The 114,339-nt window shown below is 67.0% G+C and carries 106 protein-coding genes, 1 tRNA gene and 2 pseudogenes (2 of these 109 only partly in view); 48 read left to right on the forward strand and 61 right to left on the reverse strand.

The features are described 5' to 3' along the window. On the reverse strand, positions 1-246 hold the 5' portion of the coding sequence (locus HII28_RS06620; RefSeq protein WP_170024673.1) for a DUF561 domain-containing protein. 822 nt of this gene lie to the left of the window's left edge; only the first 246 of its 1,068 coding nucleotides appear in the window; its start codon is at positions 244-246; its stop codon lies beyond the left edge, outside the window. A 67-nt stretch (positions 247-313) separates the two neighbouring features. Between HII28_RS06620 and HII28_RS06625 the strand changes: the two genes are divergently transcribed. Beyond that, a complete protein-coding gene (locus tag HII28_RS06625; protein WP_170024674.1) occupies positions 314-748 on the forward strand; it encodes a hypothetical protein in 435 nt (144 codons plus the stop codon). Positions 749-778: 30 nt separating this feature from the next. On the opposite strand, the gene HII28_RS06630 is transcribed toward HII28_RS06625, so the two are convergent. Continuing rightward, positions 779-1,525, reverse strand: a complete 747-nt coding sequence (locus HII28_RS06630) for a helix-turn-helix domain-containing protein (protein WP_170024675.1) — start codon at positions 1,523-1,525, stop codon at positions 779-781. Further along, complete coding sequence (locus HII28_RS06635) at positions 1,522-2,046, reverse strand: group III truncated hemoglobin (protein ID WP_205864588.1); 525 nt, start codon at positions 2,044-2,046, stop codon at positions 1,522-1,524. The genes HII28_RS06630 and HII28_RS06635 overlap by 4 nt, the downstream gene beginning before the upstream one ends. A 412-nt stretch (positions 2,047-2,458) precedes the next feature. Here HII28_RS06635 and HII28_RS06640 point away from each other — a divergent pair, with 412 nt between their 5' ends. Continuing rightward, positions 2,459-3,229: a GntR family transcriptional regulator gene (locus HII28_RS06640; protein WP_170024676.1), complete on the forward strand. Its 771-nt coding sequence runs from the start codon at positions 2,459-2,461 to the stop codon at positions 3,227-3,229. Positions 3,230-3,321: 92 nt separating this feature from the next. Here HII28_RS06640 and HII28_RS06645 read toward each other — a convergent pair whose 3' ends face one another. The 13 genes from HII28_RS06645 to HII28_RS06705 form a co-directional block, all read right to left on the reverse strand. Then, on the reverse strand, positions 3,322-4,200 hold the full coding sequence (locus HII28_RS06645) for a TIM barrel protein (protein ID WP_170024677.1): 879 nt from the start codon (positions 4,198-4,200) through the stop codon (positions 3,322-3,324). Beyond that, the gene (locus HII28_RS06650; protein WP_170024678.1) at positions 4,197-5,363 is read right to left on the reverse strand and encodes a Gfo/Idh/MocA family oxidoreductase; all 1,167 of its coding nucleotides are present in this window, start codon (positions 5,361-5,363) and stop codon (positions 4,197-4,199) included. The genes HII28_RS06645 and HII28_RS06650 overlap by 4 nt, the downstream gene beginning before the upstream one ends. A 98-nt stretch (positions 5,364-5,461) precedes the next feature. Then, positions 5,462-7,375, reverse strand: a complete 1,914-nt coding sequence (gene iolD, locus HII28_RS06655) for a 3D-(3,5/4)-trihydroxycyclohexane-1,2-dione acylhydrolase (decyclizing) (RefSeq protein WP_170024679.1) — start codon at positions 7,373-7,375, stop codon at positions 5,462-5,464. Continuing rightward, on the reverse strand, positions 7,372-8,313 hold the full coding sequence (iolB, locus tag HII28_RS06660) for a 5-deoxy-glucuronate isomerase (RefSeq protein ID WP_170024680.1): 942 nt from the start codon (positions 8,311-8,313) through the stop codon (positions 7,372-7,374). The genes iolD and iolB overlap by 4 nt, the downstream gene beginning before the upstream one ends. A 37-nt stretch (positions 8,314-8,350) precedes the next feature. Next, positions 8,351-9,916 (reverse strand): CoA-acylating methylmalonate-semialdehyde dehydrogenase, encoded by a 1,566-nt coding sequence (locus tag HII28_RS06665; RefSeq protein ID WP_170024681.1) that lies wholly within the window; start codon positions 9,914-9,916, stop codon positions 8,351-8,353. Between the two features lie 86 nt (positions 9,917-10,002). Continuing rightward, positions 10,003-10,923, reverse strand: coding sequence for a deoxyribose-phosphate aldolase (locus HII28_RS06670; RefSeq protein WP_170024682.1), 921 nt, complete (start codon positions 10,921-10,923; stop codon positions 10,003-10,005). Next, positions 10,910-11,851: a 5-dehydro-2-deoxygluconokinase gene (iolC, locus tag HII28_RS06675; RefSeq protein WP_277348439.1), complete on the reverse strand. Its 942-nt coding sequence runs from the start codon at positions 11,849-11,851 to the stop codon at positions 10,910-10,912. The genes HII28_RS06670 and iolC overlap by 14 nt, the downstream gene beginning before the upstream one ends. A gap of 167 nt (positions 11,852-12,018) precedes the next feature. After that, positions 12,019-13,173: a Gfo/Idh/MocA family oxidoreductase gene (locus HII28_RS06680; RefSeq protein WP_170024683.1), complete on the reverse strand. Its 1,155-nt coding sequence runs from the start codon at positions 13,171-13,173 to the stop codon at positions 12,019-12,021. Next, positions 13,170-14,978, reverse strand: coding sequence for a hypothetical protein (locus HII28_RS06685; RefSeq protein ID WP_346769219.1), 1,809 nt, complete (start codon positions 14,976-14,978; stop codon positions 13,170-13,172). Before HII28_RS06685 ends, HII28_RS06680 begins: the two co-directional genes overlap by 4 nt. A gap of 45 nt (positions 14,979-15,023) precedes the next feature. Next, entirely contained in the window at positions 15,024-16,016 is a 993-nt protein-coding gene (locus tag HII28_RS06690; RefSeq protein ID WP_170024684.1) for an SIS domain-containing protein, read from the reverse strand. Beyond that, the gene (locus tag HII28_RS06695) at positions 16,016-16,939 is read right to left on the reverse strand and encodes a carbohydrate ABC transporter permease (protein WP_170024685.1); all 924 of its coding nucleotides are present in this window, start codon (positions 16,937-16,939) and stop codon (positions 16,016-16,018) included. The genes HII28_RS06690 and HII28_RS06695 overlap by 1 nt, the downstream gene beginning before the upstream one ends. Next, entirely contained in the window at positions 16,936-17,892 is a 957-nt protein-coding gene (locus tag HII28_RS06700) for a sugar ABC transporter permease (RefSeq protein WP_170024686.1), read from the reverse strand. The genes HII28_RS06695 and HII28_RS06700 overlap by 4 nt, the downstream gene beginning before the upstream one ends. A gap of 29 nt (positions 17,893-17,921) precedes the next feature. Then, entirely contained in the window at positions 17,922-19,232 is a 1,311-nt protein-coding gene (locus tag HII28_RS06705; RefSeq protein ID WP_170024687.1) for a sugar ABC transporter substrate-binding protein, read from the reverse strand. A gap of 201 nt (positions 19,233-19,433) precedes the next feature. Here HII28_RS06705 and HII28_RS06710 point away from each other — a divergent pair, with 201 nt between their 5' ends. From HII28_RS06710 to HII28_RS06720, 3 genes are read left to right on the forward strand one after another with little or no spacing between them, the layout of a single operon-like run. After that, on the forward strand, positions 19,434-22,505 hold the full coding sequence (locus tag HII28_RS06710; RefSeq protein WP_170024688.1) for a glycoside hydrolase family 38 C-terminal domain-containing protein: 3,072 nt from the start codon (positions 19,434-19,436) through the stop codon (positions 22,503-22,505). Continuing rightward, a complete protein-coding gene (locus tag HII28_RS06715; RefSeq protein WP_170024689.1) occupies positions 22,502-23,752 on the forward strand; it encodes an ROK family transcriptional regulator in 1,251 nt (416 codons plus the stop codon). The genes HII28_RS06710 and HII28_RS06715 overlap by 4 nt, the downstream gene beginning before the upstream one ends. Continuing rightward, positions 23,749-24,666: a BadF/BadG/BcrA/BcrD ATPase family protein gene (locus HII28_RS06720; RefSeq protein WP_170024690.1), complete on the forward strand. Its 918-nt coding sequence runs from the start codon at positions 23,749-23,751 to the stop codon at positions 24,664-24,666. Before HII28_RS06715 ends, HII28_RS06720 begins: the two co-directional genes overlap by 4 nt. 26 nt (positions 24,667-24,692) lie before the next feature. Here HII28_RS06720 and HII28_RS06725 read toward each other — a convergent pair whose 3' ends face one another. Beyond that, the gene (locus tag HII28_RS06725) at positions 24,693-25,259 is read right to left on the reverse strand and encodes an isochorismatase family protein (RefSeq protein ID WP_170024691.1); all 567 of its coding nucleotides are present in this window, start codon (positions 25,257-25,259) and stop codon (positions 24,693-24,695) included. Between the two features lie 118 nt (positions 25,260-25,377). Here HII28_RS06725 and HII28_RS06730 point away from each other — a divergent pair, with 118 nt between their 5' ends. Further along, entirely contained in the window at positions 25,378-25,839 is a 462-nt protein-coding gene (locus HII28_RS06730; RefSeq protein WP_170024692.1) for a MarR family transcriptional regulator, read from the forward strand. Between the two features lie 92 nt (positions 25,840-25,931). Then, positions 25,932-26,894: a D-2-hydroxyacid dehydrogenase family protein gene (locus HII28_RS06735; protein ID WP_170024693.1), complete on the forward strand. Its 963-nt coding sequence runs from the start codon at positions 25,932-25,934 to the stop codon at positions 26,892-26,894. Here the strand turns inward: HII28_RS06735 and HII28_RS06740 are convergent. Next, on the reverse strand, positions 26,891-27,754 hold the full coding sequence (locus HII28_RS06740) for a helix-turn-helix domain-containing protein (protein ID WP_170024694.1): 864 nt from the start codon (positions 27,752-27,754) through the stop codon (positions 26,891-26,893). The genes HII28_RS06735 and HII28_RS06740 overlap by 4 nt on opposite strands. Positions 27,755-27,839: 85 nt before the next feature. Between HII28_RS06740 and HII28_RS06745 the strand changes: the two genes are divergently transcribed. Next, a complete protein-coding gene (locus HII28_RS06745) occupies positions 27,840-28,619 on the forward strand; it encodes an SDR family oxidoreductase (RefSeq protein ID WP_170024695.1) in 780 nt (259 codons plus the stop codon). 133 nt (positions 28,620-28,752) lie between these two features. On the opposite strand, the gene HII28_RS06750 is transcribed toward HII28_RS06745, so the two are convergent. Together HII28_RS06750 and HII28_RS06755 are read right to left on the reverse strand one after the other, a co-directional pair. Next, the gene (locus HII28_RS06750) at positions 28,753-30,066 is read right to left on the reverse strand and encodes a serine/threonine-protein kinase (RefSeq protein WP_170024696.1); all 1,314 of its coding nucleotides are present in this window, start codon (positions 30,064-30,066) and stop codon (positions 28,753-28,755) included. A gap of 86 nt (positions 30,067-30,152) precedes the next feature. Continuing rightward, positions 30,153-31,088 carry a trypsin-like peptidase domain-containing protein gene (locus HII28_RS06755; RefSeq protein ID WP_346769220.1) on the reverse strand — a complete coding sequence of 312 codons (936 nt, stop codon included), beginning with the start codon at positions 31,086-31,088 and terminating at the stop codon, positions 30,153-30,155. A 222-nt stretch (positions 31,089-31,310) separates the two neighbouring features. On the opposite strand from HII28_RS06755, the gene HII28_RS06760 reads away from it, so the two are divergent. The 4 genes from HII28_RS06760 (at position 31,311) to HII28_RS06775 (ending at position 35,127) form a co-directional block, all read left to right on the forward strand. Next, a complete protein-coding gene (locus HII28_RS06760) occupies positions 31,311-33,227 on the forward strand; it encodes a beta-galactosidase (protein ID WP_170024697.1) in 1,917 nt (638 codons plus the stop codon). Between the two features lie 89 nt (positions 33,228-33,316). Continuing rightward, a tRNA-Arg gene (locus HII28_RS06765) sits at positions 33,317-33,391 on the forward strand. Between the two features lie 384 nt (positions 33,392-33,775). Beyond that, positions 33,776-34,366 (forward strand): ECF RNA polymerase sigma factor SigK, encoded by a 591-nt coding sequence (gene sigK, locus HII28_RS06770; RefSeq protein ID WP_170024698.1) that lies wholly within the window; start codon positions 33,776-33,778, stop codon positions 34,364-34,366. Continuing rightward, a complete protein-coding gene (locus tag HII28_RS06775) occupies positions 34,363-35,127 on the forward strand; it encodes an anti-sigma factor (protein ID WP_170024699.1) in 765 nt (254 codons plus the stop codon). Before sigK ends, HII28_RS06775 begins: the two co-directional genes overlap by 4 nt. 18 nt (positions 35,128-35,145) lie before the next feature. On the opposite strand, the gene HII28_RS06780 is transcribed toward HII28_RS06775, so the two are convergent. Continuing rightward, entirely contained in the window at positions 35,146-36,855 is a 1,710-nt protein-coding gene (locus HII28_RS06780; RefSeq protein ID WP_346769221.1) for a cytochrome c biogenesis protein DipZ, read from the reverse strand. A 177-nt stretch (positions 36,856-37,032) separates the two neighbouring features. Between HII28_RS06780 and HII28_RS06785 the strand changes: the two genes are divergently transcribed. The 4 genes from HII28_RS06785 to HII28_RS06800 all read left to right on the forward strand — a co-directional run bounded on the left by HII28_RS06785 (position 37,033) and on the right by HII28_RS06800 (position 39,406). Further along, positions 37,033-37,689, forward strand: coding sequence for a fasciclin domain-containing protein (locus tag HII28_RS06785; protein WP_170024700.1), 657 nt, complete (start codon positions 37,033-37,035; stop codon positions 37,687-37,689). Positions 37,690-37,788: 99 nt separating this feature from the next. Beyond that, positions 37,789-38,202, forward strand: coding sequence for a DUF4383 domain-containing protein (locus HII28_RS06790; RefSeq protein WP_170024701.1), 414 nt, complete (start codon positions 37,789-37,791; stop codon positions 38,200-38,202). Between the two features lie 2 nt (positions 38,203-38,204). After that, on the forward strand, positions 38,205-38,717 hold the full coding sequence (locus tag HII28_RS06795) for a hypothetical protein (RefSeq protein ID WP_170024702.1): 513 nt from the start codon (positions 38,205-38,207) through the stop codon (positions 38,715-38,717). A gap of 143 nt (positions 38,718-38,860) precedes the next feature. Next, positions 38,861-39,406, forward strand: a complete 546-nt coding sequence (locus HII28_RS06800) for an ATP-binding protein (RefSeq protein ID WP_170024703.1) — start codon at positions 38,861-38,863, stop codon at positions 39,404-39,406. 223 nt (positions 39,407-39,629) lie between these two features. Here HII28_RS06800 and HII28_RS06805 read toward each other — a convergent pair whose 3' ends face one another. Further along, on the reverse strand, positions 39,630-41,651 hold the full coding sequence (locus tag HII28_RS06805; RefSeq protein WP_170024704.1) for an acyltransferase family protein: 2,022 nt from the start codon (positions 41,649-41,651) through the stop codon (positions 39,630-39,632). Between the two features lie 439 nt (positions 41,652-42,090). On the opposite strand from HII28_RS06805, the gene HII28_RS06810 reads away from it, so the two are divergent. The 4 genes from HII28_RS06810 to HII28_RS06825 all read left to right on the forward strand — a co-directional run bounded on the left by HII28_RS06810 (position 42,091) and on the right by HII28_RS06825 (position 45,384). Further along, positions 42,091-42,333 (forward strand): hypothetical protein, encoded by a 243-nt coding sequence (locus HII28_RS06810; RefSeq protein WP_170024705.1) that lies wholly within the window; start codon positions 42,091-42,093, stop codon positions 42,331-42,333. After that, a complete protein-coding gene (locus HII28_RS06815; RefSeq protein ID WP_170024706.1) occupies positions 42,330-43,313 on the forward strand; it encodes an aldo/keto reductase in 984 nt (327 codons plus the stop codon). Before HII28_RS06810 ends, HII28_RS06815 begins: the two co-directional genes overlap by 4 nt. 661 nt (positions 43,314-43,974) lie before the next feature. Beyond that, on the forward strand, positions 43,975-44,859 hold the full coding sequence (locus HII28_RS06820) for a PhzF family phenazine biosynthesis protein (RefSeq protein ID WP_170024707.1): 885 nt from the start codon (positions 43,975-43,977) through the stop codon (positions 44,857-44,859). A gap of 168 nt (positions 44,860-45,027) precedes the next feature. Then, positions 45,028-45,384 (forward strand): hypothetical protein, encoded by a 357-nt coding sequence (locus tag HII28_RS06825; protein ID WP_170024708.1) that lies wholly within the window; start codon positions 45,028-45,030, stop codon positions 45,382-45,384. A 212-nt stretch (positions 45,385-45,596) separates the two neighbouring features. Here HII28_RS06825 and HII28_RS06830 read toward each other — a convergent pair whose 3' ends face one another. The 4 genes from HII28_RS06830 to HII28_RS06845 are packed head-to-tail and all read right to left on the reverse strand — an operon-like array spanning position 45,597 to position 49,314. Further along, positions 45,597-46,271 (reverse strand): response regulator transcription factor, encoded by a 675-nt coding sequence (locus HII28_RS06830; RefSeq protein ID WP_170024709.1) that lies wholly within the window; start codon positions 46,269-46,271, stop codon positions 45,597-45,599. Further along, positions 46,268-47,557, reverse strand: a complete 1,290-nt coding sequence (locus tag HII28_RS20655; RefSeq protein WP_170024710.1) for a histidine kinase — start codon at positions 47,555-47,557, stop codon at positions 46,268-46,270. The genes HII28_RS06830 and HII28_RS20655 overlap by 4 nt, the downstream gene beginning before the upstream one ends. 9 nt (positions 47,558-47,566) lie before the next feature. After that, entirely contained in the window at positions 47,567-48,358 is a 792-nt protein-coding gene (locus HII28_RS06840; RefSeq protein WP_170024711.1) for an ABC transporter permease, read from the reverse strand. Then, positions 48,355-49,314: an ABC transporter ATP-binding protein gene (locus tag HII28_RS06845; protein ID WP_170024712.1), complete on the reverse strand. Its 960-nt coding sequence runs from the start codon at positions 49,312-49,314 to the stop codon at positions 48,355-48,357. The genes HII28_RS06840 and HII28_RS06845 overlap by 4 nt, the downstream gene beginning before the upstream one ends. Positions 49,315-49,747: 433 nt before the next feature. Here HII28_RS06845 and HII28_RS06850 point away from each other — a divergent pair. From HII28_RS06850 to HII28_RS06865, 4 genes and pseudogenes are all read left to right on the forward strand, one after another. Continuing rightward, a pseudogene (locus HII28_RS06850) lies at positions 49,748-53,628 on the forward strand (Pls/PosA family non-ribosomal peptide synthetase). Beyond that, a complete protein-coding gene (locus HII28_RS06855) occupies positions 53,625-54,977 on the forward strand; it encodes a M1 family metallopeptidase (protein ID WP_170024713.1) in 1,353 nt (450 codons plus the stop codon). Before HII28_RS06850 ends, HII28_RS06855 begins: the two are co-directional and overlap by 4 nt. Before the next feature lie 668 nt (positions 54,978-55,645). Next, a complete protein-coding gene (locus HII28_RS06860; protein ID WP_170024714.1) occupies positions 55,646-55,861 on the forward strand; it encodes a hypothetical protein in 216 nt (71 codons plus the stop codon). 162 nt (positions 55,862-56,023) lie between these two features. Further along, on the forward strand, positions 56,024-56,866 hold the full coding sequence (locus HII28_RS06865) for a class I SAM-dependent methyltransferase (RefSeq protein ID WP_240977261.1): 843 nt from the start codon (positions 56,024-56,026) through the stop codon (positions 56,864-56,866). 620 nt (positions 56,867-57,486) lie between these two features. On the opposite strand, the gene HII28_RS06870 is transcribed toward HII28_RS06865, so the two are convergent. The 9 genes from HII28_RS06870 to HII28_RS06905 all read right to left on the reverse strand — a co-directional run bounded on the left by HII28_RS06870 (position 57,487) and on the right by HII28_RS06905 (position 63,648). Further along, positions 57,487-58,428: a glycosyltransferase family A protein gene (locus HII28_RS06870; RefSeq protein ID WP_170024716.1), complete on the reverse strand. Its 942-nt coding sequence runs from the start codon at positions 58,426-58,428 to the stop codon at positions 57,487-57,489. Positions 58,429-58,552: 124 nt separating this feature from the next. Beyond that, positions 58,553-59,035: a sugar O-acetyltransferase gene (locus HII28_RS06875; RefSeq protein ID WP_240977635.1), complete on the reverse strand. Its 483-nt coding sequence runs from the start codon at positions 59,033-59,035 to the stop codon at positions 58,553-58,555. 474 nt (positions 59,036-59,509) lie between these two features. Further along, positions 59,510-60,037 carry a DUF1269 domain-containing protein gene (locus HII28_RS06880; RefSeq protein WP_170024718.1) on the reverse strand — a complete coding sequence of 176 codons (528 nt, stop codon included), beginning with the start codon at positions 60,035-60,037 and terminating at the stop codon, positions 59,510-59,512. A 163-nt stretch (positions 60,038-60,200) separates the two neighbouring features. Next, positions 60,201-60,614, reverse strand: coding sequence for a pyridoxamine 5'-phosphate oxidase family protein (locus HII28_RS06885; protein WP_170024719.1), 414 nt, complete (start codon positions 60,612-60,614; stop codon positions 60,201-60,203). 90 nt (positions 60,615-60,704) lie between these two features. After that, positions 60,705-61,220, reverse strand: a complete 516-nt coding sequence (locus HII28_RS06890) for a hypothetical protein (protein WP_170024720.1) — start codon at positions 61,218-61,220, stop codon at positions 60,705-60,707. A 55-nt stretch (positions 61,221-61,275) separates the two neighbouring features. After that, complete coding sequence (locus HII28_RS20660; RefSeq protein ID WP_205864591.1) at positions 61,276-61,614, reverse strand: hypothetical protein; 339 nt, start codon at positions 61,612-61,614, stop codon at positions 61,276-61,278. After that, complete coding sequence (locus HII28_RS20665; RefSeq protein ID WP_205864592.1) at positions 61,611-61,973, reverse strand: methyltransferase domain-containing protein; 363 nt, start codon at positions 61,971-61,973, stop codon at positions 61,611-61,613. The genes HII28_RS20660 and HII28_RS20665 overlap by 4 nt, the downstream gene beginning before the upstream one ends. Positions 61,974-62,100: 127 nt before the next feature. Then, on the reverse strand, positions 62,101-63,186 hold the full coding sequence (locus tag HII28_RS06900; protein WP_170024721.1) for a low temperature requirement protein A: 1,086 nt from the start codon (positions 63,184-63,186) through the stop codon (positions 62,101-62,103). A 132-nt stretch (positions 63,187-63,318) separates the two neighbouring features. Next, positions 63,319-63,648, reverse strand: coding sequence for a nuclear transport factor 2 family protein (locus tag HII28_RS06905; protein ID WP_170024722.1), 330 nt, complete (start codon positions 63,646-63,648; stop codon positions 63,319-63,321). A 521-nt stretch (positions 63,649-64,169) separates the two neighbouring features. Here HII28_RS06905 and HII28_RS06910 point away from each other — a divergent pair. From HII28_RS06910 to HII28_RS06925, 4 genes are all read left to right on the forward strand, one after another. After that, positions 64,170-67,121: a VWA domain-containing protein gene (locus HII28_RS06910; protein ID WP_170024723.1), complete on the forward strand. Its 2,952-nt coding sequence runs from the start codon at positions 64,170-64,172 to the stop codon at positions 67,119-67,121. A gap of 54 nt (positions 67,122-67,175) precedes the next feature. Next, the gene (locus HII28_RS06915) at positions 67,176-67,580 is read left to right on the forward strand and encodes a VOC family protein (protein ID WP_170024724.1); all 405 of its coding nucleotides are present in this window, start codon (positions 67,176-67,178) and stop codon (positions 67,578-67,580) included. After that, positions 67,577-67,858, forward strand: a complete 282-nt coding sequence (locus HII28_RS06920) for a helix-turn-helix domain-containing protein (protein ID WP_170024725.1) — start codon at positions 67,577-67,579, stop codon at positions 67,856-67,858. Before HII28_RS06915 ends, HII28_RS06920 begins: the two co-directional genes overlap by 4 nt. A 138-nt stretch (positions 67,859-67,996) precedes the next feature. Further along, a complete protein-coding gene (locus tag HII28_RS06925; protein WP_170024726.1) occupies positions 67,997-68,518 on the forward strand; it encodes a pyridoxamine 5'-phosphate oxidase family protein in 522 nt (173 codons plus the stop codon). 36 nt (positions 68,519-68,554) lie between these two features. On the opposite strand, the gene HII28_RS06930 is transcribed toward HII28_RS06925, so the two are convergent. Further along, positions 68,555-69,817 (reverse strand): LuxR C-terminal-related transcriptional regulator, encoded by a 1,263-nt coding sequence (locus HII28_RS06930; protein WP_170024727.1) that lies wholly within the window; start codon positions 69,815-69,817, stop codon positions 68,555-68,557. A 164-nt stretch (positions 69,818-69,981) separates the two neighbouring features. Here HII28_RS06930 and fdhA point away from each other — a divergent pair, with 164 nt between their 5' ends. Beyond that, entirely contained in the window at positions 69,982-71,202 is a 1,221-nt protein-coding gene (fdhA, locus tag HII28_RS06935; RefSeq protein WP_170024728.1) for a formaldehyde dehydrogenase, glutathione-independent, read from the forward strand. A gap of 69 nt (positions 71,203-71,271) precedes the next feature. Beyond that, a complete protein-coding gene (locus tag HII28_RS06940) occupies positions 71,272-71,670 on the forward strand; it encodes a heme-binding protein (RefSeq protein WP_170024729.1) in 399 nt (132 codons plus the stop codon). 34 nt (positions 71,671-71,704) lie between these two features. Here HII28_RS06940 and HII28_RS06945 read toward each other — a convergent pair whose 3' ends face one another. Then, a complete protein-coding gene (locus HII28_RS06945; protein ID WP_170024730.1) occupies positions 71,705-72,913 on the reverse strand; it encodes a hypothetical protein in 1,209 nt (402 codons plus the stop codon). Between the two features lie 68 nt (positions 72,914-72,981). Then, positions 72,982-75,006: a TetM/TetW/TetO/TetS family tetracycline resistance ribosomal protection protein gene (locus tag HII28_RS06950; protein ID WP_170024731.1), complete on the reverse strand. Its 2,025-nt coding sequence runs from the start codon at positions 75,004-75,006 to the stop codon at positions 72,982-72,984. A 286-nt stretch (positions 75,007-75,292) separates the two neighbouring features. On the opposite strand from HII28_RS06950, the gene HII28_RS20670 reads away from it, so the two are divergent. From HII28_RS20670 to HII28_RS06960, 3 genes are read left to right on the forward strand one after another with little or no spacing between them, the layout of a single operon-like run. Continuing rightward, entirely contained in the window at positions 75,293-75,658 is a 366-nt protein-coding gene (locus HII28_RS20670) for a hypothetical protein (protein ID WP_346769222.1), read from the forward strand. Continuing rightward, entirely contained in the window at positions 75,649-75,978 is a 330-nt protein-coding gene (locus HII28_RS20675; RefSeq protein ID WP_346769223.1) for a hypothetical protein, read from the forward strand. Before HII28_RS20670 ends, HII28_RS20675 begins: the two co-directional genes overlap by 10 nt. Before the next feature lie 5 nt (positions 75,979-75,983). Next, positions 75,984-76,778: an LLM class flavin-dependent oxidoreductase gene (locus HII28_RS06960; RefSeq protein ID WP_240977262.1), complete on the forward strand. Its 795-nt coding sequence runs from the start codon at positions 75,984-75,986 to the stop codon at positions 76,776-76,778. A 112-nt stretch (positions 76,779-76,890) separates the two neighbouring features. Here the strand turns inward: HII28_RS06960 and HII28_RS06965 are convergent, their stop codons facing one another. From HII28_RS06965 to HII28_RS06990, 6 genes are all read right to left on the reverse strand, one after another. Further along, on the reverse strand, positions 76,891-77,415 hold the full coding sequence (locus HII28_RS06965; RefSeq protein WP_170024733.1) for a VOC family protein: 525 nt from the start codon (positions 77,413-77,415) through the stop codon (positions 76,891-76,893). Positions 77,416-77,604: 189 nt separating this feature from the next. Then, entirely contained in the window at positions 77,605-78,069 is a 465-nt protein-coding gene (locus HII28_RS06970; protein WP_170024734.1) for a GNAT family N-acetyltransferase, read from the reverse strand. 46 nt (positions 78,070-78,115) lie between these two features. After that, the gene (locus HII28_RS06975) at positions 78,116-78,607 is read right to left on the reverse strand and encodes a GNAT family N-acetyltransferase (RefSeq protein WP_170024735.1); all 492 of its coding nucleotides are present in this window, start codon (positions 78,605-78,607) and stop codon (positions 78,116-78,118) included. Position 78,608: 1 nt separating this feature from the next. Beyond that, complete coding sequence (locus HII28_RS06980) at positions 78,609-78,992, reverse strand: nuclear transport factor 2 family protein (RefSeq protein WP_170024736.1); 384 nt, start codon at positions 78,990-78,992, stop codon at positions 78,609-78,611. A gap of 131 nt (positions 78,993-79,123) precedes the next feature. Then, entirely contained in the window at positions 79,124-80,041 is a 918-nt protein-coding gene (locus tag HII28_RS06985; RefSeq protein ID WP_170024737.1) for an NADP-dependent oxidoreductase, read from the reverse strand. Then, the gene (locus HII28_RS06990) at positions 80,038-80,712 is read right to left on the reverse strand and encodes a TetR/AcrR family transcriptional regulator (protein WP_170024738.1); all 675 of its coding nucleotides are present in this window, start codon (positions 80,710-80,712) and stop codon (positions 80,038-80,040) included. The genes HII28_RS06985 and HII28_RS06990 overlap by 4 nt, the downstream gene beginning before the upstream one ends. Positions 80,713-80,938: 226 nt before the next feature. Here HII28_RS06990 and HII28_RS06995 point away from each other — a divergent pair, with 226 nt between their 5' ends. After that, positions 80,939-81,367, forward strand: a complete 429-nt coding sequence (locus tag HII28_RS06995) for a hypothetical protein (protein ID WP_170024739.1) — start codon at positions 80,939-80,941, stop codon at positions 81,365-81,367. A 58-nt stretch (positions 81,368-81,425) separates the two neighbouring features. Here the strand turns inward: HII28_RS06995 and HII28_RS07000 are convergent, their stop codons facing one another. From HII28_RS07000 to folE, 3 genes are read right to left on the reverse strand one after another with little or no spacing between them, the layout of a single operon-like run. Then, a complete protein-coding gene (locus HII28_RS07000) occupies positions 81,426-82,655 on the reverse strand; it encodes an FAD-dependent oxidoreductase (protein WP_170024740.1) in 1,230 nt (409 codons plus the stop codon). Between the two features lie 11 nt (positions 82,656-82,666). After that, on the reverse strand, positions 82,667-83,779 hold the full coding sequence (gene tal, locus HII28_RS07005) for a transaldolase (RefSeq protein WP_170024741.1): 1,113 nt from the start codon (positions 83,777-83,779) through the stop codon (positions 82,667-82,669). A 47-nt stretch (positions 83,780-83,826) separates the two neighbouring features. Then, on the reverse strand, positions 83,827-84,522 hold the full coding sequence (gene folE, locus HII28_RS07010; protein WP_170024742.1) for a GTP cyclohydrolase I: 696 nt from the start codon (positions 84,520-84,522) through the stop codon (positions 83,827-83,829). Between the two features lie 96 nt (positions 84,523-84,618). On the opposite strand from folE, the gene HII28_RS07015 reads away from it, so the two are divergent. After that, positions 84,619-85,302: a helix-turn-helix domain-containing protein gene (locus HII28_RS07015; protein ID WP_170024743.1), complete on the forward strand. Its 684-nt coding sequence runs from the start codon at positions 84,619-84,621 to the stop codon at positions 85,300-85,302. Between the two features lie 255 nt (positions 85,303-85,557). Here HII28_RS07015 and HII28_RS07020 read toward each other — a convergent pair whose 3' ends face one another. Together HII28_RS07020 and HII28_RS07025 are read right to left on the reverse strand one after the other, a co-directional pair. Next, entirely contained in the window at positions 85,558-86,286 is a 729-nt protein-coding gene (locus HII28_RS07020) for an alpha/beta hydrolase (RefSeq protein ID WP_170024744.1), read from the reverse strand. A 272-nt stretch (positions 86,287-86,558) separates the two neighbouring features. Then, entirely contained in the window at positions 86,559-87,404 is an 846-nt protein-coding gene (locus tag HII28_RS07025; protein WP_170024745.1) for a class II glutamine amidotransferase, read from the reverse strand. A gap of 103 nt (positions 87,405-87,507) precedes the next feature. Between HII28_RS07025 and HII28_RS07030 the strand changes: the two genes are divergently transcribed. From HII28_RS07030 to HII28_RS07050, 5 genes are all read left to right on the forward strand, one after another. Beyond that, positions 87,508-88,698, forward strand: a complete 1,191-nt coding sequence (locus HII28_RS07030) for a glutamate--cysteine ligase (protein WP_170024746.1) — start codon at positions 87,508-87,510, stop codon at positions 88,696-88,698. Between the two features lie 160 nt (positions 88,699-88,858). Beyond that, entirely contained in the window at positions 88,859-89,194 is a 336-nt protein-coding gene (locus tag HII28_RS07035; RefSeq protein WP_170024747.1) for a hypothetical protein, read from the forward strand. A 120-nt stretch (positions 89,195-89,314) separates the two neighbouring features. After that, on the forward strand, positions 89,315-89,695 hold the full coding sequence (locus tag HII28_RS07040; RefSeq protein WP_170024748.1) for an SHOCT domain-containing protein: 381 nt from the start codon (positions 89,315-89,317) through the stop codon (positions 89,693-89,695). Between the two features lie 186 nt (positions 89,696-89,881). Then, positions 89,882-90,388, forward strand: a complete 507-nt coding sequence (locus HII28_RS07045; protein ID WP_170024749.1) for a hypothetical protein — start codon at positions 89,882-89,884, stop codon at positions 90,386-90,388. Positions 90,389-90,513: 125 nt separating this feature from the next. Beyond that, positions 90,514-91,878, forward strand: coding sequence for a DUF2252 domain-containing protein (locus HII28_RS07050; RefSeq protein WP_240977263.1), 1,365 nt, complete (start codon positions 90,514-90,516; stop codon positions 91,876-91,878). Positions 91,879-91,913: 35 nt separating this feature from the next. On the opposite strand, the gene HII28_RS07055 is transcribed toward HII28_RS07050, so the two are convergent. The 4 genes from HII28_RS07055 to HII28_RS07070 all read right to left on the reverse strand — a co-directional run bounded on the left by HII28_RS07055 (position 91,914) and on the right by HII28_RS07070 (position 97,523). After that, complete coding sequence (locus HII28_RS07055) at positions 91,914-93,728, reverse strand: glycoside hydrolase family 15 protein (protein WP_170024751.1); 1,815 nt, start codon at positions 93,726-93,728, stop codon at positions 91,914-91,916. Positions 93,729-93,808: 80 nt separating this feature from the next. Further along, positions 93,809-94,012, reverse strand: a complete 204-nt coding sequence (locus tag HII28_RS07060) for a DUF6458 family protein (protein ID WP_170024752.1) — start codon at positions 94,010-94,012, stop codon at positions 93,809-93,811. A gap of 682 nt (positions 94,013-94,694) precedes the next feature. Then, entirely contained in the window at positions 94,695-96,047 is a 1,353-nt protein-coding gene (locus HII28_RS07065) for a M20/M25/M40 family metallo-hydrolase (protein ID WP_170024753.1), read from the reverse strand. A gap of 33 nt (positions 96,048-96,080) precedes the next feature. Beyond that, positions 96,081-97,523: an anaerobic C4-dicarboxylate transporter family protein gene (locus HII28_RS07070; RefSeq protein WP_170024754.1), complete on the reverse strand. Its 1,443-nt coding sequence runs from the start codon at positions 97,521-97,523 to the stop codon at positions 96,081-96,083. Between the two features lie 427 nt (positions 97,524-97,950). On the opposite strand from HII28_RS07070, the gene HII28_RS07075 reads away from it, so the two are divergent. Genes HII28_RS07075 through HII28_RS07085 form a run of 3 tightly spaced genes read left to right on the forward strand, consistent with a single transcriptional unit; the run spans position 97,951 to position 101,739 of the window. Further along, positions 97,951-99,261 (forward strand): APC family permease, encoded by a 1,311-nt coding sequence (locus tag HII28_RS07075; protein ID WP_346769224.1) that lies wholly within the window; start codon positions 97,951-97,953, stop codon positions 99,259-99,261. Further along, complete coding sequence (locus tag HII28_RS07080) at positions 99,258-100,661, forward strand: MFS transporter (protein ID WP_170024755.1); 1,404 nt, start codon at positions 99,258-99,260, stop codon at positions 100,659-100,661. The genes HII28_RS07075 and HII28_RS07080 overlap by 4 nt, the downstream gene beginning before the upstream one ends. 7 nt (positions 100,662-100,668) lie before the next feature. Continuing rightward, complete coding sequence (locus tag HII28_RS07085; RefSeq protein WP_170024756.1) at positions 100,669-101,739, forward strand: DUF998 domain-containing protein; 1,071 nt, start codon at positions 100,669-100,671, stop codon at positions 101,737-101,739. 93 nt (positions 101,740-101,832) lie between these two features. Here the strand turns inward: HII28_RS07085 and HII28_RS07090 are convergent, their stop codons facing one another. From HII28_RS07090 to HII28_RS07105, 4 genes are all read right to left on the reverse strand, one after another. After that, on the reverse strand, positions 101,833-102,921 hold the full coding sequence (locus HII28_RS07090; protein ID WP_240977265.1) for an ATP-binding protein: 1,089 nt from the start codon (positions 102,919-102,921) through the stop codon (positions 101,833-101,835). Positions 102,922-103,111: 190 nt separating this feature from the next. Further along, on the reverse strand, positions 103,112-103,609 hold the full coding sequence (locus HII28_RS07095; RefSeq protein WP_170024757.1) for an HNH endonuclease: 498 nt from the start codon (positions 103,607-103,609) through the stop codon (positions 103,112-103,114). A 360-nt stretch (positions 103,610-103,969) separates the two neighbouring features. Next, positions 103,970-104,914, reverse strand: a complete 945-nt coding sequence (locus HII28_RS07100) for a C40 family peptidase (RefSeq protein ID WP_170024758.1) — start codon at positions 104,912-104,914, stop codon at positions 103,970-103,972. Between the two features lie 316 nt (positions 104,915-105,230). After that, positions 105,231-105,923, reverse strand: a complete 693-nt coding sequence (locus HII28_RS07105; protein WP_170024759.1) for a metal-dependent transcriptional regulator — start codon at positions 105,921-105,923, stop codon at positions 105,231-105,233. Positions 105,924-106,101: 178 nt separating this feature from the next. Here HII28_RS07105 and serC point away from each other — a divergent pair, with 178 nt between their 5' ends. Both serC and HII28_RS20145 read left to right on the forward strand, forming a co-directional pair. Next, positions 106,102-107,214 carry a phosphoserine transaminase gene (gene serC, locus HII28_RS07110; protein WP_170024760.1) on the forward strand — a complete coding sequence of 371 codons (1,113 nt, stop codon included), beginning with the start codon at positions 106,102-106,104 and terminating at the stop codon, positions 107,212-107,214. 63 nt (positions 107,215-107,277) lie between these two features. Further along, a complete protein-coding gene (locus HII28_RS20145; protein WP_240977642.1) occupies positions 107,278-107,514 on the forward strand; it encodes a DUF2530 domain-containing protein in 237 nt (78 codons plus the stop codon). 336 nt (positions 107,515-107,850) lie between these two features. On the opposite strand, the pseudogene HII28_RS20150 reads toward HII28_RS20145, so the two are convergent. After that, positions 107,851-108,285 (reverse strand): annotated as a pseudogene (locus HII28_RS20150) (DUF3027 domain-containing protein); the annotation flags it as partial. Continuing rightward, positions 108,278-108,658, reverse strand: a complete 381-nt coding sequence (locus HII28_RS07125) for a cold shock domain-containing protein (RefSeq protein WP_170024762.1) — start codon at positions 108,656-108,658, stop codon at positions 108,278-108,280. The pseudogene HII28_RS20150 and the gene HII28_RS07125, both read right to left, overlap by 8 nt. A 58-nt stretch (positions 108,659-108,716) precedes the next feature. Here HII28_RS07125 and HII28_RS07130 point away from each other — a divergent pair, with 58 nt between their 5' ends. From HII28_RS07130 to HII28_RS07140, 3 genes are all read left to right on the forward strand, one after another. After that, on the forward strand, positions 108,717-108,992 hold the full coding sequence (locus tag HII28_RS07130) for a hypothetical protein (protein WP_170024763.1): 276 nt from the start codon (positions 108,717-108,719) through the stop codon (positions 108,990-108,992). A gap of 37 nt (positions 108,993-109,029) precedes the next feature. Further along, a complete protein-coding gene (locus HII28_RS07135) occupies positions 109,030-110,934 on the forward strand; it encodes a helicase-associated domain-containing protein (RefSeq protein ID WP_170024764.1) in 1,905 nt (634 codons plus the stop codon). Positions 110,935-111,044: 110 nt separating this feature from the next. Next, entirely contained in the window at positions 111,045-112,685 is a 1,641-nt protein-coding gene (locus HII28_RS07140; RefSeq protein ID WP_170024765.1) for a DNA repair helicase XPB, read from the forward strand. 30 nt (positions 112,686-112,715) lie between these two features. On the opposite strand, the gene HII28_RS07145 is transcribed toward HII28_RS07140, so the two are convergent. Together HII28_RS07145 and folP are read right to left on the reverse strand one after the other, a co-directional pair. Next, on the reverse strand, positions 112,716-113,450 hold the full coding sequence (locus HII28_RS07145; RefSeq protein WP_346769226.1) for a pyrimidine reductase family protein: 735 nt from the start codon (positions 113,448-113,450) through the stop codon (positions 112,716-112,718). 81 nt (positions 113,451-113,531) lie between these two features. Beyond that, positions 113,532-114,339, reverse strand: partial view of a dihydropteroate synthase gene (gene folP, locus HII28_RS07150; RefSeq protein ID WP_170024767.1) — the 3' portion only. 104 nt of this gene lie beyond the right edge of the window; the window shows 808 of its 912 coding nt (coding positions 105-912); its start codon lies beyond the right edge, outside the window; the stop codon is at positions 113,532-113,534.

A 114,339-nucleotide genomic window follows, 5' to 3' on the forward strand; every position in this document is an offset into this window, starting at 1 on the left:
CCGCTCCGCACCGGTCGGCAGCCAGAGGTTCAACGCGAAGGGGTGCGCGGTGGCTGCACGGAGGGCATCCGCCGTCTGCAGTATGCGCTCCGCGTCGTATCCATAGAGTCCGTACGATCCCAGCCCGCCGAGTTCGCTCACGCGCGCGGTCAGGTCGACCGACGAGAGCCCGCCGAACGGCCCGAGCACGATGGGGAAGCGGATGCCCAGCATCCGGGTGAGCCGATCGGCACCTGCTGAGCTCATGGTTCCCTCTCGGGTCTGATAAAAAGGAGATTAGCCCTCTTAAAAGAAATCAAGTGAAAGGCGCATCGTGACCGCGGCTCTCGGCATCCAGATTGCCACCACCTTCATCTGGCTCGGGCTGGTCTTGGGAATCTCCTTCATCGAGGCTCCCGTCAAGTTCCAGGCGCCGGGGATCACCGTCGAACTGGGCGTCGGAATCGGTCGCCTCGTCTTCCGCGTGCTGAACACGGTCGAGGGTGTCGCCGCGGTGGTGCTGCTGATCGCCGTATTCCTCCAGGGCGGCGCCAACGGGGTCTGGCCGGAGGCCCTGGCCGTTGCGCTCGCCGTCGTGCTGGCAGCCGGGGCTCTCGTGCTGCGACCGATGATGGATCGCCGCGTGCAGGCGGGGAAGACCGCGGACCGCATGCCCCGCAACAATCTGCACTTCGGCTACGTCGGCCTCGAGGTGCTCAAGGTGGCGCTGCTCGTCTGGCTCGGAGTCGTCGGTCTGATCAGCGTCTAGCGCGTCGGCGCAGCGGGGTCGGCGGGCCGGTCAGCGGTGGGCGGGGTTGGCGCCGGCCTCGCGCGCGCCGAGCGAAACCATGCACAGGTCCGGCTCGACGAACGGGATCAGCCGAGCACCCGCGCGATGGCGGTCGTCGAACCGTTCCAGCATGCGCTCGACGAGTCCGCGGTGCACGGAGCAGACCACGTCGGGGCGCTCGCGTGCGAGGTCGCGGAACGGGCATCCGCGCATCAGGATGTCGTCACCCGCGAGCTCGGGCTCGAAGCCCCACGAGTCGAGCACCTCCACGAGTGACGCCACGGAGTCCGCCTCGGCGGAGGTCTCGACCGAATCGGCCCAGTTGCGGCCGGCCTCAGTCGACGCCCGTGCTGCGGCGCTGCGACGGGAGGGCTTCGCTGCAGAAGCACCGTCGCCTCCCGCGTCCTGGCCGCCGATCGCGTGCACGAGGACCCCGAGCAGCCGCTCTCTGGCCTCTGTGGCCCGCAGGGCACCGCCGGGCGAATACAGCATCCGCGGGCGCCCTCGCCGGTTCTCCTGCACGGCACGGCGCTGCACCAGGTCGGAGGCGACCAGCTGATCGAGGTGGAACCGGGCGGTGGTCACGTGCACGCCCAGCGCCTCCGCGATGGCGTGCGCATCGAGCGGATGCTCCGCCCCGGCCAGCACCTCCAGCACGCGTCTGCGTGCCGCCGGCTCGAGGGCGACCGCGGCCGCCGCGCTCTCAGCGGACGACGCATGCCACCCAGAGGCCTCCGACTCCTTGCGTGCAGTCATGTGCTCTCCCCCGCAATCTGCGTCGTCGCGACGCGGTCGGCCCCGAACTCGGCGAGACGCGGCTCGTCGCGGCTCGGCTCATCGCGGCTCGGCTCATCGCGCCGTCCGATCGATTCGTACCGGCTCCCCGATCGCCCCTGCAGCCTTCGCCGAATCGACCCTGCGATCCTGGTCGCCTGCACCTTGGCGTGCTCGGCCACCCGGCCCGCGAAATGGTCGTCGACGTTCGCGATCCAGAGTTCGAGCCATCGGTCGAACTCGGCCGCCCCAAGCGGATGCTTCGCGTGCAGCACATGGTGCAGCTGCAGCGCATTGCGCCGGTACAGCCCGGCGTTGAACAGCACCGTCTGCCAGAAGTCGCACATGATCGGCAGGTGGTGATCGAGGTCCATGTGGGCGACGTCGGTGAAGATCGGCCCGATCAGCGGGTCGGCGAAGGCGCGTCGGTAGAACGACGTCACGAGGAGGGAGACGTCGTCCCGATCCTCGAGGTCGTGCTTCGCGATCGCTGCCTCGGACATAGGGTCCACCTTAGGTCGAATAAACCGCATCGAACTGCTGCTTATCCGCGCCACGCAGATCGACCGGATGCGCTCTGGCGCGCACTTCATCATTAAACCGCATTGTGGTAGTTTTTAATCAACGCGATTCATTGTTGAACGCCTCCTGGCGCAACCCCGGGAGGAACCGGTCGCTGCCTGACGGTACGGCCACCGGCGGCGTCGGCGCATCCCCCCTTCGGCGCCGGCGCCACTTCTGTTTCTCAACGATCGGCCGGCAGGGCAGCGGCACCACTCCATGACGTAAACTTCTGACAAAGTGACACCTTTGTCACATTGTTCTGTCGCAGTGTTCCGGCCCGCCGTGATCGGCACGCCGCTCACGGCTCGGCGTACGTCGGGCCTCTTCACTGCACCCTGATGGGGAGCCAGCATGCCTGACACGATCGCCGAGCAGACGAGGCTGCCGTCCGAATTGTTCGTTGACATCGATCGGTCCAGTCCCATCCCCATGTACTTCCAGGTCGCGACCACGATCGAGCGGGCGATCACCGACGGCATCCTGGCGCCTGGCGCCCGGCTGGAGAACGAGATCGCACTCGGCGAGCGCCTCGGGCTCTCCCGTCCGACCGTGCGACGCGCGATCCAGGAGCTGGTGGGCAAAGGTCTGCTCGTGCGGCGTCGCGGCATCGGCACGCAGGTGGTGCAGCGGCCGGTGACGCGCAAGGTGGAACTGACCAGCCTGTTCGACGATCTCGAGCGCGGGAGCAAGCATCCGTCGACCGCGCTGCTGACCCGCGAAGTCATCGAGGCCGACGACGCGATCGCGGAACAGCTGTCCGTGCCGAAGGGATCGCCGGTGCTGCACGTGCGTCGCCTGCGATCATCTGACGGCGTTCCCCTGGCCGTGCTGGAGAACTACCTGCCGTCGGAGTTCACCGACATCACCGCCGAGGAGCTGCAGATCCGCGGCCTGTACCAGCTGCTCCGCGCCCGCGGAACCATGATGAGCGTCGCCCAACAGCGCATCGGCGCCAGGGCCGCGACATCGGAGGAGAGCAGACTCCTCGACGTGAAGGCGCACGGCGCTGTGCTCACGATGGATCGCACGGCGTACAACAACAACGGCAAGGCGGTCGAGTACGGCCACCACTGCTACCGGCCCGACCTCTACGCGTTCGAGATCACGCTCGTCAACAAGTGACGGACGGGTCCGTTCCGTCGAGAGGGCTCCTCAGCTGCGTCTCGGTATGCCGAAACCCCGATCAGCGCCGAGTCTCGGGCCGGCGCACAGCCTCAGGCCAGCGCAGAACGCAGGAACTCCACCGATGCGCGCGCATCGTCGATCGGACCGGCGCCCTCCTCCGGCGCATCGTCGATGACGTTGTCCTGTTCGAGCACGAACCAGCCGTCGTATCCGACCGCATCCAGGCTGGCGAGGATGCTCCGCACATCCACGTCCCCCTGACCGAGCGGCCGGTACATCCCGGCGACCACGGCGTCGTAGTAGGTTCGCTCGCCCGTCTGCACGGTGCGCACGAGCGCGAGGTCGACATCCTTCAGGTGCACGTGCGCGATGCGGTCGGCATGGGCAGCGGCGAAGGCGACGGGATCCGTTCCGCCGATGAGCAGGTGCCCGGTGTCGAGGCAGAGCGGGATGCCGGATCCGGCGAGCACGCGGTCGAGGTCGTCGGCGGTCTCCACCATGGTGCCGACGTGCGGATGCAGCACGGCGAGCACGCCGGCATCCTGCGCCGTCTGTCGCAGCCGGTCGAGGTTGCCCAGCAGAGTCGCCCAGCCGACCGCATCCAGTTCGGGACGGGAGTCGTAGCCCTCGACGCCCGTCGCGGCCGCGAGCACCAGAACGGATGCCCCCGCCGACTCGTACGAGGCCAGCTCGGCCTCGACCTCCGGAACGGGGTCGTGCAGCGGATCGTGCAGCACGACGGGCACGAACCCGCCGGTCGCCCGCAGGCCGAAGCCCGAGAGCAGCTCGGCCTTCTCGGCCGGCGTCTCCGGCAGGAATCCGAGGGGACCGAACTCGGTGGCGGAGAATCCGAGCTCCGCCATCTCGCGCAGCACGCGGTCTGGCGGCAGCTGGTAGCCCCAGCCGGGAACCTCGCAGACTCCCCATGAGATGGGTGCTGCTGCGATCTTCGGTGCGGATGCGGTCATCGCAGTGCTCCTTCTGCGGTCGTGGCCTGTGATGTCGTCGTCGTCGCGGAATCGGAGCCGGATCCAGGCCCGCACTCCGCCGCGCCCTCTCGGGTGTTCAGTATCTCGGCGTGCGGATACGCGACGGCGACGCTGCGTCCGCCGGTCTCCATGGCGGCGATCACGGCGTGGGCGACGGCGGTGGCACGGTAGCCGTCGACGGCGGACGCGAGCGCGGATCCTTCGTAATGGTCGCGCGTGACGGCGTCGACCCATTGCTGCATCTCCGCGCGATACGCCGCCGCGTATCGCGGCCGCCAGTCGGCCGGATAGGCGCTCTGCCTTGTCAGGCCGGTGTCGCGCACCACGGCCGTCGGCGCACCGATCGCGAGCGTGCCGGTCTCGCCGACGACCTCGAGCTTGACGTCGTATCCGTAGACGGCGTTCACGAACACCTCGACAGTGGTCAACGCGCCGTCAGCCGTGCGAAGGAGGAGTAGCTGCGGATCCTGCCGCTGAGGCAGCAGGCTCGTCGACGCCGGTGCGTGCCAGCTCACCTCGGCGACCGGCGCCGAGAGCAGCCACGGCGTCTGATCGAGCTCGTGGATGGCCGAATTCAGCACCGTCGAGGCCGAGTCTCCGCTCGGATCGCTCGACACGTTGCGGTGCACGGCGTGCGCGAGCAGCGGCCGGCCGATCTCGCCGGCGTCCAGCGCCTGCTTGAGCTCGACGAGAGCGGGATCGAAGCGACGTGAGAATCCCACGGAGACCAGCCGGCGGCCGGCTTCGCGCTCCGCGACGATGATGCGCGCGCAGTCGTCCAGGTCGAGCGCCAGCGGCTTCTCGCAGAGCACCGGCTTGCCGGCGGCGATGGCGGCGAGCACCAGGGCGGTGTGCGTCGAGTCGTGGGATGCCACGACCACCGCGTCGACGGCATCCGCTGCGATGAGTTCCAGCGGATCGGCGACGGCGAGCGGCGCGCCGAGCTCGGCTGCCAGTGCCTGCGCCCGAGCCAGGTCGATGTCGGCCACAGCCTCGAGGACGGCGCCGTGCGTCGACCCTGCGATGGCCCTGGAATGGTCGCTGCCCATGATGCCCGCACCGATCACGCCGATGCGCAGGGGGCGGCTCGGCGGCACCGCCTCGACGGTGCGCTGCGGTGCGGTGGAGCTGTCCTGAGTCATGTGTTCCTCGTGTGTCTAGGGTCTGCTGTGTTGTCGTGCGGTGGACTCGCTGCGCCTCACTCGGCGGGGTCGAGCCGCCCGCTTCCGGGCTGGTGCCCTCAGCCCAGAAGCGGGCGCTGCCTCCGTCGCTGCTCGACGTACTCGGCGCGCGCACTCCGCGTGCTCTCCAGCTCGGAGACCTCTGCGACGGGAACGTCCCACCAGCCTTCGCCGTCTGGTGCGTAGGAGAAGGGATCCGAGTCGACGTGGATCAGCGTGGAGGTCTCGCTCGCCTTCGCGGCGGTCACCGCGTCGCGGAGCCGGGCTGCGGCATCCGCTCCCGGCGCGATCTCGATGACGTCGACGCCGTAGCTGCGCGCGTTGGCGGCGAGATCCACAGCCGTGAGCAGCCCGCCGGACTCGAAGTTCGACGCCTCGCGGTTCAGGTAGCGGTAACGGGTGCCGAAGCGCTGCGATCCGACCGTCTCGGAGAGGTGTCCGATCGACGCGAATCCCTGGTTCTGAATGAGCACCACGATGATCTTGATGCCCTCGGCGACGGCCGTCGCGAGTTCGCTGTGCAGCATGAGGTACGAGCCGTCGCCGACCATGACGATGACGTCGCGGTCGTCGCCCATAGCCTCGAGCCCGCGCTTCACGCCGAGGCCGCCCGCGATCTCGTATCCCATCGTCGAGAACGCGTATTCCACGTGGTAGCCCATCGGGTCGCGCACACGCCACAGCTTGTGCAGGTCGCCGGGAAGCGATCCCGCCGCCTGCACGACGACATCCCGATGGGCGCTCGCGCCCTGAACGGCACCGATGATCTCGCTCTGGCCGAGCAGTTCGGCGCCTGTGGCCTTCAAGGCCTCGTCGACCACGGCATCCCACTGGCGCTTCTGAAGCGCAATGAGCTCCTCGTAGTCGGCGTCGACGCGGTGACGGTCGAGCGCGCCGTGAAGCGCGACGAGGGTCTCGCGGGCATCCGCGATGACCGGGAGCTGCGTGCCGTGCTTGTACGCGTCGAACGAGGCGACGTTCACGTTCACGAACGTGACGTCGGGGTTCTGGAACGCCGTGCGGCTCGCCGTCGTGAAGTCGCTGTAGCGCGTGCCGATGCCGATGATCACATCCGCTTCCGCCGCGAGCCGGTTCGCGGCGGTCGTGCCGGTGGCGCCGACGCCGCCGAGGTACTGCGGGTGGTCCCAGTTCAGTGAGCCGCCGCCGGCCTGACTGGTGCCGACGGGAATACCCGTGCTCTCCACGAGCTCGCGCAGCGCGTCCTCCGCAGCCGAGTAGATGACGCCGCCGCCGGCCACGATGAACGGGCGCTTGGCACCGCGGATGGCCGCTGCCGCGGCATCCAGCGCCCAGCGCTCGGGAGCCGGGCGGCGGAGGTGCCATTCGCGGTCCTGCAGGAACTCCACCGGAACATCGAGCGCCTCGGCCTGCACGTCCTCCGGCAGGGCGATCGTCACCGCGCCGGTCTCCGCCGGATCGGTCAGCACACGCATCGCGGCGAGCGCGATGGACAACAGCTGCTCGGGTCGCTGCACACGGTCGAAGTACCGCGACAGCGGACGGAACGCGTCAGTCACCTGCACGCCGGTGTCGTGCGGATGCTCCAACTGCTGCAGCACGGGATCCGCGACGCGCGTGGCGAAGGTGTCGCTCGGCAGGAGCAGCGCCGGCAGCCGGTTCGCCGTGGCGAGCGCAGCACCGGTGAGCATGTTCGCCGCGCCAGGGCCGACGGATGCCGTCGCCGCGAGCGTGGCGCGCCTCCTGTGCACCCGCGCGAACCCGACGGCCTGATGCACCATGGCCTGCTCGTTGCGCGCCTGGTGGTACGGCAGCAGCCCTGGATCCTGCACGTTGTACTGCTTCAGCGCCTGTCCGAGGCCCGCCACGTTGCCGTGGCCGAAGATGCCGAGGATGCCGGGCACCGTTCGCTCCCGGATCTCGCCATCGACCGTCCACTGGTGCGCCAGGAACTCGACCAGCGCCTGGCCGACGGTCATGCGTCGTGTCGTCATCGGTGTGCTCCGTCGTCGTCTCGTTCTGCGTCGTCTCGTTGCGGGCCCCGGCGTCCATCGGCGGACTCCGTCAGCCGCGGATCCTGCGGCGTTCTCGCCCATTCGTCGCGGATCCAGCTCTGCCGCGGATCGTCGCTGATCAGCCATTCCCGCAGCTCGCCTGGACCGGCCATCACGTTCAGGTAGTAGAGGTCGTACTCGGGAGCGGCCGCGGCCGGCCCGTGGAATCCGAACGGCACGAGAGCGATGTCGCCGGTGCGCACCATGGCGCTGGTGTCGATCTCACCCGCGGGCGACGAGTACGCGGCGAAGGTGCCGAATGCGTCCGCGTCCTGCGGGGCATCCGCTCCGGCCCGGGTCGCCGACTCGAAGTAGTAGATCTCCTCGAGCTGCGACTCGTGCCCGTCGACGGCCTCGTCGTGCTTGTGCGCCGGATGAGACGACCAGTTGCCACTCGGCGTGATCACCTCGCACGCGATGACCGCTGCGGCGTCGAGCGCATCCGGCGTGCCGAAGTTGTGCACGCGTCTGGTGTCGCGACCCGCTCCCCTGATCTCGACGGGCACGTCGGACTTGGCGAGGTATGCGCTCGGCTTGCGCTCCGACGTCACGGCTTCCGCGACCGCGACGCGGCCGGATCCGCTGATGGTCAGAGCGCGGCCGGCGCCGACGTAGAGCACGTCGGTGGCGCCGTCGAACACGCTCGCGCGTCCGTGAAGCACTGTCGTCGTGTCGTCGTGCCCGACGCGGAATCCGCCGGCGAGCGGAACAACGATGCGCTCGACATCCGCGGCAGGGAGCCCGACCGCCCCGTCGTCGAGGACGGCGATGCGGATGCCGGTGTGCCGCCATCCGGCGATGCCGTCGTCGACGACCGACTCCCACTCCCCGCGTCTCAGCGAGCCTGCTGGGAAGAACCATTCGTTGCGCACGACCATGTGACGCGGTGCCTTTCTCCGGCGGGACCGCCGGCGATCAATCGTTCTGCGGGAAGCCGAGGTTGATGCCGCCGTGCGCCGAACTCTGCGTCGCGGGGTCGAGCCAGCGGCTCGTAACCGCCTTCTCGCGGGTGAAGAAGTCGAAGCCGTGCACGCCGTAGGCCTTGGCGTCGCCGAACAGCGACTTCTTCCAGCCGCCGAACGAGTGATAGGCGACCGGCACCGGGATTGGCACGTTGATGCCGATCATGCCGACCTGCACCTCGTTCTGGAAGCGGCGTGCCGCGCCGCCGTCGTTGGTGAAGATGGCGGTGCCGTTGCCGAACTGGCCGGAGTTGATGAGGTCGACCCCCTCCTGGAACGTCTTCACGCGCACGATCTGGAGCACCGGACCGAAGATCTCCTCCTGATACGCCCGCGAGCTGGTCGGCAGATCGTCGATCAGGGTGGGGCCGAAGAAGAATCCGTCCTCACCGCCCTCGACCGTGCAGTATCGGCCGTCGACGACGATCGTCGCTCCGTCGGCCTCGGCGATGTCGACGTAGTCGGACACCTTCTGCTTGTGGGCGGCGGAGATAAGCGGTCCCAGATCCGGCTCGCCATCGGCGCCGCCTGCGCCGTTGCCCACGCGAAGCCTGTCTATCCGCTCGGTGATCTTGCCGATCAGCTCATCCGCGACCGGCTCGACGGCGAGCACGACGGAGACGGCCATGCACCGCTCGCCCGCTGCGCCGTACCCGGCGTTCACTGCCTGATCCGCGACCAGGTCGAGGTCGGCATCCGGCAGCACCAGCATGTGGTTCTTGGCACCGCCCAGCGCCTGGACCCGTTTACCCGTCTTGGACGCGGTTTCGTAGATGTACTGCGCGATCGGGGTGGAACCCACGAACGAGATCGACTGCACGACCGGAGAGTTCAGCAGGCCGTCGACGGCGAGTTTGTCACCCTGCAGCACGGTGAAGGCGCCGTCGGGCAGGCCGGCTTCCTTCCAGAGCGCCGCGATCCACAGCGACGCCGACGGATCCTTCTCGCTCGGCTTCAGCACCACGGCGTTGCCCGCCGCGATCGCAACGGGGAAGAACCACATCGGCACCATGGCGGGGAAGTTGAACGGGCTGATCAGGCCGACGACGCCGAGCGGCTGCTTGATCGAGTACACGTCGATGCCCGTCGACGCGCTCTCGCTGAACTCGCCCTTCGTGAGGTGCGGGAACCCCGTGGCGAGCTCGACGACCTCCTGTCCGCGATTGATCTCGCCGAGAGCGTCGGACAGCACCTTGCCGTGCTCGGCCGTGATGATCTCGGCCAGCTCGCCCTTGCGGGCGTTCAGCAGCTCGCGGAACGCGAAAAGCACCGTCAGGCGCTTCGCGATCGAGTAGCCGCTCCACACCTCGAACCCGCGCTGCGCGGAGGCGATCGCCGCGTCGACCTCGGCCTCATCCGCCAGCGCCACCCGCTTGGTCTGCACGCCGAGCGCCGGGTTGTACACCGGAGCCGTGCGACCGCTTGCCGACGGGTACGCCGCTCCGTCGATCCAGTGCGAGACGACAGGGAGGCCGGTTCCGGTCTCCTCGGCAACGGGTGCTTCGGTGATGTTCGTCATGGCGGTGGTTCCTTCTCATCTGAGTTCGCGTGTTCGCTCTGGCGTCGCTGTTGCTCTGTGCTGATCGTCTGCAGTCGGGCGGATGCTCAGTGCCCGTGAACGAGGGATGCTGCGGTGTCGACGGCGAGAGCGACGTCGTCGTCCTGCGGGTAGAGGAGGGTGCGGCCCACGACGAGGCCGTGCACGCCGGGCAGCGACAGAGCGGATGCCCACGACGCGTAGGTCTCGTCGGGTGCCGCCTCGCTGTCCCCTCCCAGCAACAGGGTGGGAAGGGTGGTCGCCTCCATCACCCGCTCCATGTCAGCCACGACGGGGAGCTTCAGCCAGCTGTACGCCGAGGTGGCACCGAGGCCGGAGGCGATGGCGACCGAGGTGATGACGGCATCCGTCGACAGATCGTTGACGATGCGTCCGTCCACCCAGTCGCTCATGAAGGGCTCGAGCATGATCGGCAGACCCGCGCGCGCCGATGCCGTGACCGCGTCTGCTGTGGCCTCGAGGGTGCGAGCGGTCGCAGCGTCGCCCAGGTTGATGCGCACGAGCAACTTGGCGGCATCCATGCCGGAGCGCGTCATGGAGTCGACGTCGTAGCCGGTGTAGCGGTCGTCCATCTCGAACACGGCGCCGCGCAGTCCGCCGCGATTCATCGAGCCGACGGCGACCTTGTCGTCGAGGGCTCCGAGCAGCGCGAGATCCTCAATGACGTCGGGAGTACCGAGCACGCCGTCGACGCCGGGGCGGGAGAGCGCCAGCGCGAGGCGCTGGAGCAGTTCGTACCGCCCGGCCATGGCCGTGGGATCGCTGCGCACGCCGAGGGCGCCCCTGGCCGGATGGTCGGCGGCCACGATGAACAGCCTGCCGTCGCCGCGCACGAGCGGACGCCGTACTCGCTGGGCGAACGCCGTGCCGATGGACTGCGGGCTGCGCTGCCGGGCCTCGCGCAGGCTCGCGAACGCGTCGGGTGCGATCGGCGCCGCGGCCGTTCGCGTACGCTCAGGCGCGGACATCGACGGACTCCTTCAGCAGCGCATCGACCTCGGCCGTCGTCGGCATGGCGGTCGAGCATTCGCGTCGACCGGCGACGATCGCCCCGGCCGCGTTCGCGAAACGGATGGTCCTGTGCAGATCCCAGCCCTGCAGAAGCCCGAAGCTCAGCGCCCCGCCGAAGCCGTCGCCAGCGCCCAGCCCGTTGACGACGTCCACGTAGACCGGCGCCACCTCGACCGTCTCCTCGCGGGTCTTGGCCAGCACGCCACGAGGACCCTGCTTGACGACCGCGAGCTCGACTCCGCGCTCGAGCAGCGCATCCGCAGCTCGATGGGGGTCGGTCTCCCCCACGGCGATCTCGCACTCCGCACGATTGCCGACCGCGACGGTCACCTGCTCGAGGGCGCGACCGACCTCGGCCGTCGCCGCCTCGGACGACTCCCAGAACATGGCCCGGTAGTCGAGGTCGAGAACGGTCAGCGGCCGGCGTGCGCGCGCCGCCCACGCCGCGTGATGGGTCGCGCGGCTCGGCTCCCTCGAGAGTCCGGTCACCGTGGCCCAGAAGATGCGCGAGCCGCGGATCGCCTCGGCGTCGAGCCGGTCGGCCGTGATCATGAGGTCGGGCGCGATCGGCTCGCGGTAGAAGTACAGCGGGAAGTCGTCGGGCGGGAAGATCTCGCAGAACGTCACGGGGGTGTTGAGCCCCGGAACCGTCGTCATGAAGCGCGGGTCCACTCCGAGGCGGGCCACCTCGCGACGGGCGAAACGGCCGAAGGGGTCCTCGCCCGTCGCCGTGACGACGGCGCTGCGCAGGCCGTGCCGCGCTGCCGCGATCGCCACGTTCGTTGCGCTGCCGCCGAGGTACTTGCCGAACGTCTCGACGTCTTCGAGCCCGACGCCGTCCTGCAGCGGGTAGAGGTCGACGCCGATGCGGCCCATGGTGATCAGGTCGAACGCGCTCTGCGCAGCCCCGTTCCGCTCCGTGACGCCGTGCGCCGCCGCGTTCGTCGACTCGTCGTCAGTCACGCCAGACCTCCCAGTCCGAACATTGTTCTAACAAACTAACATATGAGAGTGCGGATGTCGCCGGGTCGGCAGCGCAGCATCTCGCCACCTCAGCGCGCCCAGCTCGCCACGTCGAGTTCGCTGAACAGCCGCTCCTCGGCGATCGCACGATCGATGGCCGTGACGACGCCGTCGAGCACCGGCCGGGTCTCCAGACTCTCGCCCAGCCATTCGACGGCCGACGACGGCACCGGATGCACCGAGGCCGCCGCGACGGATTCGATCACCGACACGAATCCACCCGTCCGATCCAGCGGCGACAGCAGTTCCGCACCCTCGTCGCGGGCGTCGATGAGGTTGTCCATGAGGTCGATCCGGCCGAAGTCGCGCGTGACTCCGTCCGGCATCGTGAGGCGGTCGCGGGTGTAGTGGAGCACGGCCGTCCCCCTGCTGCCGCGCACGGTGACGAATGGATCGTCCTCCCGCGGGCCGGCCAGGGTGAACGCGCAGGTGAGCACACCGTCGAAGGTGCTCGCACCCTGCTCGGTGGGATGCACGCGCAGCGCGGACGTGTCGTCCACGTCGATCGCATTCACGCGGTGCAGGTCGGTCTCCACCCTGGCGACGGCACGCGGATCGTGCCAGCCGGCGATGGAAAGGGAGGTCATCACGGCGTGCGCGAACGGATTCGAGACCGCGCCGTCGGAGACGCGCACGCCGTTCAGCTCGCGTCTGCCGGCCCACGGCGACCTGGTCCAGTACGCGCGGTCGCGCGTCCACGAACCGGCCGCGCCGATGGCCTCGATCGTTCCCAGCTCGCCGCGCGCGATGGCCGCCTGGAGCTCGGCGAGAGCGAGGGATCCGAGGCTCTGGAACCCCACCTGCACCATCCGCCCGGTCTCGTACTGCACCTCGGCGAGCCGTCGGAACGCGGCGAGATCGGTCACCGGCGGTTTCTCGAGCAGCACGTCCGCGCCCGCTCGCAGGGCTCGTGCGGCGAGCTCGCCGTGCGTGTGCAGCGGAGTCGCCACGACGACGACGTCGACCTCGGTCTCCGCCAGCAGCACGTCGATGGTGGGCACGATGGGCGGGAGGTCGCCCTCCACCCGTCGTCCTTCGCGAACGACGGGTCCGTCCAGCGGATCGACGAGGCCGACGAGCTCGGCCCTGCCCTCGGCGTGCAGTTCCTGCGCGCGCAGCACGTGGGCTGCTCCATAGCCGTGAACGCCGATCACGGCGATGCGCGTTGGTCGCGCGGCGCTCATCGACGCACCCCCTGCTCGGCGCGGATGCTCACGCGGAACGTCGCGGGAGCGGTGCCGCCGACGCGAACGCGCACGCCGCGGGCTGCATCCGTTCCGCCGAGGAATCCGTAGTCCTGACCCGGCTCGTACGGCAGCGGGGTGGCGCTGAGCTCTGCACCATCGACGTCGAGGAGGATGCGCGCATCACCCGCCTCGTACCCGCCATGTCCGGAGGGCAGCACCCACCCATCCTCGCCGTCGGCCACGCCACCGATGACGGCTCCGCCCGGCCGGAACGCGAACTCGAGCGACCACGGCAGCCGCGGCGCGGCGATGCTCACCTGGAGCTCGACGCCGTCGGGAAGCAGGCGAGCGCCGATGACGGTCGTCATGGACACCTCGTCACGGGGTCGCAACGGGAACGACATCGACGCGCTGAACCGGCCGTCGTCGTCGAGCTCGTACTCTCCGTCGGCCTTCCTCTCGGCGGCGCCCAGCGGCTGGTAGTACGCCGCGTTGACCGTCTCCTCGAGCACGTATTCGTCGTCGGCCACCTGACGCAGTGACGAGGCCCTGAAGGGACCGAGATCGAAGAACGACCGGGAGAGTCGCATGGACTCCAGCACCGCGTCGCCAGCGAACACCCGCGCGAACGTCGGGTTGTTGGCGAGCCCGGAGCGGATGCGACGGTGCGCCGCGTAGTCCGACCCGCCGTAGAGGACGGTCTCGACGACGCCGGAGCGACGGCCGGCGAGGCCGACCGTCTCGAGCAGGTACGACGACGGGCCGAGCACCGACGTGCCAGGCACCGACGTGCCGAGCACCTCGGGCTCCCCCGGCTCGGGCAGTGCGGCCAGCAGCTGCGGCCTCAGCAGCGACTCCGCGAGCAGCTCCGCGTCGAGCGGTGCCGAAGCGGCGGCCCTGCGTGCGGCGGCGGCGAAGTCCGCTCGCCCGGTGGTCACGGCGGCGATGCGGAAAGCGGCGAGATACGGCGCGATCGGGAATCGGGTGCTGGCCTGATCCTGTCGACGCGACTGCACCGTCTCCACGGTGTCGTCCTGGCGCACCAGCGCGAGTGTCGCCTCGAGATTGCGGTGCACGATCGCCTCCAGCTCGACCTTCAGCTCCGGCCGGCCGAGCGAATCGCCGATGGCGCTCAGCGACGGATTCGTCACGTGCGCCGCGTAGTTCGGGCTGCGCTCGGAGTACAGGCCGTCCCGGTCGACGTCGACGCCCTCGGCCAGCCATTCGTCGACCCTCGCCACCAGGCGCTCGTCGGGGAACGAGCGATGGATGCGCGCCAGCGCCGCGCTGATCTCCCACCGGTGGTTCGGAGTGTGCACGCCGCCGGTCAGGAGCGCCCCTGCGGCATCGCAGATGATGGCGCCGATCGCGTCCCGCACGGCGGAGGCGTCGGCCACCCCATCGAGGAACGCGTAGGCATCGCAGGCGTCGTTGATCGTGAAGGCGCTGTCGGGCGGCGACTGCAGGTTGTCCCCTCCGGCGAACAGGCCTGAGGCGCACTGGAGCGCACGCAGCGCACCCACTCGCAGAGCCGCCACAGTGAGCAGACCCGAACGGTCCAGGACGGAATCAGCTGACGGACCGGTGCCGGCATCGGCCGGACGGTCGGCCGCCACGAGGGACAGCAGCACCTTGGCATCCCGCATGAGCTCGCGGTGCGCGCCAGAGCGCACTTCCCGCTCCTCGGCTGCCAGGAGAGCGTCGGCTCGCGTGCGCGCCGCGCGCAGCACGGCATCCCGGAACTGATGGTCGATCTGTGCTGTGGCGATTCGGGGCACGTCGATGCCTGGCTGTTCGGTCACGGGGAGCCTTTCGTGATGCGTGAGAGAAGTGGACGCCGGCGCGTCTCAGACCTTGGTGTCCGACTGGCCGTGCACGAACTCCTCGATCTCGAACGGCTGGAGGTCGTTCGCCGCTGCCATGAGCCGCTGGCCGGCGACGACCTCGGCCGCCACGCGGGCGAATCCCTCGGCGGACCCCACGTCGAAGTGGGCGTCACCGCACTCCGAGTCGCGGCCGATCACGATGAAGCGCGCGCCAGACCCAGCCAGTGATGCAGGGATCTGACGCTCACGCCCATCGCCGACGATCAGCACGAGCGTGCCGGCGCCGACAGATTCCATCGGACCATGCAGGTACTGCTGCGTCTCGTATGCCGTCGCAGGTATGCGAAGGCACTCCCGCACGAGCAGGCCGATCTCGGCCGCCGCCGTGGCGGAGAGGCCGGAGCCCACCACATCGATCGAGGATGCCTGCACCAGAGCCGGCGCGCTCGTCGCCGCGGGCGCCGCGAAGGAGTCCAGTGCGCAGGAGACGACCGCTGCGATCGACGGATCCGCCGACGGCACGATGCCGAGCGTCCGAACCAGCCTGTCGTACGCTACGAGCATCGCCGTGAAGCCCACCGTGTAGGCGCGCGAGTCGGCGAATCCGCCGAGGTCGATGACGGCGTCCGTGACCTCGTGCACCGCGGCAGCCGGATCGTTCGTGATGACGAGTCGCCGGCCGGCCGGGAACGCACGCGCGGCGGCGATGGGCTCAGGGCTCCTGCCCGACTCGGTGACGACGATGGCGTGGTCGCCGATGGCTGCCGCATCCGCTCCGATCGCCTCGGATGCGGCGAGGTCGAGTGCGCGGAACCCGCCGGAGCGCAGTACGTGCGCAAGAGCGTGGGTCGAGTGGTGCGCTGCACCCATCGCGAGCGGTGCGACGGTCTCGCCCGGATGCCACGGGACGACGCCTGTCGGGAAGGCGGCGAGTTCGGAATCGAGCCGCGACTCGAGACCGGCGAGGTGCTCCGGCTGCGACAGCATCGCGCCGCGGAAGTCGGTGAAACGCATCAGTCCTTGAGCCCGGCGTTGATGTTCGCCCCCATGACGTACTTCTGGAACACGAGGTAGATGAGCACCAGCGGAATGATGGAGATGACGGATGCACCCAGCAGCACGGACCAGTTGATGTTCTGCGCGCCGACGATGCTCTCGATGCCGATCTGCAGCGTGAACTTGCTCGGGTCGTTGAGCACCAGCAGCGGCCAGATGTAGTCGTTCCACCGCCACTGGAACGAGAAGATCGCCAGCGTCAGCATGATCGGCCGCGACAGCGGAACCATGATGCGGAAGAAGATGGACAGCTCCCTGGCGCCGTCGATGCGCGCCGCCTCGACCAGGTCGTCGGGGACGGTGAGGAAGAACCCGCGGAACATCAGCACGCCGGTGGCCGTGAGGATCGACGGCACGATGATGCCGGCCAGCGAGTTGTAGAGGCCGAGGTCGCGCACGACGATGAACGACGGGGCGAGCATGACCTCGGTGGGCAGCATGGTCGTGGCCAGGATGCAGATGAAGAAGACCTTCAGCCAGCGGTTCGTGTACTTCGCCAGCGCGTAGCCGGTCGCACAGCTCACGGCGACGGTGAGCACGGTGGTCACGCACGCCACGAGGATGGTGTTGCCGAAGTACTGCGCGAAGTCGAAGCTCTGCCACGCCGTGGTGAAGCCGGTGAGCGTCCACTGCTTCGGGAACAGGGTGAGCGGATACGAGAACAGGTCGCCCGCCGGCTTGAACGAGCTGAGCAGGAACCACAGCAGCGGGAAGAGGAACCCGATGGCGAACACCCACAGCAACGTGGTCGCCGAGAGGTGCCGCCCGATCTCCCGTGGCGGGATGCCCTTCTTGCGCTTGGCGGGTCGGCGCACCTTAGCGGATGTCCGCGATGCGTCCCCCAGATCCGGCGTGCGTGCGAGGTTGGTCGACGTGGTCATCGCGAAGACGCCTTCCTGTTCACGAAGAGTTGGATGACGGCGACGGCCATGAGGATGATCATCAGGATGAAGCTGGCCGCGCTCGCGTAGCCGATCTGGCCGCGCTGGAATCCGGTCTGGTAGATGTACTGCACGAGCAGGTTGTTGTCCGTGCCGGGACCACCGTTGTTGAGGGAGACGAAGAGCGCGTACTCCTTCATCGTGCCGATGGTGGTGAGCAGGATCACGATGAACGACGTCGGTGCGATGTTCGGCAGGGTGATGGAGAAGAACAACCGGATCGGGCCGGCTCCGTCGAGCGAGGCGGCCTCGTAGTACGACGTCGGAACGTTCTTGATGGCGGCGATGAACAGCAGCATCGAGAACGCCATGCCTGCCCAGGTGGCGGCGAAGACCACGACCAGCAGGGAGAGGTTCGCGTTCGACTGCCAGGGAACGGCTTTGCCGCCGAGGGACTCGATGATGAAGTTCACGAGCCCGAAGTTCTCGCCGAAGAGCCAGCGCCACACGACGCCGGTGATGATGGGCGAGACCAGCCAGGGCAGGAAGAAGATGATGCGGGCGACGACCTTGCCCTTGGCGTAGCTGCTCACCATGAGGTTGGCGATGAACAGCGAGACCACGTAGCTGAGCGGCACGACGACGATGGTGAATTCGAGAGTGCGCAGGAGCGCCGCATAGAAGCTCGAGTCGCCGAGCAGCTTGGCGTAGTTGTCGACGCCGACGAACTGCGGGTCGCCGACACCGGTGTAGTTCGTGAACGAGTACCCGAGACCGATGACCGCCGGCCACACGAAGAAGAGGGCGAAGAGCACCACGTTGGCCGCGATCAGCACGAGCGGGGCGACCGTGTAGGTGTTGAGACGCGGCCGACGACGGCCATGCTTCGGAGCGGGGGCTGTTCGCTCCCGCTCCGAAGCGGCCGGCTGCGCCGCGGTTCCGGTGACTGTCATCGTTGATATCCGCGGGTTGCGCTGGTCGGCTACTTGCCGACCTGCTGGTTGTAGCCGTCGACGATGTTCTTCAGCGCGTCATCGACCGACTCCTGGCCGTTGATCGCCTTGCCGATCTCGGTGACGCTCGGGTCGGTGGTCAGCGACTTGCCGTCGAGCACCCACTTCGTCTGAGCCTGGTTGAAGTATCCAGAGACGGGCGCGTAGAGCGGCAGCTCATCGTTGTAGAGCTTGAAGGCGTCCTGCGCCGCTGTCGACTTGAACGGGTACACGGGGTTGAGTCCGCTCTCGACGGGCAGGTAGCCGTTCACCTCGGTGAGCTTCTTGTACTGGGCCGGCTCGTACATCCAGGTGAGGAAGTCCTTGGCCGCCTTGGCCTGAGCCGAGTTGTTGTTGAATCCGACGACGAGTCCACCGGAGTTCACGTCGCTGGCCTGAACCGGCTGGGCCGGGGTCGGAACGCTCGCCCAGTCGAACTTGGTGATGCTCTCCGCGAACGAGGAGACCTGCCACACACCGGACCAGTACGCGACGACCTGGCCGCTCTGGAACAGAGCCGACGGGTCTGCACCGCTCGTCCACACCGACTTCGGCATGGTGGTGTCGTTGTTCAGGCTCACGAAGTAGTCGACGGCCTTGTGCGTCTTGGCGTCGGCCGAGAACGTGCCGCTGGAGTCGGCGTGGATGTACTGGCCGCCCATCTCGTAGACCATGGCGCGCAGGCGCGACGGCGACGAGTCGAAGGTGAGGTCGTACTTGGCGCCGGTCGCCGCACGCACCTTGTCGGCGGCCGCGATGAACTCCGGCCACGTCCAGGTGTCCTTCGGCGACGACGGGAACGAGACGCCCGCCTGCTCGAACAGGCTCTTGTTGATGAAGAGACCGGACGCCGTCACGTCGGACGGAATCGCCAGCACCTTGCCGTCGGAGGTCTTGGCGATGAAGTTCTCATTGATCTTGTCGGACTTGGTGTTCACGATCGACGACAGGTCGATGAGCTTGTTTGTCCAGATCGGATCGAGCGACGGCACGCTGGCGATGTCGGGCAGCGCGTTGGCCTGCGCCGCGTCGCGCAGCTTCGTCGTGTAGCCGCTGTAGGGGATGTTCACGATCTTGACCGAGACGCCGGTCTTCTTCTTGTACTGCGCGACGAGCTGGTCGTAACCGGCCTGCTGTGCAGCACTGGAGGAGAGCCAGAGCGTGATCTTCTTGCTCTCGCTCGACGAGTTGTTGCCCGCTGACGAGCATCCGGCCAGCACGAGCGCCGCTGCCGACACCGCGGCGACAGACGCCAGCACTCGACGTAGCCGCGTCCCCGGCTGCGATTTCTTCAGAGTCATCTTTGAGTCCTTCGATGGGGGCAGAGCCTGTCCGAGCGGACGAGCCGGAGCGGTCTGCGGAGGTGGTTAGATATTCATATCACTATGATGTCTAAGTGGCAACGCGAATGAGATAACAGACGCGCTCACCCCAGTCATAGCAACGGCGAACAGGCATCTCACCCTGATGTGAAACCCTCAACGCGGAAGGCGGTCACAGGCATGAAACCGGCCGATGCACTCGTCGTCGAACGCGCACAGCGTGTGCTCGATGAACGGATCAGACCCGCGATCACCGCGCGCAGCGTCGCGCTCGAACTCCGCATCGCCCCGGTGCCGGGTGAGCCGATAGCCCCGACCGAGGCGCTCGCTCTCCAGTACACGCCGTACCGCCCGGGCGATCCCTGGGGCGCAGCGTGGTCCACCGCGTGGTTCAGGGCCAGCGCACGCATCCCTGATGCCTGGCTCGGCGAACGCATCGAGGCTGTCGTCGACCTCGGATTCGACACCACCTGGCCCGGCTTCCAGTGCGAGGGTCTCGCCTACACACCGGCCATGGAGCCCATCAAGGCGATCAACCCGCGCAACCAGTGGGTCCCCATCGAGGCGGCACCGGGCGAGGATGTGGAGTTCTACATCGAGGCCGCGGCCAATCCGAACCTGCTCGACCACCTCCCGCTCTTCCCGACCTGGCAGGGCGACAGGTCGACCGCATCCGATCAGCCGCTGTACGCGGTGAAACGGGCGGATCTGACCGCCTTCGACGTCGAGTGCCACGAGCTCGCCCTCGATGTCGAGGTGCTGCTCGAGCTGCAGGCCGAGCTCGAGGACGGGCCGCGGCGGGCATCCGTACTGCGCGGGATCGACAGGGCGATGGATGCCATCGACCTGCACCGTGTTGCGGAGACCGCTGCGTATGCTCGCGCCGTGCTTCGTCCGCTGCTCGAGCGCCCGGCATCCGCCAGCGAGCACACGCTCTCCGCCATCGGACACGCGCACATCGACTCCGCCTGGCTCTGGCCGGTGCGCGAGACCGTGCGCAAGGTGGCGCGCACGACCACCTCGATGACCCAGCTGCTGTCGGAGGAACCCGAATTCCTCTACGGAATGTCGAGCGCGCAGCAGTACGAATGGCTGCGCGACAACCGCCCGGAGGTCTACTCGAGGGTCGCCGCAGCCGTGCGCGATGGGCGCTTCGTGCCGCTCGGCGGCATGTGGGTGGAGAGCGACGCCGTTCTGCCCTCCGGCGAGTCGCTCGTGCGCCAGTTCACCTACGGTCAGGGCTTCTTCCGTCGCGAGTTCGGCATCACGTGCAAGGGCGTCTGGCTCCCGGACAGCTTCGGGTATTCGGCCGCACTCCCCCAGCTCATGCGTCGAGCCGGGTTCGAGTGGTTCCTCAGCCAGAAGCTGTCGTGGAACCAGGTGAACACGTTCCCGCACCACACCTTCCACTGGGAGGGCATCGACGGCACCCGCATGTTCAGCCACTTCCCGCCGATCGACACGTACAACGCACGGCTCTCCGTCGGCGAACTGGCGGGCGCCAGGCGCAGGTTCGCCCAGGCGGATCGCGCATCGGGGTCCATCGCCGCCGTCGGCTGGGGCGACGGCGGAGGCGGTACGACCAGGGAGATGGTGGGACGCTCGCGCAGGCTCGCATCCCTCGAGGGCAGCCCGCGGGTGACATGGGAACGACCTGACGACTTCTTCGATCGTGCCAAGCAGGAGGTGACGGATCCGCCCGTGTGGGTCGGCGAGCTGGTGCTCGAGGCGCACCGCGGGACCCTCACCAGTCAGCACCGCACCAAGCAGGGCAACCGGCGCGGCGAGCAACTGCTCGTCGAGGCCGAGCTGTGGGCGGCGACGGCGACGGCGAGAGCCGGTGCCGCGTATCCGTACGACGAACTGGACTCGCTCTGGAAGACGCTCCTGCTGCACCAGTTCCACGACATCCTGCCCGGCACCTCCATCGCGTGGGTGCACAGGGAGGCGGTCGAGTCGTACGCCGCTCTCGCCAGGAACGCGGTAGACCTCATCCGGCGCTCGCTCGACGCGCTTGCCGGCGCCGGAGCGACCGAGCTCATCGCCAACGCATCTCCGTTCGAACGGTCGGGCGTTCCCGCCTTCGGCATCGCGGTGCCTGGGCATGCCGACGTCGAGCCACCCACCATCGAGCAGACCGACGACGGCATCGTCATCGACAACGGCGTGCTCCGCGTGACGGTCTCCGCCGACGGCCTCATCACGTCGGCCGTCGAGAAGACGAGCGGGCGGGATGCCATCGCATCCGGTCGCGCAGCCGGCCTTCTGCAGATGCACCAGGACTTCCCGAACACGCGCGATGCATGGGATGTGGATGCCCACTACCGCAACAGGGTGGAGGACCTCACCGCGGCCGACTCCATCAACGTGCAGGAGGATGCCGACGGCGTGCACGTCGTGGTGGAGCGCAGCTTCTCCGACTCCTGCGTTCGCCAGCGGATCACGGTGCCGCCGGCATCGGCCGTCATCCGCATCGCGCAGGAGACGGACTGGCACGAGCACGAGCGCCTGCTCAAGGTGGCGTTCCCGCTGGCGCTGAACGCCGACCACACGACAGCAGAGACGCAGTTCGGCTACGTGAAGCGCGTCACCCACGCCAACACGAGTTGGCAGACCGCGCAGTTCGAACACTCCATGCACCGCTTCGTGCACGCCGAGGAGCCGGGATTCGGCGCAAGCCTCGTCGGTGATTCGACCTACGGCTACGACGTGCTGCGCGACTCGGATGACACGACAGGCGTCACCACAACGGTGAGGCTCTCGCTCCTGCGGTCGCCCAGGTACCCGGATCCGATGGCCGACCAGGGCGTGCACACCCACGAATACGCCCTCGTCGTCGGATCTCAGGTGGCGGATGCGACCCGATCCGCCATCGAGCTCGACACGCCACTGCGGCGGTTCAGGGGCGCGAAGGCGGTCGCACCGCTCGTGCGCGTCGAGGGCGACGGCATCCTCGTCTCGGCGCTCAAGCTCGCCGCCGATCGCTCGGGCGACCTCATCGTGCGGCTGTACGAACCGAACGGTCGGCGCGCCGTCGCACGGCTGACCGTCGACGCGGATTACGGTCCGGGACAGGCGGTGTCGCTGCTCGAAGAGCCGACCGACATCGCCGTCGGTGCGCCTCCGGCGCCGGACGGCACGCTTCGGCTGACACCTTTCGAGGTGCTCACGCTGCGCTTCGCCGCCGTGGGGCGCGCGCCGCAGAACATCGCCGGTCAGGGCGACCGTCACACGAAGGGAACAGCCGAGTGACCACGTCTCGCAACGGCGACAGCACGAAGGCCGACAGCAACGGAGCATCGGCTGTCGCGCCCGCCCAGCAGCCAGGTCCGCGCCGCACGGCGACGACCAGGGACGTGACCCTGATCAACCGCACGGCCATCCTCGACCTGCTGCGCTCGAGCGGACCGCTGTCGCGGCGGGACATCCGGCACAGGACGGGTCTCAGCTCGGCGACGGTCGAGCGGCTTTGTCAGGCCCTGCTCGAGGAGGGCGCCATCGAGCAAGGCGGCCTCGACAGGTCGTCGGCCGGACGCCCGTCGAGCCTGCTGAAGTACGTGTCGGACATCCGAACCGTCGCCGCCGTCGATGTGACGGAGAACAACGCGCGCGGCCGCATCATCGACCTCGGCGGCAACGTGCTCTACGAGACGTACGAGGCGTTCGATTTCCGCAACGCCAATGCGTCCACCGCCCGTCTCGACGGCCTGCTGAGGCTCGTCGACCGCATCACCTCCGACGAGACCGGGCTGAGCTCGCCCCTCACCGGCATCGGCGTCGCGCTGCCCGGCATCACGGACGAGGGCGTCGTGCTCAACGCCATCGAGCTCGAGTGGCTCAACGTCCCCGTCGCCAGGATCATCGCCGAGCGCACCGGTCTGCCGGTGCTCGCGGAGAACGACGCGAACGCCACCGCGTACAGCGAGTTGCTGCACGGGGCAGCCAGGGACGCGGAGAGCGCCGTCGCGCTCGTGCTCGGCACGGGCATCGGCGCCGGCATCGTCAGCGAGGGGCGCATCCATCGCGGATTCGGATCCGCCGCCGGCGAGGTGGGCTACCTGCTCACCTCGTCCGCCTCGTTCAGTCGCTACTTCACGGACCTCGGGGATGTCGAGGGCACGATCTCCGCGGAGATCCAGCCCTACATGACCGGCGGCGACGGCCACATCGACCGTCGGATCGGCCCGGCCTTCCGCGCCATGATGCGCCTGGTGGCGGAAGGGGATGCCGAGGCCGCCCGCGCCCGCGACGAGTTCTTCGACAACATCGCCCTCATCTGCGCGGCCGTCACCGTGGTGCTCGCACCCAGCGTCATCGTGCTCGCCGGAGCCTTCGCCCAGTACAGCAGCCTGTCGGCGGATCAGATCACCCGCAGGCTCGTCGGCCGCATCCCGTCGGTGCCGACCATCGTGCCGAGCCGGCTCGGCTTCGACGCGGCCATCACCGGCATCGGCGATCTGGCGATCGACCGGGCGCGCACCGCGACGTATCTCGCGTGAACGCGCATCCGCTCTCCGATCGCCTCGTGGGCATCGACGTCGGAGGAACCAAGACCCAGCTCGCCGCGATCGACGACGCCGGCGACCGACGTGACGTCGTCGGCCCGTCATCGGACTGGCGCTGCGGCCACCTCTTCTCGGATCGCGAGAACCTGCCGCGGCTGGCTGCGTGGATCGCCGCCCGCACGCGCATCGACGAAGCGACGACCATCGTGATCGGCCTCCGCGATTGCGACACGGATGCCGACATCGAGCTCGCCTGCTCCACGCTCTCCGCGACGCTCGGCCATGCGGTGCGGGTGGAGAACGACGCCGATCTGCTCGGACCTGCCATGGGCGTCGATCACGCCGTGGCCATGGTCGTGGGCACGGGAGCCATCGTGAGCGCGCGCGATGCTGCCGGACGACGGATCACCGCAGACGGCTACGGCTGGCTGTTCGGTGACTGGGGCAGCGGCCCCGGCCTCGTGCGCGACGCGATCGGCCGGGTGCTCACGGCAACGGATGCCGGCGGCGCCGCGGAGGACGACGGGTTGATACTCGCCCTGTTCCACCACTTCGACAGCGGCAACGCCGCGGAACTCGCAGCGGCAGCGACCACCGTCACCGACCCGCTTCAACTGGGCGAGGCGGCACCGCTGGTGTTCGCCGCCGCCCGCGACGGATCCGCACTGGCGCGCGCTACCATCGACTTCGCCGCGGACCGCCTCGCAGAGGGGGTCGCCGCCGTCATCCGTCGCGGTGGACTGGGCGAGCGAGTGGTCGCTGCGGGCGGCGTCATCGTGAACCAGCCCATGCTCAGGGATGCGGTGCGCGCGCGCCTGGCCGGGCACGAGCATCCGCTGACTCTGTCTTTGCTCGACGTGCCGCCGGTCGAGGGAGCACTGCGGCTGGCCGCATCGGTCGCCGTCTAGCCTGCGCCGGCCGGCCGGCAGCCGGTTCAGCGCGCCGCGAGCAGCTCGAGCACCTCGGCCGTCGTGCCGAGCTCGCCGAGCTTCGGGAACTGGTACGTGACGGATGCCTCGTGCGCCTCTGCCGCATCGCTCATCGCGTCGACGACAAAGGCGACGTGGTAGCCGAGCTCGTAGGCTGCGCGGGCAGTCGACTCGACGCCGGACGTCGTTGACACGCCGGTCAGCACGATCTGCGTGGCGCCTACCTGCTGCAGCTCGGCGTGCAGGTCGGTCGAACCGAAGGCGCCGAGCGTGCGCTTCGTGACCGTGATGTCGCCCGGCTGCTGCCCGAGCTCCGGAAGCAGCACGGTCGCCTGCTCGGGAAGCGTCTGAGCGCCGACGCGCCCTGTCGCCTTACCGCGCTCCGTGCGCCCCGGCGCCGTACCCACGACATTCACCAGCACGACCGGCAGGCCCTTGGCGCGGAACGCCTCGGCGAGCGCGGCCGAGTTTGCGATGATCTGCTCCATCGGATGAGCGGTCTGCTGCCCGAGGATGCCCGTCTGCAGATCGATGACGACGAGGGCTGGGATGTCTTCGAGTTCGATGCTCATGTTCTTCTCTCCTTGGCGAGACCGTGCCGCCGCTCACTGGTGACGTCGCGATCGCACGAAACGTTCCATCACATAATAGTTCGTACTGCTGATGATTCGTTGAAGGTAGGATTAGCGGATGTCCAACGTGAGGCCATCATCCGGTGACGCGACCGATGCGCTCGGCTACCTCCTCAAGCACGCGCTCCGGAGCCTGATCGCCCAGGCGGATGCCGCGCTCGAGCCGCTCGGCATCGACCGCAAGGAGTTCGGGGTGCTCACCGTGCTGGCGGCGCACGAGCCGCTCTCGCAGCAGGCCCTCGGATCCCTCATCGGCATCGATCCGACCACCATGGTCGCGGTCATCGACGCCCTCGAGGCCAAGCGGATCGTCACCCGCACACCCGATCCCGCCGACCGGCGGCGCAACGCCATCGCGCTCACGGAATCCGGCCGCGGCACGTTCCGAGACGCCGGATCCGCATACGCCGAGGCGGAGCGGGAGTTCCTCGCGCCGCTCAGCGATGCCGAATCCGAACGGTTCCGCCGCACCCTTCGTGCCCTGAACAGACCCGAGCCATCGGCGGCCGGCCCTTCGTGACATGCGATGGTGCTCAGCAGTCCTCGTGCGCGGCGTCCTGCCACCCGCCATACGATCGAGAAGACGTCGGGAACTCTCGGGAAGGAATGCGCATGCGCCGCCTCACGATCCTCGACGACTACCAGGGCGTGGCGCTGACCAGCGCCGACTGGTCGTCGGTCGCCGCATGCTTCGACGTCGATGTCGTGCGAGACCACGTCGACGGCGACGAACTGGTCGCCCGTCTGGCCGGCGCCGAGGTCGTCGTCGCGATGCGCGAGCGCACGCCTTTCCCCGCTGCACTCTTCGAGCGGATGCCCGTCCTCCGGCTGCTCGTCACGACCGGCATGAAGAACGCCTCCATCGACCTCACCGCGGCGGCCGAGCACGGTGTCGTCGTGACAGGTACCCGCAGCGCGGGCAACCCGGTCCCTGAGCTCACGATCGGCATGATGATCGCACTGACCCGCCACTTCGTCGAGGAGGATGCCGCCGTTCGCGCGGGCGGGTGGCAGCACACCATAGGTCCTGGTCTCGGCGGCCTCACGCTCGGCGTCCTCGGACTCGGACGGCTCGGCGGCCCGGTCGCCGATGCGGCGAACGTGCTCGGCATGCACGTGATCGCGTGGGACCGCTCGATCACCCCTGAGCGGGCGGATGCGCACGGCGCACGCGTCGTCGACAGAGACGGGCTGTTCCGCGAGTCGGACATCATCACCATCCACCTGCCGCTCACCGACAGCAGCCGGGGGCTCGTCGGATCCCGCGAACTCGCGCTGATGAGACCGTCCGCGTACCTGATCAACACCTCACGCGGTCCGATCGTCGACGAGGATGCGCTGGTCTCCGCGCTTCAGGGCGACCGCCTTGCGGGTGCCGCGCTCGACGTGTTCGACGTCGAGCCGCTGCCTGTCGGACATCCGCTGCGCAGCGCGCCCCGCACTCTGCTGCTTCCGCACATCGGCTACGTCACAACAGAGCAGTACGAACGCTTCTACACCGACGCCGCCGAGGACGTCCTCGCGTGGGACGACGGTGCACCGGTGCGCACGCTCGCCACGACGTCGGCGCCCTAGGCGCCTTCCGGTGTCGGATAGCGGTCACGCGATCCGGGTCCGAGCACGGCGAGAAGTGCCAGGGCTTCAGCGTCGTGGGATCCCTGCGGCGCCGTGTACAGCACCAGGTGCTGATCCTGGTCGGCGATCGCGAGCGAGTCGCAGTCCACCGTCACCGAGCCGACGGACGGATGCTCGAAGGTCTTCGTCATCCGCGGCGCGCCCTGCACGTCGCGGCGTTCCCAGAGGTCGGCGAACTGCTCGCTCCCGCGGCGCAGCTCCTCCACGAGCGAGGCGATGTCCGGATCGTCCGGATACCGCGCCACCGTCGCGCGGAGTTCCATCACGACGTGCACTCGGAACTCGGCGATGTCCGACACGCGGAAGTCCGGCCGTCCGGGCGCGGCAGGGAGGAACGCCCAGCGGGCGAGGCTCCTCTCCTGCGGATCCAGTTCGGAGAAGTCCACCATGAGCGACGCGGCGAGGTCGTTCCAGGCGAGCACCTCGAAGGCGGCGGACGTCACGATCGCGGCCGTGGCCGGCATCCGCTCGATCAGCGCGAGAATGCTCGGACGCACGTCGCGACGATGCCGCAGGGAGTCGGTCCTGACCGCCCCCGCGAGCACGTGCAGATGATCGTTCTCCGCCTCCGTGAGCCGGAGCGCCCGCGCGATGCCACCGAGGACCTCGCCGGACGGCCACGGGGCTCGCCCCTGCTCCAGGCGTACGTAGTACTCCGTCGAGATGTGGGCGAGAACGGCGACCTCCTCACGGCGGAGTCCAGGCGTGCGGCGTCTGGACGAAGACGCCAGTCCCGCATCCTCAGGCAGCAGCCGTTCGCGACGGCTTCGGAGGAACATCCCCAGTTCGCGCTTGTCCACGACTCCAGTGTGCGCGGCTCGCCGCCGCTCATCCTGGTACCGGCTGTGCCTGCCTCCGGAATCCTCGAGCGCCGACGCTCGAATCATGACGAATGACATCGACGATCGGATCGGCCTGCTGCACGGCAAGGTCGTGTTCATCACGGGAGCCAGCCGAGGCATCGGCGCGGCTGCGGCACGCCTGTTCGCCAGGGAGGGAGCGAAGGTCGTGCTCGCCTCCCGTGGCCTGAGCGCTCTCGAGGAGGTGGTCGCAGGCATCCGCGACGCGGGAGGAACAGCGGATGCCGTGGCCTGCAACCTCGCAGACAAGAACAGCATCCGTGCAGCGATCGACCGCGTACGCGAACTGCACGGGCGCCTCGACGGCGCGTTCAACAACGGCGCGGCGATCCAGCACCCCGGACCCATGGATGAGACGAGCGAGGAGGATCTGGACGAGCAGTTCGCCGTCAACTTCCGCGGACACTGGCAGGCGATGGTCCTCGAGGCCGCACTGATGCGAGAGGGTGGCGGCGGGGCGATCGTGAACACCTCGAGCATCGGGAGCCGCCGCGCGAATCCCGCCCTGCCCGCGTATGCGGCGATGAAGCGCGCGCTGAACAGCATCACGGAGACCGCTGCCGTGACGTGGGGCCACGATGGCATCCGGGTGAACGGGCTGACGCCGGGCGGCACGGCCACCGAGATGATCGACGCGTGGGAGGCGGCCACTCCCGGTGTAGTCGCCCGGATCACGGCGAGTATTCCGCGCGGACGGATGGCGACGCCTGAGGAGGTCGCCGAGGCCGCGTGCTGGTTGCTGAGCGACCGCGCATCCGCCGTCACGGGTGCCATCGTGCCGGTCGACGGCGGTGCAGGGGCGTGACCCGAGGCCGCTCGACTCGGGTGATATGAGGCCGCTCCCCCTGCCCGGTTCGGCCCACCGGCTAGCTTCGCTTCAGCGGGGTCGGACGAACGGTGTCCGGCACCGCCCTGCTGCGGCGCGGGCCTCGAAGACGTCAGTCGTCGCCTTGTTCGTCGCCGCTCTTGTTCTTTCCCTTGCCGTTGCCGTTGCCGTTTCCCTTGCCGTGGTCCTCGGACTTGTCGTGTCCTCGGGCCGGCGTCGGTGTCGGGGTCTCGTGCACCGTGATCACGACGGTCGGAATGGTGGTCGGCCTCGGAGACTGCGACGACACGTTCGCCGCGGACCATGCGACGGCCGTCGCCGTGATGCCGAGAGCAATGGTGATCGCCCCGAGCAGCAGTGCGATGCGCCGCCTCCGCGGCCGTTCGGCGTCGCCGGTCCGACTCACCGGTCGACGCTCGGCGGTGACGTCGTCGCCACCGGAACCGGATGCCATGCGCTGCGTCGTCGCGTCCGCGTCGGCGGGCAGGCGCAGCGTCGGCGCCGTGCTCAGCGGATCGGGAGTCAGCGACGGGGGACCGAATGATGCGGCGCCGAACGCGACGGTCGGGGAGTCGTCTGCGATGGGCGGCTCCCCCTGCGCGCGCAACGCATCGACGGATGCAACGACCTGCGCCGCCGTCGGACGTGCGGCGGCATCCCGCGATGTCATCGACGCCAGGAGCTGCCGCCATCCGTCGGACAGCCCGATCGGCCACACCGGATCCCGCACGAGCCGGGCGACGCTCGCTTCGACGGCCGGGCCCGGGTACTCGCGGCGCCCGGTCAGGCACTCCAGCGTCACGAGACCGAGGGAATAGACATCCGTGGCCGATCCCACCTCTGCGGCCGAGACCTGCTCGGGGCTGAGGTAGGCGGCGGTTCCGAGCACCAGGCCGGCGGTGGTGAGCTGCTCGGACCCGCTGAGTCGCGCGATCCCGAAGTCGACGAGCTTGACGGCACCACCGGCATCCTCGATCAGAATGTTCTCCGGCTTGACGTCGCGATGCACGATGCCCCTGCCGTGCAGGTAGTCGAGCGCGCCGCCCAGCTCACCGGCCACCCGCACCGCCAGGTCGGGGTCGGGACCGAGCCGCTCGATGCGCCGGCGCAAAGACTCGCCCTCGATCAGCTCCATGACGAGGAACGCCGGCCGGCGGTCGTCGGCATGCGCTGGCCACTCCGCGTCGAACAGCGTCACCAGGTGCGGATGACTCGCCCCTGCCAGCACACGCGCCTCGCGCAGCCGACGCTCGCCGTCCGTGGAGATGGCCCCGTCCGGACTGAAGACCTTGACGGCGACCGGACGCTCGAGCTTCTCGTCCCACGCACGATAGACGGTCGACATCCCGCCGCGGCCGAGCGCATCCGCCAGCCGGTATCGCCCTGCCAACAGGACCGACGCGGATGCCGGGTCGGGTTCAGACATCGGTCACCTCCCGATCAGTCCCCCACCTTACGGGGTGCGACGCGAGGCGTTCCGGCGGAGCGAGCGCACGACACGCTTCGCTGTACTCACGGAACCCTGAGCTCCTCCGGCTCCACCACGACGTCGACGAGGGCACCGTTGCGCCACACGGTCATCTCCATGCGTCGGCCGATGGCCGCCGCGACCATGGCGCGCTGCACGCCGGTCGGATCCAGGACCGGTACGTGATCGAGGGAGATCACGATGTCGCCCTCCCGTGCACCGGCCAATGCCGCTGGGCTCCCCTCGACGACGGACATCACCTGCATGCCGGCGGCGGATCCCACCTTCGCCGCGGCCGGCGGGCTGAGTCGCACGCGCGCCCCGGCGATGCCCAGCCAGGCGCGGCGAACCCGGCCCGTCGTGCGGAGCGAGTCCACGATCGCCCTAGTGCTCTCATTGATCGGCACGGCCAGTCCCACGCCGACGCCGGCGACGGCCGTATTGACGCCCACCATCCGAGCTGAACTGTCCGCCAGCACGCCGCCGCTGTTGCCGGGGTTGAGCGCCGCATCCGTCTGGATCACCTCGTCGATGACGCGTCCCGATCGCGTCGGCAGCGACCGGCCGAGACCCGAGACGATTCCCGCGGTGACGCTGCCCGCGAGTCCAAGCGGATTGCCGAGCGCCACCACCAGCTGCCCCACCTGGAGCTTCGCGGCGTCCCCGAGGAGCACCGGCGGCGGAGTGGGACCGTCGGCTCGCAGCACGGCGAGGTCGGACAGTGGATCCGCACCAACGACCTCGGCCGCCACCGTCGTGCCGTCCGAGAACGACAGCTGAACGTCCAGCGCGCCCTCCACGACGTGGGCGCTGGTGAGCAGTTCACCGTCCTCGCTGATCACGGACGCGCTGCCCGCCCCGCCACCGCGCCTGGTGCGCACTTCCACCGCCGCGACGGACGGCAGCACCACGCGCGTGACGTGCATGATGCTGGCGGAATAGGCATCAAGCGCTTCGGAATCCGGATCGGTCTCGTTCACGGCATCAGTCTGCGCCGCCGGTCTCAGGTGGTGTCGGAGTTCGCCGATGGCGCACTCCGGTGGCGAGGACCGCAGGGTCGCGGCGGACGGGCAGTCGCGATCCGGGCGATTTTCGACCCCACCGCACGACGGGCTAACGTGCTGGAAGATCGCGGCGACGCCGCGTGTGCGAACCACAGCGCCGCGGCCTCTCACGCGGTGCGGAAGGACAGGTGCTGCGGCGTGATCGGATACGGCGGCGACTACTACCCGGAGCAATGGTCCGAAGAGGTCTGGGCGGAGGACGTGCGGCTCATGCTGGAGGCCGGCGTGAACCTCGTCAGCCTCGGGGTGTTCGCGTGGTCCCGCATCCAGTCGGACGAGGGCGAGTGGGACTTCGCCTGGCTCGACCGCATCCTCGACCTGCTCGGCGAGGCGGGCATCGGCGTGAACCTGGCGACGGCGACCGCCTCGATTCCGCAGTGGGCGGTGCGGCGCTACCCCGACATCGTTCCCGTCACTGCTGACGGCGTTCCGCTCGGACCAGGCAGCCGGCAGCACTACTCCCCGACGAGCCCGGACTACCGCCGCCTTGCCGCCCGGCTCGTCGAGCGGATCGGTACTCGCTACGCCGCGCACCCCGCCGTGCGGATGTGGCACGTGAACAACGAGTACGCCTGCCACGTGCACGCCGACTACTCGGATCACGCCGCAGTCGCGTTCCGCGCGTGGCTGGAGCGCCGCTACGGCGATGTGGACACTCTGAACCGCACATGGGGCACCACGTTCTGGTCGCAGCGTTACGGATCCTTCGACGAGATCCAGCCGCCGCGGCGCGCGCCGTACTCCCTGAATCCGGGAGGATTGCTCGACTTCCGGCGGTTCACCTCGGACAGCATCCTCGAGCTGTACATGATGGAACGCGACATCCTGCGTGCTGCCGGCGCGACGCAGCCGATCACGACGAACTTCATGGGCGCGTTCGAACCCCTCGACTACTGGCGCTGGGCGCAGGAGGTCGACGTCATCGCCGACGACAGCTACCCCGACCCCGCGGATCCCGCTTCGTTCCGCGCAGCCGCGTTCACACGCGACCTGATGCGCTCGCTCAAGCCGGGCACTCCGTGGATCCTCATGGAGCAGGCTGCGAACGCCGTGAACTGGCGTCAGGCGAACGCCTTCAAGGCTCCTGGGCAGATGGCCGCGCTCAGCGACCAGGCCCTGGCGAGGGGCGCCGGCTCCATCATGTTCTTCCAGTGGCGGCAGTCCGTTCGCGGATCCGAGAAGTTCCACTCCGCCATGCTTCCCCACGCCGGAACGGCCACACGCACCTGGAGCGAGGTCGTCGAGTACGGCTCGTCGCTGCGCGAACGGGATGTCGACCTCCCGCCCGCAGCGCGCGTTGCGATCGTCGTCGACTGGGAGAACTGGTGGGCACTCGACCAGCCGGATCACCCAGCAACGATCGATTACCTCGCCGAGATCCAGGCCTGGTACTCGGCACTCCACGCCGGGCACGTCTTCGCGGACATCGTCCGCGCCGACCACGACCTCGCCGGATACGACCTCGTGATCGCCCCGGCGCTGTACCTCCTCACCGAGGCGGGCGCCGCATCGCTGAGGTCCTTCGTCGCCCGCGGCGGCACGCTCGTTACCACCGCGTTCACGGATGTCGTCGACGAGCAGGACGCCTTCCGTCCCGGCGGATTCGCCGTGCAGCTGCGCGAGGTCTTCGGCGGATACCCGGTGGACTTCGAGGGTCTCCCGGCCGACGGCGACGCAGCCTCGGCCACGCGTGGCATCCGCGAGGAGTTCGTCGTGACCACCGGATCCGAGGTCACGGATCCAGCTGTCACGAGCGTGCTCGGTGGCCGCGCCGTACTCGTGCGGAACCCCTACGGCGACGGCCTGTCGCTGCACGTGACGACGTTGACGGATCAGGCCGGAGCGGCATGCGTCCTCGACGTCGCACTCGCCTCAGCCGGAGTCTCCGCACCGATCGACGGCTTGCCGAATGCCGTGGAGGCCGTGCCGACGACCGACGGCGTCGTGCTCATCAACCAGCAGCCGGATGCCGTCACCGTGCAACTACCTGGACGCACCACAACGCTCGGGGGCTTCGCCGTCGAGCGCGTGAGTCTCGGGGCGGCCGATCGCTGAACCCGGCCGGCGTGCCCATCTCTGTTTCCTCGACAGCGTCAGCGTCGCGTCACGACCGGATCGTCGAGCCCGCTAAACTTGACGGGCCAGCCTCTGTAGCTCAATGGAAGAGCAGTTCCGTCCTAAGGAAACGGTTGGGGGTTCGAGTCCCTCCAGGGGCACCATTCAGTTCTTGGCTCTGACCAGGACTTTATTTCTTCTCCTGCCCGTCTGAGTCGTTCCATATGCTGTTTCTTTGGCATATGGGCACGGCGCCGGCAGGCGACTTTCGGTACGTCGCGCGCAGCACCGAGCAGGGTGCCGGAGGCCGAGGGGCATAAGCGCAGCGTCTCGTGCGGGCGCGCCGCGCATCTCGGCCGACCATATCGAGGTCAAGGCGTGCGGGTGGACCTGCTTCTGCATGCGTCCGTCGCCGGGAGATCCTGGCTTGACGGCCGTACGACGCATTCGAATCCGCGAACTGTGCCACCGCACAGATTGGCTGGATCGTGCGGTGGCGCCCGTTACGACCTCCGGCAGGATGCTTCACTTGCTGTAATGCTGGTGGTGTGCCAGTAGAGCCGATTGACGTGTGGACGGACGGTGCCGCCGAGTCAGCGGAAGTTGTCGATCGTCTTCTGGTGCGCGTTGCTGCTGGGGATCAGGCGGCGTTCGGTGAGCTGTATGACGTGGCGGCTGCCCGGGTTTTCGGCGTTGTGCTTCGTTTGGTGATCGACCGGTCGCAGGCGGAAGAGGTGGCGCAGGAGGTTTTCCTCGAGATCTGGCAATCCGCGGGGGCGTTCGATCCGAATAGAGGACGAGCGATCGGGTGGATCATGACTGTTGCGAAGCGGCGGGCTATTGACCGGATCCGCTCCGCGCAGGCCGCGCGGGACCGCGACCTGCGGGTGGGTCTTGCCGATTATCACGTGACGGATGACGTGGCGGATGTGGCGGAGACTCTGGTCGAGAGTGAACGTGTGGCCGGCGCGATGGAGCGGCTGCCGGAGGCTCAGCGTCAGGCCATTGGGCTCGCCTATGACGGTGGTCTTACCCATACGGAGATCGCCGGGTTGTTGGGTGTGCCCGTCGGCACAGTGAAGACACGGCTACGCGATGGGATGATTCGGCTCAGACGCGAACTGGGGGTGAGAGCATGAGCGACGAGCGCGAGGACGACACCGTGCATGACGCTGCCCGCCTCCTGGCTGCCGGTCATGCCCTGGGATCGTTGTCGCCCGAGGAACGCGAATCCTACGAGCGACTCCTGCGGAGTTCGCCTGATGCTCGCAGTGAGGCTTCTGATTTCGCCGAGGTCGCTGCGGCCCTGAAGGCTTCGCCGCCCAAGGCGGACCCGCCGGCTGATCTGAAGGCGCGTCTGATGGCACAGATTGCGGTGACCCCGCAGACCCCTCGAACGGCACCACCGGATGACTCGCCTGCGGTAACGGAAGCGGAACGAAAGGCCCAGCGGCGTTGGTACAGCCGCCCGTCTGTTGTGGTGGCTGCTGCGGCTGCGGCTGTTGTTCTCTTCGCGGGCGGGACGGTGGTGGGCTTCGCGGTCGCCCAGCATTCGCAGTCCACTGTGCAGGCGGATACGCTCGCGTCGATCACTTCGGCGCCGGATGCTCAGCGGGCCACTGCTGGCGTGACCGGTGGGGGAACGGCAACCCTGGTGTGGGCGCCATCCGTGGGTAAGTCGGCGATGATCGTCGACGGTGTGGGGACGGCGCCTGCCGGTAAGACCTACCAACTCTGGTACATCAGGGACGGCCATGCGACTTCGGCCGGACTCATGTCCGGCGGGTGGCAGGTTCTTCAGGGGACTCTGCAGTCCGGTGACGTCGTCGGTGTGACAGTAGAGCCCGCCGGAGGGTCGAAACAGCCCACGACGAAGCCCGTCGTCACGATCGCGAGCTGAGCACCTGGCGAATACGGATCATCCGAACGCGAACGAGTACACCTTCACACCAGGGCCCACTGTCGCTTCGAGCGTCCCCGTCACGGTCGACGCCGCCGTGTGCGCGAGATACTCACGGGGGACGCCCGACACAAGGATGGTTCTCACGCTGCCGCCATCGTGCACGGTGACCGTGCCGTGTCCTCCGAGAACCATCTGCACGCGTGAGGCGGTGTAGGCGAGCCGGATTCCCGCTTCAGCGTCCGCCGGCTGCGCATCCTGAGTGCCGAGCATCCATGCACCGATCAGGGCGAAGGTGTTCGCCGGCTGGTTCTTCGGGAAACTGAACTCAGTCGTCTTGGCCGAATAGGGCTGGGGTCCGCTGTAGTTCACCTGCTTGGTGGTGCCGATGTATGTCTCCTGTGTCAGGGCGTGGGTGGGGGTGGTGTCGCGTGTCTCCGTTGCCGGTGGGAGGTGCAAGCCTGGGTGAGCATCGGTGAGCAGCGTGCGGATCATGCCCTCGGTGTCGGCATAGTTGCCCTCCCCGAACTGCACATTGCGGACCGTGCCTTTCGCGTCGATCAGGTAGTGGGCCGGCCAGTAGCGGTTGCGGTAGTTCGTCCAGGTGGACAGGTTGTTGTCGATCGCCACCGGATAGGTGATGCCCAGTTGCCGTGCACCGGACTCGACGTTGCCGACGACCTTCTCGAATGCGTATTCGGGTGAGTGGACGCCGATCACTTGCAAGCCGTCCTTCGCGTAAGTCTTGTTCCAGGCGACGACGTGCGGAACCGAGCGCTGACAGTTGATACAGGAATAGGCCCAGAAGTCCACGAGCACGATCTTGCCGTGCAAACTCTTCAGGTTCACAGGCTTGTCCCCTGGTGTGTTGAACCATTGCTGGATCCCGGTGATATCGGGGGCAGTTCCGCAGGATTCGAGCTGGCTGGCGTCATTGCGACACTTGGAGAGGTCCTTGTTCTGGCTGTTCACCAGGCCACCGAGATCCAATGCCTTCGAGACCTGCTTGGACCCGGACAGTCCGTTCTGCAGTCCGGCTGTGTAGTCCGGTACGAGCGTCTGCAGCACCTGTGGGAGGTTGAAGGCAAGGCCGACCGCAAGACTGATCATGAGGATGCCGCCGGTCATGCGGATGCCCTTTTGATGTTTCCGGAACGACCGCACACGGTTGGCGACGCCCCGACCGGCTAGGGCGAAGATCAGCAGCGGCACCGCCGCGCCGACGGCGAACGACACGGTCAACGCGATTGTCTCCGACCCGATGTGTCCGGTTGATCCCGCGACGGTGATCGCAGCGAGCACAGGTCCCGCACACGGCACGTACACCGCACCGAGAGCGATGCCGAGGATGAAGCCGCCACGGTTCATGCCCACGTTGCGCTGAGGGATCCATGCGAACGGTTTCTCCAGCAGCGCTTCGAACCGAGGAACGATGAGGCCGATCCCGATCAGGACGAGGACGACGATGCCCGCATAGCGCAGCACGTCCTGTGGAAGGTGCAGCACCGCCAGGAGCAGCGATCCGAGGAGGGTGAACACGCTGAAGCTGGTGATCAGGCCCAGGATCACCAGGTAGGGGCGCCACCTCGATACCTGTTGGTCGGTGGCACCGGTGGCGGATTGCACACCGCCGGAGAAGAAGATCACCGGCAGTACCGGGAGGATGCACGGTGAGATACCGGTGATCAGTCCACCGAGAAGGCCGATCAGAGCAAGGGTTGCGTACACGCGGAACTCCTTCTTCTCCGCCACGGGGCGGTCGAGGTGTATTCGGTGCGCGCAGCTGAACGGTTTGATTCCGGTCGGGTGCGAAGAAGATCCAAACCGTCTAGCCGACGGCTCCGAAGTCAGTGGTGGAGGCCGAAATCACGGCCACGCATGCACGACAGACGAAGGAGACTCGCCATGCTCACCAGGAAGCGCACCACCATCACCGCGGCCGCGGTCACGGCGCTCGCGGTGCTCACCCTCGCCGGATGCTCCGGAAGTGGGAACAGCGGCCAGAAGAGCAGCTCCATGAAGGACAGCAAGCCCAGCGCAACGGCAACCGCGAACCCGGCAGCCGACCTGGTTGGGCCCGGCTGTGCTGCCTACGCCAAGCAGGTGCCTAGCGGCGCCGGGTCGATCAAGGGCATGTCTCAGGATCCCGTCGCGGTCGCAGCCTCGAACAATCCCATGCTGACCACGCTGGTCAAGGCGGTTTCGGGCAAGTTGAACCCGGATGTCAATCTCATCGACACGCTCGACGGCGGCCAGTTCACCGTGTTCGCACCCGTCGACACCGCATTTGCGAAGCTCGACCCCGCGACCGTTGCAACTCTCGGGACTCCTGGGGGCGCAGACACGTTGAAGACTGTGCTGACTTACCACGTCGTCCCGGGACAGATCGCCCCTGACGCCATCGACGGGACACACACGACAGTGGAAGGCCAAGACCTCACCGTGACCGGCAGCGGCGACGCCATGAAGGTCAACGACGCGAACGTCGTCTGTGGTGGGGTGCACACGGCGAACGCGACGGTTTATCTCATCGACGCGGTACTGATGCCTCCGACGAAGTAGTCCCTGCGACCATCCAACTCTTCACAATCCGTACGCAGCGCGTCTCCGAATGCCAGGAGAACGGTGAGAGACGTGCCGCTTGTTCAAGGAGGAACCATCATGAAGTCATCCCCCAACCGCATCCTCGCGACGATCTTCGGCGCGGTCTACCTACTCGTCGGCGTCCTCGGCTTCTTCGTGACCTCCGGGGTCGGGTTCGTGTCCGCCCAGGGCGGACTGCTCCTGGGCATCTTCGAAGTGAACCCGCTGCACAACGTGGCGCACCTGTTGATCGGCGCCGCCCTGCTGATCACCGGACTGATTTCCGTTCCCGCCGCCAAGGCCATGAACATCATCATCGGTGCCGCATACCTGCTGCTGGGCATCGTCGGATTCTTCATCGTCAACACCGCGGCAAATGTGCTGGCGCTGAACACGCCCGACCACTTCCTGCACCTCGCCAGTGCGATCGTGTTGCTCGCGGTCGGGCTCAGCATGGACAAGGTGACGGACCGCCGAACGGTCAACGCCTGAAAATGGTCACCCTCATACGCACCTGGCCGGCGCTGTGTGCTCTCGGCGCCGGCCTCGTGCACCTCGCTGTCGCGTCCTCGTTCACGCCGTGGATCGTCGCCGTCGTGATCGTCCTCGGGCTTGCGGAACTCGGCTGGGCAGTCACCGCCTTAGCATTGCAGCGCCCTCCAGCACCTCGTCTGACACTTGCGATCACGCTGTCACCGACGGCAGCTGTCGGCCTCTGGGCTCTGATCTCCGTCTCCGCTCAGCACGATGAAATGACGATGCGGATGCCGATGACCGCCACAGGTGGCATGGTGCTGCCCCTTGGAGCGGCAGCCATCCTCGACCTGGTTGTCGCCCTCGCCTGCGCCTCGGCCCTTCGCCACGTTCCGCGCTCTGAATCAGCGCCACGGATCAGTAAGTCACTGGCGGGCATCGTGCTCGGGGCAGCCCTCGTCACGGGAGTCACCGTCCCCGCACTGGCAGCGACCAACGCCGGCCAACACGCGAACACGCATATGCACATGTGAGCGCTTCCGCCCCGGACATCGCTCCGGCACGGAAGCGAGGTCTCGCAATTCCACACCATGATTCCGACACGGCAGACCCGAGATCACGCGGCCCGCTGCATCATCGACAAGCGTGTACTGCGCTGGTCAGTAGGTTGGGGCGCATGAGTGATGCTGCGACGTTGGTTGTGATGTGCGGTCTTTCGTTCTCGGGAAAGAGCACACTGGCCAAGCAACTCGAGTCGGAACTCGGCGCAACCGTCGTCAGCCTGGATGCGATCAATGCAGAACGCGGATTGCACGGCGGCCAGGGCATCTCGATTGATCAATGGGAGAAGACGCACGAAATCGCGCGCGAACGCGTGAGGGCCCTATTGCGTACTGGGCGTCATGCCATCGTCGATGACACCGGGACGCCGCGGTTCATCCGAGACCGATGGCGAGAGATCGCCGATCGTGAGCATGCCGGCTTCAGGATCGTGTGGGTCACCATCGACGAAGAACTTCAGCGTTCGCGGATTATCGCTAACCGTGGCTCGAACGAACGTCACGACGTCACGGATCAGGTCATGGCTGAGCACCTAGCGACGTTCGATGCGCCGATGACCGAGAGTGCGATCATGGTCGACGCTCGCGGCGTACTCGATCCATCCAGTGTGCAACGCGTCGCGCACGAGGTCAGGTTGGTGGGGACGTCAACCCGCACGTGAGCGTATCCGCCTCCGTACATCTGGTGGCGAATCGCCGCGATGGCATCTCTAGTGGTGTTCGTGCTGGCATCGTCCTTGGGTACCGTCCCGATCAACATGGGCGTCAACGACTGGGATCCGACAGACCGGACGGCGGACTGGAAGCGAGTCGTGGTGCGATGGGAGCGCATCGACGTGCTCCGCTCCAGCGCAGCTCTACCGCCCTCGGCTGCGTCGATGGGTGCTAGTCGGCCTGCCCTGGACGGGCAGCCAGTAACGGGCCAAGTCGATGTTCCAAGGCCGGTGTCAATCTGGCGCTGTACGTGGCGGTGATGTGGTGGGAGTCCCGATACATGAGGACGTTTCCTGAGATGACCGGGCACTGGCGCGTTGTGCAGAAGTATTCGGTCATGTCGATGAGTGGGACTCCAGCGCGCTTCGCGGCCACGCTCTCTGCCACGCGTCCCGGGGTATTCAGCGCGACGGCGGCAGGTCGTGCGCACGCGTCGGCGGACCGGAGGTTCGCGGAGAGGCAGACGGTCGGGCTCACGCGGAGGTCCGGCGTGTCGGCGATCACGGCAACCTGGGTGACGTCTTTCAGTTGATCGAGGCTGGACTCGAGGCCGCGCTGCCATTGCGTCGACTCATGAGACTTGTCCTGAAAATCAGGGTTCGTGTAATTCGACATGACGACCATCGCGGGTGGATCGTCTCGTAGTTGGTGAATGACGCTGGCGCGCCACGCGTCGCAGGAGCTGTATGGGGCGCTTGCCCAGCTGATTTCCACGTCGACCGATGGGCACGCACTCTTCGTCTCTGTCACGAGTTGAAAGCCGTTGTCGGCTGCGATTCTCTCCAAGGCCGGATACCACGCTGCGGCGTGCGAATCGCCGAAAAGAACAATGCGTGGTGCGTGTTCCGGACCGGTACTGCACGGATGCGGGGTCGAGGGCGTGTAACCGACTTCGCAGCCCTGGGCGTAGATCGCGGGATTGTCAGTCGATGAGGCAGCCAAGCTCGGAGTCAGATTGGAGGGCACGAACCCGGAGGTAATCGGTGGGGCAGTCGGTGCAGACGCCGCGATGGCTCTGCCACTGTCGAGGGGAACCAGAATGGTGGCGACGATCGCAAGAGCTGCAACCGAGGCCACGGTCGCTGTCGCCGCCGCGGCCAGTCCCAGGCTCCGACGCGGGCGCCCGCGGATGAGCCACGCAGGGTGACGCGCGGGGACTTCAACGAAGCGATACAGAAGCCACGCGATAGGGACGGCGGATGCTGCGATGAGCGAGCCGGCCCACAGCGGCAGCGGCGTGTAATAGCCGACGATGGCCTGTGCCAGAACCAGCATCGGCCAGTGCACGAGGTACAGCGAATAGGAAATGGCACCGATGAACTGAAAGGGGCGACGCGACAGCACGAAGCTGGAATTCCAGCGGGATTCCGAGGCGCCTCCCACGATGGCAAGCGCAGTCGCGATCACCGGCAGGGCTGCGAGGTAACCGGGGAAGGTCGTTTGCTCGTTCAAGACAACGCACGACGTCACGATCCCGACCAGCCCCAGCCAGGAGGCGATCGCTGCGCTACGGGATCTCTGCCGAGGCTGCCATCGTCGCAAGACGAGGGCGGCAAGTGCGCCGATGCCGAGTTCCCATGCGCGAGTCCATAGTGAGAAGAAGGCCCACGGCTGGGCGTGGAACGTCTCTACAACGCACACGACGAAACTGACGGCGACCAGCACACCGACTGTCAGCGTCGCGACGCCGCGGAACCGACGGGCGAAAAATACGGCAGCGAGAATCGGCGGCCAGAGGACGTAGAACTGCTCTTCCACGCCGAGGGACCAGTAGTGCTGAAAGAGTGACGGTGCGCTGCTCGCGTTCAGGTAGTCGGTGCCGCGTATCGCCAGAGCGAAATTGGGCACGTACAGTGCTGTCGCGATGGCATCCCGCAGCATCTGCACACGCAATAGCGGCGGAATCCAGATGACCGCCCCGATCACGGAGAGCACCAGCACGGCGAACGAGGCAGGGAGAATCCGGCGGGCTCGTCTGGAGTAGAAACCGGTGAAATCGATGCGGCCCTTCTCGTCGAGTTCCCGGAGAAGCAGCGAAGTGATCAGGAAGCCGGAGATCACGAAGAACACATCGACGCCGACATACCCTCCCGGCAGGAACGGCAGCCCGGCATGATTCGCGACGACGGCACCGACCGCGATGGCACGCAACCCCTGAATGTCGGGCCGGAAGTAGTTACGCGTCACCTGCATGGGAGGACTCAAGTTAGTGCCCTCAGATGAACAGCGAGCCAACCCCGTAGGCGAGAACCGGCCGGTTCGATGCCAGTGCTCGACCGCAACCCGAACAGATATGAGGACTGGCGCTCTCAATGCGTTCGGGGGGTCGCTTTCAGCCACGTGACGCTGCGTCTCGACACAGGTCTCCGAATCTCGTCCGGTGATTCGGCGGATTCGCCCATTCACCAATACAGACCGGTCCTCGGGCCAGGCTCGTGACCTACTACTTCGGAGTCGTGTGTTCGTCGTCGATTGCTGCGGTGTTCGGCCCTTCGAACCAGACCTGGACGCCCGAAGGTGTTCGAACGACGAGCATCCGGGTACGGAAGCGCTCACCTCCCAACTCATCAGAGACCTCGCACGGATCTCGGACGGCGGCGGCGAGTTCCAGCGGCTGATCGAGAGTGAAACGGTGGACTGGTTCCCACACCTCGCCCTCGAAGGCAGACACGCCACCTACCTCGAGTTCCCGCGCGGAACACACGGCCACCCCGCCGACCTCGACGTAGCGGTCGTCGTCGTCGACACCTCCGACTGGCGCACATCACTGGAACGCATCCGCATTACCGGCGGCCAAGGCACCATCAACGTCAACAGCTGGGCGCCGGACGCACGCCGGTTCGCCTACGTGTCCTACCCTGGGGTCGACGCATGAACACCATCCCCACGCCATCCTCACCCACTTGGCTGCGCCCACTCGGATCGACCGGGATCAGCGTCTCGGCCGTGATTGCAGGCGGCGGACCGATCGGCGGACAGCCGGAGTTGTTCGGATACGATGTGCCGGAGCGCCAGGGCATTGACCTCGTCCGGGACATACTGGCCAGCCCGATTCGTGTCATCGACACGTCTAACGGTTACTCCGTCGGCAAGAGCGAACAGCGCATCGGCACCGCTCTGCGCGAGATGGGAGGGCTGCCGGCCGACCACCTCATCGTCACCAAAGTCGACGCGCGCGGAGACGACTACTCCGCCACACGAATCCGGGACTCCATTCGAGAGAGTCAAGACCGTCTCGGTTTGGACACTTTCCCTCTGGTGCATCTTCATGATCCTGAGGGTCATCCCGGCTCCGGACTGGACTCACCGGGTGGCGCGATCGAAGCGCTGGTATCGCTTCGCGACGAGGGTGTGATCGGCCATCTGGGAGTGGCGGGCGGCCATATTCCCACCATGCATCGCATGCTCGACACCGGGGTCTTCGAGGTCATCCTCACCCATTCCCGACTCACCCTGCTCGACCGTTCCGCCGATGACCTTGTCGACCGCGCAGTCGACCTCGGCCTTGGAGTCATGAATGCGGCCGTCCTCGGAGGAGGCCTTCTCGGCTCCCGCAGCGCAAAACCGTTCTACGGATACCGGCCACCGGCACAAGAGATCTTGGACTCCGCCGCTGCATTGCACGACCTCGCCGATGAATATGGCATCGCACTGGCCAACGCCGCCGTGCAGCACTCGCTGTCGGATCAACGCGTCACCGCGACAGTCGTCGGCTTCTCGAAGTCCGCACGGATCCCGCAACTTCTCGAAGGCCTCGAAACCCGGATCCCCGATCAATTCTGGAACCAGGCCGCACACCTTCTCCCGCCTTCCAAGCTTTGGCTCGACCCGCCCATCACACATCATCAGGTGTGAAGCTGATACAGCGGCACTCGCTCTTCAGACCACAAGGTCGCGGCATACGAAACAACCGACCGAGGGTCTTCCGCGAGTGCCACGACCTCGTCCTCGAGGCCTGGATGCGGGATACCGGCACCAGCCCCGATACGCGTTGCCGCAGGTCTCCGACGAGGCAGACGGAGCACCCGATCCAGCGTTGCTGCGGCCGATGTGAGCCGACCGATGTCACCGAATGACCGGCATTCGGCGCTGCACTCAGATTGTGGACGCCCCAGTTCTGGGAGTGGCGGTCCGGGCATTGGTACAGCGAGCCTGGCAGGGTGCCGGACTGTTGGGGAGTGCTCGTCGTCGCGGGTGCGGCACTCGCGTTCGGGATCGCGATTGGTGCCCTTGTCACCTACATGAGGCTTCGCCGACTGAACCGTTGACGGCACACCGCTGGGGCACCACGCCTCTTGTCGATGCCTTCGACTCCATTTCGGCCCCGCCACCGGTGGGTATGGTTCTACGCACGTCTGGCACCACGTCGAAAGAACGGTCGGAAAGGTTTTCAGCATCGTCGCTCGCGCCTTCCAAGGGGCAGGACGGATTGTCGGACCCAGCGTCATCGCGTTGCCCTCCTGACTCCGGGCGACATACGCGGTCTGCTGGCCAACCGCCGTCGTAGCGTTGCGGCATGCGCTTCGCCTACGTGGATGTGTTCGCGGCACGACCGCTTTCGGGCAATCCCGTCGTCGTCGTCGACGGCGCTGCCGGGCATCCGGATGCCGTGCTGCAGTCCCTCGCGCGCGAGTTCAATCAGTCGGAGACCGCGTTCGTGCTGCCAGCGGACGTCACACGTGACGGACAGGCCGACTGGAGGCTGCGCTCCTTCACACCGACCGGCGCCGAAGTGTTCGGTGCCGGGCACAACGCGCTCGGCGCCGCCGTCTGGCTGGCCGCATCCGAACGCCTCGAGCCAGGACGCGCATCCTTCATCCAGGCGATCGGAGGCGAGAACTACACAGTGACGGTCACCGAAGTCACCCCGGAGCAGGCTCATGTTGCGATCCGTCAGGCACCGCCGACACGACTCGCGACGTTCCGCGACCGCGACGCGCTCGCGCTCGCGCTTGGGGTCGCGTCCGACGCCGTGCTCGTCGAACTCGTGCCCGAGGTCGTCTCCACTGGGGCGGCGCACCTCCTCGTGCCGCTGCGCACCCGTGCCGACGTCGATGCGGCACGACCCGACCCAGGAGCGCTGTCCCGGCTGCTGTCGTCCATCGGGGCGGAGGGGTGCGCCGTGTTCAGCCTGGATCCCGCCGAGCAGGGTGCTGCCGCCCACGTGCGGTTCTTCAACCCGGCCATGGGTATTGCGGAGGATCCCGCAACCGGAACGGCCGCCGGTCCACTCGCCGTCAAGCTGCTGCGCGACGGGCTCGTGTCGCCCGCACGCACAGTGGTGATCGCGCAGGGACACCGCGTAGGACGGCCCAGTCTGCTCTCGGTCGACGTGGATGGCGACCATGTGACGCTGCACGGCGACGGAATCGTGGTCGCCAGAGGCGATCTTCTCATCTGACGCAAGGTGAATTCGCCGGCCCCACACCCACGGGCCCGCCGTGAACGCTGCGGTCCGCGCGTCCTGACCCCGGCGGCGTGGTTGTCCCGGGCTCTGAGGGGGCGCTGGACCGCAAGCCTGAGGACACGCACACCATACGAGCAATCCGTCGGAGCATCCGCCCAAGCGATGGCTGACTTCGAGGAGACCGCCAACGGCGACCCCGGAAAGGTCGCCCAGCTCGTTATCCGAGTCGCCGAGCTCGACAATCCACCACTGCGAATCCTTGCAGGCAGCGACGCATACACATACGGCCGCGAAGCATGGACAAAGCGACTCGAGACCGACACAGCCTGGGAGTCCCTCAGCTGCAGCATCGACGCCTACGACAGTGGCAACGGTTGGGAAAGGCAGCGCGGCGCCAGCCTCCGCGACCTCACCGAAGCGCAGCTCGACGCCGTCGCCGCCGAACTCAACGATCGACCCCGGAAACGGTTAGAGTTCCAAACCCCGAACGAAGTACTCGAGAACACCCTGTTGCGATGACCGCCAGAATCCGCCCATCCGCATACGTACATCCTCCGGATCAGCGAATCCACCCCATCCGAACCCGATCTCGGCGACTGTTCCGCGACCGACATGAATGGTGGCGGTCTTACGCCACACAATCACCGTGGAGCGAGGACGTTCCTCCCCTGGTTTCTGGTCACTCGAACCCGACGAGCTCGGACTTCGTCCTACTCGTCAGCGGTGTCCGACTAGATCACGAGACCTGATTCATATGCGAACACGACGAGCTGCGCGCGGTCGCGTGCCCCGAGCTTGATGAGGGCGTGGGACACGTGGGTCTTGACCGTCGTGGGGCTGATCACGAGTCGATCGGCGATGTCGTCGTTGCCCAGCCCCCTGGCGACGAGTCCGACGATCTCGCGCTCCCGGTCCGTGAGCTGGGCGAGCGGACGCGCTTCTCCAGCCCGCGGGTGGCCGGCATCGGCAGGGGGCGGAGTGGCGACGAACGAGGCGATGAGCGACCGTGTAGCGCTGGGGGCGAGGAGGGAGTCGCCCGCGGCGACGACGTGGACGGCGCGGCGCAGCTCGGCTGCGTCGAGATCCTTGAGCAGGAAGCCGCTGGCCCCGGCGCGAAGCGCGGCGAAGACGTTCGCGTCCACGTCGTATGTGGTCACGACGAGCACGCGCGAGTGCTCCAATACGGGGTCGGCGGTGATCTCCTCGGTGGCGCGGATGCCGTCCACGCCGGGCATCCGCACATCCATCACGATCACGTTCGGCAGTAGTGCCCGGGCCTGCATCAGCGCTGTCGCGCCGTCGGAAGCCTCGCCAACGACCGCGATCTCAGGGTCGCGTTCCAGGATGGCGCGGAATCCCTCGCGCACGATCGCCTGATCGTCGACCAGAAGCACGGTGATGCTCACGCGACCCCTTCCGGTGCTCCGGTGAGCGGGAGCTCGGCGTGCACGACGAATCCTCCCGCCGCGCGTGCTCCGGCCGTGGCGCTGCCCCCGACGGCGGCGGCGCGTTCATGCATGCCCCGGAGCCCGTACCCTCCCGTAGGCGAGGTGGAGGACGCAACGGTGCCGCCGCCCGGGTCGTCGATCGGTCCGGTGTCGGCAGTGCCGGTCGAGGCTGTGCCGCTGTGGGACGTACCGTCGTCCACGACATCGATGACGAGCCGATCGGTGACCGACCGCACGTCGATGTCGATCCGAGTCCCGTCGGAATGCTTCACGACGTTCGTGACGGCCTCCTGCACGATGCGGTAAGCGGTCAAAGCCGTCACCGGCGAGACGCGCTCGGGATCGGCGCCGAGACGGAATCCCACGTCGAGGCCGGCATCCCGCGCTCCGGCGACGAGGTCGTCGAGCTGGCTGAGTCCCGGCTGCGGGGAGCGCGACGGCTCCTCCTCGCCGCGCAGGTATTCGACGGCGCGACGGACCTCGGGGCTGGCCTGTCTCGTCAAGGTGCGGATGCGCTCGACGGACTCACGGGCGCGCTGCGGCTCACCGGCATCGAACGCGTCCAGTGCGGCGGCGCTCTGCACCGTCACGGCCGAGATCGTGTGCGCCAGAACGTCGTGCACCTCGCGAGCGATCCGCAGCCGGTCCGCCGCGATGCGCTCGTTCGCCTCTGCCTCGCTCTCCAGGCGCGCCATGGCGACCTCGCGCGCGTTGTTGCGGCGCAGCTGCCGCGCAGCGACGCCGAAGGCGATGAGGCACAGCATCCCCATCGCGGGGCCGGTGAGCGCGTACGACGCGGGCGGTGTCGCATTCGGCGGAAGCGACTGCACCGCCTGCCAGGCAGGCACGAACAGCACCGCGATCACGATCCACCACAGCGACGACGCGAGCTCCGCAAGTGTGAAGAGCGCGATGAACAGCGCCATCGCAGGGGCCGCGCCCGGGTATCCGACGAAGTGGTACACCGCCACGAGGAGGAAGACCATGAGCGCGGTGGCGAAGGGCCGGTCGCGGCGCAGGAGCAGCACCGCGCTCGCGGCGAGGCCGATGAGGTACGCACCGGCGGGGAACGCGACGGGGGGCTGCGCCGCCGTCAGTTCAGCCCAGACGCCGATCGTCGTGAGCACGGCGACGACGAGGGCGATCGAGCCGTCGACCACCCGGCGCATCCGCGTCGCACGTGCTGACGTGGAGCCGGCGGCGTCCACCCTGCCAGCGGATGCCGTGCCCGAGACGGCGTTCACGCGGCCAGCCTATTCCGCGGTCGCGGCGGCGAGCACTGCCCTGCGCTTTCGTCGGGGACGCGGCCTCAGCGACGGTGCGCGATAGGCGAGGAGGGCGAGGCATCCGAAGACGAGGGTCCATCCGAAGAGATTCGCGACCGAGGCGAGTGTCGGCACCGATCCCCCGGCGATGTCCCAGCCGAGCTTCGCAAGGTTGTACGTGGGCAGCCAGACGGCAGCATCCTTCATCCCGGCGGGCAGGATGTCGGGCGGCACCCACAGCCCGCCGAGTGCGGAGAGCGCCATGTAGAGCCCGTAGCTCAGCGGATATGCGGCATCCGCTCCGACGGCGAAGCCGATGGCGATGCCGAGCATGGCGAACGCGGCGCTGCCGACCCACATCGCGGCCACCAGCGACACCCACTGACCGGCGCTCAGTGACACGCCCTTGACGATCGCTGCCGTGAGGCACACGAGCACGATGGCGGGAAGCGCCGTGAGCACGCTGGCGACGATCTTCGCGCCGATCACCGAGGATGCCCGCAACGGCATGGCCCTCACCTGGGTCAGCCAGCCGATCTGGCGCTCTTCCGAGATGCGCGGACCCGTCGTGGAGAGCACGGCCCAGATCGCTCCGTAGGCGGCCATCGCGACCATGATCTCGACGGTGCCCGGCAGCTCGCCCGGCCGGGTGGGACCCCCGCCGAAGAGGGTGGCGAACAGCAGGTAGAAGCCGATGGGGGCGAGAACGGCGAGCGCGAGGTACTTCGGATCGCGCAGCATCCGCACGGTCTCCAGGCGAAGGATGGCAGTGGTCTTCATGATCGCTCCTGATGAGTCGTCGATGCGGTGGATCCGGTGGCCGCTGCGGCCCCGGTCAGTCGGAGGTAGCTGTCGTCGAGGTCGGGCGGCGTCACTTCCAGGCCATGCCACGGGAGTCCGGACCCCACGAGTCGGCGCACCAGCTCGTCCGAGTCGGCCGTGGTCACCTCGAGCCGGTCGCCGCGCCGCGCCGTAGACAGCACGAGTTCACGGTCGCCGAGCACATCGATGGCATCGCCTGTATCCGCGTCGGGCTCATTGTCGAGGAGGTACCGGACGCGCGAGACCCCGGCATCCGACCGCACCTCGTGCGGGGTTCCGTCCGCGACGACCCGCCCGGCGGCCAGCATGACGACGCGGTCGGCGTTGCCCTCCACCTCGTCGAGGTAGTGCGTGGAGAACAGCACGGTGCGTCCGGTGCCGGCGTACGCGCGGATGGCAGCCCAGAACGCGTTGCGCCCCTCGACGTCGAGCGCCCGAGTCGGCTCGTCGAGCACAAGGACCTCGGGACGGCCGACCACCGCAAGAGAGAACCTCACGCGCTGCGCCTGTCCACCGGAGAGCCTGTCGACGCGGCGCTTGGCGATCTCGGAGACGCCGGCCATGGCCAGAGCCTCATCCGCGGGGAACGGTTCCGCGTAGAGTGCGGCCGCCAGCCTGACGAGCTCGCCCACCCTGATGCCCGGCATGAGCCCGGCATCCTGCAGCATGACGGCGATGCGACCGGACGCGACGGCCTCCGTTGCGGACAGCCCGGCGACCGCCACGGTGCCCGTGTCGGGTCGTACAAGGCCCACCATCATTCCGACGAGCGTGGATTTGCCCGCGCCGTTGGGTCCGAGCAGGGCGACGGTGCTCCCGCGCTCGACCGTCAGGTCGACGCCGCGGACGGCGTACGTCGCCCCGTACGATTTCGTGACGCCGCCCAGGTGCAGGGCAGCGGATGTCGTTTCCATGCCACGATCGTGCCGCCAGCGGGGAGGACGCCGAATCGTCCTGACGGAGCGACCTGCGCGGCACGACCACTCCGTTCGGAGTACGCGGCCGCCAACACGACCGCTTTCCGGGGAGCGTGAAGGGCTGTGTCGCGCAGGAGGACCGAGGTCGACTCTGCGGACGCCCGACGGCACCAGCGAGGTCCTCCCGGCTCGCATGGTGCTCCACGGCGTGTTTCGAGCCCACTCGGTGGAGAGTTCGGCCGGTGCAGTCACCGTGTTCCAAGTGGCCGCTGCTGGCGTGGTTGTTCACCTTTCGTCAACCACGGCCGGATACTCTCCGTGATCAGTTGTCCAGTGCGCTGGGCTTCCGCCGACCCACGGAGTTACTGTGATCGATCGCCGTCCGGGTTTACTTGAGGGCAGCACGCGAACGCCGCCGTCGCGCACCCTCATGGACATCCTGACCGAGACTGCGGATCGGCACCCGGATGCATCGGCGATCGATGACGGCCGAGGTGCGATCAGCTATCGCGAGTTGGCGTCGCGCGTGTCGCAGGTGGCGGCGATTCTTAACGCTGCGGGAGTCGTTCGTGGCGACCGAGTCGGGGTGCGGCTGGAGTCGGGCACGAAGGAGCTGTACATAGCGATTCTGGCTGTGATGGCGGCCGGTGCCGCGTACGTGCCTGTCGATGTGGATGATCCCGATGAGCGTGCCGAGCTGGTGTTCGGCGAGGCCCGGGTTGCCGGAGTGGTCTCAGGTCGCGGCGAGTACGTGCCGGTCGGGTCGACGGCCACTTCAAGGACCGTGGTCCTGTTCGGTGAGGCGGCCTCGTACAGACGAACGGTCACGGTCGATGCACAGTCTCCGACGACGGAGGACGACGCGTGGATCATCTCACTTCGGGTTCGACGGGTACCCCGAAGGGTGTTGCTGTGCGGCATCGCTCGGCCGCTGCGTTCGTCGATGCCGAAGCCAGGTTGTATCTGCAGGCGGAACCGATCGGTCCCCATGACCGAGTGCTGGCCGGCCTCTCGGTCGCGTTCGATGCGTCGTGCGAGGAGATGTGGCTCGCTTGGGCGAACGGCGCGTGCCTCGTGCCCGCTCCGCGCTCGCTTGTGCGCAGTGGTGTGGATCTGGGGCAGTGGCTGATCACCCAGGGTGTCACCATCGTGTCGACCGTTCCGACGCTGGCCGCGCTGTGGCCGGCGGAGTCGCTCGAGAACGTGCGGCTGCTGATCTTCGGTGGTGAGGCGTGTCCGCCTGAGCTGATCTCTCGCCTCGCGGTTGAGGGTCGGGAGGTTTGGAACACGTACGGTCCGACCGAGGCGACAGTTGTTTCCTGCGGCGCGCTCTTGGCAGCGGGCGATCCGGTCACGATCGGTCTGCCGCTTGACGGGTGGGACCTCGTCGTCGTGGATCCGGACGGCAACCCGGTCGGAGACGGTGAGGTCGGCGAGCTGGTCATCGGTGGGGTCGGACTGGCCAGATACTTGGATCCGCAGAAGGATGCCGAGAAGTTCGCCCCGCTGACATCAGTGGGCTGGGAGCGCGCGTATCGCAGCGGTGACCTGGTCGTTTTCGATCGAGACGGGCTGATCTTCCAGGGCCGGGCCGATGACCAGGTCAAGGTCGGGGGAAGGCGGATCGAACTCGGTGAGATCGAAGCGGCGCTGTTGCGGCTTCCTGGTGTCTCGGGCGCGGCGGCCGCTGTCCGGACCACAGCGTCCGATAACAAGGTGCTCGTCGGATATGTGACCAGCACGAACCACGAGGGTTTCGATCGTGTCCGCGCCACTGAGCTGCTTCGGCATGACCTTCCGGCGGCTTTGGTGCCGCTGTTGGCGGTGGTTGCGGACCTGCCGACGCGGACCTCGGGCAAGGTGGACAAGGCGGCTCTGCCATGGCCGCTGCCGGACATTGATCCGACAGGGGCCCACCTGGAACCCGGTCTGCGCGGCCTGGCCGCCGACTGGCATGCGGTTCTGGGAGTCCCGGTCTCCGGTCCTGACGACAACTTCTTCGACCTCGGTGGCGGATCGTTGTCAGCCGCACAGCTCGTCACGCGCATCAGGCAACGGGATCCGGAGTTCACCGTTGCGGACATTTATTCGCATCCGCGGCTGGCGGCGATGGCCGAGTACTTGGCGGAGCGGGCGTCCGACGTCCGGTCGGAAGGCATCTCCACGCACGTCGTGCCGCGCACGCCGCTACGGATGCAATGGCTGCAAACGCTGCTCGGCATTCCGTTGTTCGTGCTCGCCGGCCTTCGCTGGCTGCTCTATTTGCTCACGGCCAGCACCATCCTCTCGGCATTCCAAGGCTTCGAGTTCCTGCCGCAGAGCTCGCCCTGGCTGTTGGTGATCGGGCTGATCATCTTCGCCACCCCATTCGGCCGCATGGCCATCTCTGTGGTCTGCGCTCGTGTCCTGCTGGCCGGGGTGCGCGGCGGCGACTATCCACGCGGCGGCGGCGTGCATCTGCGCCTGTGGCTGGCGGAACAGGTCGCACACCAGGTGGGTGCGGTCAGCTTGGCCGGCGCGCCATGGATCACGTATTACGCCAGAGCGCTGGGCGCGCGGATCGGTCGCAACGTCGACCTGCACGCTCTCCCGCCGGTCACCGGAATGCTCCGCATCGGATCCGGTGCGGCCGTCGAACCCGAGGTAGATCTCTCCGGCTACTGGATCGACGGCGATCTGCTGCGCATCGGTGCGGTACGGATCGGGGCGAACAGCGTCGTGGGAGCCCGCAGCACGTTGCTTCCCGGTGCACGGATCGGCAAGAACGCACAGATCGCTCCCGGGTCGTCGGTATTCGGCAGGGTCCGTTCCGGGGAACGCTGGGAGGGTTCTCCGGCCGTGCGTGTGGGGCCGGCCGAACGGTGGTGGGATGATGACCGCCCGGAGATACGCACCCGCTGGCTGTTCGCCTACGCTGCCGCGGGAGTCTCGATCGCGCTCCTTCCAATCCTTTCTTTCGCGGTGGGCGGTGTCATCGTCGCCCTGTTCGTCGCAGGATCGCAGTCCCTGGCCGAGGCGGCGATCCGGTCGCTCGGCGCGCTGGTCCCGGCCACACTGGTGACGGGTGTCGTGCTGGCCGGGCTGGTCGTGCTGGGCACCCGTCTCTTGGGCATCGGCCTCGCGCCCGGCATCTATCCGGTCCGCGGCCTGGTCGGTTGGCAGGTATGGGCGACCGAACGTCTCTTGGACCTGGCGCGCACTCTGCTGTTTCCGCTCTACTCGTCGCTGTTCACCCCGGTGTGGTTGCGGATGCTCGGCGCCGATATCGGCCGCAACGTCGAAGCATCGACGGTGCTCCTGCTTCCGAAAATGACAACGGTCAAGGACGGCGCCTTCCTCGCGGATGACACCCTTGTCGCGTCATATGAGATGGGCGGTGGGCGGGTTCGAGTCGCCAGGGCGCAGATCGGCACACGGGCGTTCCTCGGCAACTCCGGCATGGCCGGTCCGGGTCATCGCGTGCCCCGTGACGGGCTGGTTGCCGTGCTGTCCGCCGCCCCGGAGTCCGCGAAGCCTGGCTCTTCGTGGCTGGGATCTCCGCCGGTTCGGCTACGCCGGGCATCTGCCATCGGTGAGGATGACCGCACGTACCATCCGTCTGCGGGACTTCGAGTCGCACGTGCACTGTGGGAGTTGTGTCGGATCGTTCCCGTCTTCGTGACCACTGCGATCGGGCTGGGCGTGCTGTACGCACTGGCCGCTCTCGACCAGGCGTGGGGCACTCTCCTCGCTGCGCTCCTCAGCGGCCTCGTGCTTCTTGCCGCCGGCGCCGTTGCGGCCCTTTTGAGCACCGGTGCGAAGTGGGCCCTCGTGCAGCGGATCAGGACGGGCGAGCATCCGCTCTGGTCGTCGTTCGTGTGGCGCAGCGAGGTTTCCGACACGTTCACGGAAATCGTGGCCGCGCCGTGGTTCGCGCAATCCGCTGCCGGAACCCCGGCACTGGTGTGGTGGCTGAGATCCCTCGGCTCGCACATCGGGAGAGGGGTCTGGTGCGACTCGTACTGGCTGCCCGAGGCCGACCTCGTCACGTTGGGCGACGCATCCACTGTCAACCGGGGATGCGTGGTGCAGACCCACCTGTTCCATGATCGAATCATGAGCATGGATACGGTCACGTTGGCTGACGGCGCGACCCTCGGCCCGCATAGTGTCATCCTTCCCGCTGCCCGCATCGGCGAACACGCCACCGTTGGCCCTGCTTCGCTCGTCATGCGCGGTGAGGCCGTCCCCGATCGCAGTCGCTGGAGCGGCAACCCGATCGGTCCCTGGCGCGAGGTCTCGTTCGCTGACTATCACGCCACTTCGCGATGACCGCCGCGCAATCGGTGGGTGCCCACACCGCTGGAGACCCCTATCTGCCACGCTCGGGCAACGGCGGCTACCGTGTCGAGCATTACGACCTGGATTTGCGATACCGGGTGTCCACGAATCGACTCGACGCCAAGGCGATCATCACCGCCGTCGCCACGCAGGAACTCTCCTCGTTCAGCCTCGACCTGCACGGTTTGAGGGCCGGCAAGGTTTCGGTTGATGCAGCCAAGCGGACCCGGTTTCGGCAAACGACCGGAAAGCTCATCGTCACACCGGAACGCCCGATTACGGCCGGCTCGGCTTTCACGGTCCTCATCGACTACGCGGGCTCCCCTCGACCGCGCCGGAGCCGGTGGGGCGCGGTGGGTTGGGAGGAGCTGACGGATGGTGTCATCGTCGCGTCGCAGCCTTCAGGAGCGCCCACCTGGTTCCCTTGCAACGACCACCCATCGGACAAGGCGGCCTACCGCATCCGCGTCTCGGCCGAACAGGCGTACACCGTCGTCGCCACCGGCGAGCTCGTCTCGCGAACCGTAGCGTCTGGACGCATGACCTGGACGTACGAATGCCCGGAGCCGACGGCCACCTACCTCGCGACGGTTCAGATCGGCCGTTACCTCTCACGTGAAATCGGCGACGAAGGCACCCGGATCGAGGTCGACTACCCGGTTTCGCTCGAGTCACGAGTCACCTCAGACGTGCGAGTGGTGCCGCGAATGCTCGGGTACTTCTCGACCATCTTCGGCCCCTACCCGTTCCCGTCGTATCGCATGATCGTGACGCAGGACGAACTGGAGATCCCGCTCGAGGCGCAAGGAGCCGCCATCTTCGGGGCCAATCACATGGACGGCGAGTCCGGCTCGGTACGTCTGGTCGCACACGAACTCGCGCATCAATGGTTCGGCAACAGCGTTGGATTGGCTTCGTGGCAGCACATCTGGCTCAACGAGGGCTTCGCGTGCTATGCGGAGTGGCTCTGGTCAGAACACGACGGACGGGATTCTGCAGACGTCCTCGCCCATCGATTCCACGCCGCCCTTCTGATGCAGCCTCGAGACCTGGTGCTTTCCGATCCCGGCCCCGACGACCTCTTCGACGACCGCGTCTACAAACGGGGTGCGTTGACCCTTCACGCGCTCCGAGTGCTGCTCGGCGATGCACCGTTCTTCGAACTCATCCGCACCTGGACGGATCGCCACCGCTTCGGCCTCGTGACGACCCAGGACTTTCAGACTCTCGCAGGCGAGACCACCGGGCGCGACCTGGATGCCTTCTTCCGATCGTGGCTCGATTCGAAGGCGCTACCCCCGCTTATGCACGCGCTTCCGGCACCTCCCGAGCAACGCTGACGGCCAGGTCAGCACCCAAAGACACGTCCGTCACCTCGAAACGACGCGGCGCGCCGGGCACCATTCCGACCAACGCACCCGTTGTGGTTCGGGTAAAGGACACAGCACCCGGATCGACTCTGAGCCCTCGCCCGTCAGCCTTGAGCACCGCCTCCACCCGAGTCCAGCCCTGGAGCACGTCGTCGCCGCGCAGGAGGTCACGAACTGCCTCCAGACGAGCTTCTGAAGTGCTTCTCGATTCGGCATCGATACCAACCGCACTCCCCGGCAGAACCGCCATCAGGATGGATGCTCCGGCATACGAGACGGACACGCCCACGGATACAGCTCGTTCGGGTCCGACCACCATCGGTCGACCGTGTGTGTGCTCACCGCAATCCGGGCACCTCGACTCCACGCGCACGGCGTCAGCATTCACCTGTGCGATGTGACCAACCAGCTCTGCGAGTGCAGCACGGCCGGCACCGCGGCACCGCGCCCGGAAGCCGCTCAAGGTCTCAGATGAACGTCTTGGCACTATATCCAGTCGCCGAACGACGGAATCGCCGACCCGCAGATCCATCCAGCCAGTGTCGCATCGCGACTCGGTCGGGATGTGGTGAGGAGGCACGCTCGCTGAGCAAGTCCCATGTTCCCCGCAGCCCGACGGCGGGTGCGACAATGTGCCCATGTCGAAGGGCAAACCCGAGAAGCGCTCGGAAGTCGAAGAGGTCGAAGAGGTCGCCAAACGCCTCACGGCCAAGCATCCAGAGCTGAAGGCCAAGGATGTACGCGAGGTTGTGCAACGCGAATACGAGAAGCTCCAGGAAGCGCGACTCCGCGACTTCATTCCCGTTCTCGTCGAGCACGCCGCGAAGCAGGAACTCAAAACGCGCAAGAAGTAGGCACGATCGGCTCGCCGTTCACCACGCGGAAGCTTCAGCGACTTGATCAGCAACCGCCTCGTTGACCGGACTGTAGACAACAACGTGCCAACAGGCGCGCTGCTTGCGAAGAACGCGGAGTGACGACACCCGAAACTCGTGTCGATGGAGAGGCGGACACCGATGTCTGACAGCGGACACCTGGAAGCGAACCGTGCGAACTGGGATGAGCGCGTCGCGGGCCACCTGGTCGGTTATGACACGGACGGCTTCGTGGCGGATGCCGCGCGCATCTCGACAGTCGTCCGTGACGATCTCGCGCTGATGGCCGGCCATCTCCCGAACGGATCGGTACGTGGGCTGTCGTTGGCGCATCTGCAGTGCCACATCGGCACCGACACGCTCAGTTTTGCGCGGCTGGGGGCCCGGGTGACCGGCGTCGATTTCTCCGGCGCAGCGATCGCAGCCGCACGTTCACTGACCGAGCGTGCCGGCCTTGATGCGTCATTCGTCCAATCGACCGTCGAGGAAGCACCGAGCGCGGTGCGCGAGCAGTTCGACGTCGTGTACACGAGCATCGGCGTGCTGGGCTGGCTGCCCGACCTCGGTGCGTGGGCACGGAGCATCCGTCGCCTCCTCAAGCCCGGCGGATTGTTCTACGTGCGCGACGGGCACCCGATGCTGTGGACGATGGATGACGAAACGGACGACGACCTCGTCGTCCGTTATCCGTATTTCGCGACGGGAGAGCCACTGCGCGTTGACGAGGCGACCAGCTATATCGGATCAGCGGTCTTGTCGAACACGGTGACGTACGAATGGCCGCACTCTCTATCGGAGATCCTCGGCGCCCTGCTGAACGAAGGCCTGCTGATCGAAGCGTACGGCGAGCAAGACACCCTCCCTTGGAAGGCTCTGCCCTTCATGATCGAGACCGACCCGGGTGGGCCTCAGGACGGCAATTGGGTTCTCCCCAGGGGTCGCGAACGCATGCCGATGACGTTCTCCATCGCCGCACGCGGCTAGGAAAGAACCACGCAGAGCAGTCCTCCACCGTCTCGGACGTGGCCCGCACGACACCCACGTCGACTCTGACGCACCACGTCGATGCGGACGTCACGCCAGCGCCCGGGCTCGCACTCTTTTCACGTCCGAGGCCGCTGCGCGTACCTTGCGAGCAGTGCGACCGCCACGACGAGGACACCAATGCCGGCGACAACCATGCCCATCCATAGGCCCGAATAGTCCGGTGCGCTGAAGCCGAGCCCGAGGCACGAAGTACCTTGCGGGCAGGGAGCGGTTGTCAGCCTCAGCCCGTCGGCATGATCTGCCAACGCCTTAGCGACCAAGCCCCCAGCTAGCCCGCCCAGCGTGAGCAAAGCTCCCACCGCGACAGGGAGCAACCAATACCGGTGATGCTGATGCGCGATGGTTGGCAGGCGGACATCATCGCTCATGCGCAGAAACTAGACCCGCCGATCCGTGCATCGCGAGAAGGTATCGGTCGCCGGGCCGGCTCTAGCGTCAAGAGCGTGCGGTTCGATGTCGACGATGGCTACCCGGCACCGGATGGTTCGCCAGAGCTTGCTGGCGGCTTCACGATCGCGCAACACCGCACTCGTGTCCGGACAATTTGGATCAGTGGCTTAGCGCCTGATTCTGAGTTGGCGGGTCGCCCAGCGGAGCATCCAGCGTGCACGCGTGCCCTTCGGTGTCGTCAGCAGCAGAAGTCCCAGCTTGTCGGCGAAGGAGAGTTCAGACCTGCCGATGCCGAACAGAGTGTGATCGATGTTCGACCCGATCTGATGATCGGTTGGGAAGATCCCGCCGAGCCGGAGAGCGGCCTGCGTGGAAAGGAAAGGTCCAACCATGGGCGAAAACGTCGAGGCTGACCCGGAGTGCACTCGATAGAACAATTGGCCGTTGCGGGCACGGGTGATGGGTCCAGCGATTCGGGCGACGTTCAGGTTGAGGAGGTGGTCATCAAGAGCGCGGGCATGCGGTGCACACCCACCCGCCGCGATGGCGAGTTCGCGACGATACATGACAGCTGTCGTGACCATCGCCGCGCCCTTCAACAGGCGTGCCAATGGAATCTCCTCTTCTCCCTCGGCCGGAAGATCCGCCGTCAGGAGTGCATCCTCGTCATCATCTGCTATCCAGAACTTCGCCCATCCCTCACGACCGTCACCGACGCTTGCGAGTGCTATTCGATCTGAGGCGTACGAGAAGCTCGTCTCTGTCGTCGCCACCGCGTCCACATGCCGCCTGTGTGCGAGCTCCAGGAGCGCGTCCACGCGTTCCGAATGCCAAAGATCGTCCTGATCGATGAACGCCACCCAGTCACCACCGGCGGCGGCAAGCCCACGATTTCGTGCCACTGCAACACCACTGTTGTTCTGTTCGAGCACCTGTGGCCGTACCGGGTGGTCGTGTGCCATCGCCACGGTGTCATCGGTGGATCCGTCGTCGACGACGATCACCTCAACGTCGGGATATGTCTGTCCGCTCAAACTGTCGAGCGTGTGCCGCAGGTACCGAACCCCGTTATGGGTTGGAACAATGACGCTCACCAGTTCGGCGCTCACGCGGCCGATCGTAGACCGCCGCTCGAACAGCCCGCTCCCCCGCAAACGGGTTCCTTGGTGTGCAGGCAGCGGCAGCGCGGCGGGAGCGCTCTATGAGTGGCCGATCCCGTGTTGTTTCCTCGGTCTATGGCGCGGGTGTGAGGTCTCGGCGTTTGATGTATCCGTTGCTGCTGACAACGCAGTTGGCTGGGACGTCTTTTGCGACGACGGCTCCCGCGGCGATGACGGATCCAGAACCGATGCGCACGCCGGGGGCCACCGTTGCGTTCGCGCCGATCCACACGTTGGATCCGATCACGATGGGCGCGACAGTGATGCCGTCGAACCGCTCGGCAGGCTCGACGGGATGCCCGGCGGTGCAGAGCGTGACGCCCGGTCCGATCATGGTGCGGTCGCCGATGGTGATCCCGCCTATGTCATAGAACGCGCAGTTCTGGTTCACGAACACCCGATCGCCGAACTGAAGGTTGAGGCCGTAGTCACAGTAGAACGGCGGGTAAAGGGTGAGCGTCTCGGGCACCGGCCGGCCGAGGATCTCGCTCAGAAGCGCCGCGCGCCCGTCGATGTCGCTGTGGCGCAGAACGTTGAGCCGCGAGGTCAGGTCCATCACGATCTGAGTCCGTTCGGTGACAGTACGGGACTCCGTGGTTCGTCTCGGGATCAGACGTTCATTCCGCATGGTCCCTCATCATGACACCGCGATCATCCCCGAACGGCCGCGACGCGAGGCCACCCGTACTCAGTCCCTCGCACCGCGCGTCGTGGTCGACACCCTCCAGCGGCTAACCCTTCACACTCCCAGCCCTATCCCGACATCCTGCTCGACCAGGACGTCTACCCGACTGGTCTGCCAGGGCCCCGCTCACGACTATCCGCCTCAGTCTTGAAGAAGAGGGCCGGGACACGTTCCGCCAGTTGCTGGCCCAGATGACCGGGGAACCCGTCGAACGCCATCCGACGCCGGCGAGTGTTGTTCTGCGGCGTTCCACTGCCGCTCCGCCGGCCTCGTGACGCCGGCCCGTGAAAAGGGTGCCGGCCGGGTCGTCGAACGGCGACTCGACCGGCACCCTTTTCTGCCGGCCTATTCGTAGGCGTCCTGCACCTCTTCGTCGAGCTTCTCGTCGTCGACGGCGATCTCCTTGCGCGTGACGCTCGACGCGTGCGTCAGCAGCTTCTCGACCTCGTCCGCCTCGGCTGGGTCCACCACGACCACGATTCCCGCGCTGCCGGCGTGAAGGGTCTCACTGATCTTCTTGAGACTCTCCGCCGACGAGTTGTTCGAGATGTGTCCGGCCAGTGCTCCGATGCCGGCCCCGGCACCGCCGCCGGCCAGGAGCGCGCCGCCGAGTGCGACGGCCGGGAACAGAGCCACGACGACTCCGCTGGCGAGGCCGATGGCCAGCCCCTTCCGCCCACCGTGGTGCTTCGCCTTGTCGTCGCGCTTCGGAATGGACACCTTGCCTTCCAGGTCACGCACCACGACAGCGGCGTCGAATGCGGTGTGCTTGCCCAGACCCTTGTAGAACTCGTGCAGAGCGTCGAAGTCCGTCACCGCTTCGTCTTCGCTCGCGTATTGCGCGGCAATAGCCGTGTACGGCTGATCAGCCATGTCGTCTCCCCCATTGTGGCCGCTCACAACGCGGCACCCTGCGGATACCGTAAGCCCGCGCACCCACCTCGCACCATGGAAATCCGTGTCGCCCGTCGTCGAAACACCGCGTGGCACGCCACCCGGCTCCGCCGTTGAACGCAGAAGCGCGGCCCGACGGTGCCTACGGTGCGCCGAGGTCCGACGACAACCAGTGCTCTGGCGCGAGCTCGATCCGATACTCGCCCCTGGCGAAGTCGACGTACGGCTCGACCCTGTCGGCAGGGAGGTACCGGCTCGCGATGACGCGGAGGTCGTCATCCGTCGCGGGTCGCATCGTCGTGACCGCTCCTTCGACGGAGACGTACCGCGTCGTCGGTGCGATCCGATGGACGAGCAGCGAGAATCGGCCCGCCGCGGAGATGAGCCGACCCTTTCGGGAGTCGGGACGGGTGGATATCCACAGCGGACCCCTCGGCACGTAGTGGTACCAGATCGGGACGATCAACGGCCCGCGATCCGGTCCGGCAGCGACGGACACGGCGGCGACATGCGGCTGGGCGAGGAACTCCTCGCGGTCCGCAACCGAGAGCGGCATGACCCCAGCATGTCTGGGACCACCGACGCCGAAGGGCCGCGCCGTGCAGCGCCCACCTCGGAGTGCGATGCGCCGGATGCGTGCCGGCGGTCAGCCCTGGCCCGGGCGCGCCGCCTTCGCCGAGTCGCGCTCGAGGCGCGTCCAGCCGACGGAGTGCACCGCGATCGCAGCGGCCGCAGCAACGATCACGACGACCCCGGCGATCCATTCGATGTGCCAGAAGGCCCCGGCCACGCCGATGAAGGCGGCTCCCAGTGCCGCCTGCTGCGCGACGGTCACCATCATCGATCGTGTGGTGCGGTGGCGGAACGACTCCTGTGCGTTGAGCAGGATCAGCCCGGCCAGGAGGGGGATCGCGACTGCGAACCCGATCACGCACACGAGACCCGCGGCATCCAGGCGGGCGGAACCGACGAACGGCTGGATCAGGATGAGACCCGCGCCGACCAGCGCCGCATACGTGCGGTTGTTCTGTCGGATGAGTTCCTCGCCGTAGGCCGGATCATCGGCGATCTCGGCCATCGCGAGAGCCTCCGCCTCCGCCTCGGCCTCGGCAGCGCTGTCCGAGTCGTCTGCGGCTGCCTGCGGAGGTTCGTCGTCGGCCATGCGCTCATGCTCGCAGGCTCGTGCCGGATTGCGCGACCCCTTTCGGTGGCCGCGCTCAGGACACCTCGGTGCGACCGTTCATCGGCTTGCGCCAGACGGACACGTGGCTCCGACTCTCGTCGGTGAACGGGCTGCGATCCCAGCCCGCGTACCGCGCCTCGAGGTGCAGACCGGCGATCCTCGCCATCAGGTCGAGCTCGGCCGGCCAGGCGTACCGGAAGGTGCCGGAGCTGTACCGGAACCGGTCGCCCTCACGGAGATGGTGGTGGGAGACGACCTGCTGCTGAACGAGGTCGTAGGTGTCGAAGCCCAGGTGCCGTTCACTCACCTCGAACGGCGCCGCGACGGCGGTCGGCGGGAGCAGCCTGAGCTCCGGCACCCCCAGCTCGATCACGAAGCGCCCGCCTGGCGCGAGATGGTGGGCCGCGTTGCGAAGCATTCGATCTGCTCGTCTTGCGTCAGCAGGTTCGAGAGCGTGTTGTAGACGAGGTAGACGAGCGTGAGGCCGCCGACTCCAGGGGCGGTCGCGGTCGCCATGTCGCCCACGACGACCGGGATCGTGCCCTCGTCGGCCTTCGAGCGCAGCACTGCGAGCATGGGCTCCGACAGTTCGATGCCCGCCACCAGCACGCCCCGCTCGCGCAATGGGACGCCCACCCGTCCGGTCCCGATCGCGAACTCCAGCGAGGGACCGCCGCCCGGCGGTGAAACGGCGATCGAGACGAGGCGTCGGAGCCTCCGTCGCGACCTCATCCGGAACCACGCCGCACGGACGGAGTGAGCTTCGACCGCACCGCCCGGCAGGATGCCGGCGGACGCGCTGCGACCGGATGTCGGCCTGTGGTGATCCCTCGCGCCGCGACCGCGGGATCCCGCACGGCTAGCCAGCGGTGGCGCGGCGCCGCGCGCTGACCTCGGCCGAGACGACCACGAAGGCCAGAATCGCCGTGGCGCACGCGACGGCCGCCGCTGCCGGAATGACGACACCGACGATGATCACGAGAAGGGGGAGCACAACCGCCGGCACCGCCCAACGCAGCACCGACCGCCAGGCATCGCCGAACCGGCGCGCAATGATCGCGTTCGTGAGGAAGAACAGTGAGATGCCGCCGCCGAGACACACAGCGAGAACGAGAGGCAGCGGTTCGCCAGGATGCGCGATCGCCTCGGCGAGCGCGCCGGACAGCGCGGTCACGCCCGCCAACAGCATGAACGGCAGGAAGGCGACGGTGTCACGGATCGTGCGCGCATCGCCTGCCGCCAGCAGCCGTTCCAATCCGCTGCGCATCACGTCCACCCCGTAGAGGAAGAACGACCACGCGAGCCCCGAGGTGATCATCAGGCCGAGGACCCCGACCAGGCCGGCCGCGAGCGTCCAGGTCGCGCTGACCGCGGCGACGATGCTGAGCACCGACTCGCCGAGAACGATGATGACCAGAAGCCCGAACCGCTCGGAGAGATGTTCGACGTTCAGCCGGTCGAGCGCCAGAGATGACCAACTGCCCGAGGTCAAGGTGAGAAGCAGGATCTCGATCACGATGGCCAGCGCCCACAGGACATAGTTCGCCGGGGCGGGAAGGACGATCGAGACCAGCCAGAGCACGGCCGTCGCACCGTTGTAGGCCAGGATGCGGATTCGCGAGGCTGTCCCGTTCGCCCACGACATCCGGATCCATACCGCGAGGAGCAGGATGCGCAGCAAGGCATTCCCTGCAGCGAACAGCCACGCGCGATCGCCGATCGCCTCCGGCGCCGCGAGTGCGAGCGCCCCGACGGCGAACATTGCGATCAGCATCAACACAGAGAGCCGTCTACCGCTCAACTCCGGGGACACGTTCACGACGAACGTCAGATTCACCCAGGACCACCACACCGACGCGAACAGCGCGACGAAGACCAGGTCGAAGAACAGTTCCATCCAGTGCGCGCGCGATGGATCCCGGTCGCCGAAGACAGGTGCCCTCATCCGGTCGCCTCACCCCTGGAACCGCGCCACCGTGACGGGCGTCCCGGTGGGCTCATACCGGAGAGTATCCGCTCCCGTGATGCCGCAACAGGATCGCGGTCACGATCGCGGCGCTGGTGGACCCCGGTCGGATCAGCTGATCACGAGTCGGGAGATGAGGCCATCGCGGATGGTGAACAGGAACGGACCTGTCCCGTTGAAGCCATCGCCGGTCACGGTCAACGTGACGACGTACTCGCCGTCCTGATCGCCTGGGTGAGCACTCACCGGATCGAAGTGCGCCCGGACGCCGATGTTGTCCGTCGAATCCCACGAGCGGACCCCGCTTCGGCCCTCGAACTCGCGACCCCAGTCATTCAGGTATGCGTCCTCGGTGAACGACGCGACGAACGCCTCCGTATCGCCACGATTCGTCGCGTCGATGAACCTCTGAATCGGAGTTGGAAGGACTGCATCGGACACGGCTGACCCCATTCGCCCACTCGACGGTTCCACTCCGGCCGCGACATCGACGCCATCCGAGGCGCCATGCGGCGGGTCCTGTGGATCACGGACGATCGGATGATCCCCGTGCGCCCATGACATCACGACGGGTGGCAAAGCTGCCACTGTTCTCCGTGGACGGTGGCTTCAGGCGATGAGGCTGCGCACGACGACGTAGACGGCGAGCACGCCGACAGCTGCCCCGACGATCGCGTCCGCGATAACCAGGACGAAGTTCCCCACGAAGCCGAGTTTTCTCGGATCCCGCCATGCCCATGACCACCGCCCCCCGGTGTGTGCGATCCGATCCTCGGGCGAGGGGTCGAGGCAGGGGAATGCGACCTGTTGCACCAGCATCCTGTTGCGGCCGGATGACGACCTCGATCGACTCACTACCTTTCGAGTTGCGACGCTGAGCCGTACTATTTTCGCAACTGCGCCCGATCGATGGACAACGACCGACGTCGGACTGGCACAGCAGGGACGTTTCGGGGGGAAGCGTGCGCCGACTCTGGATCCTCGCCGTCGTCGTGGCGGTTCTCGCCGTCACGGTCGTGCCGATCGCACCTGCAGCGGAGGCCGCGGTGCCTCCCGCCACGGGCAACAACGCCGTCATCACCGTGAAGGTGGGCTCTGATCGCAGCGGTACGAGCGCCGTGAGCAACCTGGCGGGCGCCGTGCTCGGGTTCTACAGTTCCGCGACCTCGACGACGCCTTTGTTCACGTGCACGTCGGATGCCGACGGCGACTGCAGCATCACCGTTCCGAATACTGAGGTCGGCGGAGCGAATCGCGATGTCCGCTACACAGTGCGGCAGATCAGTGCGCCTACTGGGTACTACATGAATTCCACGCTCGCGATCGGGACGACCCCGGCGTCGTCGAGCTACTCATTCCAGACGGGGACGCAGTTGCGCGCCGGCACGACGTACACGTCACTGTCCAACTTCATGATCAGCACCGGCAACACGACGGACACCGCATCGGGCGGCATCTGGCAGGACAGCCGCAACAACCCGGTGCTCCCGGCTCAGTGCGGCCTCAGCGTCGCCATCATCGCCGACCTCTCCAACTCCGTGACAGCGACAGACCTGGTCAACCTGAAGGGCGCGGCCACCACTCTGGTCGGGTCGCTCACGGGCACGCCGTCGACGGTGTCGCTCTTCACGTTCGCCACGAACGCTCCAGCCGCGGGTGCCGCGAACGTCAACCAACCCGGTCTGATGCCCGTCTCGACCCCGGCCGGGGCGGCCACGGTCGACGGCCTGATCAACGGGTGGGCACTTCCAGGGGGCGCAGACGGCGGCACGAATTGGGACCAGGCATTCCAGGCCGTCGCGAGCGCCTCGCAGCACTACGACGTCGTCGTGATGATCACCGACGGCAACCCGACATACTACGGGAACCCTGTTCAGGGACCTGGGAACCGCACCCGCTTCCGTGAGGTCGAGAACGGAATCTTCTCCGCCAATGCCGTCAAGGCGTCAGGAAGCCGCATCGTCGCGATGGGGGTCGGCGCTGGCGTCTCCGGCTCTCCGGACAACCTCCGCGCCATCTCCGGTCCGACGCTCGACAGCGACTACTACCAGGCAACGGACTACGGCGCTGCGGGCGCCGCGCTGCGTGCGCTCGCACTGGGCAGCTGCGCGGGCAGCCTGACCATCGTGAAGCAGGTCGTGCCGCCGGGTACTCCGGTGAACTCCATCGCGGGAGCACAGCCGGCGGGCGGCTGGACGTTCGGCGCCTCGACGACCACGACCGGTGTGACCATCAACCCCGCCAGCGGCGTGACGGCCGACGGCACCGGCGCCGTGAACTTCGCACTGACCTTCACGGGAACCACGACAGCAGCGGTGAATGTGAGCGAGACCCAGCAGGCCGGATTCTCCTTGCACACCATCAATGGGGACAACGCCGTCTGCACCCGAATAGACACCGGCGCCGGCGTGCCCATCACGAACGTGGGCGACGGATTCACGGTGAACGCGGCATCCGACTTCCCGGTCAGTTGCGTTGTCTACAACCTCGCACCGGTGCCGCCGGCAACGTTGCTCGTGTCGAAACAGTGGGTGGTCGACGGAGTCACGTTCCCCGAGGGACAACAGCCGGCAGAGCTGACCACGAGCCTGCTCATCGACGGCTCGTCTGCGGATTGGTCGACGGTGCAGACGGGCTTCTCCGCAGGGGATTCCGCGGCGATCACCGAGAATGCGGCGGTGGCGGAGACCTCGCTCTGCACGATCGACAGCGAATTGTTGACGACGGCGAACGGCATCACGACAAGCGCGGCACTGCCCTTCACCGCGACCTTGCAGCCGGGTGCCAACACCTACGAGATCACCAACGTCGTGACCTGCCCGGCACACCTCACCCTCTACAAAGATGTTCTCAACGGACCTGCCGCGGCCACCGACTGGACGTTGAACGCCGCAGCACCCGACGGCGCGCTCCCCGGCCCGTCGGGTGTCAGCGGTGTCGAAGCAACCGTGACGCCCAGCGCCACGTATGCGCTCTCCGAGAGCCTCGGCGACCCCCGCTACACACAAGTGGCCGATCCGAATGCGATTCCGGTTCCCGGCTCGACGGTCAGCTGGTTCTGCAATCAGATCGATCCCGCCACGGGAGAGATCATCGCAGGCTTCAGCGACGGCCTGAACGGCGGGGTGACGATCCCGCCGGGATTCGACGTGCAATGCCAGGCGCGGAACGAGAGCGCTCAACTGACCTTGGTCAAGACGGTTCAGAACACCCACGGCGGATCCGCCGCGCCCGGTGACTGGACGCTCACCGCCGACCCGGGCGACAACGACTTCGGACTGACATCGCAGAGCGTCACCGGCTCCTCCACGGGAGAAGTGGTCTGGCTGCGTCCCGGACAGCCGTACACCCTGAGCGAGTCCGGACCCGACGGATACGACCTCTCGGCTCTGGACTGCACCATCGGCACCGATCCGGTCCTGCGCGCACTGCCTGGCGACACGATCACGCTGCAGCAGAACCAGTACGGCGTGTGCACCTTCGAGAACGTCGACCGGCCGGCCCACCTCACGCTCGTGAAAGAGGTGCACAACGAACACGGTGGGACGGCCACCGCGTCCGACTGGACGCTTTCGGCCACCGGGCCGTCCACCATCAGCGGCACCACAGGGACGGACGCCGTGACGAATGCTCCCGTGGTCGCCGGAACGTACACGCTCTCGGAGTCCGGCCCTTCCGGATACTCGGCGTCGGCGTGGACGTGCACCGGCGGCGACATCAGCGGCACCGCGCTCACGATCGCGTACGAGGCGGATGTGACGTGCACGATCACGAACACCGACCAGGCGGCGCCTCCCGTCCCGCCGAGCGGAATGCTCCCGAGCACCGGATCCGACGTTCCGTGGATCCCGGCCCTGATCGTCACCCTTGGCGGATTGGCGCTCGTCCTGCTGGCTCGCCGCCGACGGACCTGAGGAGTTCGCTCCCGGGGCTTGACGCTACACTTCGATTTTGAAAGTGTTGCCTCCATGAGCCTTTTCATCACCTGTCCCGTCGAGAGCGTCGAGCGCGCGACCGCCTTCTACACCGCGCTCGGATGGAGCTTCAACGCGGAAATGTCCGATCACAACGTGTCGTGCTTCACGATCGCACCCGAGCAGTACGTCATGCTCGGCAGCCGCGCCATGTACGCGAGCGTCGGCGGCGTCGAGGAGCTGGTCGGAGGACCCGACACGCCTTCCAAGGTCACGGTTTCCTTCGACCTCGACAGCCGCGAGGCTGTCGACGACCTCGTCGAGCGTGCCGGAGCCGCAGGCGGGCGGATCGGCGACACCGACGACTACCCCTTCATGTATCAGCGTCAGTTCGACGACCCCGACGGCTACCACTATTCGCCGTTCTGGATGAAGCCGGACGCCGCTCCGACCGCGTGAGCGACCTCGCCGCAGCCCTCGATATCGTCGGAGCACGGTGGGCGCTGCTCCTGGTAGAGCGGCTGCTCGACGGCCCGCAGCGTTACGGCGACCTGCAGCGCGACCTCGGCGTGCCGATGAGCGTGCTCGCGACCCGTCTGCGAGAGCTGGAAGAGGCCGGTGTACTGTCTCGCCTGCCGCTCAAGCACAACACCCGCGCCTATGCCCTGACGGATCGCGGACTCGCCTTGAGCGAAGCGATCGTCGCGCTCCAACGCTGGGGCGCCGAGCAGGCCTGAGCCGTGCTGTCGAAGCGGGGTGCCGTCTGGTGAAGGTCGTGTTCCCGCGCGCGCGACCAGAACAGAGTCAGCAGCTCGGGCGACTAGGGGACTGTCGGATTCCCCGGGTGTGAGACGACCATTGAGTGGAGGTGTTCCATGACCGAACCCATCACCACCATCGACCGCCGATTCAGCATGCCGCAGGCGCGGCCGACGAGCTGGGCCGACACCGAGCAGATCCTGCTCGACGCCCAGATGTCGTGGATCTCGACGGTCCGTGCCGACGGCCGCCCCCACGTCACCCCGCTCGTGGCCGTGTGGCTGGACGGCGCCCTGTATTTCACCACCGGATTCCATGAGCAGAAGTACCGCAACCTGCAGGCGAACCCCTACGTCGTCGTCACGACAGGGAACGCGACCTGGAACGGGGGCGTCGACGCGATCGTCGAGGGGAAGGCGGTGCCGCTCCACGACGAGATCGAGCTCACCCGCGTCGCAGCAGCATTCGGCGGCAAGTGGGACGGCGACAGCTGGCACTACTCCGTCGAGAACGGCCACTTCGCGCAGCACGACGCCGGCAGCAATGACGGCGTCGAGAGCGAGGTGTTCAAGGTGACACCCACCAAGGTGTTTGCGCAGGCGAAGGGGAACTTCGGGCAGACCCGCCACCGCTTCTGAGGCATCCGCTCGCGCGACGCGGACGCCGCGTGCGGGTCAGATGCCTGCCGGCTGCGCCAGGAACACGGATGCCGCCTCGGCGCGCGAGGTGACCCCGAGCTTGCGGTAGATCGCGGCGACGTGGAACTTCACGGTGTTCTCGCTGATGCCGAGTTCGCCGGCGATCGCCCTGTTCCGCCTGCCTGCCGCGAGCAGCTTCAGCACGTCCACTTCACGTGGGCGCAGTTGCCACGCTGCGGCGAGCGCCGCCGTCGCGTGCGGTGGATCCAGCGGGATGACGATCGACACCTCCGTTCCCCAACCCGGAGTCGCCTCGATCTCGAGCTGACCGTTGAGCGCGTGAACGCGCTGGCGCACGAGCTGCAGCTGCGTCGAGGCGTCGGTGAAGTCGCCCGGCCCGTCGTCGCGCATGTCGATGAGCAGGTTCGTACCGTCGCATCCCCACTGCACCCGAACCCTGCCGACCTCTGGCCGGTCGACGAGCGCGAGGATGGACCCGCGAACGACGGCCCGCGCTCCGTGAGCGACCTCGCTCGGCAGCGGGCGCCCATCCGCAGGCGGTTCCACGAACTGAACGTCGAGCTCTCGGTACTTGACGAGCGGGCGCAGGTCGTCGCGAAGCCGCTCGAACGCCGTCGTCACGGGCTCCTCGGTGAAAGTGCGCACGCGGTCGCTGGCCGTGCGCAGGTGCACCATCCCCTGCGCGGCGATGCCCGTCGCCGTCGTGCGTGCCGCCTGGTCGTCGAGTGCGGATGACCGCAGTGCGGCGAGCACGGATTCGAGCGTGGTCGAGTACTCGTCGGCGAGCTCGCTCAGCGCCTCCATGCGCTCGCCGGATGCCGCACGTGCGCGCTGCAGATAGTCGGGAGGGGCGGCATCCGCGAGTTGCTGAACGCGCATCGCGACCAGGTTCCACGCCTGAAGCACGATCCCATCGGTATCGCGCGGCGGGCCCGGATGCGCCATCACGAGCAGAGCCCCGTTGCGCGAGAGCGCCTCGAACGTCGGCACGTGCTCGCCGTCGACCTCGAGTTCGCCGCGCCTGGCGGATCCTGGCGGGAGCACCCGGCGAAGCTCATCCAGATCGAGGAACGACACGCCGTCGATGAACGCCCGATCACCCGAGCCGCGTCGCGCGGCGCCCGAGGTGTCGGCTGCGAGGATCAGGAGCGCATCGTGCGCAACGAACCCGACGAGCGACGACGAGAGCCGGTCGGCCAGCGCGTAAGCGGGCGCGCTGACCACGGTGACGAGATCGCGCAGCGTCTTTTCGGTGCAGGACCCACCCCCGTCGGTCACGATTCCCACCCTAGGCCGTCGCGCTGCACCTGGATCGCCCACCCGTTCGGGTGGGCGGAACGGTCCTCAGGAATGGTGGCCGCGCAGCGGCACATCGCAGAAGCTCGATCACAGCGGGCGGCGGCGATGCCGGTCGCGAAGCGGCAGAACGGTGGAGGACGACGATGTCAGGCAATAGGGCCGTCGTGTACAAGGGACCGGGTGTGGTCGAGGTCGAGGACACCCCGTACCCCGAGTTCGAATTGAAGGACGGACCGGGGGTGAATCCCGCGAACGTGGGCCGCAAGGTTCCGCACGGAGCCATTCTGCGCACCGTGTCGACGAACATCTGCGGCTCGGATCAGCACATGGTGCGAGGGCGCACCACGGCGCCGGCCGGGCTCGTGCTCGGACACGAGATCACCGGCGAGGTCGTCGAGGTCGGTCCCGGCGTGGAATTCATCAAGGTCGGAGACATCTGCTCGGTGCCGTTCAACATCTCGTGCGGCCGCTGCCGCAACTGCAAGGAAGGCAAGACCGGCATCTGCCTCAACGTCAATCCGGATCGGCCGGGGAGTGCTTACGGCTACGTCGACATGGGCGGATGGGTCGGAGGACAGGCCGAGTACGTGCTCGTGCCCTACGCCGACTGGAACCTGCTGAAGTTCCCGGACCGCGACCAGGCACTGGAGAAGATCCTCGACCTGACGATGCTGTCTGACATCTTCCCCACCGGATTCCATGGCGCGTTCACCGCAGGCGTGCGCCCCGGCTCGAGCGTCTACATCGCCGGCGCCGGGCCGGTCGGGCTCGCCGCAGCGGCCGGAGCCCAGCTCCTGGGAGCTGCCGTCGTGATCGTCGGCGACCTCAACGCCGAACGTCTGGCGCAGGCGCGCTCATTCGGATGCGAGACCGTCGACGTGTCGAAGGGCGATCCCCGGGATCAGCTCGAGCAGATTCTCGGAGTCCCCGAGGTCGACGCCGGCGTCGACGCGGTCGGATTCGAGGCGAAGGGTCACGGTGCGGACTCCTCGCACGAGGCGCCGGCGACCGTGCTCAACGACCTCATGGGCCTCACCGCGGCCGGCGGAGCGCTCGGCATTCCGGGGCTCTACGTCACGGGCGACCCCGGAGGCATCGACGAGGCGGCCAAGACCGGATCCCTGTCGCTGCGACTGGGCCTCGGCTGGGCGAAGTCGCTGTCGTTCACCACGGGTCAGTGCCCTGTCATGCGATACAACCGGCAGCTCATGGAGGCGATCCTGCACGACAAGGTGCAGATCGCGAAGGCGGTCAACGCCACGCCCATTCCGCTCGAGCAGGCGCCGCAGGGGTACGCCGACTTCGACAAGGGTGCCGCACGCAAGTACGTGCTCAACCCCAACGGCTACATCAAGGCCGCGTAGGGATTCGCTGAATCGATTCCGGATGCCCGTGCTCGCGGCATCCGGTCATCCCCGATGAAAGGAACACTCATGTCCGTCACTCTGGAAGACGCTCGCCGCGTCATCGCCGCCGCCGAAGCGCGCGCCGACGAGATCGGCCAGCCCATGAACGTCGCCGTCGTGGACGCCGGCGGCAACCTCGTCGCGCACGAGCGCCAGGACGGCGCGTGGATCGGCAGCGTCGAGATCTCGATCAGCAAAGCGTGGACGTCACGTGCGTTCGACATCTCCACCAAAGACCTCGGCGACAACTCGCAGCCCACCCAGCAGTTCTTCGGCATCCACGCCACCAACCACGGCCGCGTCGCCATCTTCGCCGGCGGCGTGCCACTGGTGCGCGACGGCCGCGTGGTCGGTGCCGTCGGAGTCAGTGGAGGCTCGGGCGAGCAGGACCAGACGGTCGCCGAAGCCGGGGCCGCCGCGTTCTGAGGGCGGCCGCGCAGTAGCTCGACTGGTGACGTCTCTATCCGTTTTGCCGGCCAGCGCGGCGCCGCCGAACTGTTGCTCCGGTGAGAAGGCTCGCTCCAACGGCGACGACGAGCACCACCGGCCACAGCGGAGGCACCGAACTGCCGGTTGCTGCGAGTTCCGAAGATGCCTCGGCCGGAGTGGGCGTCGGCGCAGTCGTGTCTGCCGCGGGAGCCGTGAAGCTGACGGTTCCCGTGGCGATGCTCACCGATTGGGCCGTCACGGACACGCTGGTGGCACCGAACGGCACGTCGACGTCCACCGTTGCGGTCTCGCCGGCCGGGACCGACTGCTGGGTGGTCTGCGTCGTCCCGTCCGGAAGTGCTGCCGTGATCGTGAAGGTGACAGGGCCGGCTGCGACCGATGACGCATTGAGCGTCACCACCGCCTGCCCTCCGGTACTGCTGGCCGATCCTTGCTGCACGGATGCCGTCGAGTTCTCCGCGGCGGAGACTTCGAAATCGTAGGAGAACGCGGTGGTGCCATGCGTCACCGAAACCGCGTCGGCGTATCCGGTCGCTCCAGGGGCCGCACCACTGCCGAGGCCCACCTGGACCTGACCCCACACGCCGGTCGGATAGCGGGCCGCGAAATCGCCGAAGGTGCACGGCGTTGCCTGCACGCAGAAGCCTCCGTCCCCCGCATTGGACTGGAACACGATGGAGTCGGCACTCAGAGTCCAGGTCTGCCACTGACCGCTGGCGGCGGTGCCGTTACCGGGCTCGCCGAAGCTCACCGTGGTGAACGTTCCAGCCGTCGTGCCCACCTGCCACCCAGCGAAACGCATGACGGGGAGGCTGCTTGCGACGCCCGAGGTGGCGAACGTGAACGTGGAGAAGCTCGCGCCCAGCAAGGTGTCCCATGGCGATGGAACGGCGCCGGCCGGATTGGTGTAAACCTGGGCGCGGTCAGCCGACGTCGGCGTCGTCAGCTGGAGACTCCCCCGACCGCTCGGCGGGGTCGCGGGTCCCTCCACCAGCTGCTCGACACCACCGCCGCCAGGATTCGCCGGATCGATCGCCCACCCGTTGCCACTGTCGGCATTCGCCGTCGAGGTCAGCGCATCGATGACGTTCGCACCCGGCGCCGCAGTGGCCCCCGGCCCTGAGAAAACGGCGGCGAGAAGAACGATTCCACCGATTGTCAAGACGGCTGCGGCCGCACGAATCCCTTGGCTCATGACTCCCCCGATGTCAGAGGACATGTTACGCGCCTTCAGACAATCCACAGAGAACGCCATTTCAACCTCCTGTGACGCCACTGTCCGCCCGCTCATCGGGGGTTCGCCCGCTCCCACAATTCGCTGTCGAGTGGATCCATCCCGTGGCGTTCACGGGTCGGCGGCGGCCCGGTCACCGGCCGGTAGTGGTCGTGTTCGAGGGCGAGCACGGCCTCGCCGCGCGTCAGGTCGGGGAGCGCGACGGCCAGCGTTCGTGCCATCCGCGCGGGTACCGTGCCGGCCAGCGCGACCCGGTCGTGCTCGGGTTCCATGGAACGGATGATGCCCTCATTGCGTCGCAGGAGCGCGATGACCGCATCAGCCGCGTCGGCCCCCGTGTCCACGGTGAAGGCGTCCACCGGCTCGCACACGATGGTGCCCGCCTGTGCGAGCGCCCGATGGATGAGCATGGGCGCGAGCAGGCGGAAGTCCGCGCCCACCGACGACATGCCCTTGTTGAACTTCTGGTGGGAGTGGCTCTGCCGCGGCGCGTATCCGGTGTGCGTGATGGTGACGTGCGCGTCGGGGATCGGCCATCCGTATCGACCCTGCGCGAGGCCGGCCTCGATGCCTTCACGTGTCGCAGAGAAGAAGGCCGGCGGCATGGATCCGCGCTCAACGGCCAACTCGACCGTGAGGCCCGTCCCGATCTCGCCCGGCGCCACGATGAACCCGAGCGTGGCGAGGTATCCGGTGGTGTGCTCGCTCATGATCGCGTGGGCAGACCCGATGTTCGAGATCCGCTCGATCTGGCGCGTGGTGGTGGGACGGAACACGACGGCGATGCCGAACTGCTCGTCGAGGAGCGCGGCGATGACCTCCTTCTGCACGTCGCCGAACAGGGTGACGGCCACTTCAGCGCGATCGTCGTCAACGCGCAGCGCGATCAGGGGATCCTGCTCGGCCAACGTCGACAGCGCTGCGAACATGGCACCGCGTTCCGCGGTATGCACGGGATCGACGACGGACTCGAGCGTGGGTGCGGCGAAGCGCACGGACGGCCGCGAAGCGCTCGTGGTTCCCAGCCAGTCGCCGATGCGTGCGCGGGTCAGCCCGCGCATCCGCACGACGTCTCCCGCCCGTGCAGCCTCTGGCGGGCGGACGCCGGACGGCGCGCTCACCTCGAGCCATGAGACCAATGAGCGCACGCCTTCGTCGTCCACCCGATCCCGTTCGCGAAGGAGTCCGCCGAACACGCGCGCCCAGACGATGCGACCCCGCTCGTCGTTCTCGATCTTGAACACGCGCGCCGACAGCGGATCGGTGTCAGCGTGGGGCGAACCGACGGGGAACTCGGCCATCACCGACATCAGCTCACGGATGCCGGCGCCCGTCATCGCGGAGCCGAAGACGACCGGCACCACGTCGCGGGCGGCCCACTCCGATCGGAACGCCGCGCGCGCCCGCTCACGAGACGTCGTCCGCGAGTTCACGAAGTCGTCGAGGAGGGATGCGTCGTGCTCGGCGAGCCGCTCCCGCACCTCGTCGCGGGACAGCTCGAGCTCTGCGACCGCTGCATCCTTCGTGCCGAGGCCGCCGACCTCCGTGAACGGCACGACACTGGTGCCATCGCGGTCCGCGAGGCGTCGTCGCAGTTCGCGCACGACGCGATCGGGATCCGCGCCCTGCCTGTCGATCTTGTTGACGAAAACGGCGACGGGCAGGCGGAGGCGGGTGAGAGCGCGCCACAGCACGACGGTCTGCGGCTGGACTCCCTCGACGGCGCTGACGACGAGCACTGCCGCGTCGAGCACCGAGAGACTGCGTTCCACCTCCGCGATGAAGTCGGCATGCCCTGGGGTGTCGATCAGATTGACCTGGGCGGGCGCGTCGCCGTCATGCCGATCGAGCAGGAATGATGCGACGTTGGTGCGTATCGTGATGCCGCGTCGCCGCTCGATGTCCATCGAGTCGGTCAGCGACGTTCCGGCGTCGACGCTGCCGAGCGCGTCGATGGCGCCGGAACTGAACAGGAGCCTTTCGGTCAGGCTCGTCTTGCCGGCATCAACATGCGCGACGATGCCCCAGTTCGCGGTGACCGCGTGCCCCCGAGGCGTGGGCGAAGAAACAAACGACACAGGACTGCTCCAGAGAGGTCGAGAAGACGATGGGCTGAGCAGTCGTTCGCCGCATGGTTCTTCCTTTCCCGAGTCGAGTCCTGGTGTCGCGAAGATCCATGCGCCCACGCCCACGCCGACTCGGCAATGAAACCGAGCCTCGTCGTCGGCAACGTCGAGATGGCGGACACCAGTCCGCGGATTCGAGTCGCACTTCGCGCGTCCGCTTTCGTTGCGCAGCTCGCTCGAAGAGAATCACTGGGTGCCGATTTCGCAGGTAGCGCTCCTCTCGGACGTCCATGGAAACGTGACGGCTTTCGAAGCCGTGCTGGCGGACATCGCTTCCCGCGGCATCCGCTCGGTCTACAACCTGGGCGATGTGGCGGGCAAAGGACCGCGCGGATCGGAGGCCGTCCGACTCAGTCGCGAGCGGTGCACCGTCACCGTCCGCGGGAACTGGGATGACATGCTCGGCACCCGCGATCTGACAGACCTTCCAGAAATGCAATGGTGGGCGACGGAGCTCAGCGCCGACGACCGGCACTGGCTGGGATCGCTGCCCGAGTCTCACGACCTCGCGCTCGGCGACCATCGCATTCGGATGTTCCACGCCTCGGCCACGAGCGTCTACAGCCGTGGCACACGGATCCCGAATTCGACGCCATGTTCCTGAACACGGAACTGACCGGGGAAGGTCCTCTCCCGAACGTGGTCTGCTACGGGGATATCCACAGCGCGTACACCAAAACCGTTGACGGCAGAACTCTCATCAACGTCGGCAGCGTCGGCAACGCACTGGACGAGACGACCGCCTCCTACGTCATCCTCACGCCCGCGGCGGACCGACCAGAGCTACAGATCGAGTTCGTGCGAGTTCCCTACGACCGGGAAGCGGAGATCGCGGTCGCCGTCGCCAGCGGGATGCCCGCCACCGAGCCCTACGCCATCGAACTGCGCACCGCCGTCTACCGCGGGCTGCAACCACAGAGGTGATGACCATGAGACCCTTCCGATTCGGAGTCGTCGCACCGATACTCACCGACCTGGCGTCGTGGCAGGACAGCGCGCGGCGCATCGCGGATCTCGGCTACTCGACCCTGCTCATGCCGGACGTTCCGGGCTTTCAGCCCGCTCCCGGGCCCGCGCTGGCCATCGCCGCTGCGGCCGCGGACCTGCGAGTCGGCAGCTGGGTGTACGCCGCCGCCCTGCGGCAGCCATGGAGCACTGCACGAGAAGCGCACTCGCTGACGATGCTCACCGGCGGTCGCTTCGAGATGGGCATCGGGCTCGGCCGTCCCGGCATAGAGACGGAGCAGGGACTGCCGAAGGTCTCCGGCGCCGAGCGGCTTCGCCGCGTGCAGGAGACCATCTCCGTCCTGCGAGAACTCGACGGACCGGAGCAACGAACGCCGGTCGTCATGGCGGTGCGCGGACCTCGATCGCGGGAGCTCGCTGCAGAGGTCGCCGACACCGTGACCTTCGTGCTGGACGCGGGCGACGATCGGGTTCTGATCGAACGGAGTGTGCGTGAGTTCGCCGCCGGCCGGGACATCGAGCTCGCCCAGCATGTCGGTGTCGTCGGCGACGCCAGGGCCGCGTTCATGGCGGCGCCCGGCACGGACACGGCCGCCCTGCGCGCCGCCGATTCGCTGTTCCGGTTGCCGGACGACCCGTCAGCCGTCGTCGACGAGCTGCAACGCAGACGCGAGGAGATCGGCCTCAGCTACTACGTGTTCGGCGCGGCATTCGCCGAACTGCTCGCCCCGGCCGTCGGGCAGCTCGCGGGGCGCTGAGTATCGCCGGTGCTGCGCCCTGGAACACCTGTCAGGCATTCTGGCCAGGGAATCCACCGGCGTGCTGACCCTCCCCAGGGCAGAAACGCGCGTGGGAGCCGGCACATCCGCCTCAGCGGATCGGTGCGCTACTGCGTCCCTGCGCTCCCCCGCTCAGCTCGGCGTCGAGGGTCTCTTGCGTGACGCGCATCTGCTCGGCATATGCCGGATCCTTCAGGCGCTGCCACATAAGGTCCTCTGGAACGTCCTCGACCTGACTGACGACCCACCAGATGTTGCCGAACGGATCCTTGATGCGCCCACCGCGTTGTCCGAAGGCACTGTTGGAGAGTCCCGTCACCACTGTGGCACCGCCGGCAACGGCTTTCGCGAATGCCGCGTCGGCATCCGGGACCCACACTCGCAGCAGGCTCGGCATGACCGGCCATTCCGGACGGCGATCGAAGGCCAGCAGAACGGTGTCGTCCACCTGGATCTCTGCATGACCGATCGCCCCGTCTTCTGTGGCGACGCGGGCGAGTTCCACCCCGTCGAACACCTGCGCAACGAAGTCGAGGAAGGCTCCCGTGTCATCCGTCACGATCCACGGAGCGACGCTCGTGTATCCGGCCGGGGCGGCATTCTGACATTCTGACATGTTCGGTCCCTCTCCTGACGGTTCGTGATGTTCGAACAATAGGAGTGATACAGGACGGGATCTGTCCTCTATTCCTTCTGGCAGATCAGCCTCGAGCTCGAATGCCGCGTCGCCCATCGACCGGCAGGCGGCGCGCTGCCTCCCGCCAGAGTCGCGTTCCGTGCGCACCCACGTGATCCCGGGCCGACCTCACCTCCGCGCCGAACCGCCGCGCTTCGTGAGGATCCCCGGATTGTTGGGGTCGATCAAGTCCTCGTATTGCGGATGCCGGTCGATGAACGTCCGCACGATGGGGCAGAGGTTGGTCACCCTCTTGCCCTGTTCGCGCACGTCGTCCAGCACCTGGCGGATCATCTCCGACGCCACGCCTTGTCTGCGGAACTCCGGGTAGACGGCGGCGGCGAGCAGCACGATGCGGTCCGCCATGCGGTTGTAGGTGACGGCGCCGAGCGCGGTGTCACCCACGATCGCGGTGTAGACCTGCTCCTTCTCCTCGTTGACGACAGTGATGTCCATGTCCACCCTCTGGTCCGGTTCCAGGAGCTGATCGATGATGGTGACCTGGTCCTCGGTGAGGGTACCGACCCCGTCCGGGTAGCCGGCCTGGTCCGGGTACTCGAACTGAAGATGCTGATGCGTTGTCCGATCGGTCATGTTCGTGCCTTTCGAGAATCGAGGCGGAGCGGATGGATTCCTGCTGTCATCCGACGTCGTGTTCGAAGTCGGCGAGGGTGTCATCCGTAGCAGAAGTGGCATCCTGCCCAGACGGGCGGGCGCCGGAGCCGGGACGGGCGCCGGAGCCGGGATGGACGTCGTCGATGAGGTCGGCGTACTCGGGATTCCGCGCGATGAACTCGCCGACCACGGGACAGATGATCGTGATCTTCTTGCCGGTCTCGCGGATCGCGTCCAGCACTCGCGCGATGAGCTCCGTCGCGACCCGCTGGTGTCGATAGGGATGCGCCACCCAGGTGGAGAGCAGGACGACGCGACCTCCGACATACCGGTAGGGCAGTTCCGCGACGGTGTCCTCGTTCAGCACGGCCTCCCAGCGTCCGTGCTCGTCGTCGTTGATGACGTCGAGCTCCCAGCCGGACCGGATCTCCGCGAGGTCGGTGCGGTCGACGACGGCGATGAGCGACGCGTTCCTCTCGCGCTGCGCATCCGCCTCGGCCTCCAGATCGATCGCCATGTCACACCCCTGGCGCAATCGCACAGGCGGCGACACAAAGCCAGCTCCCGTGACGCCTCTGGTACACGTCGGTGTACAGCGCCTCCTGCACCGAGCCGTCGGCGATCACCGTGTACCTGGCGCGACCGTGGATCACGGCGACGTCTTCGCCGAGGAAGCGCACCCGGGACTCCTTCAGCGCCAGGTCCTTGAAGGGGCGTGGCCCAGCGATGTATTCCAGGTACTCGTCTCGAGTGCGGGTGACTCCCGGCGTCTGCACGACGAAATCGTCGGAGAGAAGGGTGCGGAAGCGTTCGGCGTCACTGGCCTGATCGGCGGCGTTGTAGTCGAGGTTGAGCCGCTCGAGGATCGCAAGGTCCTCGGTTCTGTCGGTGAGGGTTGTCATGTCTGCTCCTTGGTCGAGGTGTTGGTGGAAGGCAGCCGAGCGATCGGCGCTCCGGACGCGCCGGCGGGTTTGCGGGCGCGACGAATCGCGCGACGTGCGCACAGCACAGTCGCTCCGGTGTCGCCCTGGAATTACGCCCGAACGGTGATGATCGTCTTGCCCTTGTGCCGCTCCGTCGGGTTCAGTGCCGCGAGGGCATCGTCGAGGGGCACGATGGTGCCGATGTTCGTTCGGAACCGCCCGTCGCGCACCCGCTGGACGATCTCGGTGAGCTGCGCTCGATCGGACTCGACCACGAAGTCGACAGCACGCACGTCCTGCGGCTTGTGCTCCGGCGGTCCGACGATGGTCACGAGCACTCCTCCCGCCCGGATGACGTCGGCCGACGCCTTCTGAATGTCGCCGCCGATGACGTCGAAGACGAGGTCGACCTGACCGACGTCCCGCAGGTCGTCGCTTCCGAGGTCGAGGAACTCGTTGGCTCCGAAGTCGAGCGCCGCCTGGCGGTCGGCCGCCCGGCCGGTGCCGATCACGTAGGCGCCCGCCTCGCGTGCCAGCTGTGCGACAGCGGATCCGACCGCGCCTGCGGCTCCGTGGGCGATGACGGTCTGGCCGGACCGAAGATGTCCGTGCTGGAAGAGGCCCTGCCATGCGGTCAGGCCGGAGATGGGCAGGCTCGCGCCTACCGTGAAGTCCACGTCGCCGGGCAGCGGTGCCAGATTGCGCGACTCGACGGCCGTGTACTCGGCCAACGTGCCGTCGCGGTGCCAGTCGGTGATCCCGAAGACCCGTTGACCGAGCGAGAGGCCCGTTGTGCCGTATCCCAGTGCTGAGACCACTCCGGCGAACTCGTGACCGATGACCGCCGAGGTGCGGTCGTGACCGGCGCGGTCCGCCCAGGTCGATGGCCACTCCCACTCTGCGGGCACGAACCCCGACGCGTGCACTTTCACGACGACGTCGTTGATAGCCGGTTTCGGCTCGGGCAGCTCCGTCAACGTCATACCCGCGCCGTCGGCGGCGCGATCCGTCACGATGATCGCCTTCATCGGTTCCTCCTTGTGGCGGTGGTCGTTCCGCTGCTCTCGCCTGTGTCGGAGAGCAGTTGCAGATGCGCCAGCGCCATGTCGACGGCGGAGGCCATCGGGGCGACGTCACGCGCGGTCTGAGCGAGCAGATAGCCGCCCTGCACCGCAGCCACGAATCCCGTGGCCAGCTGCACGACATCGGCGTCGGACGGGATCGTCCCGTTGGCCTGGAAGCGACGGAGCATGTCTTCGAACAACTCTTCCCAGGCTATGAAGAGCGCTTGCAGCTGCGCCCGCGCGACCACGTCGTGATCGGCCACCTCGTTCGCCAACGAGCCCAGCGGGCATCCGTATCGGCCGTTCTCCAACGCGTTGTGCGCGATGAGTCCGTCGCGCCAGCGCCGCAGACCAGCGAGCGACTTCACCGTTCCGAGGCGTTCGCGCTCACCGCCGACCGTTCGCTCGCCCACGAATTCGACGACGGCTCGCACGAGCGCCGGCTTGTCGGCGAAATGACGGTACAGCTGCGACTTGCTGACGCTGCTGGCAAGGACGACATCGTCCAGTGTGACTCCGCCGACGCCACGAACGCGCATCAACTCGGCTGCAGCGAAGACGATCCGAGACCGTGTCTGGGCGCCACGCGCCGTCAATCGCACCGGTGATGCCACGGTGGTCGTGCTCTCTGCCATGCATTCATGATAGCTCAAACTGGACGAAATGGTCCTGTTTTGATGATGGTCGCGCCGGTACACGTAAAAGGGCGATCAGGGTGCACCAGTTGCCCCGCTCACCTCCCGGCGCCGACCACTTCGACTCCATCCACTGCTTGGAGTGAAAGTTCCTCAAGATTCGCTCAAGATTTACACCCCTTAAAAGGGGGTAGAGACGTGTGTAATCGGGGTACAGACTCGCCCTATGCAAGCGAACGAATGGCCGACCGACCGCTCGAAGAGCTTGGGTGAGTCGAACGAATTCGAACTGGATTTCACCGACGTGGCTTTCGGAGCCGACCTCCTTGCCGTGAAGCTCCCCAAGACCTGCGACCACGTTGTCGCCGGCCGCCGACTCATCGTCACGTCGGTGGAGTTCTGGACGACACGAGCGGTGATCCGCTACACCTGGCCCATGTTCGAATCGCACAGAGGGCCTCTCGCAGCAGGCGTCGACTGGCGCTGGGTCGTCGACCAGGATGGCGTCGACTACGGAATCAGCGGCGGCGGTGCACGCTCAGTCGGGATTGCGAGCGACGCGTTCATCTCGACCGCCGACCCGGTGCCCGCCGACGTCCAGTGCCTCACCGTCACACTTCCAGAAGGCTCCCTCACCGTGGAGCTGTGCGGCTGATCGGCGTCGTGCTCCGACGTCACGATCCGTCGCCCCGGCGATGCGAGGGTGGCGACGGTCAGAGGTCGCCGTACGGAACAGCAGGATCCGTGAGGCGATCGGCATCCACCGCACGGCCGCTCGCGATGATCGGCTTCAGCTGGTCGATCACGTCCCAGACATTGACGTTCATCGCCGCGAGCATCCGGCTGTCAGCATCGAGCCAGAACGCCACGAACTCGCGCTTCTCCAGGTCTCCGCGCACGAGCACACGAGACTCGACGCCGCGCGGCGCGAACCCGATGTACTCCATGCCGAGGTCGTACTGGTCGGTGTAGAAATACGGCAGCTCCTCGTACTGCTCGTCGCCGCCCAGAAGCGCGGCGATCGCCGCCTTGGGCTGGTTCAGTGCATTCGCCCAGTGCTCAACCCGCACGCGCTGCTTCAGGAGCGGATGCTCGTGGTTGGCTATATCACCGACTGCGTAGACATCGGGGTCGCTGGTGCGCAACGACGCATCGACCAGCACTCCGTTGTCCACATCCAGTCCGGCTTGCTGGGCGAGCGTCACATCCGGCGCGACGCCCACCCCGATCACCACGGCGTCCGCCTCGATAGTGTCACCGTCTTCCAGGCGCACACCACTGGCACCGCCATCCGCCGTCACGATCTCGGCGATGCGGGCGTCGAGCCGCAACTCGACGCCGTGCTCGCGATGCAGAGCGACGAACACCCGAGCAAGCTCCGAGCCGAGCACGGCCAGCAGCGGCAGCTCGGCGGCCTCGATCACCGTCACGTCGGTGCCCGCCGCCCGCGCGGCGGCCGTCACCTCGAGACCGATCCAGCCCCCGCCGATGACGGCGAGCTTCTTCCCCTGACCGAACGTCGCCCGGATCGCCTCCGCGTCTTCCACCGTGCGCAGGTAGTGCACGCCGCTCGCGTCTGCTCCCGGAATCGGCAGGTGCCGAGGAACGGACCCCGTCGCGAGCACCAGCTTGTCGTAGTGCAGCGGGCTGTCGTCATCCAGCAGCACGTCGTGCCTCTCGCGGTCGATGCTGCCCACCCGGATGCCGAGCCTGAGATCCACACCGTGTTCCGCGTACCACTCCCCAGGATTCACCAGGGCCTCATCGAACGACGACTCGCCGGCCAGAAGACTCTTCGACAGCGGCGGTCGTTCGTACGGCAGGTGCGGCTCGGCGGCGACCAGCGTGACACGGCCGCGGAACCCGATGTCGTGAAGTGCTTCTGCGGCCTTTCCGCCTGCCAGGCCGCCGCCGACGATGACGACGTGCTCGGGACTGCTCATGATGTTCTCCTTCAATGGTGTGCGGATTCGGACAGCGCCGACGCGAGATCGGCCGCGACCCCGACCCACGCCGCTGTGAATGCGGCGATCGCGTCGCGCTCCAGACCGGTGACGACGTCGTCGTAGTCGACTCCGACCTCTGCCAACTCCCTCAGCACGGCCTCGGCTTCCTCATATGTGCCATAGATGGAGTCGGCGGGGATGACACCGTGGTCGGCGACCGCGAGCATCGTCGCTTCCGGCATGGTGTTCACGACTCCGCGCGCGACGAGCTCCGTGACATAACGGGTGTCGGGATACGACCGATCCTTCACCGACGTCGAGGCCCAGAGCGGGCGCTGCGGCCGAGCACCCGCCGCGGCGAGCGCGCGCCACCTGGGCGAGGCGAGCATCCGCTCGTACGTCCGGTAGGCCAGTCGGGCGTTGGCGATCGCTGCTCGACCCCTGAGCCGCGCGGCCCGTTCGCCGCCGATGCGATCCAGCCGGGCATCCGTCTCGGTGTCGACGCGCGACACGAAGAAGGATGCGACGGATTCGAGGCCGCGCAGGTCACGTCCGGCATCCCTCGCCCGCTCCATTCCACTGAGGAAGGCGTCGATCACCTGGTCGTAGCGCTCGAGCGAGAAGATCAACGTCACGTTGATGCTGATGCCGTCCTCGAGGCAGGCGGCGATGGCGGGAAGCCCCTCGAGCGTTGCCGGGATCTTGATGAAGAGGTTCGGCCGGTCGACCATCCACCACAGGGCGCGCGCCTCGGCGATCATGCCGACCGCATCGTGCGCAAGTCGGGCTTCGACCTCGATCGACACGCGACCGTCGATACCGTCGGTGGCGTCGTACGTGGAACGGAGCACGTCGCATGCCGCGCGCACGTCGTGAGCGGTCAACTCGCGCAGCGCCTCTCCCGTGTCCGCACCCCGCGCGGCCAGTTCGCGCACCTGAGCGTTGTAAACGTTCGAGGACTGGATCGCCTTCGCGAAGATGGAAGGGTTCGTCGTCACCCCTGACACCTGTCGCTCCTGGACAAGCGTTCGGAGGCTTCCCGAGCTCAGGCGATCGCGACTCAGGTCGTCCAACCAGATGGAAACGCCGGCGTCGGTGAGCTTCAGCAACCGGTCCGTCATCGTCCTTCTCCTCTCATCCGCCGCGACAGCCCACGTACCGCGCTCGACTACACGGTGGCGCCGGCGAGAGCGAGGAACTCCTGACGCGAACGCGGATCCTCGCGCAATTGGCCGAGCAAGGTGGAAGTGATCGTGCTCGCGCCGATGGCACACGCCCCGCGAAGAGTCATGCACGAGTGTTCCGCCGTGATGACGACCCCGACCGCGCGCGGGTCGAGGTTGTCCTGGAGCCAGTCGGCGACCTGCTTCGTCAAACGCTCCTGCGTCTGAGGACGCCTGGCGAAGTGCTCGACGATCCGGGCGAGCTTCGACAGGCCGACGATGCGCTCCCCCGGCAAGTACCCGACCGATGCGCGACCCACGAAGGGCAGCAGATGATGCTCGCAGATCGAGTGCACCGGCACGTCACGCACGACGACCAGCTCGTCGTAGCCTTCGTCGTTGGGAAACGTGGTGAACTCGAAAGGCAGTGGGGTGATCATCTCCGCCCACGCCCTGGCCATACGGCCGGGTGTGGCCCTGAGATGCTCCGCATCCAGCGAGATGCCAAGGGCTTCCAGAAAGTCCTCCGCAGCCGCCTCGGCCCGGTCGAGATCGGGCTCGCTCAACCCGCTGCCCACGTAGGTACGGGCATTGCCCGGCTCAACCGCACGCAGCCGCGAGCCCGACGAGACGGTGGGTACCGGGCGCAGGGATGAACTCGCCGACAGCGGCTCCGAATCGGTCCAGATCGACTCTGACATGCCGCACTCCTCTATAAGCAACGATGATTACTTTTAGAATTCCACCGCGCGGCGCTTTCGTCAAGGTAGATTGGTGTTAGAAGCGGGGTGCACGGCATGGACAGCTCACACGTGAACACGGATCTCGCCGAGCTCGGTCTGTTGGCCGATGACGCCCGGCGCCGCCTCTACGACTTCGTCGCCGGTCACGGCGCCCCCGCCACACGCGAGGAGGCCGCCAAGGCCACCGGCATCGGCCGGACTCTCGCCGCCTACCACCTGGACCGCCTCGCCCAAGCCGGACTTCTCGACGTGAGCTACGCGCGCTCGAACGGACGAACCGGACCCGGCTCCGGCCGACCCGCGAAACGGTATTCCCGACCGCAACGCGAAGTGGCCGTGAGCCTGCCACCGCGCAATTACAGCCTCCTGGCCGAGATCCTCGCCACAGCCGCAGAGAGCGCACCATCGGGCGAGTTCATGGCGGCTCTCGCGCACGCCGCCGAGCATGAAGGCAAGAACCTCGGCAAAGAGGCCGAATCCATCCCGGCGGCGCTCACCACAGCGGGCTACGAGCCCGTCGAACGGGACGACGGCACGATCGTGCTGCAGAACTGCCCGTTCCACAGCGTCGTGCAGGATCACACCGACCTGGTTTGCACCCTCAACAGAGCCTTCATCCAGGGCACCCTCGAAGGCACGGACAACGATCCCGACCGCGCAGAGCTCTCCCCCTGCGACGGACGATGCTGCGTGATCATCCACGCCGACGGTCACGGGTCACCACCCGACGCCCCCTGAACCGCTGTCCGGTCCTCACGACGGCACCGGCACCGCGACCCGCCCGCGTCCCCGCGCTGGAGCTCTAGCCGCGCGAGGGCCAGGTCTTCCCGCGACTCCGTCCGAACGTCGGATTCATCGACGAAGGTGCCGACCGGCGCAGTACTCCTCGAACCGGCTTCGAGCCTTTCGTTTGATATCCGGGCGCCGGTCGATGACAGCGGAAGAACAAGCGCGGTGGCCACGGTCCGGTCGTGCGGACCGTGGCCCGATCCGTCAGTCGCCTACCGTGGCTGCGGCCGCGAGGATCGCGTCGATGGCTGCCTGCGGGTGGGACAGCATCGACACGTGCGACCCGTCGACCTCGCTGATGGTCGCGCCGGCACGCTCCGCCATGCTGCGCTGCGTCGCGGCGGGGATGACCTTGTCGGCCAGACCGATCACCGCCCAACTCGGAATCGTCTTCCAGGCGGTCGCAGCGGTCGGCGCCGTGTTCGCGGACAGGGTGATCGGACGCTGTCCTGCCAGGATGAGTCCCCGGTCGACTTCGGAGAGGTCCTGGGCGAAGTAGTCGAACACCGTCTTCCGCTTGAGGAAGGCGTCCGCGTCTCCTTCGGGAGCTCCCGGATAGCCGGCGATGTCGAACACGACGCTCGGATCGGGGATGTCGAACGCCGAGCCGGAGCCCCCGAGGATCTGGAAGACAGTCTCACCTTCGTCAGGGATGAACGCGTCCACATAGACGAGCGCACGCACGTCCCCTCCCGCCGCTCCGGCGTTCGTGATCACGACCCCACCGTACGAGTGGCCGACCAGCACAACCGGACCGCTGGTCCGCTGGGCGAGGAACGAGGAGACGTAGGCGGCATCGGATGCCACGCCGCGCAATTCGTTCGTCGGTGCGAGCACCTCGAATCCTTGGCTCTGCAGTTCCGTGATGACGGGATTCCAGCTCGAGGCGTCGGCCCAGGCTCCGTGGACGAGGACGATGGTGGGCTTGCTCATGACGCATCCTTTGTTCGATCGGTTCGGTGATCGACGCAGGAGTGGTGCTGGCTGTACTGCGTCGGTTCGGACGGTGCGATTGCACACCAGGAGACAGATCAGACCGGTGCGGACCGAGCCTTTCAGGGCTGTGGTGACCCGCTGCCGGTCGTGGCCGTGCGCAGGAGACGCGCGAGAAATCCTCGCTTTTGCAGACTATACGGGGCGGCGGAACTGCACCAGGTCGACCTCGGGCATCGGTCGGCGAACGCCGCACAGTCGAGTGGACCCCGTCAGTCGCGTGAGGGGTCGTCGAGGAACGGGTGGTGCTCGTAGCTTCCGTCGTTGAGGATGACGGCGGTGGACTCTGGGACTTCTTTGAAGACTCCCGGGAGGTCGTTCAAGGGTTCCGAGACGACGAGTTGGGCCTTGTCGCCGAACTCCTCGAACTGCTTCATGTCCGGATACATCTCACGCACTATCGGTGCGTCGACAGAATGGAAAAGGCTTCGCGACCGGCCGGCTGACGAGTAGCGCACGGCCCAGATCGTCGAGCCATCCGAGATCGCCACGGTGCCTTGCATCGGGAAGGCGATGCCGGCCTCGCGGCCCACTTTCTCGACTGTCTGGATCGCCGCACCGAGGCCGGCGATCGGATCGTCTTGCAGTCCGAGCGAGAGGGCCAGGTAGAAGAGGACCTCGGAGTCAGTGGTGCCGATGATCTCGGGATACAGCGATGGATCGACGGCGAAGGTCAGATCGCGCTTGATCATGCCGAAGTCCGCGATGGCGCCGTTGTGCATGAAGAGCCAATGCCCGTACCGGAAGGGATGGCAGTTGGACTGCTGGATGGGAGGCCCGGCCGCCGCGCGTACATGGCTGAAGAACAGCGGGCTGGTGATCGTCGTCGTGAGTTCGCGGAGATTCGTGTCATTCCACGCCGGCTCCGTGCTGTGGAAGATAGCCGGCTTCGAGCCCATGCCGTCCGTGGGATACCACCCGACTCCGAACCCGTCGCCGTTGACCGTCTCTGCCCCGAGCGGGGAGTTCAGGGACTGAGCGACGAGTGAATTCTTCGCGTCGAGGATCACGAGCGACGGCTTCAGCGGTTCACCGGAATATGCCAACCATCTACACATGATGGGCTCCTTTGACTGTCGCAATTCTATTGACGCTCAGGTCCGCCTGAAAGGGATCCGACCATTTTGACGAATGCTCACAGCCGCCGCGCATACTTCGTGTATGAGAACGTTCGGGGTTGAGGAGGAGATGCTCCTGGTCGACGTGGACTCCGGTGTGCCGCTTCCGGTCGCCCAGCTCGCTCTCGCTGCGGCGCACGCTCCGAGCGCGGGACCGAAGGCGGAGACGGAGATCCATCAGGAGATGCTCGAGGTGCAGACGCGGCCGCAAGTGAACGCGTCAGGGTTGCTCGCCGACGTGACCGCCGGCCGCGCGATGGCCGATTCCCTCGTCGAGCCGTTCGGGGCACGCGCAGTGGCACTCGGAATGTCGCCGCTTCCGTGCAAGCCGCATCCGACCAGGAGTCCGCGCTATCAGGAGATGGTCGGCCGGTACGGAGAAGTCGGACGCAACACCCTCGTGTGCGGGCTGCACGTTCACGTGCGAATCGACTCTCGCGACGAGGGCGTCGCCATCCTGGATCGCATTCGAAATTGGGCGCCCGTCCTGCTGGCGCTCAGCGCCAACTCCCCGTTCGCGAACGGAATCGATACCGGCTACGCCAGCTACCGCTTCAGCGCCTGGCATCAGTGGCAGAGCGCCGGCCCAGCGGACGTGTTCGGTTCCACCGAGGCGTACGACGGGTTCGAGCGCGAAATGCTCGCAACGGACGTGATCATGGACCCCGGGATGCTGTATCTCGACGCCCGCCTGTCGCGAAGGCATCCGACGATCGAAGTCCGCGTCGCCGACGTTTGTCTCGATGCGCGAGACACGGTCCTCATCGCGGCGCTGGTGCGTGCCCTGGCGGACACGGCGGCCGCAGAATGGCGACGGGGAATCCCGCCCGTGTCGACCTCGTCGGCAGCTCTGAGGCTCGCCGAGTGGCAGGCGGCACTGACGGGCATCACCGGTCGTCTGCCGAATCCTGAGAGTCCAGGGTCAGCACCTGGGGCCGATGTCGCCGCTGCGTTGCTGGCACACGTCGAGACCGCTCTGACCGTCAACGGCGACCTCGGCACGGTGCAGGACGGACTGGCGCGCGTGCTGCACGACGGCGGGGGATTCCAGAAGCAGCGCGCCGTGCACGATCGGGAGGGAAGCTTCGCCGACGTGGTGACCAGAGCCGTCGAGATCACTCATGCTGCGAGTCGGCCGAATGACTCGGCCCGCCCGAACCGGGGCCCCACCGGCAGTGTGAACCCGGCCGGGGTACGACGCACCTCCCCCGCTGTCGTCCGCGGAGTCGAGTAGCGCTTACCGCGAGGGCACGATCCGGTCCGAGCAGGTCCAGACGTCACGCCGGGATTGCGATCGGAGCCACGTGATTCGGTCTTAGTTGAGTTACCCTCATCTCAGACAACCCGAGTACGACCGCCCTGGACGGGGCGATCCGCAGCTTTTGGGGGTCGGAGTGGCGGATTCCACGAATGGTCGTCAGTCGGCCTTGTCGTCGCCGAGCGGAGCCGCTGAGCTGGACGACCGCACTCGCTCGCCGGGTTCCTCCCCGTCGCCGGACGATGGCCCCCTGCAGCGGCATCGCACACCCCCGCTGTGGCTGGTCTTGGTCGTCGGCGCCATCCTCGCCATCGTGCTCGGACTCTGCGCCGGCTGGTTGAGCGGATGGCTCGGCCAGCGCGCGACCGCTGCCGGGTGCGACACGGCCGTTGAAGCCTGCGACACGATCCAGCCGGTCCACGAGGTGCCGCCCTCGATTGCGACCATCCAGGACGCCGCTCTCCGGCGCTGACCGGTCGGGGCGTCACTTCACCATCCCGAATCGCGTACCGCGGCATTCAGATGCCAACTCAACACGAACACGAACACGAACCACAAACCGCAACCGTGAACCACGAAAGGACCGCGCACCATGAACTTCTGGGACTTCATCTGGTGGATGCTCTGGGTCTACGTCTTCATCGCGTACCTGTACGCGCTATTCGCGATCCTGCGCGACATCTTCAGGGATCCGCACCTCAACGGATGGCTCAGGGCCGTGTGGATCATCTTCCTGATCTTCGTCCCGTTCCTCACCGCCCTCATCTACGTGATCGTGCGCGGGAGGGGTATGGCCGAACGCTCCGCCGCTTCCCAACTGGCCTCGCGACAGGCGAGCGACGCCTACATCCAACAGGTTGCGGGCACCGGCAAGAGCCCGTCGGAGGAGATAGCGGCCGCCGCGAAGCTCCGAGCCGATGGCACGATCACCCAGGACGAGTACGAGCGGCTCAAGGCCAGAGCCATCGGCTGATCATTCCACCCGTGTCTTCGGGGTCGTAGCATCGACAGCACATGGTGGCGGTCGCGGGTATCACCGCGGTCGCCACCGGAACGGGCGCGCTCGCCGGCCCCGCGTGACGCCTCAGAAGGGGCACCGGCTGCGCCAAGGGGCGATCGGGGTGGGCAGATGACGTCTCGGCACACGGTGGGGGACCAGATGACAGCGAACGACACCGCCGAGACCGGCTTCCGCGCCGTCATCATGTCGGAGGACTCGATCTACGGGCTCATCCTGGTGACCGGCATGATCGTGCTGAGCAACAGCCTCGCCAGCACCTCGCTCAACGCCCTCCTCACGGTGGTGGTGACGGTGATCGTCTTCTTCGCTGCGCATGTCTACTCGCGCACGATCGCCCACATGGCCACGAGCCGCGGCCACGGAAACCTCTGGATCAGCTTGGGCGCCGCGGCCGCTGGCACGGTCGGCATGCTCGTCGCCTCCGTGATCCCGCTCGTCATCCTGTTGCTCGGGGTGAGTCATTTCATCGACGACGACACGGCGATCTGGACCGCCGTCATCGTCGACACGGTGCTGTTGGGAATCCTCGGATGGTTCGCCGTCGCGCGCTGGACTCCGCACTTCTGGGCCAGGATCTCCAGTGCCCTCGTCACGGCGGCGTTCGGCGGCGTCCTGGCGCTGCTCAAGGCCGTCGTCCATCACTGATCGAACGCCCCGATTTCTGGCGCCGGGCTGCGAGCCGCCGACTGGATGACAACCGAGGGATTCTCATCCGGACCTGTCCCACCGCCACGGCGAGAGTTACCATGAGCGCGAGCAGGAGGCGGGATATGACCTCAATCGGGACCCCGCTCAGCGAGGCCGACCTCTTCGAGGCCGGACGCGCAGCGCGGGAACAGGTACCACGCTCGGCACAGGCGGAGTACCAGCCGCCGCCCGGCCGCGATCCCCTCGGCATTCTGCGGACACAGCACGAGTCCCGATTGCCCTGGCTCGTCGAACTGCGCATCGAGCGGATGAGTTCCGATCCGTTCGCCTTCTATCGCGGCACTGCGGCGATCCAGGCGGCCGATCTGCACGCCGGGCCGAACTCCGGGGCCGAGGTGATCATCTGCGGCGACGCCCATCTCAGCAACTTCGGAATCTTCCGGTCGCCGGAACGCGCCATGGTGTTCGACATCAACGACTTCGACGAGGCCTTCAGCGGACCGTGGGAATGGGACGTCAAGCGCCTGCTCACGAGTGTCGTGCTTGCCGGACGGTCGCTCGGCATGCCGCCTGCCGACCTGAAGGCTGCGGTCGTCGACGCGGCGCGGATGTATCGGGACGGTCTGCGGAACGCTTTGAACCTCCCCCTTTACGGTCGCTACTTCACCCCGACGGACATGTTCCGCCGGCAAACGCTCGACCCCGACTTCGAACGGATGGTGAAACGCACTCTGAAGCAATCCGAGAAGCGCACGAGCGCACGAGTGGCCAGCAGGACGCTGGAGGAAGACGCCGACGGCTCGCTGCGATTCGTCGAGCAGCCGCCGATCCTCACCAGACTCGAACCCGAGATGCGGCCGCTGATCGACCAGGTCTTCGAGTCGTATCGCAGATCGTTGCCGCCGAACATCGCGCTCATGCTCTCGCAATACACGGTGGTGGATGTTGCGCGCCGCGTGGTCGGCGTCGGCAGCGTGGGCACGCGGTGCTTCATCATCGCGCTGGCCGATCCGACGGGTGATGTGCAGATCCTTCAGTTGAAGGAAGCGAACCTCTCCGTCATCGAGGAGTTCGGACACGTCCCGCCGGCGTTCGGCTATCTCGACGCCGAACTGCAGACAGAGCACCAGGGCTACCGCGTCGTCGGTTGCCAGCGAATCCTGCAGGCGGTCTCCGACCCGTTCCTCGGCTACCTCAACCTCGAGCAGTACAGCTTCTACATGCGCATGTTCCGCAATCGCAACGCATCCTTCGAGATCGCGGCCATGAACCGCAACCAGTTCACGACCTACGCGCAGGCCTGCTCGGTGGTACTCGCGCGCGCCCACGCTCGATCGCCGAAGGCGTCCTACGCCGCCGGGTACATGGGAAAGGGCGACTCCTTCGCGCGCGCGGTGGCGGAATGGTCGCACGCATACGCCGTCCAGGCGGAGATCGACTACGACCTCTTCGCACAGGCCGCCCGCGACGGCTACTACGCCGCCTAGGAGGCCGGACCCGAATCAGACCATGAACTGCTCGATCAACGCGTTCCACGGGCGGTCAGGGCCTTGTCAAGGCTCAGTGCCGCCCTGATCAGCGCGAGATGCGTGAACGCTTGGGGGAAGTTGCCGAGCTGCAGCCCGGTCGGATCGATCTCCTCGGCATATAGCCCGACGTGATTGCCGTAGGTGAGCATCTTCTCGAACGCATACTGTGCCTCGTCGAGCTTGCCCGCGTCGGTCAGCGCGCACACGTAGAAGAACGAGCACAACGAGAACGTGCCCTCCTCACCAGGCAATCCATCGGGTGAAGCCGACGGGTTGTAGCGGTATACGAGGCTATCGGTCACCAGCTCCTCGCCGATCGCGCCGAGCGTCGACAGCCACATCGGATCCTGTGGCGAGATCATCCCGACGAGCGGCATGAGCAGCGTGATGGCATCGACGACGTCGGTGCCCGGATGCTGAGTGAACGTCTTGCGCTCCGGATTCCAGCACTGCGTGAACACCTGTTCGTATATCGCGTCGCGAGCCGAGATCCACCGCTCCAACGGCGCCGGCCGTCCCCGGTCGCGGGCGAGCTTGATCGCCCGATCGAACGCCACCCAGCACATGATGCGTCCGTACGTGAAGTCCTTGCGGCCTCCGCGCGTCTCCCAGACGCCCTCGTCCGGCTGGTTCCAGTTGTCGGCGAGCCAGTCCATGATGCCGACGAGTTTGGTCCATCCCGGATGCCCGATCGGTCGATACCGCTCGGCGATCCAGAGAGCGTCCATCATCTCGCCGTAGATGTCCAGCTGCAGCTGATCGGCCGCCCCGTTGCCGATGTTCACCGGTGTGGAGCCCGCGTACCCTTCGAAGCCGTCGAGCTTCAGCTCCTCCAGCTCGGAGGAGCCGTCGATCCGGTACATGATCTTGAGCGGTCCGGATCCCTCCCCCGCCTGCTCCGCGACCCGGTCGGAAGCCCACAGCGAGAACGCGATCGCCTCCTCCTTGTATCCGAGGGCGAGCAGCGAATACACGGAGAACGAGGCGTCGCGGATCCACGTGTATCGGTAGTCCCAGTTGCGGACGCCGCCGAGTTGCTCGGGGAGCGCGGCTGTCGGAGCGGCGACCAGTGCACCTGATGGTGCGTACTGAAGCAGCTTGAGAACCATGGCCGACCGTTCGACGTCCTCTCGCCAGCGCCCTGAATAGTCCATGCGTGAGAGCCAATCCCGCCAGAACGCGACCGTCTCATCGAACAGTCCTCTGCCGAGGTCCTCCTCGAAGTCGCTCGGGTAGTCGGGCTCGGTCTCGAAGGCGACGACCCGCAGATCTCCCTCCCGCAACGTGAACTCCGTGTCGACATCGTCGTCGCGAAGGCCCTCCGAACCGACGCCGTAGAGGACTGCGCTCGTGGACTCGTCGGCGAAGCGCACGGTGCGCTCCGACGCCACGGCCGTGTGCCGGCTGCGCCCGTAGTCGAATCGCGGCCTGCACTCCAGTCGGAAGGTGAGTGATCCGCGGACGACTCGTATGCCGCGCACGATCATGCGGCGCGAGGTCGCCACAGTGGGTTCATCGCTGACCGGCATGAAGTCGATCACCTCGCCAACGCCGTCCTCACTCATGAAGCGAGTGATCAGCACGGCGGTCTGCGGGAAGTACATCTGCCTCACTCGCACCGTCTCGCCGAGGGCGTGTATGCGGAAGAAGCCGCCTTTCTCCCGATCGAGCAGGGAGGCAAAGATCGAAGGGGAATCGAAACGTGGCGCGCAGAACCAGTCGATCGCACCCGCCGTCGAGACCAGTGCCACCGACTGCAGATCTCCGATCAGGCCATGGTCGGCGATGTCGGGAAATGGATCAACCATGATGCGTCTTCCTTCTCCCGGGCTCCAGCCCGGCGTTCAGCCGTTGACGTCGCGACGAACGTTGCCGACGCGCTGGTCGTCTACTCGTTGAAGGTCGAAGTCTTCGTGATCTTCGACCGGCGCTTGCGGACCATGAGCGCGATTCCGATGACCACCATGACCGCCCCGGCGCCCATCAGGATGTAGCCGACGAGCTGAAGGTCGATCCAGGTCGGAGTCACACGAAGCGCAAAGGCCAATATGGCGCCGATCACGATCAGGAATATCCCACCGCCCACACTCATTCTTGTCTCCTCTCTCCCATGGAGCAAGAGATATCCCCGCGAAGTTCTACCCGAATCCAGATGCGCTCGAACAATGCGCGATATTCCGAAAACCGCGCATCCATCGCCCGTTCACCGGGACTATTCTCCGTTGCTCAACGCCAATGCAGGAATTCACACACGGAAAAGTGAGCGATGCCCCTGAGCAATCACTGGTCTGTGCATGATCCGAACAATGCGCAATTGTCGGAAAGAGGCGACGGTCATCACGACTCAAGAGCGGACGCCAATGCACGCCAGCCGTATCGTGAATGCCCGGGCAAGCTCTTCGCCTTGCTACCGAACTCCCCCCGTACTTCGGGTTGTCAGTTGGTGTGCCGCTCACGCGCCGCGAACGCCAGGAGAGTTCCATCGCGTCAGCGGTGCCCCACTCATCGCTGCAGTTTCACGATGAGGAAGTACCGAGCGAAGCCTGCCCCCCAACGCGAAGTGTAGGACGAGCTGATTCTTCGGACAAGAGCAATCCTCGTCACTGCACTGGACCTGATTGCGTCACGCCGCCTCCGCTCGCCTGATCGAGAACATCGCGGGTTCGATGAAGGGGAGGGCGGGGTGCTCGTCCCAGCTGCCGCCGACTACCCCGTCCTCCCCTGGTCTCACCTCCGACCGACCTGGCATCGCCCGGGCCGCCCGTCGCGCCGGCTCACATGGTGGACGCCACATGCCGCACGAAGAGCGTCTGAGCGGCGATCATCCGCTTGATCTCCGCCGGATCGACGGACTCATCGGAAGCGTGTATGCGGGACTGCTTGGTGTCTTCCGCGCCCCAGAGCACGATCGCCGCGCCGGGGGCGGCCTTCTGCAGAGAGGCGACGAGGGGAATGGACGCTCCGCTCCCGATCGATTCCACCGGCCCGCCGTACGCCTCTCCCATCGCAGCCTTCGCCGCCTGGATGGCCGGATGGCTGGAGTCCACGCTGAACGCGTGTCCGACCTTCACCTTCTCCACCTCGACAACACAGTTCCATGGACGTTGCGCCCGCAGGTGAGCCATCAGCGCCTCCAGCTGGGCATCGCCATCCGAGCCGGGAATGACGCGCATGGAGAGCTTCGCGGTGACCGAAGGCAACAGCACGTTCGAGGCCTCAGCGGTGTTCGGCAGGTCCATGCCTAGCACGGTCACCGAAGGTTTCATCCAGATGCGGTCGGCGAGCGAACCCGTTCCCAGATAGTCGACCCCCGGCAGGATCGATGACCCCTCGCGGTAGACCGGCTCATCCATCGCGGCGCCGTCCCAACTGCCGCTGTCCACACCGTCGATGACCGTGTTCCCGTCGTCGTCGTGCAGAGTGTCCAGGATGCGGATCATGGCGGTCATCGCGTCGGGAGCTGCCCCGCCGAACATCCCGGAATGCACCGGATTGGCCAGTGTGCGCACCGTGAGCGTGCAGGCGACGTCGCCGCGCAAGGCCGTCGTCAGTCCGGCTCGGCCGACCTCCTGACCGCCGATGTCGGCGATCACCGCGGCATCGCACTCGAACAACTCGGGATTCGCCTCCACGAACGCCTCCAAGTGCGAGATCGTCTCCTCTTCGCCTTCGACGAGGATCTTGATCCGGCAGGGTCGATCGGCCCCGAGAAGCTTGAGCGTGCCGTAGTGGATGACCAGCCCTGATTTGTCGTCCGCGGCCCCGCGGCCGTAGATCCTGCCGTCGTCCTTCTTCGTCGGCACGAAGGGCTCGCTCGTCCATCCCTGGCTCTCCGGAGCGGGTTGCACGTCGTAGTGCGCATAGAGCAGAACGGTCGGCGATCCTTCCGGTCCCGGCAGATCCGCGTAGGCACAGGGATAGCCTCCTGGAACCTCGAGCAGACGCACGCCGTCGGCACCGGCGGCCTGGAAGAGCTCCACGACCGCCTCGCCCATGCGGTGCACAGGATCGGGATCGAATCCGGGGAATGCGATCGAAGGGATCCGCACGAGCCGGTCGAGCAGATCGAGGACTTCGGGAATCAATGCCTCGGCTTGCGCGGTGATGTCTTCCGTGGACTCAGTCATCGGAATCCTCCTTGGACCAGTGACTCCCCGCGCTCAAGCGGGAATGACGAGTTGGATGAGCAGGCCCGACACGACGACCGCTACCCACGAGACGAGCATCGGTATCGTGAACGAGTGCCAGATCGGCACCTGCGTGAGCTTGGTCGAGCCGGTCAAGTCGGTCTCCACGGACGCGATCTGACCGCCGTTCGCCGGGAACAGCCAGACGCCGATCAGCGACGGCCACATCGCCGTGATCACACCGGGAGCCAGACCGGCCGCGATGGCGATCGGAATGAGCGTGTTGGTCGTCGCCGACTGACTGGTGGTGAGCCCGCAGACGATGAAGAGCGCGACGGCCAAGAGCAGCGGATTCGCCTGGATGAGTTCGCCGAGCGGCTTGATGATGGTCTCTTCGTTGGCCGAGATGAACGTGTCGGCCATCCACGCGATACCGAAGAGGGCCACAGCAGCGACGAAGCCTGCGCGCAGCAGTGGCTGCTCGACCACTGCCGACGGCTTGACCCGGCGAACCAGGATGATCACCAGAGCCGCAGTGAACATCACCATCTCGATCACGATCGACATAGACAACGGCACCGGCTTGCCCTCTGCATCCGGGAATGCCGGGCGCAGCGCGGGGAACAACCCGACGATGACCACCAGCAGAGTGCCCACCATGAAGATCCACGCGGCCGTGCGTCCGCCTGGCGGCACCTCGTGCACGATCGGCGTCGGCGCATCCCGTCCCGACCGCCCTCCGCCGCGCTTCTCAGCGACGGCGACGGGTATTGCAGCCCCCGTCGCCCCATCGGTGCCGACAGCGGTGAGGGACTCCTGCAACGCGGCGGGAACCTTCACCACGCCCTCCTCGACGCGCTTCCGGAACACCGGGTCGTCCTTGAGTTCCTTGCCGACGCGCTGCTGCACGAACGATGTCACCAGGCAGGCGATGATCGCGGATGGAATCGTGATCAGCAAGACGTGCGGAAGGGTGAAGCCCTTCGCCTCGATCAGCACGAGGTAGGCCGCCATCGCCGCCGACACCGGGCTTGCCGTGATGCCGAGACCGGACGTCACTGTCGCCGCCGCGAGCGCTCGTTCAGGGCGCTGTCCGTTGCGGTACGCCGTTTCGTAGATCACGGGGATCAAGGCGATGAAGATGTTGGACGTGCCGGAGAGCACCGTGAACACGAACGCGACGAGCGGTGCCACGTACGTCAAGCGTTTCGGGTTGCGCTGGATGATCTTCGACGCGATCGATACGAGGTAGTCGATCCCGCCGGCAGCCTGCATCGCACTCGACGCCGTGATGACCGCGATGATGATGAAGAAGGCGTCGATCGGCGGTGATCCCGGTGGCAGTCGGAAGACGAACACCAAGATGAGCGTGCCCACGACGCCCCAGAGGCCCAACCCGATCCCGCCGGTGCGCACACCGAGCACGATTGCGCCGATGACAATGCACGCCTCGACGATGACTACAACGATTTCCATGACTCAAATCCCCCTTCGAGCCCAGAATCATCCGCGATTCGTTCCGTGGATATCCGTCGATCCGACGAGGTTCCCGCATTCGAGTCCGGCGTAGCCAGTGCGGCCGGTCGGAATTGCTGTTCTCTGCCCGGACGATACTGAGACGACAGGAAGAACCGGCAAATCGAGCCGACTAATGACTCGACCGCCAGTTGGAATCCTTAACGCATTACGCCATTGAATGCGTGAATTCTCGCGCTAATCTGGATCATATGCGCGACGAATTGCGTACACAAGATCGATCGGCCCCAATCCGGGGGGTGAGTGCCGATCGTGACCGTTGCAGCATTCCAGCCGATGGCCTTCGGCGACCGTCCGTTGACGAACGCATGTCAACGCTCCGCGATGGAGGCGCACACCTGGCGATCAGCGCATCGGGGAACGTGCCGTGACCGTGCAGCAGCCCGTCAAGCAGATGACCGTTCTGCAGGCGACCTACATCGGCGTCGGGTCGATGGTGGGCGCCGGCATCTTCGCGCTCCTCGGTGCGGCAGGAGCGGTCGCCGGCCCGGCCGTGTGGCTGTCGTTCCTCATCGCCGGCATCATCGCGGGTCTTCAGGGCTACTCCTTCGCCAAGTTGGGCTCGAAGTACCCGTCCGGCGGTGGCATCCTGACCTTCTTGTCCAAGGGTTTCGGAGAGGGTCATCTGGCCGGCATCGGAGCCTGGCTGTTCTTCACCGCCGGTTCCATCGTCGTCGCCATGATCGCGACGTCCTTCGGCGGCTACGCGAGCTCGGTGGTGGCGCACGGTGACCCGTTCTGGGCAAAGGTGTGCGCCGTGCTGCTGATCCTGACGATGACCTGCCTCAACGCCATCGGCGCGAAGGCGGTGGCCAGGGTCCAGTCCGTCATCGTGACCGTCGTGCTCATCATTCTCGTGGTGTTCGCCATCGTCACCATCGCGTCGTGGAACCCGACGCTCCTCGCACCCTCCGGATACCCGGGATGGCGCGACATCATCTCGAGCGTGGCACTGACGTTCTTCGCGTTCCTCGGCTTCGGCGTCATCACGTTCACAGCGAGGGACCTGCCGAATCCGAGGAAGCAGCTGCCCAAGGCGATCTACTTCGCCTTGCTCATCGCCACCGTCGTCTACGTCGCGGTGTCGCTCGGAGTGTTCGGCACGCTGACGGCGGGCGAGGTGGTCAAGTACGGCACGACCGCACTCGCTGAAGCGGCCAAGCCGACGCTCGGCAACGCGGGATTCGTGCTGATGGTGATCACGGCGCTCTTCTCGACGACGGGCGCGGTCAATGCCGGACTGTACCCGTCGATCGGCATGACCCAGCATCTGGCGTCGGTCGGCCAATTTCCGCGCTTCTTCGGTCGAACAGCCGGTCGATTTCCGGCCGGGCTGCTCGTGATGGCGGCGCTCGCCATCGTGCTCGTCGCCTTCTTCAACCTCAACGCGATCGCATCCATCGGAAGCGCCGTCGCACTGCTCGTCTTCTCCTCCGTGAGCGTCGCGCACCTGCGCATCAGGAAAGAGACCGGCGCCTCGATAATCATGCTGCTCATCGGGTTGGTCGCGACCCTCGGGACCTTCGTCATCTTCTGCACGACGACACTGGTCTCGGAGCCTGCGACAGCCTGGGCACTGATCGCGATCATCGCGCTCGCGGTGCTGATCGACTTCGGATGGAAGGCCGCCGCGCGGCACGCACCTGCTCCCGTCGACGAACAGAAGGGTCGAACATGAGCACGACCTCCAACCGCGTCGTCGTCGCAGGATGGACGCTGGTGCCGTTGGCGCTTGCACAGTTCATCTGCTCGTTCGCGGGTTCCAACATGAACGTCATGCTCAACGACATGAGCAAAGATCTGGGGACCACCGTCGCCGGCATCCAGTTGTCGATCACGCTGTTCCTGCTCACGATGGCCGCCCTGATGGTTCCGTTCGGAAAGCTGACGGACCTCCTGGGACGCAAAACCTGCTTGTTGCTCGGGCTCGGGGTGTACGGCGTCGGTGCCGTGATCAGCGCGCTGTCGCCAGGACTCGGTCTGCTGATTCTGGGGAACTCGATCCTGGAGGGCGCAGGAACCGCGCTCCTGATCCCTCCCGTCTACATTCTGGTGACCCTGTACTGGAAGGACCTGCAGGGCAGGGCCCGATCGTTCGGACTCGTCAGCGCCGCCGGCGGCATCGGCGCGGCGACAGGACCGCTCATCGGCGGTTGGATCTGCAGCGCGATCAGCTGGCGTGCGGCCTTCGTGTTCCAGGCGATCATCATCGTCGTCATCATCCTGTTCGCGGTGGCGCTGAAGGACCCGCTGCCTGCGGATCCGTCTCGTCCATACGACACCATCGGCGCCGTGCTGTCCGGAGGCGGGTTGGTGGTCTTCGTCGCAGGCATCCTCGCAATCGACACCGCGCCGATACTCGGCTTCGTGCTGCTGGTGGTGGGCGCTGCACTCATCGCGGCGTTCTTCGCCTGGATCAGACGCCTGGAACGGCACGGCCGTGAGCCGTTGCTCGCCACCTCCTTGTTCCGCAATCGCCTCTCGAATCTCGGACTGGTGACGCAGAACTTCCAGTGGCTTCTGCTGATGGGCATCTCGTTCCTGGTCTCGAGCCATCTCCAGGTGGTGCGCAACTACAACGCGATCGAGACCGGGGTGATCTTCACCGCCGCCACCCTCGGCATCCTGGTGTCATCGCTGGCGGCCGGACGCCTCGTCAAGCACATCGCTCAGCGCACCCTGATCGTCGCCGGATTCCTCATCACCGCCGTCGGCACGCTCGCACTTCTCCTCGTCGGCGCCGTACCGGGCGCGTGGCCGTTCGCGCCGGGCCTGCTCATCATCGGCCTTGGCATCGGAGTCATGCTGACGCCGAGCGTGAACATCGTGCAGTCGGCCTTCGACGAAGACCGGCAGGGCGAGATCTCGGGATTGTCACGGAGCATCTCGAATCTCGGCTCGAGTTTCGGAACCGCGATCGTGGCCACGGTTCTCGGATTCGGCATCGGGCAGCGGGCCGACGGATACGTGCTCGCCATGGTCGTGCTCGTCGTCGTGGCGATCGGCGGGTCCATCGTGTCCGGGTTCCTTCCCGGGCGTGCGAAGGTGGCGGGCACCGCCACCGTGACGAATGGCTAGGGCAGAGATGATCGCAGAAGAGCAAGATCGACCGGGCCGGATCGCTCGGCCGGCAACCGCCCTCGACGCGGAGGGCGCAGCGATCGTCGTGGCGGCCATCGCCTTCGTGATCGGCGCCCTCATTTTCCTGCCGTTCTTCTGGAGGCAGGAACTCGCGATCGCGGGGCCGTCGTCGCTCTCGCAATACACCGCCATCGTGGCGGGTGTCGTCGCCTTCGCTGCCTACATCGCTGGCCGGCTCATCCACCGGCGGTCACTGAGTCCGTTCGGCACGGCGGCACGCCCTGTCGGGCAGAAGACGTCCTGGGTCGACATCTTCGACACGATCGTGATCGCCATCGCGCACGGGATCATCGCCCTCCTCGGCTGGCTGGTGCTCGGCGCACTCCTGGCTGCCAGCTTCAAGGATGCGACGGTCTATTTCCTTTCGGCGACGGCGTTGGCTGGAGTCGCGATCGCCGTCACTGCGTACGCCGTCTTCCTCTCGGCGACCCACATGGGACTCATGCGACTGTCGACGGTGCTCGCCGGGTTCGCGATCATCGGTCTCCTCACCTCGATGCTCAGCGCACCCGACCCGCACTGGTGGAAACTGCACCTCAGCGCCCTGGGGATGTCGAACAGCATCTCGTCGCTGACCTTCAACATCACACTGATCGTGGCCGGGCTGATGATGGCCGCCATCTCCCGCTATGCCACGGATGTGCGCACCATCGACGACCCGGCGACGAAGTCTGCGGCCATGCGTCTGCGCGTCGGGCTGATCCTGATCGGCCTGTTGCTGGCGTGCGTCGGGATCTTTCCGCTCGATGTGTCGCGCATCCTGCACAACGTCTCAGCTGTGGGCATGCTGATCACCTTCACGCTTGTGGTGTTCTGGGTGCGCAAGGCCCTTCCGACCGCCCCGCGATCGTTCTTCGTCTTCGGCTACGTCTCGTTCGCCGTGATCGTGGTGATGGCCGTGTTCTACGTCGTCGGATACTACGTGCTCACGGCCACCGAACTGGTGGCCGGAGCAGTGGTCTTCGGCTGGCTCCTCGTGTACCTGCGCGTCAGCGGCGCGGCTCAGCGCGATTGAGGACCCCGGTTCGCCGGCCGACGACCGCCGCGCTGTTCGGCGTTCCGCAGAGTGACGCCTCTCCTCGAGTGCGACGAGACGGCGCCTGGACGATCACACGGACGGCTCGACGGCCAGATCGCTGCCGCCCTCTGCCGTCAGTCTCCTGCGGACACGCACGAGTTGGGCCTCCTCCGAGAACGCCCCGGCCAGGAGCACCTCGCCCTTGGCGAACGACGACGACTGCTCCAGAAGCTGCTGCGGGACGAAACCGAACACGTGCGCGAGCTCAGCAAGATCCCGTGGCGAGTTCATGCGCATCAGCCCCAGGTTGTCGCACTGCGAGAGCACGTTCGGATGGATCTTGGTCGGCCGCTGCGTGGACAGGAACAGCCACAGTCCGAACTTGCGTCCCTCCGCTGCGATCTGGATCAGCTGCTCCGTCAACTGCTCCTCGACGCTGTTCCTGGCCTCGGGCGGGCAGAAGTTGTGCGCCTCATCGAGCACGATGAGCACCGGCTTGCGATCCATGCGCCGCTCCCACAGATGCTCGAGCACGGCGAGCGCGGCCGTCTGAAGTTCGGCCGGGTGCGGGAAGCCGCTCACGTCGAGAATGGTCACGCGCGGTCGTTCGTCGATCGTCTCCAGGACCGAATCGCCCCCGAATGCCCAGAGCGGCCAGTCGAGGATCTGAAGGTTGTCGATGCGCATGCCGAGCTGACGTCGTGCCTCATCGCCGGAGCTGAACAGGGTGTCGAGGAGTGTGCCGCGCTGGTAGTGCGACAGCGAGTCGTCCAAGTGCAGGAGAGCGTTGTACTCCTCTCCGTCCCGGATCGGATCGAGCATGGCGACCGCGGCCTGCGAACGCACACTGAGGTCGACGAACCGAGCGTGAAGCTGCGGCTCCTCGGACGTGCTGGAATGGAAGACCCGCACATCGAAAGCGTCGAATCGCTCGCGCATGGCTGCCTCGGTGTCCTCACGCATATCCCGCATGTGCGCGTAGTCCGCATTCGGATCGAACACGACCATCGGCAGAGACGTCTCCAAGAGCAGCTGCTCCAGCACGACGCCGAGCGCGTAGGTCTTGCCAGACCCACTCTGGCCGCACCAGAACGTGTGCCTGTTGAAGCGGGAGGCATCGATGACCGCCGGGCGATCAGGGTCGTCGACGGCGGTTCCAACGGTCAGCGGGATCATCATGCTCCTCGGGAGGTGCGGCCGCGTCCACGCCGGCCCGGTCGTCGAACATAAAAGTGAGGTGGGGTCAGCAGGGCCCACACTACCTCGGACCCATCGCGCACCGCCGTAGGTGGACGGTGCCGAACAGTCGGAGCCACGAACGGCGCTCGAGCGGACGAGGTCGACGGCTGGGCTGCGCGCGTGCGGCGCCTCATGCGGCGGAGACCAGGTACCCCTGCCATTCGGGCAGGGCGTGCTCGACACCTCGCACCATCCAGGCCGGATCGTGCGGCATCCGCGGGATGACCGACAGCGCCCATCCCATCTCGATGGCCGTCCTGTCGCCCTTCACGTTGTTGCAGCGCAGGCAGCACGCGACGAGGTTGTCCCAGGAATCCGCTCCGCCGCGTGATTTCGGCATCACGTGATCGATCGTCGTCGCCGACTTGCCGCAATATGCGCAACGATGCCCGTCGCGACGCAGCACGCCGCGACGCGAGACCGGAACCGCCCGGCCGTGGGGCAGGTGCACGTAGCGGGTGAGCAGGATGACCGACGGTCTGTCGTAAACCGCATCCACGGCCCAGACCGGGTGATCGAGATCCACTTCGATGACCGTCGCCTTCGCGCTCATGACGAGTGCGAGGGCTCGCTTGAAGCTCACGACGGCCAGCGGCTCATATCCCGCGTTCAGCACCAGTGTGCGCATCGGTGTCCTTTCGATAGACCGGAATGGCTTTCCGGGTTCTCGTGTTCGTCCGCGTGACGTTCTCGGAGATCTCGTACGGAGATCTCCGGCATCCTCAGGCAACAAAAAAGGCGCCGTCATGAAGACGACGCCTAGTGATTCCACGCACAGTGGTGGTGGAAGCAGTAGTGGCTGTGATGCCGCATGGTTCGCATGCGGGGATCCTCCGGGTCGGTGAAGCGAACGAACGATGTCAGGGCATCAGGCTAACGCAGGATCGGCGTGTCACGCCTTTGTGGCACGCCGATCGCTGGGCTGCGGCCACCCACTGTTCACGCCGGAGTCACGTGTCGCGGGTGTGCGTTCACTCACGCTCCGGGATCAGATGCCGAACCGCACGATGTAGTAGTCGCTCGTCCAGATCGGTCTGATCGAGACGCTGCGGCCCACGTCGGGGGCATCGAGGATGTTGCCGTTGCCCGCGTAGAAGCCGTCATGAGCGCCACCAAGCATGATGACGACGTCACCGGGCTGCGCATCCTGGATCGAGATTCTCTTTCCGATGGCGCCCTGTTGTGCGGCGGAGTGCGGGAGCGAGATGCCGAACTGCGAATACACAAACATGACGTAGCCCGAGCAGTCGAATCCTGCCGGCGTATCGCCACCGTAGACGTACGGGGTTCCGATGTACTGCTGCGCCACGGAGAACACCTGCGCAAGGCTGAAGTTCGGGTACGGCGGGTTCGCGAGATAGTCGGATGCCGATGGGCCGCTGTACGCCGCCGCATACGCCTGCATCTGTGCTGCCGCAGCCGCGCGCTCCGTCGCAGCCTTCTGATCCGCGAGCTGCTGCTCGCTCGTTGCACTGAACGTGTCACCGGCGGCGGCTGGGCCATCGATGGCGCCCGAGACCCGCACGGACTGCGAGTGCGCCTTCTTCATGCTGTCGAGTGCGTTGGTGCCGAAGGACGCCTGGTTCGACGTGGCCGGATTGAACGCGTACGCGGGGATGGCGATGGTGGCGACGATGCCACCCGCGAAGAGCATCACGGCGAGGTTCACGAGCGGCCGCATGCGTCGCTTGCGCTTCGCCATGCCCGAGGTCGCCGGAACCGGCGAGGTGGACGGCGAACGCTTCTCGGCACTCGTTCCCGCTGTCGCGCCGCTGCGGCTGTAGCGGCGACCGCCGGCGTCGGCGGCCCGGCGATCGGATTCCCTCAGGCTCCGCCGCGACATCGTCGTCGTCTCGCCCAGAGAATCGATCGCCTTGCTCGTAGTACTCGGGTCGCGGTCCTCGGGTGGACCGCTCGTACCTAATGTTGCCAAGGTGTGAACCTCCGGCGCTCCGCTGGCACTAGGTAGCCACCCCGTCCGAAATCTCTTGCGAGTTCGACTTCGCAGGCTCAAGAGACGGGCTGAGGGAGCGTCTTGGGCCGGGTCCGTCGGTCGGGTTCCGGCCTGTGGACTCGTACGAGAATACGGGACCCTCACTCGTTTGTCACATCGTTTTCGGGGGGTTTCGCGCCACAGGAAAGCGAGTTCCGGCTGTGGAGGGAGAGTGGTGCGGACGCGTTATGCGCGGCATCCGTGCGGGTCGACAGGGCGGTCGCGATGGTCATGGCGAGGACCGCCATGGCGACCGTCAGGCCGTGACGAAGATGTGGCTGGCGACCTCGTTGGGCAGTTCGAGAGCGTCCGTGTAACCGTCGATCTGCATGGCGACGTACGACCCGGCACGGGAGAAGGTGCCCGTCGATCCGGGGAAGATGCCCGCCTGCCGCAGTTGCGCGAGAAGCTCCGGCTCGAACTGAACCGGCTCACCGAGGCGTCGGATGGTGGCCGTGACGGGTGCGTCGGATGCCGCTGTCGCATCGACCACGCTGCGCACGCCGTCGAGGAACACCCGGTGCAGCCCGATGCCCTCGTCTTCGATCCTCGGGATGGGCGTGCCGTACGGCGTCTCGGTCGGGTGTCCGAGGATGTCGAGGATCTTGTGCTCCACCTGCTCGCTCATGACGTGCTCCCAGCGGCACGCCTCCTCGTGCACGAACTCCCATTCGAGCCCGATCACATCGGAGAGCAGGCGCTCGGCGAGGCGGTGCTTGCGCATGACGTGCACGGCGCGACGACGGCCCTCGGGAGTCAGCTCAAGGTGGCGGTCGTCTGAGACGACGACCAGGCCGTCCCGTTCCATGCGCGCGACGGTCTGCGACACCGTGGGGCCGGAGTGCCCGAGGCGCTCCGAGATGCGAGCACGAAGCGGCACGATGTTCTCCTCTTCGAGGTCGAGAATCGTGCGCAGATACATCTCGGTGGTGTCGACGAGATCGGTCATCGCTTCCCCTCGTAGTGTTCTGCTCGCCGCCGATGGCGCGGATTCCAGCCTACCGGCGCGCGCCGACGGACATTGACCGGCGCCGCCCGGGCGGCGCCGACGGCCAGGGCTCGATCGGGTGCGTCTGCGTGAGCCGCCTCAGGCAGAGCGCACCTCGATCGCCCATAGAATCAACACCATGGCTGCGATCGCGATTCCCGAGTCCCTACTGCCCGCGGACGGCCGGTTCGGCAGCGGCCCCTCCAAGGTGCGACCGGCCCAGGTCGAAGCACTCATCGCGGCTGAGACCGAACTCCTCGGCACCTCGCATCGTCAGGCGCCGGTCCGCTCGCTGGTCGGCCGTGTACGCGAGGGACTCGGAACCCTCTTCCGCATCCCGGACGGTTACGAAGTGGTGCTGGGCAACGGCGGCTCGTCGGCGTTCTGGGATGCAGCCTCGTTCGGTCTCATCGAACAGCGCGCCGAGGCGCTCGTCTTCGGCGAGTTCAGCCAGAAGTTCGCGACGGCCGCTTCGGCGCCTTGGCTCGACGCGCCGCACGTCATCGAGGCTCCCGTCGGTTCGCGGAGCACGGCAGAGCCCGTCGAGGGCGTCGATGTGTACGGATGGCCCCACAACGAGACGTCCACCGGCGTCATGGCTCCCGTTCGTCGCGTCCACGGCGACGATGGCGCGCTCACGGTGATCGACGCGACGAGCGCGGCCGGAGGCGCAGAGCTCGATGCATCCGAGGCCGACGTCTACTACTTCGCCCCGCAGAAGAACTTCGCCTCCGACGGGGGTCTGTGGCTGGCGCTGTTCTCGCCGGCGGCGCTGGAGCGGGTGGAGCGGATCGCGGCATCCGGTCGCTACATCCCCGACTTCCTGAGCCTGAAGCAGGCCGTCGACAACTCCCGCCTGAACCAGACGCTCAACACTCCCGCGATCTCGACGCTGATCATGCTCGACGAGCAGGTGCGTTGGATCAACGACAACGGCGGGCTGGCCTGGGCCGCCGCGCGCACCCACGAGTCGTCGGGGGCGCTGTACGACTGGGCGGATTCGGTCGACTACGCGCACCCGTTCGTGGAGAACCCCGACGACCGCTCCCAGGTGGTGGCCACCATCGACTTCGACGACGTTGACGCGTCGCGGATCGCGGCCGTACTCCGCGAGAACGGGATCGTCGACACGGAGCCGTACCGCAAGCTGGGCCGCAACCAGCTGCGAGTCGCCACGTACGCTGCGGTGGATCCGGATGACGTGCGCCGGCTCATCCGCGCCATCGAGTACGTCGTCGAGCACATCGGCTAGCAACGGAAGATCGTCATGCGACTGTGGCTGAAGGACAGCGAGCGGCTCCCTGATCCGCCGCCCATGAAGACGGACGACCACGCGGCCATTCTCACGGGCACGGTCGCCTGGGTCGTGGCCGCGATCGTCGCGTGGATCTTCGCGCCCGAACTGAGGGCGTCAGGATTCGGCTGGGTGGTTGCCGCGACGATCGTCGGCATCGTCCTCGGCGTCATCGGACTCGTCTACACCTTCGTCTCGAGACGCCGCGGACGATCCGCCGATCGGATCGTCGTCGCTCCCGGAGACGAGCGCCGCTGATTCGGCGCCGATGATGTCGTCGGCCTCGAGGTCGATGTCGTCGTCGGAATCGTCGTCGTCCTCGTCGGAATAGTCGTCGGAATCGTCGTCCTCGTCGGCATCGTCCTCCGACCCGTCATCCGGCTCGGACTCGTCGTCGAGCTCGATGCGGTCGAGCTCGATCCGGTCGATGTCGATGCCGTCGATGTCGTCGTCATGGTCGAGCTCGTCGTCATCGTCGAGCTCGTCGCCGTCTTCGAGCTCTTCGTCGGAGCCCTCGTCTGCGGACGCCTCGTCTTCCGTGTCGTCGTCGGACGCCTCAGCGCCCGCCGCCCGCGCGGCCTCCTGCGCGGCCTGATACTCCGCGAGGCGTTCCGACCACGGCACCCAGTCCGGCGCCAGCAGCGCTTCGGCACCGGGCAGCAGCTCGGCCTCGAGGACGACGGGATCCGTCTCCTCGTCGATACGGGCGAGCGTCACGGTCCAATGCCATCCCGGATATCCGAGCAGCGTGCATTCGAAGAGAAGGGACAACACGTGATCGCCCTCGACGATGTGCCCAGCAACGGCTCCGACGCTGGACTCCGTCGTGATCTCCAGCAGGGCTGCCCGCGCCAGGTCGTGCGCGCCGAGCAGGGTTTCGTCGGCGAGCGCAGGAGCAGGCGGCTCGCTCGGTTCCGTCGCGGCCGCCTCCTCGGCGGCCTCCGTCGCTTCGGTCACGTCGGCAACCGCCGTCGCCTCGTCCACGCCGGCCGTGTCCCGATCGGTGCCGTCCGCGCGCTGCTCAGGCATCCAGATCGTCCGCCACGCGTCGCAGCACGGCAGCGATCTTGCGGCCGTGCGCGGCGTCCGGATACCGACCCCGCTTGAGCCCGGATCCGATGCCGTCGAGGAGTTTCACGAGGTCTTCGATGATCACCGCCATGTCGTCCGCCGACTTGCGGTTGATCTTCGTCAGGCTGGGACGAGATTCGATGACGCGCACCGACAGCGCCTGCGCGCCGCGCTTGCCGTCGGCGACCCCGAATTCGAGGCGGGCGCCGGCCTTGACGACGGCACCGGCGGGGAGCGCCGACGCGTGGAGGAAGACCTCGCCACCGCCGTCCTGGGCGATGAAACCGAAGCCCTTCTCCTCGTCGTAGAACTTGACCTTGCCGGTCGGCATGGGTGACCTCTTTCGGGGTGGGGGAAGTGCTGTACGCAACGTCAATTATCCTTGATTCGTGACCGAAGAGACGTCCCAGCCCGTATCGCGCGCACAACGCACACTGGCATTCATCGGCGCGGGCCTCGTGATCCTCTCGATCGTCTGCTTCCTGGTGCTGATGATCGGAACCTGGTTGGGTGCCGGACCCGACCAGGGATCGGGAAAGGGAATCTGGCCGACCGTCGAGCTTCTCCCGCTCGTGGCTCTCCCGCTGGCCTTCCTGTGCATCGTCGCGGTACTGATCGTGAGCCTCGTCACCCGCAGTCGGCAGAACCGGAAGTCCGGCCGGTAGGGCAACGGAGCACTCGCGTGGCGGAGTCTGACCCCCGATGAGCAGCACACTCACGCTGGCGGAGCGGTTGGGCGGGCTGGGCGATGCCGAGCTCCGGGAACTGATCCGCGCTCGGGGCATGGGTCGCTCACGAGTCGAGGACTTCTTCGACCTGGCCGACGCCCTTCTCGAGCCCGTCTCGGTGCAGCACGCCATCGCCCCGCTTCCCCGTCCCGTTCTCGCCGTCCTCGCCGCATTGGTCGACGAGGACGGATCCGCATCCGCCGCACGCATCGCGTCCGTCCTCACCGACTGGGGCGAAGCGAACGTCTCCCCCGCCTCCGCGCGCACCTCGCTCGACGCCCTGGTCGTCGCATTCCTGGCCGAGGAGGCACCCGCTCCGGACCCGGCGGTGCTCGGCGAGGAGACCGCGACCCGGATCGATGACGGGGCAGCGGATGCGGTCGTCGCGCTGTACCCGGGTGTCGCCGCGCGCTTCACCGCGTGGGCCGACGGGGAAGGGCTCTCGGGGCGCAAGCTCGCGGCATCCGGAAAGCCCGCGGCACTGGCCTCGGTGCCGGGCGTGGACAGGCGCTTCGTCGACCGCCTCGCCGCCGAGCGGGCCTTTCTCGCCGCCGGAGCCGTCTCGGAGTTCGTCTACGAGCTCGAACACGAACCGGCCCGCGAGCTGCAGAAGGGCGGACTCGCGCTGCCCGACGCGCGAAGGATCGCATCAGCCCTCGGCATCGAGGTCGGATCCGTGCCGACCGTGCACTGGCTGGCCCGCAGCGCTGGGCTGGTCGCCCGCGAAGGCGCAGTCTGGTTGCCGACCGACGCTGCGGAGCCATGGGCATCCCTCACGACGCCCGAGCGTTGGGGACGCCTGGCTGCAACGTGGCTGGAGTCGGTGCCGGAGGACATCCATCCGCTCATGGTCGAGCGCTCGCAGGCCGCGTGGGGCGAGGCACTGCGTGGGTACGCGCGGTGGCGTTACCCCGCAGCTGACGCCTCCCTCGACCGTCGGGTGAACGATGTCGAGACGCACGCGGAGTTCCTCGGAATCACCGCGAGCACGGCTCCGAGCACCGCAGGTATCACCCTCCTCGACCGCGGACCGGATGCCGCCACCGACGTCATGCGCGCCGCGTTCCCCGCCGAGGTGGACCGCGTCTACGTGCAGCACGACCTCTCGATCGTGGCGCCTGGTCCGCTGCTGCCGGCACTGGACGCCAGGCTTCGCACCCTCGCGGATGTCGAGGGAACGGGCCTCGCCGCGAGTTTCCGCATCTCGCCGTCGTCCCTGCACCGCGCGATCGCAGCGGGAGAGACGGCGGAGTCGTTGCGTGAGTTCATCGGATCCATCTCGCTCACCGGTCTGCCGCAACCGGTCGCTTACCTCATCGACGAGGCTGCCGGCCGATTCGGACGGGTGCGGGTGAGGGCACGTGAGACCGGCGCTGTCGTCCGCTCCCCCGACGACCAGCTGCTGAGGACGATCGCGGTGGATCAGACGGTCTCCGCGCTCGGGCTGCGAACCGGATCCGATGACGGCCTCGTCAGCCGGTTCCCGCTCGACGTCGTGTACTGGGCGCTCGTCGACGCGCACTACCCGGTGGTCGCCGAGGACGCAGAAGGACAGCAGCTTCGGGTCAGGCGCAGGCTCGGGCATCCCGAGCCGCGGGAGGACACCGACACGGCGGAGATTCTGGTGCAGCGCCTGCGATCGGCCGAGCGCACGGACGGCCCTGAGGGTGCGGAGGCGTGGCTCAACAGGCAGTTGGAGTCCGCTGTGCGCTCGCGCACCGTCGTCACCGTGACCGTGGCGCTCCCGGACGGCCGGGAGCTGGAGTACACGCTCGAGCCGACTGGCCTCGGCGGGGGCCGGCTGCGCGGCCGCGACCGGGCCAGCGACATCGAGCGCACGCTGCCGGTCGCGAGCATCCGCGCGGTGACGACACCGTAGCCCGACGCGCGTGCTCGACGTCGTCAGCACCCGGTAGAGCGCGCGAAGCACGTCAGGGAGCTGTGCACGCGCTGCACGCGATCCAGGCGACCCGCATAAACTGAATTCTTATGTCTGACGGCCCCTTGATCGTGCAGAGCGACCGCACCGTGCTGCTCGAGGTGGCGCATCCCCAGGCGGAGGATGCCCGCCACGACCTGGCCATCTTCGCCGAGCTCGAGCGCGCGCCGGAGCACATCCACACGTACCGCATCACGCGGCTGGGGCTGTGGAACGCACGCGCGGCCGGACATCAGGCATCCGACATGCTGGGCACGCTCGAGCGGTATTCGAAGTTCCCGATCCCGCAGACCGTCAGCGTCGACATCCAGGAGACGGTCGCCCGCTACGGACGTCTGGTGATCGAGCGCGACGACGAGGGCGTGCTCGTTCTGCGCAGCTCGGACGAGGCGGTGCTCCGCGAGGTATCGGGCGCGAAACGCGTTGCACCGCTCCTGCTCGAGCATCGGACGGATGGCGCTTACGTGGTCGCAGCATGGGCCAGGGGCCACCTGAAGCAGGAGCTCGTCAAACTGGGCTGGCCGGCTGAGGACCTCGCCGGATACTCGCCGGGCACACCGCACGAGATCGACCTCGATGAGTCCGGATGGCATCTCCGCGACTACCAGACGAAGGCGGTCGAGAACTTCTTCGACGGCGGTTCAGGGGTGGTCGTGCTCCCCTGCGGCGCCGGCAAGACCCTCGTCGGCGCAGGGGCGATGGCCACGGCGAAGACGACGACGCTCATCCTCGTCACCAACACCGTGTCCGCCAGGCAGTGGCGCGATGAACTGCTGCGCCGCACGAGCCTCACAGCCGAAGAGATCGGCGAATACTCCGGCCAGGTGAAGGAGGTCAAGCCGGTCACCATCGCGACGTACCAGATCCTCACGTCGAAGCGGAAGGGCGAATACGCGCACCTGAGCCTGCTCGACGCACTCGACTGGGGCCTGATCATCTACGACGAGGTCCACCTGCTGCCGGCTCCCGTCTTCAAGCTCACGGCAGAGCTGCAGGCGCGGCGCAGGCTCGGGCTCACCGCCACGCTGGTACGCGAGGACGGCCGCGAGGGCGACGTCTTCTCCCTCATCGGTCCCAAACGATTCGACGCGCCGTGGAAGGAGATCGAGTCGCAAGGCTTCATCTCTCCGGCAGCCTGTTACGAGGTGCGCATCGACCTGCCGGCATCCGACCGCCTCTCGTATGCTGCGGCCGCCGACGACGAGCGATATCGGCTCGCGGCGACCGCGCCGGCCAAGCTCGGCGTGGTCAAGTCGCTTGTCGATCGGCACGCGGGCGAGCGCATCCTCGTCATCGGGCAGTACCTCGACCAGATCGACGAGCTCGCGGATGCCCTCGACGCACCGTCCCTGACCGGCGCAACCCCCGTGGACGAGCGCGAGCGCCTCTACCAGGAGTTCCGCGAGGGCAAGACCCCGGTTCTTGTCGTCAGCAAGGTCGCGAACTTCTCCGTTGATCTGCCGGAGGCGACGGTCGCCATCCAGGTGAGCGGCTCCTTCGGATCCCGCCAGGAGGAGGCGCAGCGCCTCGGTCGCTTGCTGCGTCCGAAGGAGTCCGGGCTGTCCGCGAACTTCTACACGCTCGTCGCGCGCGACACCGTCGACCAGGATTTCGCGCAGAACCGGCAGCGCTTCCTGGCGGAGCAGGGGTACTCGTACACGATCCTCGATGCCGGCGCCATCGCCGCCTGATCACCGGGAGACGAACGGCGGCGCGACCGTTCAGTCTGCGCGAACGTAACGCAGCAGAAGCGTGTCGTCCGACCGGAGCACCTGCCCGACCCGCAGCGACCTGTCCGTCTCCGAGCCCGTCGCGATCCGCGGTCCGTTTCCGCCGACCAGCACGGGGCTGACGGTCAGGCACAACTCGTCGACGGCATCCGCCGCGGTGAGGGCCCCGAGCAGGTGTGGACCGCCTTCGCACTGCACTCGTCGCAGCCCGCGCTCGGCGAGCGCGTCGAGCGCCTGACGCAGGTCGACGGATGTTCCGCCGCACTCCACCACGTCTGCCACCGCCGTCAACGCCGCCACTCTGTCCCGGTCGGCAGAGACCCGAGTGATGACGATCGGTCGAACGGGCGACCGCCTGAACAGCTCTGACCCGGGATCCAGCGCGGCCTCCCCCGTGACGATCGCCAGCGTCGGATGCGCTGCGAAACCGTGCGCCTCGCGCCAGCGCCGCGCCTCGGCATCCACGAGCTCTCCCGAGTAGCCCTCGGCCCGCACGGTGCCTGCACCGACGAGGACCACGTCGCACACGTGTCGCAGGAGGGTGAAGACGCGCTTGTCCGCAGCATCCGAGAGCGCGCCGGATCGTCCGGCCAGCGTCGCCGACCCGTCCACCGACGAGACGAAGTTCACGCGCACCCACCGTGATGCCACGCCGTGCTCGTAACCGGCGATGACGGCATCGTCGTCCAGAGCGGTCGCGGCGTGCGGCCAGATGGCGTCGATCACCCCGTCTCCGTCAGAGCTCAACTCAGTTCCCCCTTCATCGTCAGCACGCGGAACGGTCCATCTTCGTGCGCGTCATCCTCGCTACAGCGCCTCCTCGTTGAAGTCGCCCATGTTGTGCTTGAGAAACGCGGGCTCCCGCAGGCCGAGGATCGCCTCGGTCATGCGCACGGCGGCGACCGATTCCCGCACGTTGTGCATGCGGACCACGCGCGCACCCTGCGTGACGCAGAACACGGCGGCCGCGAGCGATCCCTCGAGCCTGTCGGCGCGGTCCACGTCGAGGGTCTCGCCGATGAAGTCCTTGTTCGACACCGCGGCGAGCGCCGGCAGCCCGATGGCGGCGATCTCGTCGAACCGACGCGTGAGCTCGAGCGTGTGCAGGGTGTTCTTGTTCAGGTCGTGGCCAGGGTCGATCACGATCCGGTTCTCCGGCACGCCGAGAGACACGGCGAGGTCCACACGCTCGCCGAGGAACGCTGCAACCTCCGTCACCACGTCGTCGTACTGCGGACGTGGATACACGGTGCGGGGCGCCGCCAGGCTATGGGTGATGACGAGCGTCGCGTCGCTGTCGGCGACCACCTCGGCGAGCCGCCGATCATGGATGCCCGTGGTGTCGTTGATCACGTCGGCTCCGGCCGCGATCGCGTGCAGCGCCACCTCCGACTCGAACGTGTCGACGGAGAGGACGACGTCCGACTCGCGCCGCAACGCCTCGACGACGGGAACGACTCTCGCGATCTCCTCGTCCACGGGAAGCGCTGGTCCCGGTTTGAAGGGCACGCCTCCGATGTCGATCCAGTCGGCGCCGTGCTCGACGGCGGCGAGGCAGGCGTGCACCGCGGCATCCAGGGAGAAGGTGGCGCCGCGGTCGTAGAACGAGTCGGGG

Origin of the sequence: Planctomonas sp. JC2975 (assembly GCF_012985205.1) — a bacterium.
Taxonomy (GTDB): domain Bacteria; phylum Actinomycetota; class Actinomycetes; order Actinomycetales; family Microbacteriaceae; genus Humibacter.

Bases quoted from the DNA above. Each gene is read 5' to 3' on its own strand.
- HII28_RS06630 (WP_170024675.1), bottom strand. From the start codon at position 1,525: ATGACTGCACGCAAGGAGTCGGAGGCCTCTGGGTGGCATGCGTCGTCC.
- HII28_RS06635 (WP_205864588.1), bottom strand. From the start codon at position 2,046: ATGTCCGAGGCAGCGATCGCGAAGCACGACCTCGAGGATCGGGACGAC.
- HII28_RS06640 (WP_170024676.1), top strand. From the start codon at position 2,459: ATGCCTGACACGATCGCCGAGCAGACGAGGCTGCCGTCCGAATTGTTC.
- HII28_RS06645 (WP_170024677.1), bottom strand. From the start codon at position 4,200: ATGACCGCATCCGCACCGAAGATCGCAGCAGCACCCATCTCATGGGGA.
- HII28_RS06650 (WP_170024678.1), bottom strand. From the start codon at position 5,363: ATGACTCAGGACAGCTCCACCGCACCGCAGCGCACCGTCGAGGCGGTG.
- iolD (WP_170024679.1), bottom strand. From the start codon at position 7,375: ATGACGACACGACGCATGACCGTCGGCCAGGCGCTGGTCGAGTTCCTG.
- iolB (WP_170024680.1), bottom strand. From the start codon at position 8,313: ATGGTCGTGCGCAACGAATGGTTCTTCCCAGCAGGCTCGCTGAGACGC.
- HII28_RS06665 (WP_170024681.1), bottom strand. From the start codon at position 9,916: ATGACGAACATCACCGAAGCACCCGTTGCCGAGGAGACCGGAACCGGC.
- HII28_RS06670 (WP_170024682.1), bottom strand. From the start codon at position 10,923: ATGTCCGCGCCTGAGCGTACGCGAACGGCCGCGGCGCCGATCGCACCC.
- HII28_RS06680 (WP_170024683.1), bottom strand. From the start codon at position 13,173: ATGAGCGCCGCGCGACCAACGCGCATCGCCGTGATCGGCGTTCACGGC.
- HII28_RS06690 (WP_170024684.1), bottom strand. From the start codon at position 16,016: ATGCGTTTCACCGACTTCCGCGGCGCGATGCTGTCGCAGCCGGAGCAC.
- HII28_RS06695 (WP_170024685.1), bottom strand. From the start codon at position 16,939: ATGACCACGTCGACCAACCTCGCACGCACGCCGGATCTGGGGGACGCA.
- HII28_RS06700 (WP_170024686.1), bottom strand. From the start codon at position 17,892: ATGACAGTCACCGGAACCGCGGCGCAGCCGGCCGCTTCGGAGCGGGAG.
- HII28_RS06705 (WP_170024687.1), bottom strand. From the start codon at position 19,232: ATGACTCTGAAGAAATCGCAGCCGGGGACGCGGCTACGTCGAGTGCTG.
- HII28_RS06710 (WP_170024688.1), top strand. From the start codon at position 19,434: ATGAAACCGGCCGATGCACTCGTCGTCGAACGCGCACAGCGTGTGCTC.
- HII28_RS06725 (WP_170024691.1), bottom strand. From the start codon at position 25,259: ATGAGCATCGAACTCGAAGACATCCCAGCCCTCGTCGTCATCGATCTG.
- HII28_RS06730 (WP_170024692.1), top strand. From the start codon at position 25,378: ATGTCCAACGTGAGGCCATCATCCGGTGACGCGACCGATGCGCTCGGC.
- HII28_RS06735 (WP_170024693.1), top strand. From the start codon at position 25,932: ATGCGCCGCCTCACGATCCTCGACGACTACCAGGGCGTGGCGCTGACC.
- HII28_RS06745 (WP_170024695.1), top strand. From the start codon at position 27,840: ATGACGAATGACATCGACGATCGGATCGGCCTGCTGCACGGCAAGGTC.
- HII28_RS06750 (WP_170024696.1), bottom strand. From the start codon at position 30,066: ATGTCTGAACCCGACCCGGCATCCGCGTCGGTCCTGTTGGCAGGGCGA.
- HII28_RS06775 (WP_170024699.1), top strand. From the start codon at position 34,363: ATGAGCGACGAGCGCGAGGACGACACCGTGCATGACGCTGCCCGCCTC.
- HII28_RS06785 (WP_170024700.1), top strand. From the start codon at position 37,033: ATGCTCACCAGGAAGCGCACCACCATCACCGCGGCCGCGGTCACGGCG.
- HII28_RS06790 (WP_170024701.1), top strand. From the start codon at position 37,789: ATGAAGTCATCCCCCAACCGCATCCTCGCGACGATCTTCGGCGCGGTC.
- HII28_RS06795 (WP_170024702.1), top strand. From the start codon at position 38,205: ATGGTCACCCTCATACGCACCTGGCCGGCGCTGTGTGCTCTCGGCGCC.
- HII28_RS06800 (WP_170024703.1), top strand. From the start codon at position 38,861: ATGAGTGATGCTGCGACGTTGGTTGTGATGTGCGGTCTTTCGTTCTCG.
- HII28_RS06805 (WP_170024704.1), bottom strand. From the start codon at position 41,651: ATGCAGGTGACGCGTAACTACTTCCGGCCCGACATTCAGGGGTTGCGT.
- HII28_RS06815 (WP_170024706.1), top strand. From the start codon at position 42,330: ATGAACACCATCCCCACGCCATCCTCACCCACTTGGCTGCGCCCACTC.
- HII28_RS06820 (WP_170024707.1), top strand. From the start codon at position 43,975: ATGCGCTTCGCCTACGTGGATGTGTTCGCGGCACGACCGCTTTCGGGC.
- HII28_RS06825 (WP_170024708.1), top strand. From the start codon at position 45,028: ATGGCTGACTTCGAGGAGACCGCCAACGGCGACCCCGGAAAGGTCGCC.
- HII28_RS06840 (WP_170024711.1), bottom strand. From the start codon at position 48,358: ATGAAGACCACTGCCATCCTTCGCCTGGAGACCGTGCGGATGCTGCGC.
- HII28_RS06845 (WP_170024712.1), bottom strand. From the start codon at position 49,314: ATGGAAACGACATCCGCTGCCCTGCACCTGGGCGGCGTCACGAAATCG.
- HII28_RS06855 (WP_170024713.1), top strand. From the start codon at position 53,625: ATGACCGCCGCGCAATCGGTGGGTGCCCACACCGCTGGAGACCCCTAT.
- HII28_RS06860 (WP_170024714.1), top strand. From the start codon at position 55,646: ATGTCGAAGGGCAAACCCGAGAAGCGCTCGGAAGTCGAAGAGGTCGAA.
- HII28_RS06865 (WP_240977261.1), top strand. From the start codon at position 56,024: ATGTCTGACAGCGGACACCTGGAAGCGAACCGTGCGAACTGGGATGAG.
- HII28_RS06875 (WP_240977635.1), bottom strand. From the start codon at position 59,035: ATGGACCTGACCTCGCGGCTCAACGTTCTGCGCCACAGCGACATCGAC.
- HII28_RS06880 (WP_170024718.1), bottom strand. From the start codon at position 60,037: ATGGCTGATCAGCCGTACACGGCTATTGCCGCGCAATACGCGAGCGAA.
- HII28_RS06885 (WP_170024719.1), bottom strand. From the start codon at position 60,614: ATGCCGCTCTCGGTTGCGGACCGCGAGGAGTTCCTCGCCCAGCCGCAT.
- HII28_RS06890 (WP_170024720.1), bottom strand. From the start codon at position 61,220: ATGGCCGACGACGAACCTCCGCAGGCAGCCGCAGACGACTCGGACAGC.
- HII28_RS20665 (WP_205864592.1), bottom strand. From the start codon at position 61,973: ATGAGGTCGCGACGGAGGCTCCGACGCCTCGTCTCGATCGCCGTTTCA.
- HII28_RS06900 (WP_170024721.1), bottom strand. From the start codon at position 63,186: ATGAGGGCACCTGTCTTCGGCGACCGGGATCCATCGCGCGCGCACTGG.
- HII28_RS06915 (WP_170024724.1), top strand. From the start codon at position 67,176: ATGAGCCTTTTCATCACCTGTCCCGTCGAGAGCGTCGAGCGCGCGACC.
- HII28_RS06925 (WP_170024726.1), top strand. From the start codon at position 67,997: ATGACCGAACCCATCACCACCATCGACCGCCGATTCAGCATGCCGCAG.
- fdhA (WP_170024728.1), top strand. From the start codon at position 69,982: ATGTCAGGCAATAGGGCCGTCGTGTACAAGGGACCGGGTGTGGTCGAG.
- HII28_RS06940 (WP_170024729.1), top strand. From the start codon at position 71,272: ATGTCCGTCACTCTGGAAGACGCTCGCCGCGTCATCGCCGCCGCCGAA.
- HII28_RS06945 (WP_170024730.1), bottom strand. From the start codon at position 72,913: ATGTCCTCTGACATCGGGGGAGTCATGAGCCAAGGGATTCGTGCGGCC.
- HII28_RS20675 (WP_346769223.1), top strand. From the start codon at position 75,649: ATGTTCCTGAACACGGAACTGACCGGGGAAGGTCCTCTCCCGAACGTG.
- HII28_RS06960 (WP_240977262.1), top strand. From the start codon at position 75,984: ATGAGACCCTTCCGATTCGGAGTCGTCGCACCGATACTCACCGACCTG.
- HII28_RS06965 (WP_170024733.1), bottom strand. From the start codon at position 77,415: ATGTCAGAATGTCAGAATGCCGCCCCGGCCGGATACACGAGCGTCGCT.
- HII28_RS06970 (WP_170024734.1), bottom strand. From the start codon at position 78,069: ATGACCGATCGGACAACGCATCAGCATCTTCAGTTCGAGTACCCGGAC.
- HII28_RS06975 (WP_170024735.1), bottom strand. From the start codon at position 78,607: ATGGCGATCGATCTGGAGGCCGAGGCGGATGCGCAGCGCGAGAGGAAC.
- HII28_RS06980 (WP_170024736.1), bottom strand. From the start codon at position 78,992: ATGACAACCCTCACCGACAGAACCGAGGACCTTGCGATCCTCGAGCGG.
- HII28_RS06985 (WP_170024737.1), bottom strand. From the start codon at position 80,041: ATGAAGGCGATCATCGTGACGGATCGCGCCGCCGACGGCGCGGGTATG.
- HII28_RS06990 (WP_170024738.1), bottom strand. From the start codon at position 80,712: ATGGCAGAGAGCACGACCACCGTGGCATCACCGGTGCGATTGACGGCG.
- HII28_RS06995 (WP_170024739.1), top strand. From the start codon at position 80,939: ATGCAAGCGAACGAATGGCCGACCGACCGCTCGAAGAGCTTGGGTGAG.
- HII28_RS07000 (WP_170024740.1), bottom strand. From the start codon at position 82,655: ATGAGCAGTCCCGAGCACGTCGTCATCGTCGGCGGCGGCCTGGCAGGC.
- tal (WP_170024741.1), bottom strand. From the start codon at position 83,779: ATGACGGACCGGTTGCTGAAGCTCACCGACGCCGGCGTTTCCATCTGG.
- folE (WP_170024742.1), bottom strand. From the start codon at position 84,522: ATGTCAGAGTCGATCTGGACCGATTCGGAGCCGCTGTCGGCGAGTTCA.
- HII28_RS07015 (WP_170024743.1), top strand. From the start codon at position 84,619: ATGGACAGCTCACACGTGAACACGGATCTCGCCGAGCTCGGTCTGTTG.
- HII28_RS07020 (WP_170024744.1), bottom strand. From the start codon at position 86,286: ATGAGCAAGCCCACCATCGTCCTCGTCCACGGAGCCTGGGCCGACGCC.
- HII28_RS07025 (WP_170024745.1), bottom strand. From the start codon at position 87,404: ATGTGTAGATGGTTGGCATATTCCGGTGAACCGCTGAAGCCGTCGCTC.
- HII28_RS07030 (WP_170024746.1), top strand. From the start codon at position 87,508: ATGAGAACGTTCGGGGTTGAGGAGGAGATGCTCCTGGTCGACGTGGAC.
- HII28_RS07040 (WP_170024748.1), top strand. From the start codon at position 89,315: ATGAACTTCTGGGACTTCATCTGGTGGATGCTCTGGGTCTACGTCTTC.
- HII28_RS07045 (WP_170024749.1), top strand. From the start codon at position 89,882: ATGACAGCGAACGACACCGCCGAGACCGGCTTCCGCGCCGTCATCATG.
- HII28_RS07050 (WP_240977263.1), top strand. From the start codon at position 90,514: ATGACCTCAATCGGGACCCCGCTCAGCGAGGCCGACCTCTTCGAGGCC.
- HII28_RS07055 (WP_170024751.1), bottom strand. From the start codon at position 93,728: ATGGTTGATCCATTTCCCGACATCGCCGACCATGGCCTGATCGGAGAT.
- HII28_RS07060 (WP_170024752.1), bottom strand. From the start codon at position 94,012: ATGAGTGTGGGCGGTGGGATATTCCTGATCGTGATCGGCGCCATATTG.
- HII28_RS07065 (WP_170024753.1), bottom strand. From the start codon at position 96,047: ATGACTGAGTCCACGGAAGACATCACCGCGCAAGCCGAGGCATTGATT.
- HII28_RS07070 (WP_170024754.1), bottom strand. From the start codon at position 97,523: ATGGAAATCGTTGTAGTCATCGTCGAGGCGTGCATTGTCATCGGCGCA.
- HII28_RS07080 (WP_170024755.1), top strand. From the start codon at position 99,258: ATGAGCACGACCTCCAACCGCGTCGTCGTCGCAGGATGGACGCTGGTG.
- HII28_RS07085 (WP_170024756.1), top strand. From the start codon at position 100,669: ATGATCGCAGAAGAGCAAGATCGACCGGGCCGGATCGCTCGGCCGGCA.
- HII28_RS07090 (WP_240977265.1), bottom strand. From the start codon at position 102,921: ATGATGATCCCGCTGACCGTTGGAACCGCCGTCGACGACCCTGATCGC.
- HII28_RS07095 (WP_170024757.1), bottom strand. From the start codon at position 103,609: ATGCGCACACTGGTGCTGAACGCGGGATATGAGCCGCTGGCCGTCGTG.
- HII28_RS07105 (WP_170024759.1), bottom strand. From the start codon at position 105,923: ATGACCGATCTCGTCGACACCACCGAGATGTATCTGCGCACGATTCTC.
- serC (WP_170024760.1), top strand. From the start codon at position 106,102: ATGGCTGCGATCGCGATTCCCGAGTCCCTACTGCCCGCGGACGGCCGG.
- HII28_RS20145 (WP_240977642.1), top strand. From the start codon at position 107,278: ATGAAGACGGACGACCACGCGGCCATTCTCACGGGCACGGTCGCCTGG.
- HII28_RS07125 (WP_170024762.1), bottom strand. From the start codon at position 108,658: ATGCCGACCGGCAAGGTCAAGTTCTACGACGAGGAGAAGGGCTTCGGT.
- HII28_RS07135 (WP_170024764.1), top strand. From the start codon at position 109,030: ATGAGCAGCACACTCACGCTGGCGGAGCGGTTGGGCGGGCTGGGCGAT.
- HII28_RS07140 (WP_170024765.1), top strand. From the start codon at position 111,045: ATGTCTGACGGCCCCTTGATCGTGCAGAGCGACCGCACCGTGCTGCTC.